The organism is Sulfitobacter pacificus (assembly GCF_030159975.1).
Taxonomy (GTDB): domain Bacteria; phylum Pseudomonadota; class Alphaproteobacteria; order Rhodobacterales; family Rhodobacteraceae; genus Sulfitobacter; species Sulfitobacter pacificus.
Genome location: NZ_BSNL01000001.1, coordinates 2,376,640 through 2,487,248, shown reverse-complemented (window position 1 = coordinate 2,487,248; position 110,609 = coordinate 2,376,640). Strand labels below are relative to the sequence as shown.

The window sequence follows — 110,609 nt, the reverse complement described above, 5'->3', positions numbered from 1 at the left end:
GCTGGATTTTGAACCGGGTTGGGATATGGCGCGTGCGGCAGCTGATGTACAAACGGCGGTTGATTTGGTCACCACCCTGCCGGAAGAGGCGGAAGAGCCCAACGTGCGCCGCGGTGCATGGCGTGACAGGGTTACCGATGTGGTGATCACCGGGCCAGTGGCCACGGAACAACTGGGCCGCTTCGCTGATGAATTTGTGACACGGCTGTTTGCGGAGGGCGTGACGCGGACCACGATTCAAGGGGTGGCCGCCCCGCAGACCCTGATTGAAGTGCCTTCGGCGCAACTGATCGCCTATGACGTCACCATGGCCGAGATCGCTGCGGCCATCGCCGCCGAAGTGGACGCCGATCCTGCGGGTGATGTGAGTGGCGCAAATGCTCGCGTCCGTACTGGCACCGCTAAACGCACTGCACGCGAGATTGCCGGGATTGTCCTGCGTTCCAACCCTGATGGGTCAAAGTTGACGGTGGGGGATGTGGCACTGGTCTTTGAGGAAGGTGTTGATCGTGAACGGCAGTTCTTTGTCGGCCAGAATCCGGCGATGTCGGTACGGGTGGACCGCTCTGATCGGGGGGATGCAATTGGCATTCAGGAAGACGTGGAACGGGTCGCGACAGAGCTGCGGGCCAACCTGCCGGCGACCGTTTCCGTTCAATTGATCCGTACAAGATCCGAGGCGATCAAGGGACGGTTGGATCTGCTGATCGACAACGGGTTGATGGGGCTGGGGCTTGTGGTCGGCCTGCTGTTTTTATTCCTCAATGCCCGCACAGCTTTCTGGGTGGCCGCTGGTATTCCCGTGGCAATGGGGGCGGCAATTGCGCTGATGTATCTGGGCGGGCTGACGATCAATATGATCTCCCTATTCGGGCTGATCATCACGCTGGGCATTGTGGTGGATGATGCAATTGTGGTGGGGGAACATACCGATCATCGCTTTCGTACCTTGGGTGAACCACCAATGGTGGCGGCGGAAAAAGCCGCACAGCGCATGTCGATGCCGGTGTTTGCAGCGACTCTGACCACAATCATTGCATTTTTCGGGCTGGTCGCCGTGGGGGGACGGTTTGGTGATTTGATCCGCGATATACCGTTTACCGTGATTGCGGTGCTGGCCGCCTCATTGGTTGAATGTTTCCTGATCCTGCCCAACCATATGGCCCACGCAGTGGCGGCGGCGGATAAGGAACATTGGTATGACATGCCCAGCCGTGTGGTGAATCGCGGTTTTGTCTGGCTGCGCGAAACCCTGTTCCGACCGTTTATGGCGGGGGTGATCCGCGCGCGCTATGTGGTGCTGGCTGGGGTTATTGCCGTTCTGGCGTCACAGGTGGCGCTGTTCATCAAAGGGGACGTGCAATGGCGGTTCTTCAACGCACCAGAGCGTGGCTCTGTCACCGGTAACTTCATGATGACCGAAGGGGCAACCCGCGCCGATACACTGGCGATGATGCGCGAAATGCAACGCGCCACCGAGGCGTTAGGGGCGGAATATGCCGAACGATATGGCCGGAACCCACTGGATTATGTGATTGCGCAGATTGGTGGCAACGGCGGGCGTGGGTTGGCCGGGGCCGATACCAAGGACAATGATCTGTTAGGCGGCATTTCAATCGAGCTGATCGATGCGGATCTGCGACCCTATTCCAGTTTTGCCTTTGTTGCCGAGTTGCAGGATGCGGTGGTCAATCATCCAATGGCCGAGACGGTCAGCTTTCGCGGCTGGCGCTCTGGTCCCGGTGGCGATGCGCTGGATGTCCAGTTTTACGGGGCGGATACGGATAGGCTGAAAGCGGCTTCTGCCGCCTTGCAGGATGCCCTGCGCCAGTATCCCGAGGTCAGCGCGGTCGAGGATAACCTCGCCTATGACAAAGAGGAGCTGATCCTTGATCTGACACCACAGGGGCAGGCGCTGGGCTTTACCATTGACAGTTTAGGACGTGACCTGCGCCATCGGTTGGGCGGGATTGAGGCGGCAACGTATCCAGACGGGCCGCGTTCCGCGACGATCCGCGTTGAATTGCCCAAGGGAGAGCTGACCGCAGATTTTCTGGACCGTACGCAGATGCGCACACCTGCGGGCTTATATGTGCCGCTGGCCGATATCGTAAGTGTCGAACGGCGCACCGGGTTTTCGACCGTACGGCGCGAGAATGGCATCCGCCTGATTTCGGTGACGGGTGATATTTCTGAGGATGATGCGGCGCGGGCCAGTGCGATCCAGGAGGCGCTGGAGGTCGAGATCCTGCCGCGCATCGCCTCTGAACTGCAGGTGGAATACCGTCTGGCCGGGTTAAGCGAGCAGGAGGGTGACTTTTTGCAGGATGCAATGACCGGTCTGATCCTATGCCTGACAGGCATCTATCTGGTGTTGGCATGGGTGTTTGGCAGTTGGACCCGACCGATGGTGGTTATGGCGATTATTCCGTTTGGATTGGTTGGCACGATCTATGGGCACCACCTGTGGGAGGTCCCGCTGAGCATGTTCACGGTTGTTGGGTTGCTGGGCATGACGGGGATTATCATCAATGATTCCATTGTCTTGGTGACCACCATTGATGAATACGCGGAAACGCGCGGGTTGATTCCGTCGATCATTGACGGGGCGACGGACCGGTTGCGCCCTGTGATGTTGACCACATTGACAACTGTGTTGGGCATGGCCCCCTTGCTGTATGAGCAAAGCCAGCAGGCGCAGTTCCTGAAACCCACGGTGATTACTCTGGTTTACGGGTTGGGTTTTGGCATGATCCTTGTGCTGCTGGTGGTGCCGGCATTGGTTGCAGCACAGCATGATGTCACGCGCCAGATTAGGGCGTTGCGGCGGGGCATGCGGGCACCGGTCCATACGCTGAGGCTGGGGTTGTTGGCGCTTTGGGCGCTGATACTGGCCTGGGGCGCGGTAACGCTGGGCTGGGCGGCGTGGTTTGGCACGGTGCATCCTGCGGTCGCTACATTTGTACCGGCGGTAGAGGCCGTGTCGCCCGGGATGGCGGGGCTCCTGCTGTTCATTCTGGGGGCCGCTCTGCTGGCACTTATGGGTTATCTGCTTGCCGGGCTTGCCTTTGTGATGCGCCGCAACGCCCGCATTGGCTAGCATCAGCTCCGACTCATTCCAAGGCTGCGAGGTGCAAGGGTTTGGCCGGGCTCCACGCGAACTGCGACACATCATGGAAAGGATCAGCCAAACCATCCCTCGAAGCGTAAGGGATCAGGCCCCTGAATTATCCCGCCGAGCAGCCGCGAATATCAACCGCGTGCTTTGTGCCCAGCACGGTGATGCGAATGGCAGAGCGGTCCAGCGCCAGTGGGGATCCGTCACCCGCCATGATCTCGCCCTGTGCAAGCAATGTGCCGCCTTTGCGTGTGACTTGGATTTCGCTTGACCACAGACCAGGCTGGCCTGCCTCGATGATGACAACTTCGTCACCGCCGGTTGATGGCAGCTTCATGCGGGCCTCTATCCGCAAACCGTCTTTGGTCGGGCTAAGGGCACAGGTTGCGCTTTTGACCCCTGCCTCTTTCGCGGAATAGGGGCGCGCGGCAAGTGCGGCAGCGATCATCGGGGTGGGTTTTGCGCTGTTGTCTTCCAGCATGGCGGTCAATGACATGCGGTGCGGCACGCAGATGTCTTTGCACACACCGATCTCCAGATCTGCATGCAGTGACATGGGTTCGCCTCTGCGTTTCGGTGCGAGGGTCAGGGGCAGGATCACATCACCGGAATAGCCGATGGTGCGCATGCCAGAGGTCAGAAATACCTCGGGTGCAGGCCAGGTGATGCCGACGCCACGCAGGTTGCCAGAGCCAGCCCAGTCAAAATGCGGTGGAATGCCCGCGTCACCGGGGCTGCGCCAATAGGTTTTCCAACCGGGGGAGAGTTTCAGCCGCACGGCCGCGATACGGGTGCCGTCAGCCTGTTGCCACCCGGTCAGAATTTCGCCGGTTACAGGCGCGGCAAAGCTATCTCCTGCCGCCAGAGGCAGCGCCGATGCGCAGGTCAGGAGAAAGGCGGAAAGGCAACGTATGATCATCCATCCTAGATGGGCCAATTGCCCTTCACTGCCAAGTCACGATTGCATCAGCGATGTTTCGTCATTTTACAGCAGATGCAGCTAAACCACTTGTCGGGCGCTGCGCGCGCGGGCATTCTTGGTGTCATGTCCCATACGCCCCTTCAGTCCGACGCGCCACTGGCCCTCACGGGTAAACTGCTGATTTCGATGCCGGGAATGGGCGATCCGCGTTTTGCCCATTCGGTGGTTTTCCTGTCGTCTCATGGCGAAGAAGGCGCGATGGGGTTGATCGTGAACAAACCGGCACAGGGGGTGAGCCTGTCAGATGTGCTGGACCAACTTTCACGCGACATGGCCCCGGCCAAGAAACAACTGGGGGTGCATTTTGGCGGCCCGGTTGAGACCGGACGTGGTTTTGTGCTGCACTCGGATGAATACCGTTCACCATTGCATACGCTGAGGGTCGAGGGCGGGTTTGGCATGACGGCAACCCTGGATGTGCTTGAGGATATCGCGCGAGGCAAGGGGCCGGATAAGGCCCTGTTGATGCTGGGGTATTCCGGTTGGGGACCGGGGCAGCTGGAAAACGAACTGGCGCAGAATGGTTGGCTGACTGCGGATGCAACGCCCGAAATTGTGTTTGATCTGAAGGACAGCGAGAAATGGGAAGCGGCGCTGGGATCGCTTGGGATTGATCCGCTGGTGCTATCCGCCACAGCAGGGCGGGCGTGACCTATAACGCTTCGCGAAAAACGTGAATCACCCAACGCTGCCTGAAAATCATGAATTTCAACGCGTTGCGGGATGCTCCGTCTATCAGTTATTCGTCAAAATGCTTTAACGCGGTGCGGCCGCGCGGCGCAGGCGATCATTGATGGCCTGCCCAAGGCCGTGATCCGGGATTGGAGCAACCGCAATGGGGCGGGCCTTGGCATCAAGCTGGTGCAGATGGTCAAACAGATTTGCCGCGGCTTCGGTCAGATCGCCGCTGGCGGAGAGGTTTAGATCACAGGTCATCTTGCCAAACCCCAAAAACAGCTCGTTTTCTTGCGCTTTGGATGCGTTTAGACGGACTGTTCCTGCGGGGGCGTAATGTGAACTTAGCTGACCGGGGGCAGTGATGTCATCGCCATTGGACAGTGCCAAAGGCTGACCAAGGGCCGCCTCGATTGCCTCGCGCGGCAGGCCACCTGCGCGCAGCAGGGTTGGTTGCGCCTTGTTCAGCCCCACAATGGTGCTTTCCAGCCCGACCGCGCAGGGGCCATCATCCAGCACTGCGGCGATTTTGCCAGATAACCCAGCGATGACGTGATCTGCGGTGGTGGGCGAAATCCGTCCTGACGGGTTGGCAGAGGGTGCCGCAACCGGACCATCGAAAGCGGTAAGCAGGTCTTGCGCAGTGGTATGGGCCGGAACGCGCAAGGCCACGGTGTCCAGCCCTGCGGTGACAAGTTTGGACAGCCCGTGCCCGTCTTTCAGCGGCAGGACCAAGGTCAGCGGGCCGGGCCAGAACGCAGTGGCCAGCACCTCGGCGGTATCGGACCAATGCACATAGGTCTGCGCCATTTCTGTGCGCGCCAGATGCACAATCAGCGGGTTGAAACTGGGTCGGCCCTTGGCGGCAAATACCTGTGCCACTGCGGTACCATTGCGCGCATCCGCGCCCAGCCCATAGACCGTTTCCGTGGGGAAGGACACCAAATGACCCGCCGCCAACAGGGCTGAAGCCTTGGCGATTCCGGCTGTATCTGCGGTTAGTCTAGCTGTTCCAAGGTCCATTGGTGCCCCTTTGACGCGGCGTTTAGGTTGCGGTAGGGCGTCGCTGCATTCCATGCTGAAAGCCGTGATTGCCTTTAGCAGGGCTGTGACTGACGTGCCAGCCACACCGATATTTTCAGGAGACCTTCCTATGCCATACCGCGCCGCTGTAACAGACTATCGCTTTATGATCGACAACCTGCTGGATGTGGATGCCCTGCGCCAGACCACGCGATTCGAAGAAGCAACTGCAGATGTAACGGTGGCAATTCTGGAAGAGGCAGGCAAGCTTTGTGACGAGGTGCTGGCCCCGCTGCAACGCAATGGCGATCTGCACCCTGCGCAGCTAGAGAACGGTGTTGTGCGCACCTCCCCCGGTTTTGTCGAAGGGTTCAAGGCCATCGCGGAAGGTGGCTGGATCGGCATGGCAGCGGATCCAGAGCACGGCGGCATGGGGCTGCCGATGATCCTGACCTCGGCGGTGAACGAGATGATGAGCGGCGCGTGTATTTCGCTGCAACTGGCCCCGTTGATGTCGCAGGGCCAGATCGAGGCGCTGGAACACCATGGTTCCGATGCGATCAAGGAACTGTATCTGCCCAAGCTGATTTCCGGCGAATGGACCGGCACAATGAACCTGACGGAACCGCAGGCCGGATCGGATGTGGGCGCGTTGAAGTCGAAAGCGGTGGACAATGGGGACGGCACCTATGCGGTGTCAGGGCAAAAGATTTTCATCAGCTGGGGTGATCATGACGTTGCTGAAAACGTCTGCCATCTGGTCCTGGCCCGCTTGCCAGGCGCGCCCGAGGGGACCAAAGGGATCAGCCTGTTTCTGGTGCCGAAGTTTATTCCAAATGACGATGGCACATTGGGCAAGCGCAACGGTGTCAGCGTGGTCAGCCTTGAGCACAAGCTGGGCCTGCATGGCTCCCCCACTGCGGTGATGCAATATGACAATGCCACCGGCTGGCTGGTTGGACCGGAACAGGGTGGCATGGCGGCGATGTTTACGATGATGAACAACGCGCGTCTGGGTGTCGGTGGACAGGGCATCGGTGTGGCCGAAGCCGCCTATCAACATGCGCTGTCCTATGCACTTGACCGCAAGCAGGGGCGCGCGGGGGCAGATGGCAAGGGCAGTATCGCGGATCACGCGGATGTACGCCGGATGCTGGCGGTGATGAAGGCGGATATCTTTGCCGCCCGCTCCATTGCGCTGAACTGCGCCTATGCGCTGGATATGGCCAATGCCACTGGTGATGCTGCGTGGCGGGCACGGGCGGCATTGCTGACACCCATCGCCAAAGCCTTTGGCACTGATACCGGCTGCGCTGTGGCGGATCTGGGGGTGCAGGTGCATGGTGGCATGGGCGTGATCGAGGAAACCGCCGCCGCGCAATTCAGCCGCGATGTACGGGTGACCACAATTTATGAAGGCACCAATGGCATTCAGGCGATGGACCTTGTTGCCCGCAAGATGATGGACGGTGGCGAGGCTGCGGGGCTGCTGCTGGACGAGATGGAAGAAGACATCGAAAGGGCGCGGCCCGATTTCCCCAATATGGCGGATGCCTGCTGGCAGGCATGTGAAAGCATGCGCGAGGCAACCGAGTGGCTGGTGGCGCAGGACAATATGAACAACCGTTTCGCCGGGGCTGTGCCCTATTTGCGGGCCTTTGCACGGGTGTTGGGCGCACAGCTGCACCTCAAGGCCGCGATGGCCGATAAAGGCGGACCGCGTGAAAAGCTTGCCCGGTTCTATATCCTGCGGATGCTGCCGGAACATGCCGGTTTGCTGACCCATGCGCAGGCGGGTGAGGCGGATTTGTTTGCAGTGACAACTGACGCACTGGCCTCCTGATGGCGGATGTTGCACCGGCAGGTCTGCGGTATCCCTTTGACACGCCACCGGCCCATGGCACGGAAGCGATCGAAGTTGCGCCTGGTGTCTTATGGCTGCGCATGCCGCTGCCGATGAAGCTGGATCACGTCAACATCTATGCTTTTGATGAAGGCGATAGCTGGACAATCATCGACACTGGGTTCGCCTCAAAGAAATCCAAGGAGATCTGGACCGAAGCGCTGGCCGGTCCGTTGGGTGGCAAGCCGGTCAGCCGTGTTGTGGTGACACACCACCATCCTGATCACATCGGGCTTGCCGGTTGGTTTCAGACGCAGCATGGGGCCGAACTGGTCACCACCCGTACCGCATGGCTGACTGCGCGGATGCTGACGCTGGACGAACAAGCGGTGTCGCCGGAAGAAACTTTGGCGTTTTACAAGCTTTCGGGGATGGACCCTGTGATGCTGGAAAAACGCCGTGCGGACCGGCCCTTTAACTTCTGCGATATCGTTAGCCCTTTGCCACTGGGCTTCACCCGGATCAAACAGGATGACTGCATCCAGATTGGCGGGCGCATGTGGGACGTCCACATGGGCAACGGCCACGCGCCCGAACATGCAACATTCTGGAGCAGGGACGACAATCTGGTGATCGCGGGGGATCAGATCCTGTCCTCGATCAGCCCCAATGTCGGGGTCTATCCAACGGAGCCGATGGCGGATCCGATTGGTGAGTGGCTGGAGGCTTGTGAGCGGCTGGCCCCGCTGGCGCGGGCGGATCATCTGGTGCTGGGCGGGCATAAACTGCCGTTCACCGGCCTGCCCAAGCGGATGGAACAGTTGATCGAGAACCACCATGGGGCGCTGGAACGGCTACTTGCATATATCGACACGCCGAAATCCGCATCACAGTGTTTTTCACCTTTGTTCAAAAGAAAGATAGGTGAGGCGGAATACGGCCTCGCCTTGGTTGAAGCGGTTGCGCATTTGAGCCACCTTTATCAAAGCGGCCTTGCCACGCGCGAATTGCGCGCGGAAGATGGGGCGTGGGTGTATCAAAGCAAAGGGTAATGCGCGATGGATGACCAGATCAAAACAGCGGCAGAAGCGGTGGAAAGTGACGCTTTGCCACGCTGCCACGAGGTACATGCAGATCCTGATCAACGCAAAGCCAGCGCAGAGAACTTGCCCAAATCGGTCAAGGAAGAACCCGTTGCGAAAAAGAGCCCGGCACAATGGGCCTATGAGCGCACGGTGCTCTATCTAAAGAACTTTGAAGAGCAGCTGGACAATGAACATGAGGTTGCCATGGGGTTTGTCGGTGGCGACGCAGGCGTGCTGCGTATTGAAGGGATGGGGTATTTTGATCCTGATATCGTGACATTTTACGGCACTGATCCTGCTGGCGGGCGGACCCAATTGGTGCAGCATGTCAGCCAGCTTAGCGTGATGTTGCGGGCCTTGCCCAAGGCGAAAGAGGGTGACGCCCCGAATCGCATTGGTTTCCGGCTGGTTGAGGATCTGGAAAAGTCGCAGGACAAGGTCAGCTGAAGCAGAAACAATTGAGGTGTTTTGACCGCGTGACAGGGACCTTGAAATAAGGTAACCACCGGCAAAACAAGTATCTTAAGGAACAAACTGATGGCCGAACATGAACATGGCTCAATGGATTACAGCGAACAGCAGAAGATGTTTGATGGATTCATGTCCTTTGTCACCAAGAGCGTTATCGCAATCATTGTGTTGCTGGTCCTGATGGCGATCTTCGCGACATAAGATTCCCGGTTCGAATCTGCGCTTTGGTTGTGCGGGCCGCCGTTTCGGCGGCGCGGCACCTTATCGGCGTAGCGTGTAAAGAGTTGACGGCGCGATTTGTCGCGCGCGGGGTGCCTATGGATTGGTTTCCCGTCGTATCAAAACAGGGAATTTTACTGTGAAACCTGTGTTTGCCAGTCTGGCACTTGTTGCCCTGCTTTCGGGATGTGCCGCGAATGTCGGTGGTGACAGCTCCTTTGAAGAGATTACTGCCGCATCCTATCGCGCCGGCGGGCCGCCGACGCTGACCCTGATCACTATGGTGAACAATCGAACTGGAAGCGGCGGGCATAGTTCCTTGTTGGTCAGCGGCTCAGAGCAGGTGATCTTTGATCCGGCTGGATCGTTTCGTGAGAACGGCGTGGTTGAACGTGGTGATGTGCTTTATGGGATGACGCCGGGATGGGTGAAGGCCTATAAATCCGCGCATGCCCGATCAACCTATCATGTGGTTTCTCAGGAGATTCCGGTGACTGCGGCACAGGCGGAGCAGGCGTTGCGTCTGGTTAAGTCCAATGGCAGTGTCCCCGGTGCATTTTGTGCCAGTGCAACTTCTGCCATTCTTGCCCAGATCGATGGGCTGCCGAAGGTGAAAAGCACGTTTTATCCGATCCAGTTGATGGCCCAGTTCGAGAATTTTCCGAATGTGACCACGACCAAATTGTTCGAGGACGACCCGGACGATTTGTCTGGTGCAGTGCGCGCTGCGGGCTCAACCCAGTAGATACAACATGCCGTAAAGGGTGACACCACCCGCCATCATGGCCCCCAAAACGTTTTTGGTGATCAACCCCACAGCCAGTGCCGCCGCCGCGGCGGCAAGGCGCGCGGGATCAGGTTCTCCCCCCGTTGCCGAGGGCCATAGCACCTGCGGGGCGACAAGTGCGGGCAGTACAGCCACTGCGGTATACCGCAGATGCCGTAGCAACCATGCGGGCATCTGACGATCGCCGACAAAACCGGTAAAGGCAAAGCGCAGCAGGAAACTGCCCACGCCCAGGCCGATGATCACAATCCACAAAGTGGTTTTATCAATCATTACCGGCCCCTTTCTGTGCAAGACGTTTCTCAAGCGCGGCACCGGCCAGCATGCCAGCAAGCCCGCCAATGATCACCCCCATGGAGTAGGGCACACCAGAGGCCAACAAGCTGACCACCACCGCAACAAAAGCGGCCAGAACATGGGGTAATGTGCGAAACATCGGGGCAATCATCGCTAGAAAAGTGATGGGAATCGCAAAATCGAGCGCCCAGCTGTCCGGCACCTGAGTGCCGACCAGAGCCCCGACAACGGTAAATATGTACCATAACGGTGCCACCGGCGTGACCGCGCCAAAGAAATAGGCAACCCGCTGGGGCACCGTCATCTGTGGGTTTTTTTCGAACTCGGAAATGGCGACCACATAAGATTGATCAACCGTCAGATAGGCGGCAAAGGCCCGCTGCCAGAGGGGGGCCGACCCGATGTAAGGGGTGAGGGAAGCCGAGTACATCGCCATCCGTAGATTCACGGCCAAGGCAGATGTCAGCACGATCACTGTCGGTGCTTCTTCTTGCAGCAATTGCAGGGCGGTAAACTGTGCGGCCCCGGCGATGACGACAAGCGAAAACACCAATGATTCCAAAACGCTTAGCCCGGCCTCGGTTGCGATCAGGCCAAACAAGGATGCAAAAGGAATGATCACCAGAATAAATGGTGCGCCGTCAGCGAGACCTTTTAAAAAGGCTGTTTTCACGGTGGTGGTGGTCATGCGAAGCCCCTAGGTTAACGCCATGCGTAACGCCAACCAGTGAGGGATACAATTGGCCCAAGACCCTGATGTCACCGATTATTTGATCGCACCTGATCCAAAGGCGGTGCGCCTGACCCGTGCGGTGCGCGGTATGGACCATGAGGGGCGGGAAACGACCCTGAATGTGGTTGAGGAACGCCCGTTGACGATCTTTCTGAATGCGCAGGAAATCGTAACTGCAATGACGATTGGCGACTATCCCGAATACCTCGCGCTGGGGTTTCTGCGCAATCAGGGGATGTTGCGTGCGGATGATGAAATTACCCGCGTCGATTACGATGAAGAACTGGAAACCGTGGTGGTGCGGACGGGGCGCGCCACTGATTATGAAGATAAGATGCGGCGTAAAACACGTACGTCGGGCTGCGCGGTCGGCACGGTTTTTGGTGATATGATGGAGGGGCTGGAAGGTGTGAACCTACCACAAATGCCAGTGCGCAGTTCGTGGCTTTATGCCCTGTCGGCCAAGATCAACCGCACGCCATCGCTGTATCTTGAGGCGGGTGCGATCCATGGCACGGTGCTGTGCGAATCTGACAAGCCTTTGGTTTATATGGAAGATGTCGGGCGGCACAATGCGGTTGATAAAATCGCCGGCTGGATGCTGTCCGAAGGTGTGAGCGCAGCGGACAAGATCCTCTATACCACCGGGCGTCTGACTTCTGAGATGGTGATCAAGACGGCGATGATGGGAATTCCTGTGCTGGCCTCGCGCTCTGGCTTTACCGCCTGGGGTGTTGAGATTGCGCAGCAGGTGGGGTTGACATTAATTGGCCGGATGAAAGGTAAGCGCTTTGTCTGTCTAAGTGGCGAGGATCGGTTGATCCGGGATGCGGATCCTGCGTTGATCGTGGATGAACCAAAGCGGTCCGGCCGCAAGGGGGCGGTATGAAACAGCCCCTTGGCGTTATTTTGGCTGGCGGGCAGGCAACCCGTATGGGCGGGGGCGACAAGGGGTTGCTGCGCCTTGGCGGGCAAAGCCTGTTGGATCATGTGATCAACCGGCTTGCGCCGCAGGTGTCGGAGTTGGCGCTGAATGCCAATGGGGATCCGGCGCGGTTCGCGACATTGGGGCTGCCGGTTCTGGCCGATTCCGTTGCCGGGTTTGCCGGACCATTGGCCGGTGTGCTGGCTGGTCTGGACTGGGCAGCAGAGCAGGGGGCAGAGAGCATTGTAACGGCGGCGGCGGATACGCCGTTTTTTCCCTGTGATCTGGTGCCACAGCTTTTGCTGCATGGTGAAGGGATGGTGCATCCTTTGGTGCTGGCCGCCACCCCTGATGAGAAACGCGGCACCGCCCGCCATCCGACCTTTGGCTTATGGCCTGTGGCGCTGCGCGAGGATCTGCGTGCGGCATTGAACGATGGTCTGCGCAAAGTGGTGTTGTGGACCGAAAAACACGAAGGGCGCGAGGCAGTGTTCCCGCAGGAGCAAGCGTTTTTCAATGTGAACACACCGGATGATCTGGCAAAGGCAGAGGAGATGTTATGAGGCTTTACGGGATTGTCGGATGGAAAAACGCGGGCAAAACCGGCTTGATGGAGCGTCTTGTGACAGAAATCACCGGTCGGGGGTTTTCCGTCTCGACCGTCAAACATGCGCATCATTCCTTTGACGTTGATCACCCCGGCAAGGACAGTTTTCGCCATCGCGCGGCTGGAGCCACTGAAGTGCTGCTGGCCTCGCGCAATCGCTTTGCCCTGATGCATGAGCTGCGCGATGAAGAAGAACCGAGTTTGACAGAGCTTTTGACGCGGCTTAGCGCGGTCGATCTGTTGTTGGTTGAAGGCTATAAACGCGATGCCCACCCCAAGGTTGAGGCGCATCGCAGCGTCACCGGAAACCCCTTGATTGCACCAAAGGATTCCACAATCCGGGCTGTGGCCAGCGACACGCCGCTGGATCTGTCTATTCCAGTGTTTGACTTGAACAACACGGTGCAAATTGCTGATTTCATTCTGGCAGAGGTGGGGCTGTGTTAGGCTTTGACACAATTGTTGCGGTGGATTGGTCCGGTGGCAACGACACTGGCGCGACACCACGAAAAGACGCCATTTGGGCGGCTGTAAATAGAAAGGGATTGGCGGAAAGCCCCGTCTATCTGCGTAACCGGCAAGTGGCGGAGGAATGGCTTACTGCCCTGTTTCAGGCAGAGCAGACCGCAGGGCGACGGGTCTTGGCGGGGTTTGACTTTCCATTCGGCTATCCGGCTGGCTTTGGCGCGGCATTTACCGGATCAGATGATCCATTGGCGGTCTGGGATTGGCTGGAACAGCGGATCACCGATACGCCAAAGGAAAATAACCGATTTGATCTGGCAGGATCTCTGAACCTGAAGTTGGGTTCAGGAAAAGGGCCGTTTTGGTTCAATGGCCTAGGGCGCGACGTGTCTGGCCTTGCCCGCAACAAAAAAGACTATGCCAACCCGTTTAATGAGAAACGGCACTGTGAAAACCTGGCTAAAGGCGCGTTTACCTGCTGGCAAATGGGGGGCACCGGGGCCGTTGGTGGTCAGATGATGACGGGCCTGCCTGTATTGGCGCGGTTGCGGCGGCAGTTTGACGTTGCTGTTTGGCCATTTCAGCCGCTTGATGCTGCCATTGCATTTGTTGAAATCTGGCCCTCACTGACCGTTGGGGCGGCCCCAGAAGGCGAGATCAAGGATGCGTGGCAAGTGGCAGAGGTTGCACGACAAATTGCAGCGCTAGCGCCTGAGCGTCTGGCTGAAATACTGGCGGTTGATGCGCCCGTGGAAGGGTGGATATTCGGCCTTGGCTTTGAGGATGAGCTGAACACGCCGCCGCTTCGAAATGATTGTTTTGCCTTGCCACCGGGCGTGCATTGGACCCCTGTGGAGGAGGCACTGGCTGTGCTTCAGGACAGGTTGTCCCCTGTGACAGGGGTTGAAACCCTGACGGTGCCGCAGGCATTGGGGCGTGTTCTGGCGGCCCCGGTTTCGGCGCTTAGATCAAATCCGCCTTTGCCGAATACGGCTGTTGATGGGTATGGGTTTGCCGGTGCGCGCGGCGCAGGTGTACATGTTCTGCCACTGGCACAGGGACGTGCCGCGGCGGGGGATGCGCCCAGAGATCTGGCAGAGGGGCATGCCGTGCGGGTTCTCACAGGGGCGGCACTGCCCTTGGGGGTTGATACCGTCGTGTTGCAAGAAGATGTGCAGCTTGGCGATGGGACAATCCGCTTTTCCGGCCCTGTCAAAGCAGGGGCCAATACCCGAAAAGCGGGTGAAGACGTGGTGACCGGTCAGGAAATTCTTGAAGCAGGTCGGCGGGTTACACCTGCGGATCTTGCACTGATGGCGGCAGTCGGGATGCGCGAAATTGCGGTTCGCAAGCCCTTGCGCGTGGGCATTCTGTCCACCGGTGATGAGCTGGTTGAGGCGGGTGAAACTGCCAAAGCGGGGCAGATTTACGATGCCAACCGGCCGATGCTGATGGGGCTGGTGACGGCGTTTGGACATACCTGTGTCGACCTTGGGCGCGCCGCGGATGATCGCGAGGATCTACGCAAACGGCTAGATGCGGCAAGTGATAAGGTTGATGTGATCCTGACCAGCGGTGGTGCCTCTGCGGGGGATGAGGATCACATGTCGGCGCTCCTGCAAAAGGCGGGGGCAATGACATTGTGGCGGATTGCGATTAAACCGGGCAGGCCCTTGGCCTTGGGTATGTGGAATGGCGTACCGGTCTTCGGCTTGCCGGGAAACCCTGTGGCTGCAATGGTTTGCACTTTGATCTTCGCGCGCCCCGCAATGGATGTCCTGGCCGGCGCTCTGTGGTCTGTACCACAGGGATTTGATGTACCTGCGGGGTTCACCAAGGCGAAAAAGGCAGGGCGGCGCGAATATCTGCGGGCGCGTATCCGCGATGGTCGTGCCGAAGTCTTTGCATCGGAGGGATCGGGGCGGATCAGTGGGCTGTCCTGGGCCGAAGGATTGGTGGAACTGCCCGAGCCTGCCACTACGATCAATATTGGCGATCCGGTGCGCTACATTCCCTACGGTAGTTTTGGGATTGGCACCTAATCAAAGGTGCCGGCACAGCGTCCCAGCAACATAAATGCGCGGGCGGTGCGGGTGTCAGAAAGCGCTGAAATCTCGCTGTCCGTGGCGTTTTTCTCAAACACCGCAAAAGTCTGATCGAAACGTCGCAGGAAATGGTGCGCGGCATCGCGAAAGATCGGGTCTTGTTTCATCCGCGCGTTGCTAAGCGCCAGTGACGAACGGTCGCGGATACCACCCAAAGGTGCAATGGCGCGGCCGCGCGTGCCTTGTGCGAAGTGGCGCCAGACCTCGGGGCGGGCCCGGTCGGGACGCAGGTCATCCATGTAAATACCGTCCTGACTCATCAGCGTCAGCACATCCTGAGAAGCCTGCACCAGCTGTGATGTTGCCCGGTCCTTCAGTGCCCGGCGCAGGGAGGCAAAACCGGCTTCATCCTCGGCAGTTTCGGGAAAGTTGAGGGCGCGAATGAAATCATCATTCGACAGCAGGGGGGCCATGTCGATGGCCTGTGTCCCCAGTTCCAAAGCCGGTTGATCGTCAGCGCTTTTGACCGGTTCGGGCAGGGGCTTGGGCCGACCGGCCTCATCGCGGCGTGACTGAAACGTTGCCAATGCGGTTTCCGTCTTGCGCGCGGCCGCTGCGATTTCATCAAGCTTGCGGGTGACGCTTGGTTCCGCACGCATGTTCTGGCCCTGTTGCTGGGTGATGTAGGCCTGACGAATTGCATCGATAGACGCTTGTAAACGCTGACTTTCTTCGCGCATGACGCGGCTGGCTTTGGCGGCTGTGGCGGCGACCCAGATCATGGCAACCGGCATAAAGATCGCCAGCATTGTCATCAGAAAGCGCAGGCTTTGTGCGCCATCTTCCGACGTGCCTTCCTCGCGCAGAATCAGGAAAAAGAAGGCGGCCCCCAGCAACCACACACCGCTGAGTGCCAGAGCGATGATTTCGATCGAGGTGATCGAATCATGGCGTGGCTTGTCATAGATGCCCAAAGCCGTAGGCCGCCCGGAAATCCCCGTCACCTTGACGGTAGCGGTTTGCGCGGGTTCGTCTCCGGTTGCTGCCGGCTCTGCTTGGGCTGTGTCAGTCATCTGCGCGCTCCAGTTCAGGCATAGACGATCTTGAGCACCTCATAAGATTTGACACCGCCGGGCGTGCGTACCTCGACGCTGTCACCCTCTTCCTTGCCGATCAGGGCACGGGCGATGGGGGATTTGATGTTGAGCAACCCGTCCTCGATCTTGGCTTCGTATTCACCAACAATCTGATAGGTTTTTTCCTCGTCTGTGTCCTCATCCACCAGTGTGACAAGCGCGCCGAACTTGATGGAACCGGACAGTTTGGCCGGATCAATCACATCAGCCAGTGAAATTGCCCCTTCCAATTCCTTCACGCGGCCTTCGATAAATGACTGCTTTTCCTTGGCGGAATGGTATTCGGCATTTTCGGACAGGTCGCCATGTTCGCGTGCTTCGGCAATCGCCTTGATGATGGCGGGGCGCTCGACAGTTTTCAGCTGTTTCAGTTCCGTCTCAAGGGCGGTGTGCCCGGCGCGGGTCATTGGAATCTTTTCCATGGCGGTTGTCCACGTACAGAGGGCCGCGCACCGCAGGTTTGCGGGTGAGCGGCCGTTAAAAGGTCAGGTCGTTGATTACCTGACCCAAAGTGGTGTGGAATTGCAAGGCCCATCGCAGCGATGCGCGGGCTTGGGCCGGTGTCAGTATTGCACAACTTCAAACTCGATGCCGTCTGTATCGTGGAAGTAGAACCGGCGGCCGGGTTCATAATCGGCGTGGTTACTGGTCTTGAAACCCTGTGCGATGACCGCTTTCTCCATTGCATCAAGGTCTTCAACAACCACCGCGATATGGTTCAGACAGCCGACCTGGGTATAGTTTATTCCCTTCACAAATATGTCTTCGCCGGGGGTGTAAAGGGCAATGTATTGTGTGTCGCTGCCGACATGGACAGTATGGCCGCCCGCCATGGCGTCCCCTTGCCAGCGAATGTGCCAGCCAAAAAGCTGTTCCATCCAGCCTGCGGTTGCCTGTGGGTCTGTGACTGTGAAATTGGCGTGTTCCAGAACGGCGTTCATGGCCTTCTCCTTAAAATGTTGCGGTTGCGATATATCCGTTGTAATTTCTAAACCTAACTTTAGGTCAAGAAGTTTTTTGTGAGGTATTATGGTAGTTAAGGATGGGCTGTCGATCGGGGCGCTTGCGGCGCGCACGGGGCTGGCGGTGTCGGCGATCCGCTATTACGAGGCTCAGGGCTTGATCAGCCCTTGGCGCAACAGTGGTGGGCAAAGGCGGTTTGAACGGGCGGACCTGCGGCGTCTGAGCTTTGTTATGATTGCCCAGCAGTTCGGATTTACCTTGCCCCAGATCAAGGAACAGCTGGAGCAACTGCCGCATGGCTGCGCTCCGACCAAAAGTGACTGGGTCAGGATCAGCCATGGGTTCAGGGCCGAACTTGATACGCGGATCGCCACCTTGACCAAGCTGCGCGACAATTTGGACGGGTGCATCGGGTGTGGGTGTCTAAGCCTGGACGTCTGCGCCCTTTACAATCCAAAGGACCGGGCGGCACAGAATGGCACCGGGCCGCGCTATCTGATGGGAGATTCGCCAGAGCGGTAGGAGGCGATCGGCCTCATGCGCCAGTCCTGCTTTGCAACAGCAGCGATTTTACGTGCCGTATTGATTGCATTGATGCCCGACGTGGTTTAGCGATTTCCAAACTTATTAGCGTAGAGGAACCCTAGCCATGGCCGAGATCGAGCGTGAAGCAATGGAATATGATGTCGTCATCGTCGGTGCGGGGCCTGCGGGCCTGTCTGCGGCGATCCGGCTCAAACAGCTTGATGCAGATTGCAACGTTGTTGTGCTTGAAAAAGGTTCCGAAGTGGGCGCGCATATCCTGTCCGGTGCTGTGCTTGATCCCTGCGGCCTGGACAAGCTGATCCCCGAGTGGAAGGCGAAAGGCGCGCCGCTGAATGTGCCGGTAAAAGAAGATAACTTCTATGCACTTGGCGAAGCGGGCAAAATGCGCCTGCCTAATTTTATCATGCCGCCGCTGATGAACAACCACGGCAATTACATCGTGTCGATGGGCAATGTCTGTCGCTGGATGGCGGAGCAGGCCGAAGAGCTGGGCGTCGAGATTTTTCCCGGCATGTCATGTTCCGAAATCGTCTATGGCGAAAATGGCGAAGTCAAAGGTGTGGTTGCCGGTGAGTTTGGCAAGAATGCGGATGGCAGCCAGGGTGACGGCTATGAGCCGGGGATGGAACTGCACGGGAAATATGTTTTCCTTTCCGAGGGGGTGCGCGGCAGCCTGAGTAAACAGGTGATTGCAAAGTACAACCTTGATGCCGATTGTGACGTGCCGAAGTTTGGTCTTGGTATGAAAGAGATTTGGGAAATCGATCCGGCCAAGCATAACGAAGGTGAAGTTACCCACACGATGGGCTGGCCGCTGGGCACCAAGAACACCGGTGGGACGTTCATCTATCACCTTGATAACAATCAAGTTTACGTCGGCATGATCGTCGATCTGAATTACAAGAACCCGCATCTCTATCCCTACATGGAGTTCCAGCGTTTCAAACATCATCCGATGGTCTCCAAGCTGCTAGAGGGCGGTAAACGCGTCGCTTATGGTGCGCGGGCGGTGACCAAAGGCGGCATTCAATCCATTCCGAAGTCCGCCTTTCCAGGGGGTGCTTTGCTGGGCTGTTCCGCCGGGTTGGTGAACCTGCCGCGGATCAAGGGCAATCACAACGCGATGTTGTCCGGCATCGCTGCAGCTGAGGCGGCGATGGACGCGATCAAGGCTGACCGCAGTGGGGATGTGCTGGAAGGTTATGATACTGAATTGCGCAGCGGTGCGGTTGGTAAAGACCTGAAAAAAGTGCGCAACGTTGCGCCACTGAATGGCCGCTACGGGCTGTTGGGGGGGCTGGCGATTGGCGGCTTTGACATGTGGTGCAACACCTTTGGCTTCTCTTTGCTGGGCACCCTGAAGCATGGCAAATCCGACGCGGAATCGACAGAACCCGCGTCCCAGCACAAGGTTATTGACTACCCCAAGCCTGACGGGAAACTCAGCTTTGACCGTCTGACCAATGTGGCGTTTTCATTTACCAACCACGAGGAAAGCCAGCCTGCGCATCTGACGTTGAAAGACGCCTCTGTTCCGGTTGACGTCAATCTGCCAAAGTTCGCCGGCCCCTCTGCGCGCTATTGTCCTGCCGGGGTCTATGAGTTTGTTGGCGAAGGCGCGGATCAGAAGTTCCAGATCAACTTCCAGAACTGTGTGCATTGCAAGACATGTGATATCAAGGATCCAAGCCAGAACATCGTCTGGACCACGCCACAGGGTGGTGATGGGCCGAACTATCCAAATATGTGATCCGTTCAACCAACGACAGAACCATTATCAGAAGGCGGGGCAGTCCCCGCCTTTTTTGCGAATAAATCCGCCTCACAGACCTGTCATGTTGCGTGGCCTGCCATTGCGCTTGCAGGTAGACCTGATAGCCTTGCTCGCAAATGAAAAGAGGCAGTCGAGATATGTTCAGAAATGTCCTTACCGGCGCAGCGGCCCTGCTGTTAAGTGGCGCGTTCATCCCACAGGCGCAGGCCCAATCTGTTGCAGGTGCGTATTTGGCGGGGCGTCATGCTGCGGTGCAATCGGATTACCGCGAGGCGGCCCGTTACTACGCCGAGGCGCTGGCGCGTGACAGTTCAAATGTGGAGCTGATCGAAAGCACGGTCCTGTCATATTTGTCGCTGGGGCGCATTGAAAAGGCTGTGCCTTTGGCCCGTGTGCTGGAACAGAAAAATCAGAACTCACAAGTTGCGCGGATGGTGATCACTGCGGATTTGGCTCAGCGCGAGGAATACACGGCACTTTTGGCGCGCGAGTCCGACAGCGAGGGGATTGGTCCCTGGGTGGATGGTTTGGTCAAGGCATGGGCGCAGGTGGGCAAGGGGGACGTGACCGCTGCCATGGTGGCCTTTGACGCCTTGAGTAAAGAAGCAGGCATGCAGGGGTTTGTGATGTATCACAAGGCCTTGGCTCTGGCATCCGTGGGAGATTTTGAAGGGGCCGAGGCAATTTTCGGGGAGGCAGCAGCCGGTGCTGCGGGCCAGACCCGGCGCGGGGTGATGGCCCATGCGGTTGTGCTGGCGCAGCTGGAGCGTCACGAGGAGGCCCTGACCGTCCTGCGCAGCAGTTTTGGCGAGGCAACGGACCCTGAGCTGGATCAGATGATCGCCGCGCTTGAGGCGAAGGAGCCACTGCCCTTCACCCTTGTGCGTGATGCCAAATCCGGCATTGCAGAGGTGTTTTTTACCTTCGCCGCCGTGCTGAAAAGTGAAACAGCAGGGGATTATTACGTGCTGCTCTATTCCCGCGTGGCACGTTTCCTGCGTCCCGATCATGTGGATGCCCTGTTGCTGACAGCGGGGTTGTTGGAAAACCTTGGTCAGAATGATCTGGCGGTCGAGGAATATAAGGCCGTGCCCGCCGATGATCCGGCATTTCATGTGGCAGAGCTGGGTCGCGCGGATACCTTGCGTCGTGCTGGCAAGGATGATCAGGCGGTTGAGGTGCTGGAACAGCTGGCCCGCAGCCATGGTGACCTTGCCGTGGTGCATTCCACCTTGGGCGATGTGCTGCGCGGGCAGGATGACTTTACCGGAGCCATTGCTGCCTATGACCGGGCCATTGAACGTACTTCGGAAACTGCGCGGGTGCGTTGGATTTTGTATTACTCACGTGGGATTGCCTATGAACGCCGTGGCGACGAAGCGGAATCAGAAGCCAATTTTCGCGCGGCTTTGGCTATCAATCCAGAGCAACCGCAGGTGTTGAACTATCTGGGCTATTCCATGGTTGAGCAGAACCGCAATCTGGAAGAAGCCTTGGAGATGATCGAGCGCGCCGTCGCGGCCAGCCCGCAATCCGGCTATATTGTCGATTCACTCGGGTGGGTGCTGTACCGGATGGGTCGCTATAACGAGGCGGTGGCGCATATGGAGCGCGCGGTGGAGCTGCTGGCGGTGGATCCGGTGGTGAATGATCACCTTGGCGATGTTTATTGGGCGGTGGGTCGTCAACGCGAGGCAGAGTTTCAGTGGAGTCGTGCGCTTTCCTTTATTGATGAAGGGGATACGGACGGCGAGGCCGATCCCGACCGTATCCGGCGCAAGTTGGATGTGGGGCTGGACAAGGTGCTGTCAGAGGAAGGTGCGCCCCCGTTGAAGGTGGCCAATGACCTCTGAGGTCTTTGCTCCGGCCAAGATCAACCTGACGCTTCATGTCACTGGCCAACGGGCAGACGGCTACCACCTGCTTGATTCGCTTGTGGTTTTTGCGGATGTTGGCGACCGGTTGTGGTTCGAGGCGGGGCCGGAACTTTCGATGGATGTGTCTGGCCCCTTTGCGCAGGGGGTGCCGGTGGATCAGCGCAATCTGGTCTGGCAAGCGGTAGAGCTGGCCGATTGGACGGGGCGGATCACCTTGGAAAAGAACCTGCCGCACGGCGCCGGGATCGGCGGCGGATCGACGGATGCCGCCGCAACCCTGAATGCCTTGGGAGGTGTGGCACAGGCTGCGACCTTGGGCGCGGATGTGCCGGTTTGCCTCAGACGGGCAGCAACGCGGATGCGCGGCATCGGGGATCATTTGGAGGTGGCGGATGATCTGCCGCAATGCTGGGCCGTTCTGATCTGGCCTAGTGTTGGCGTTGCAACGCCGCATATTTTCAAGCATCTGGAAAAGAAAGACAATTTGGCAATGCCGGAAGGCTTACCAAAGTTTCAAAGTCACACACAGATGATCACATGGCTGCGCGGAATGCGCAACGACCTGCAAGCGACCTGCGCGGCGTTGGTGCCGGAAGTCTCTGAGGCATTAACGGCGCTGGCGGCATGTGACGGGCTGGGGCTGGCTCGGATGTCTGGCTCTGGCTCGACCTGCTTCGGGCTTTTTGAAACCCAAGGGCAAGCTGACGCTGCCGCACGGAAAATCGCAGCGTCACATCCCGAATGGTGGGTGAAACCCTGCGTGCTTGGGGATGCTAGCTGATCCGGCTGACTACGTAATCCGCAATGTCTGACAGCATGTTTTTAACGTCGTGATCCGGCAGAACGGCAAGAGCTTCCTTGGCTTTCTCGGCCCATGCCAGCGCATCCGCCTTGGTTGCGCCTAGGGCAGCGTGTTTGTTCAGTAAGGCCAGCGCATGTTCCAGGTCACCGTTTTCCTGACGGCCCTTTTCAATGGTGCGTACCCAAAACGCGCGTTCCGTATCATCAGCTTTGGCAACAGCTTTGATCACCGGCAGGGTCAGCTTGCGCTCGCGGAAGTCGTCCCCAATGTTCTTGCCTGTCGCGCCGGTGTCACCCTGATAATCCAGCAGATCATCCACGATCTGAAAGGCCACACCCAAAGCATCGCCATAGTCATACAGCGCCTGCACCTGTGCGTCCGGCGCATCGGCAATCACGCCGCCAACCTGTGTCGCCGCAGAAAACAGCGCTGCGGTCTTGCCGCGCACCACTTGCAGATAAACGCTTTCATCTGTGGCCAAATTGCGTGCCGCGGTCAGTTGCAGAACCTCACCCTCGGCGATGGTGGCGGCGGCGTTTGACAGGATCTGCATCACCTGCATGGAACCGGGTTCGGTCATCAACTGAAAGGAGCGTGCAAACAGGTAATCGCCCACCAGCACGGAGGATTGATTGTCCCACAACAGGTTTGCCGTGGGACGCCCACGCCGCTGTTCGCTTTCATCGACCACATCATCATGCAACAGGGTTGCCGTGTGAATAAACTCAACCGTGGCCGCCAGATGCACGTGATAGGGGCCGTCATAGCCACACATCCGTGCCGCCGCCAGCGTCAGCATCGGGCGCAGACGCTTGCCGCCTGCCTCTACCAAATGGGCAGTAACCTCGGGGATGCGCGGTGCGTGTTTTGAAGCCATCCGTTCGCGGATAAGCGTGCTGACCGCGGCCATGTCTTTGGTCAGATATGCGGCCAGCCGTTCGTGTGGTTTTGCAATTGTATCAACGTTCATCAAGACGATCCCATTTACCGCCCCGCAAAGAGGCTCGACAATCTGGCCGAACTGGCCCACACCTTTGATATGAAGGAACTTTTACGCACAACAGACATGACGGTAATCGCCTTTGCCCAAGCCCTTCTTGAGGGGGAGGATATAGCCTGCTTCGCGATGGACGTAAACATGAGCGTCCTTGAAGGTGGCATCGGTATTTTCCCGCGCCGGTTGATGGTGCATCCTGACAATCACGGTGCGGCTGAACGTGTGTTGCTGGACAACGGCATCCCCCTCGGATTGTAGACGAGCAGATGCGCAAAGACGAAGATGCCGATCTGACATGTGACGCCTTTCTGGGTGGGCAGCTTCATCTGCTTCAACCCCGGCAGGGGTATCGCGCGGGCCTTGATGCGGTTTTGTTAAGTGCTTGTGTTCAAGCGGAAAAAGGACAGCGGGTGCTGGAATTGGGGTGCGGCGTCGGGGCGGCGATCCTCTGTCTGGGGACCCGCGTTCAAGGGCTTGCCCTGACCGGGGTTGAGCGGGATCCGCGTTTTGCCGCGCTGGCCCGCCGCAATGGCGCGGATTCGCTTGAGGTGGTAGAGGCTGATCTGGCCGCGCTGCCGCTTTCGTTACGTCAGCGACAATTTGACCATGTTCTTGCGAATCCTCCTTACTTTGACCGGCGGGCCTCTGTCGCCTCGGATGATCCCGCACGGGAGGCGGCACATGGCGCTGAAACACCTTTGGCAAAATGGGTTAAAACCGCTGCGAAGCGACTGGCCCCAAAGGGATATGCGCATTTTATCCATCTGACAGAACGCCTGCCGGATGTCCTTGCGGCGTTGCCTCATGAAATGGGCAGTGTTCATGTATTGCCACTTGCTGCGCGGGCAGGGCGCGCACCGGATCGGTTTATCCTGCGGGCGCGTAAAAACGGGCGCGGGGCGTTCAAGCTGCTTGCACCGCTTGTTCTGCATGAGGGGCAGCGTCACGTCAAAGACGGGGAAAGCTATTCAGCTATGGTGAAATCGGTCCTGCGCGACGGGAAACCGCTGATTTTCTGACCGGTGTTAAGCGATTGTTTACCCAACTTGCGGTTATGCTGCATGGCGGCGTGACAGGGCCGCGATTCTGTGATTCACTCAAGGCTCAACATTCATCAAGGAGGACTATATGGCTTTTGACGCACGTCTGGAGACCCTCAAGCGGAAACATCACGAGATGAGCGAAGCAGTTGAATCTGCGCAGCGCGCACCGGGTAGTGATGATCTGCAAGTTGCGACGATGAAAAAAGAAAAACTGCGTCTGAAAGAGGAAATCACCCGGTTATCGAGCTAACCTAGGTTTTGAAACTCGCACGGGCGGCGATAAACGCCCCTCCCGTGATCAACAAGGCCGCCCATAGCAATGTCTGGCTTGGGGCGGCCACCCCGAAAACAACAAGGACAAGTGTCGACAGCAGAGGTGCCGCATAAGAGCTGGTGCCCAGCAACTGAATGTCCCCTTGTTTAACGCCAATATCCCACACAAAAAATGCCAGCCCCACAGGGCCAAGGCCCAGCCCGATCACGGAGGCCCAAGCAAGTGATGTGACGGGCCAGACAGTTTCCTCAAACACCAGATGCAGCGGGAGTGACAGCGCCGCCGTTGCCAGGCAAAAGACGGCAACAGTCGCCGTTGGTGCACTACCGACCAAACGAGACAGCACAGAATAGCCGGACCAGGTCAGGGCGCAGAGCAAGGCCAGCCCATATCCGATGAGATATTGCGTGGAAAACCCGCCACCCCCGCCCGTGATGATCAGCGCCGCGCCTGAAAAACCGATGATGGCCCCGATCACATGTCCGGCCTTCAACCGTTCCCCGGGCAGCAGGCCGGAGAAAAGCACGATTAACAGCGGCCAAAGATAGGCGATTAAACCGGCCTCGGCGGCGGGGGCCAATCGCAATGCCGAAAAATATAGCGCGTGGTAACCGAAAAGCCCAATTGTCCCAAAGGCATAGACTTTCAGGGGGACAGTGCGCAAAGCTGGCAAGGCACCGGTGCTTGCCGCCCATATCAAACCGAACGTTCCGCCCATCGCAAAACAGAGCGTGTTGAGTAACAATGGCGGTACCGGGGCCGACCCAACCGTAAACAATGCCAGAAGCGCCCATAGCAGCACCGCGATGAACCCGATTGAAGTTGCGCGTTTGCGTGTCATTCTAAGGCCGTTCTTTCCAAAAGTGTCATTGCATCGGCGACGGCAGCGGTCTTGTCAATCTCGCGTAGGATCCAGTTTAGAAATGCTGCAATCTGGGGGCGCGTTTCTGCCCCTTTCTGACATAAAAACCGGAATCTTGCGCCTGTTCCCAAGGCGGTACCATAGGGCGCAACCAGCCGCCCTTCAGCCAGATCCTTGATCACCAACGCACGCCGGCCCATGGCCACGCCGATTCCTGCAAGCGCAGCGTCCAAGGCATGGTCCGCCTGCGAAAACCGCGGCCCATTGGGAATGAGAGCTTCCATACCCATCGCCGTCGACCAAGCGGCCCATCCTGCGGGCAGATCAAGAAAATCAATCGATTCATCGACGATCAGAACCGCCTTGGTCAAATCTTCAGGGGTTGGATATTTGGCGGCCAGTTCCGGCACCATGACCGGCGTTACCCATTCTTCGGCCAGCGGGACGTTAAATAGTGTCGTGTCGACCCCAAACCCAAAGCGTATTGCCACGTCGATATCGTCACGGGCAAAATCCATCAGTCGAAGCGAGGCGGAAAAGCGCAGTTCGATTTCAGGATGCTCCTGAGCAAATTCAAACAGGCGCGGGGCGAGCCATTTGGCGGTAAAGGCGGGGCCGGCGGTAACGGTCAGCGATTGGTGATCCTGCGTGCGCTGCGCGGCACGCCATCCATTCGTCAGGGTTTCAAAGGCGGCTTTGGCATCCGGGGCCATGGCGCGCCCGGCATCGGTTAACTCAACAGCGCGGTTCAGGCGCCTGAACAGGGGGGCACCCAGATGCTCTTCAAGGGATTTGATTTGAAACGAAAGCGCGGCGGGGGTGACGTTCAGCTCCGCCGCCGCTTGGGCGAATGACATATGACGCGCGGCGGCATCGAAGGCGCGTAGAGCGGTGAGAGGGGGGAGTGACGTCGGCATATTCACTTAAGTACATCTTAACTGAGGCGTTGGAAAGTCTCGTTTGTCAGCACGTGGATCAAGGATCATATTGAGTGCAATTCAGAAATACTGATTGCCCCGCCAAAGGAGCCTAGCAATGATTGAAGCAACCACAAACCCCGCTGCCCGCAGTGCCATGCAAAAAGCCCATGCCGCACGTGGTGAGGCGATATCATCCGTATGGGCGTGGCTTTTCCGGTCTTCCCGCTGACGTGCTGCAGAACGTCTTACGGGATAAAGAAAGGGCGGCTCGTGAATGAGCCGCCCTTTTTTGTGTCAAACTGTCGCCCAATCAGACAAAGAACTGCGCACCGTTGGCCGAAATTGTCGATCCGTTGATGAAACCGGCGTCGTCGGCCACAAGGAACTTAACCGCACGGGCGATTTCTTCGGGCTCACCCAAACGTCCGGCTGGGATCTGCGCGATGATGCTCTCGCGGACTTTTTCAGGCACGGCCATCACCATATCCGTCCCGATATACCCCGGACAGATGGCATTGGCGGTGATATTGGCGCGCGCGCCTTCCTGAGCCAGTGATTTCACGATCCCCAGATCACCTGCTTTGGTTGCGGCATAGTTCACTTGCGCAAACTGCCCTTTCTGACCATTGATCGAAGAGATCACGACAATACGGCCAAACTTGCGTTCACGCATGCCGGGCCAGATGGGATGTACGGTGTTGAACACGCCGGTCAGGTTGGTGTCGATGACCTGATGCCATTGCTCTGGCGTCATTTTATGGAACGGCGCGTCACGGGTGATACCCGCGTTGGCCACGACGATTTCCACAGGCCCAAGATCCGCCTCGACCTGTTCGATACCGGCTTTGGAGCTGTCATAATCCGCCACATTCCATTTGTAGGTCTTGATGCCTGTCTCTTCGGTGAAGGCCGCAGCAGCCTCATCATTGCCGGCATAGGTCGCCGCAACGGAATAACCTGCTTCTTTAAGTTCTTTGGAAATGGCGGCACCGATGCCTCGGCTGCCTCCGGTAACAAGTGCGACGCGGGACATAGATTTCCTCCGGTGAGTACGTTTGTTGCGATTCTAAGAGTCGGCGCGCAATTATCTTGCGCGCCCAATCTTCTTAAGGGCGCTCAAGGCACATGGCAACACCCATGCCGCCACCAATGCACAAAGTAGCGAGACCTTTTTTCGCATCGCGTCGTTTCATCTCGAACAAAAGGGTGTTCAGGATGCGCGCACCGGATGCACCGATGGGGTGACCAATGGCGATGGCACCGCCGTTGACGTTAACGATTGCCGGATCCCAACCCATGTCCTTATTCACCGCACAGGCCTGTGCTGCGAATGCTTCGTTGGCTTCCACCAGATCCAGATCCTCGGCTTTCCAACCGGCTTTTTCCAAAGCTTTGCGCGAGGCATAGATCGGGCCAACCCCCATGATCGACGGGTCCAGACCGGCGGTGGCATAAGATGCGATGCGCGCCAGCGGTTCGATGCCGCGCTTTTCGGCTTCTTCCACAGACATCAGCAGGGCACCGGCAGCACCGTCGTTAAGGCCGGAGGCATTGGCCGCTGTGACAGAGCCGTCTTTGGTGAACGCGGGGCGCAGTTTTTGCATCGCATCCATGGTTGCGCCGTGACGGATATATTCGTCAGCGTCTACAATTGTATCGCCGCGGCGGCCCGGCACGGTATAGGCCACAATCTCATCCGCGAACTTGCCCGCTTTCTGGGCAGCTTCGGCTTTGTTTTGCGAAGCAACGGCAAATTCGTCTTGTTGCTCGCGGCTGATCTGCCATTTTTCGGCAACATTTTCAGCGGTTTGACCCATGTGGTAGCCGTTGAACGCATCCCACAGACCGTCCTTGATCATGGTGTCGATCAGCTTCATGTCACCCATCTTTTGCCCGGCACGCATGGCTTGGGCATGGGGGGACATGGTCATGTTTTCCTGACCACCGGCGGCAACAATGGATGCATCACCAAGTTGAATATGCTGTGCGCCAAGGGCCACGGCACGCAGGCCGGAACCGCAAACCTGGTTGATTGACCAAGCCGAAGATTCCTGTGGGAAACCGGCGTTGATATGCGCCTGACGGGCAGGGTTCTGACCTTGAGCAGCGGTCAACACCTGACCCAAAATCGTCTCGGAGACTTCCGATGCATCCACACCGGCACGGGCCACGAGTTCTTTCAGGACGGCAGCCCCCAAATCATGGGCGGGGGTATTGGCAAAGGCCCCTCCAAAGCTGCCCACTGCGGTGCGTGCGGCAGATGCGATGACGACATTGGTCATTAATAGCGTTCCTCTTCCAATGGCAGAGGAAAAAGTGACATTCCGGGCAATTCTCGCTCAGAACGACTCCCCCACCTTCTGGGAAAAGTGATACATCATGGTAAACGTCGCGGCAACTAAGCCTATAGTGGGGCCGGTTTGTATTTCTTGGCGGGTGAAGTCCGTATCACCCCGTGCGTTTATGGCGTGATTGCAGCCATGCGGGCCGGGTGGTCGGCGCCCCAAAATGATACCCCTGCAAGCAATCAAATCCCAGTTCAGTCAAAAGCGCCGCATCCTCTGCATTCTCGACATATTCTGCAACGGTAAGCATATCAAAATGTTCGGCAATCGATAAAAGCGCGGTGGTAATGACCCGGTTTTCAGCATTCTGCGAGATGCCTTTGATGAACTGACCGTCGATCTTGACGATGTCAAAATAGAAATCACTGAAATACCGGATCGCGGTATAGCCAGCGCCAAAGTCATCCAACGCAAAACAAACCCCTTTGGGCTGCAATTCATCCATGAAATCAATGACCAGCTCAGGCACCAGCATGGCGGAACTTTCGGTGATCTCAAGGATCAGCCGTTCGCCCAATGTCTTGTCCTGACGCAGATGCCGGTTCAGCATTTTGATCCAGCCGCCATACCCGATAGAACGCGCGGACATGTTGATCGACAGCCGCAGGCCCGGATTGGCCCCAAGCGCCTGCAATCCCATACGCAGCGCCAGCACGTCAATTTCGCGTCCCAACTCGCTGGCCTCAATGGTGGGCATGAAATCACCGGCAGGGATCACGCGGCCGGTGGCGTCCAGCACACGGATCAACCCCTCGTAAAATGCGACTTTGCTATGATTGCTGGCTCGCATGACCGGTTGATAAGCCAGCAATGTCTGTTTGTGGGCAATCGCCTCTGTCACCATATCAATGGTGGATTTGTCACGTTGGGACACCGCATAGTTCAGCGGGTTCTCTGCCCCGGCAGGCATATCGGCAAGGCGGCGTTTGAAACGGCTGACCACGGCAATTTACTTTCATCAGTGATTGGCAGAACATGGCGGCCAAGTTCTAAGGCCATGTTAAAGAGCCGATTTGGGATGAATTGTACCAAGCCCTGATTTCCGGGCAGCGGAGGACAGAATGGAACGTTGCGGTTGGGCCGGGTCAGAGCAGATTTACAAAGATTATCATGACACTGAATGGGGTGTGCCGGAGTATGACAGTCGGGCCTTGTGGGAAAAGCTGATCCTGGATGGGTTTCAGGCGGGGCTGAGCTGGATCACAATCCTGAAAAAGCGTGATAATTTTCGTGCCGCTTTTGAAGGGTTTGATCCCGATGTCATCGCAGGCTGGGGTGAGGTGGAAGTGCAGCGCCTGCTGGGCAACGAGGGCATCATTCGCCACCGTGGCAAGATCGAGGCGACGATCACCAATGCGCGTGCCTGGCAAAAGGTTGAACAGCGTGTGGGATTTGACCGGTTCATGTGGGATTACGTCGGCGGTGTGCCGTTGCAAAACGCCTGGGCCACACTGGCGGATGTGCCGCCCAAGACTCCCCTGTCAGAGCAGATCTCGAAGGATCTGAAAAAAGAGGGGTTCAAGTTTTGCGGCCCCACGATTGTCTATGCATGGATGCAGGCCTGCGGTTTGATCAACGATCATCTGGTGACCTGTCCGCAACGGGAAGAATGCGCCGCGATGGCGCGGGATGTCTGATTCACGTGCAGGACTGTGAAATGGATCGTTGATCGTAGTGGGCTGGCAAGATTCTTCCTTTGTGAAATTGTGCCTGTGGACTAGGCTTCTGCCCAACCCTTGGGGAGAAGCCGAATGTTGCAAGTTGATGAGGAAATCCGCACCGTTGACCGCCTGAGGGAACTTTTGCCGACAGAAGGGTTCACTAACACTTTTCTCAAAGTAACTGATCGCCTGAATGAGGTGGCGCAGCAGTTCATTGCTCTTTCGCCTTTTGTCATCATTGCAACAAAAGCAACCGAAGGGCTGATTGATGTTTCACCCAAGGGGGATCCAGCAGGTTTTATAGAGGTTCTTGATGACAAGACGCTGATCATCCCGGACCGGCTGGGCAATCACCGGGTCGATGGGTTTCAGAATATCATTGCTGACCCCAATGTTGCCCTGTTGTTCATTGTGCCGGGCCATGGCGATACCCTGCGCATCGCTGGCAAGGCGCGTATCGTGCGGGACAGCGCGATCAGCAAGCGCCATGCGATCAATGGGAAAGAACCGCTTCTCGCGCTTGTGATAGAGGTTGAAGAAGCCTTTATGCATTGTTCAAAGGCATTTATCCGCTCGCGTCTTTGGTATCCGGAAAAATGGCCGGAGCGCAAAGTCGCGCCAACGCTGGCGGAATGGGTGATTGCGACTGTTGACCGTGATCAGACGCTTGATGAGGTGCAAGAGGATCACAGCGCAGATGAGGGCAGCCGGCTGTATTAAGCTTGTTCTGTCCGTCTGTCTGTTTGGCCGTGGTGCGGTTAAATTTCCGATTTGTCGCGAAGATCTGCAATATCTTGACACACCTTCATTGACTCCCCCCGCAACCCCCGTATAAGCGCGCATTCATTGGTGTTGGTGGCCCCCGCAAGGGGATGCCTGTCGGGGTTCGCCCAAAGGACAACGCCCTTTACCGCCCTTCCGCAATCCTGCTGGGGCTACATAAAGGAGAACAGTCGTGACCAAACGTACGTCTGCCAAGCATAAACTCGACCGCCGCATGGGCGAAAACATCTGGGGTCGTCCAAAGTCCCCAGTAAACCGTCGCGAATATGGCCCCGGCCAGCACGGTCAGCGCCGTAAGGGCAAGATTTCCGACTTCGGTATTCAGCTGCGCGCCAAGCAGAAGCTCAAGGGCTACTACGGCGACCTGACCGAAAAGCAGTTCCGCCGCATCTACGGCGAAGCCGAGCGTGTAAAAGGTGATACAGGTGAAAACCTGATCGGTCTGCTGGAGCGCCGTCTGGACGCGGTTGTGTACCGTGCCAAGTTCGTGGCCACAGTATTTGCCGCCCGTCAGTTCGTGAACCACGGCCACGTCCGTGTGAACGGCAAGAAAGTGAACATCCCTTCCTACCGCGTAAAAGAAGGTGACGTGATCGAAGTACGTGACCGTTCCAAGCAGATGGTTGCATTGCTTGAAGCCACTCAGCTGGCAGAGCGTGACGTGCCGGATTATATCGAGGCAGACCATTCCAAAATGACCGCGACCTTTACGCGCACCCCAACTTTGGGCGACGTGCCATATCCAGTCGTGATGGAACCAAACCTCGTCGTGGAATTCTACGCGAAGAACTAATCTTCGCCTTTTCATTCCAAGCCAATCACAGGGGCTGCGACGGGAAACCGCCGCGGCCCTTTGCTTTTGGTACTGGTCGCGACACCGCCGCAGGGCTAGAACGGCTTGAAACCAAGGACAGGACGCGCAGATGACGCAGATCGCACCGCAGCCCGGTATTATGGACATCACGCTTTATCAAGGCGGGGCCGCGTCGGTGGCTGGCCTTGAGAATGTGGTCAAACTATCGTCAAACGAAAACCCATTGGGGCCGTCACAGGCTGCAATCGAGGCGTTTCGCCGCGCTTCTTTCACGCTGCACCGATACCCGTCCACCGATCATGGTTCCTTGCGTGCCGCCATCGCCGAAACCCATGAGATTGATGCAGAGCGCATCATCTGCGGGGCCGGTTCGGACGAGATTATTGCCTTTCTATGCCAGGCCTATGCCGGGCCGGGCACCGAAGTGCTGCACACCGAACACGGGTTTGGCATGTACCGGATCAACGCATTGGCCGCTGGTGCCACGCCGGTTGAGGTTGCCGAACGCGAGCGGGTCACTGATGTGGATGCGCTGCTGGAGGGATGTAGCGACAAAACCCGTCTGGTGTTCATGGCGAACCCCAATAACCCAACTGGCACGATGATTGGGGCATCTGAAATTGCGCGGCTGGCGGATGGTTTGCCACCCAAGGCGCTTCTGGTGCTGGATGGTGCCTATGCGGAGTATGTCGAGGGATATGACGGCGGGGCCTCCCTTGTCGATAGCCGCGACAATGTGGTGATGACCCGCACCTTCTCCAAGATCTACGGTTTGGGCGGGTTACGCATCGGTTGGGGCTATGGGCCGCAGCATGTGCTGGAGGTGTTGAATCGTGTGCGCGGGCCGTTCAACGTCAGCCAAGCAGCGCTGAGTGCCGCAGAAGCCGCAGTGCGTGACACCGCCTATCTGGATCATTGCCGCGCCGAAAACGCGCGCTGGCGGACTTGGATGGCCGATGCCCTGGCGGAGATTGGCGTGCCGTCTGATGTCTCCTGTGCAAATTTCGTGCTGGCACGGATGGCCAGCGCGGAAGATGCAGATGCCTGCAACGCCTATCTGGCCAGTCAGGGGCTTCTGGTGCGCCCGGTGGGCAGCTACAAATTACCCAATTGCCTGCGGATCACCGTCGGGGACGAGGCCAGCTGCCGCCGCGTGGTGCATGCCATCCGTCAGTTCAAAGAAGGGACTGTAGATGCCGCAAGTATATGAGCGCGTTGCCTTAATCGGCCTTGGGTTGATTGCATCGTCGATGTTCTGGGCGATGAAACGTGGTGGTTTGGCAGGCGAAGTGGTGGGCTATGCCCGCTCGGCAGAAACCCGCGAAACGGCGCGTGAAATCGGGCTGTGCGACCGGGTCTGTGATACGCTTGCCGAAGCTGTCGAAGACGCGGATCTGGTGGTGCTGTGTATCCCAGTTGGGGTCATGGGCGCGGTGGCGGCACAGATCGCGCCGCATCTCAAGGCGGGGGCAACGATTTCAGATGTGGGGTCGGTCAAGGCGGATGTGATAGCGCAGGTGGCACCGCATCTGCCCGACAATGTGCATTTTGTGCCTGCACACCCGCTTGCCGGGACGGAACACTCGGGGCCGGCATCAGGTTTTGCTGAACTTTTTGACAACCGCTGGCTATTGATTGTCCCGACTGAAGGCACCGACCCGGCCGCAACTGCGCAATTGCGGGCGCTCTGGGAAGGGATGGGTGCAAATGTCGAGGAAATGGACGCAGAGCATCATGATCTGGTGCTGGCCGTCACCAGCCATGCACCGCACCTGATTGCCTACACGATGGTGGGGGTGGCGGATGATCTGCGCCGGGTGACCGATACAGAAGTGATTAAATACTCCGCCGCGGGTTTTCGCGATTTTACCCGCATCGCCGCTTCTGATCCAACCATGTGGCGGGATGTCTTCCTGTCCAATAAAGAGGCGACGCTGGAAATTCTGGGGCGCTTCACCGAGGAACTGTTCGCCCTGCAACGGGCAATCCGGCAGGGTGACGGCGATCATCTGCACGATTATTTCACCCGCACACGGGCGATCCGGCGCGGGATCATCGAGGCTGGTCAAGATACCGACGCGCCTGATTTCGGACGGGGCGGGGAGCGCAGCAAGTGATCAGGGTCTGGGTCATCGGTTTGGTTCTGGTCTCTGCGCAGCTGGCGCTGGCTGCCGATCCTTCGGCCTCTCTGCGACCGGTGCAACGTGGTGGCAATGCTGTTCAGCAGCCGCTCACCCTTGAAGCGACGGGCGCTATTTCGCAACCGCAGCAAAGCGCACCGCAGGATGCAGCCAAGCAACGCGGCGGGATATTTTCATCCCTGCGCCCGCTGTTTCGCAGCAATAAGGCCGCCAAAGAGGGACGCGCGCAAAAGCGGTTGCAGGCCAAGGGCGCTGTCTGTGGTGATCTGGCAATTCAAGGCGAACAGGTGGGCCGTGTCACCGGCAAACTGCGCGGTTGCGGGATTGAAAATGCAGTGCGGGTGCGCTCGGTGTCCGGAGTGGGATTGAGCCAGCGTGCGGTGATGGACTGTAAAACGGCGGGCGCGCTTAAGGTCTGGTTGGAACAATCGGCCAAACCTGCCTTGTCGAAACAGGGGGGCGGGCTCAGCAGCCTGCGCGTTGCAGCGCATTACGCCTGCCGAACCCGCAACAATCAAAAGGGCGCGAAACTGTCGGAGCATGGCAAAGGCCGCGCGATTGATATTTCCGGGTTCAGATTGGCGGATGGATCAGAGGTCAGCGTGCTGAAAGGCTGGAACGCGCGGCGCTATTCCAAGGCGATGCGCCGGATGCACAAAGGCGCTTGCGGGCCGTTCGGCACGGTTCTGGGGCCAAAGGCAAACCGGTTTCATCTTGATCATTTCCATTTCGATACAGCGCGGTATCGGTCCGGCAGCTACTGCAAGTAATCAGGGCAAGACCAAGCGCGGGGCCGGACCCAGGGGGATTGACCCCAGAAATGCCTGACCTTGCGCAAAACGCAGTTTGAGCTCCAGCCGTTCGGGATCGTCACCCAAATTGGCCAGCGCGTTCAACATGATCTCTGCCTGCGTGTGTAGCTTGGCCGGAAGGGCACCGGTGTTCTTTGCCAGTTCAAAACCTTCACGCCAGTTTTCGAACAGCAGATCGAACTGACCATCTGGAATGCCAGTGGAGTCGATGCTGACGCGCCCTTGCATGTCCAACGTCAACGGCCCCCAGACCAGTGTGACCCTGTCCAGTTGTATTGCGCGGGGATGCGGGCGGCGGTTTTCCAATGTGAAACGATCAAGCGGGGCATCCAAGGTGACGGTGATATCTGCCACCAAAACATCAAAAGCCCTTGGCCAATCCAGCGGCAGGGCGAGGGCTGTACGGATCAACTCGCCGGGAACCGGCTGTGACGCCTCCATTTGGATGCGGTAGGTGTCTGCGCTGTCACCTTGGGCCATCTCGGCGTGAAAATCCTTTGCACCCAACAGCTTGCCCTGAGGCAGGTCGATCTGCCATGGGCCGCCGGTTGCGGTCAAATGATCCAGTTGCAAATCCGGGGTGGGGCGCAGCCGCATGGTTGCCTGAGCTTGTGTGGCGGTCAGGGCCAGCGCGATATCGGGCGTCGAGATGTTTATCGGTGACTGCGGCAAATGCACAGTGACCTGTCCCGGCCAGTAAGAGGGGGCCGTGACGCGCAACCCGTCGGTTGTGACAGTTAAGCCGGTTTCGGGATCTTGCAAAGCGAGCGTGCCCAGACCCAGATCAAACTTTCCGGGAAATCCGCTAACATTCGGTGCATCCACATCGGCCTGCCAGCCTGCCGCGCGACGATCATCAAGCCATTTGTTCAGCCCCGTTTCCAATGCACCAGCAGCAAGCAGCCACCACACCGTCCAGAGCGCGGCAATCATCAAGAAAATCCAAACCAGCCTGCGCACCCGCAAAACCCCTTTAACTTAACCCTCAGATGCGGTTTACCGATCCAGACAATAAAGGACCAGTACGATGGCATTATGGGTATTCGGATACGGATCACTTTTGTGGAACCCGGGGTTTGAGATCGCGGAAAGTGTGGTCGCCAGCTTGCCGGGCTATGCCCGGTCGTTTTGCATGCGTTCGATCCACCACCGTGGCACGGTTCAAGACCCCGGTTTGGTGCTGGCCCTTGATGAGCAACCGCAAACCGCCTGCTCGGGCATGGCGTTGCGGGTGAAAGACGGGCAGGAGGAGGTAACCCTTGCCTATCTGCGCGAACGCGAATTGATCTCTTCGGCCTATCTTGAGAAAATGCTGGATGTGACCCTCGCGGATGGCCGGGTGGTGACGGCCGTTGTGTATGTGATTGATGAAAGCCACGAACAATATTGCGGTGGCCTGCCGCTGGAAGAACAGGCACAGATCATTGCGCAGGCAGTTGGCGGCCGTGGCCCGAACACCGAATATCTGTATAATACCGCGGACCATCTGACGGCGGTCGGGTTGGAGGATGCAGAGCTGAACTGGCTTCATTCCCGCGTTAAAGCGCTGGCAGGATAAAACCTTGGCATACTGCGACGTTTTCAGTTTATCCTGTCTGGAGAGCAGTAATACCGGGTCAGGAGAAACGACCTAATGGCGCAGGCAGACCGCGCAGAGCGACCACAGTTTTCCCAGCCCTTCCGTCAGATTTCCCTGATGTTGATTGTGCTGGCCCTGACCGGGTTCGGTGCCTTTCTGGCGCTTCCCTCTGTCTATCCGATTTTCGCGGCCAACCCCTATTTGAACGGGGTGATCATTCTGGTGTTTTTCATCGGTGTGCTGGCGTGTTTTTATCAGGTTTTTCAGCTGATTGGCTCGGTACGCTGGATCGAGAACTTTGCCTCCGACTCGCCTGACCCCGATACGGTCGCGCCACAGCTTTTGGCCCCACTGGCATCACTGCTGCGCACCCGCGGCGCGCGCATGCAGGTTTCGGCAACTTCGACGCGTTCGATCCTTGATTCCGTTTCCACCCGTATTGATGAAGCCAGAGAGATCACACGTTACATCGTCAACATGCTGATTTTCCTTGGCCTTTTGGGAACTTTCTACGGGCTTGCCACCACCGTGCCCGCAGTTGTCGACACCATCCGCAGTCTGGCTCCGGCTGAAGGTGAAGATGGTGTTGATGTATTTGGCAAGTTGATGACCGGCCTTGAGGCACAATTGGGCGGCATGGGTGTTGCCTTTGGCTCGTCATTGCTGGGTTTGGCGGGATCCTTGGTTGTTGGCCTGCTGGAACTGTTTGCGGGCCACGGGCAGAACCGGTTTTATCAGGAGCTTGAAGATTGGCTTAGCTCTATCACAAGGGTCGGGTTCAGTGCGGGCGAAGATGCGAGCGGTGAACAGGCGGCGATGGCCGGTGTGCTGGACCATTTGTCCGAACAGATGGTTAACCAAATGGACGGGTTGCAAGCCCTGTTTGCCAGATCCGAAGAGGGCCGCAGCGTGGTGGATGAAAAGCTGGGCAAGCTTGCCGATGCCGTCGACCGGATGACAGAGCGCATGCAACGTGATGACGCCGCAGCTGCGGCGCTGGACCGGATCGCGAACGGGCAGGAGCGGCTGATTACCACGCTTGAGGGTCATAGCAGCGATGGCATGGATGCCGAAAGTCGGATGCGCCTGCGCTCAATCGACGTGCAGATGCTGCGTATTCTTGAAGAGATTTCAGCGGGACGTCAGGAAACCATGGCCGAGCTGCGTCAGGATATTTCCTTGCTGGCCAGGGCGATCTCGACCCCGCGTCCAGCCACACCTCCCCGCCGGGCGCGCACCCCTGAAAATCCGGGTGGAGGAGAACGCTAAATGGCCCTGTCGCGTCGCACCGGTGCGCGGTTTCAAAGCTCGATCTGGCCCGGTTTTGTTGATGCGATGACCGGCCTTCTGCTGGTGCTGATGTTTGTGCTGACCATCTTTATGGTGGTGCAATTTGTTCTGACAGAGCGGATCAGCGGACAGGAAAACGAGCTGGATACCCTGTCGGGAGAGATTGCCGCCCTGACGCGGGCATTGGGGCTTGAGGAACGGGACAATGCCCAGCTTGAGGCCCGCCTTGGGGCGTTGAACGCAACCTTGCAGTCAGCGCAGCAAGAGGCGGCGCAACAGGAGGCGCTGATCGCCTCCCTGACCGCAGAACGCGATCAGCAGGCCGGTGCGTTGGACGCGGCAGCCGGCCGGATTTCTGCATTCGAAGCGCAGGTGGCGGGGTTATTGGCCAGTCAGGCAGAGGACCGTTCCGCCCTCTCCGATTTGCAGGCCCGTGAAGCAGAGCTGGTCCGTGATCAGGACGCATTGAATTTGGCATTGGCTGCGGCCCGTTCGGAAATCGATGCAAAGTCTGAAGCGGCCCGTTTGGCGGCGGCGCGGCGCGCGGCATTGGATGCGCTGGTTGCAGATTTGCGATCACGCAATGCACAAAGCGCGGAACAGGTTGCCGCCTTGCAAGAGCAGGTTGCGGCAGGGGCCGAGGCCCTGAGTGCCGAAGAGGCTGCCCGTCTGGCTGAAGCTGCCGCCGCCGAGATGTTGCGTGCCCGTCTCGCTGATGCCGATACCGAATTGACCGTGATGACCCTGGCGCTGGAAGCGCAGCGCAAAGATGCAGAGGATACGTTGACCTTGCTGGCCGCAGCACGGGCGGCGCAGGGGGATCTGGATCAGGCGCTTGCCGAGGCTTTGATCCGCCTGCAATCTGCAGAGCAGGAAGCGCAAAGCGCATTGGTGGCGCAAAGTGATTCACAGACCGATCTGACAGCGGCCAATGCCGAAATTGTCCGGCTTCAGGCAGAGGTCGCGGCCCTTGGAACCACTGTTGTCGATTTGCGCGGCCAGATTGTGCAGACACAGGCGGCGGCGGAATTGGCAGCGCAATCAGGTGCTGATGTGCGGCAGGAGCTGACCACAGCAGAGCAGGAGTTAGCGCGCCTGCGTGCGACCCTCGCAGCAGAGCAGGCAGCGGCAGAGGATGCCGTGCAATCCGGTGCGGCGGTTCAGGCCGACCTTACCGCAGCCCAGCAGGAATTGGCCCGTTTGCGTGCCGCCGTCGCTGCGCAGGAAGCGGCTGCAGCAGAGCTGGACACAGACCGCGACACCCTGCGCGCCCGATTGGCAGCGGCAGTGGCGGCCCGGTTGGCGGCGGAAACTGCGGCGCAGGATCAAAGTCAGCAGGCGGATACGCGCGCGGCGCTCTTGGCGGCTGCACAATCTGCCCTGTCTCAGGAGAAAGCCGTCAGCGCAGAGGCGCAGCGCCAGACAGAGTTGTTGAACCAGCAGGTTGCTGCCCTGCGTACCCAGCTGGGAGAGCTGCAATCCCTGCTGGATGATGCCAAGGCGAGGGACATCGCCAAAGAGGTTGAGCTGCAATCCTTGGGCAGCGAGTTGAACACGGCGCTGGCGCGGGTTGCCGCCGAACAAAGCCGGCGCGCGGATCTGGAAGCGGCAGAGCGGGCCCGTCTTGAGGCCGAAGCCGCAGCACTTAAGGAAGAAACCAAGGATCTGGAGCAATATCGCTCAGAGTTCTTTGGCCGATTGCGTGACGTACTGGGCACGCAGGAAGGGGTGCGGATTGAAGGGGACCGGTTTGTGTTTTCTTCCGAGGTGTTGTTCCCCCCCGGTGGGGCAATATTGTCAGATGAGGGACGCGGCGAGATTGCCAAAGTTGCAGGTATTTTACGCTCTGTTGCCGGGGATATCCCTGCTGAAATTGACTGGGTCATTCGGGTTGATGGGCATACTGACAATGATCCCTTGTCCGGTTTCGGGGAATTCGCGGACAATTGGGAGCTAAGTCAGGCGCGGGCGCTGTCGGTTGTGAAATATATGATTAACTTTCTGGGTATCCCGCCGGATCGTCTGGCGGCAAACGGCTTTGGTCAATATCAGCCGGTTGCGCTGGGGGACAGTGATGCCGCACGGGCGCAAAACCGCCGGATTGAACTAAAGTTCACCGAGAAATAGCAGTTCCGTTTCGGCTCTGGGCGCTAATCTATGATGGTTTCTGCCTGTTGGCTGCTGATCGCCACCCCATCACGTATCAAGGTGGCCCGCGCGACATAGGGGCCTGTGGGCCATGCCTCTTTGCCCCGCAGGCGTTTGCCAACTGCGCGAAAGGCTTGGGCATGGCGCCGGGTCAATTTGCGGTCTTCGGTGATGACGACACCCTCGGGGCCGGTGATTTCCAGCCGGACGATGTCGCCTTTTTGCGTTCCAAAGCTAAAGCTGTACACGATCAGGGCAGGGGCGGAGGCGGGCAGTGTGGTGAGCGCCGGGATGCCTTCTTTCACATCCGCATATTCCGGCATTGTGGTGCTTAGCCCGACCTCGACGATTCCGCCCGGTTGATAGGGCGGCGTTTCAGCCCAAAGGGTGCTGACATCCGGCGTGGCGCAGGTTGCGGTTCCGTTCGGGTCGAAAGGATCAACAGGTTTCCCGCCCTGGCGCACAGAAAGGTGCAGATGTGGGAATTCGGTGCGGCCAGACAGGCCTATCTGCCCCAGAATGTCGCCAGCTTTGACCGTCTGGTCATTTTTGATTGCGACAGAGCCTTGTTTCAAATGGCAATATTGCGTTTCCCAGCCCTCGGGATGCACCAGTACAACGCCGTTGCCGCATTCCTTTCCCTCAACGCTGTTCGCGGTTTCTTCGGTATATCCGGTATCGGGCATGGTGTTGCGAAACCCACGCACACGGCCGTCTGCGGCTGCCAGAACATCAACGCCTGCCTGCATCCGCGCGCGGGAGGGCAGGGCAAAATCGGTGCCCTTGTGCCCGTCATAGCTAAGCTGCGCACAGCGGTAATCGCGAAAGCCCTTACCGGGATCGCGGTCCATATATTGCTGGATATAGCAGCTATCGCCCAGAGTGCAGTCCACCGGAAACTGCAGGGTCAGCCCCTCTGCCGTGGCGATACTGGCAAAGGGGAAGGACAGGGCCAAAAGGCCCCGTCTCATCATTCCGCGGTCAGCAATGGCGGCTTGTCACCTGACAACTGGCGTTTTTCATGGTCCAGAATGGTCAGCTCAAGTTCACCTTTCTTGACGCCCACTTTTACAACGCCGCCCTTGGCAAGTTTGCCAAACAGCAGCTCTTCGGCCAGTGGTTTCTTGATATGCTCCTGAATGACGCGGCCCAGCGGACGTGCGCCCATCTTGTCGTCATAGCCCTTGTCCCCCAGCCATTCGGCGGCTTTCTTTGACAATTCGAACGTCACATTGCGGTCCATCAGCTGGGCTTCGAGCTGCAGCACGAATTTCTCAACCACCTGCAGGATCACCTCTTTCGGCAGCGCGGCAAAGGAGATCACCGCATCCAGACGGTTGCGGAATTCCGGCGTAAAGGTCCGTTCGATCGCAGCGGTATCTTCGCCCGTACGACGGTCGCGGCCAAAGCCGACAGCCTCTTTCGCCTGCTCAGATGCACCTGCGTTCGAGGTCATGATGATCACCACATTGCGGAAATCCACGGTACGCCCGTTGTGATCTGTCAGCTTGCCGTGATCCATTACCTGCAACAGGATATTGTAGACATCAGGATGCGCTTTTTCCATCTCATCCAGCAGCAGCACACAATGCGGGTGCTGATCCACACCATCGGTCAGCATGCCACCCTGATCAAAGCCGACATAGCCGGGAGGAGCCCCGATCAGACGGGAAACCGCATGTTTCTCCATATACTCCGACATGTCAAAGCGCAGCAGCTCAACACCCAATGTATCGGCAAGTTGCTTGGCGACTTCGGTTTTACCCACACCCGTAGGACCGGCGAACAGGTAGTTGCCGATGGGTTTTTCCGGTTCACGCAGGCCCGCGCGGGACAGCTTGATCGCGGATGCCAGCGCCTCGATTGCGGTATCCTGACCAAAGACCACGCGTTTCAGCGATGCCTCAAGGTCTTTCAACACCACAACATCGTCTTTGCTGACGGTTTTGGGTGGGATGCGCGCAATCTTGGCCACTACGGCTTCGACCTCTTTGGTGCCGATGGTCTTGCGGCGTTTGGAGGCGGTGATCAGATGCTGGGCTGCACCAGCTTCATCAATCACATCAATGGCCGAATCCGGCAGTTTGCGGTCGTTGATGTAACGCGCGGCCAGTTCGACCGAGGTTTTGATCGCATCAGAGGTGTATTTGACCGAATGGTGATCTTCGAAATAGGGTTTCAGACCTTTCAGGATTTTCACCGCATCTTCGACAGATGGCTCGTTCACGTCGATCTTTTGGAAACGACGTGCCAATGCCCGGTCTTTTTCAAAATGCTGACGGAATTCCTTGTAGGTGGTGGACCCCATGGTGCGCAGCTTGCCACCGGCCAGCGCCGGTTTCAGCAGGTTGGAGGCATCCATTGCGCCGCCGGATGTGGCACCGGCACCGATCACGGTGTGGATCTCGTCAATAAACAGAACCGCGTCGTCGTGATCTTCCAGTTCTGTCACAACAGCTTTTAAACGTTCCTCAAAGTCGCCGCGATACCGGGTGCCGGCCAGCAGCGCCCCCATATCAAGCGAGAAGATTGTTGTGTTTTCCAGCACTTCAGGGGTTTCCCCCGCGACGATCTTACGGGCAAGCCCTTCGGCAATGGCGGTTTTGCCGACACCGGGATCGCCCACCAACAGCGGATTGTTCTTGCGCCGGCGGCACAGCACCTGAATGCAGCGTTCCACTTCGCCATCGCGCCCGATCAGCGGGTCAATATCGCCCTCGCGCGATTTTGCGTTCAAATCGACGCAATATTTCTCAAGCGCGGTTTCTTTCTTTTCGCCCTCGGTCACCCCTTGGGTTTCTTCCTCGTGCTCTGGCGCACCGGCAACCGGGCGGGCCTCGCCATAGGCGGGGTCCTTGGCGACACCATGAGCGATGTAATTTACCGCGTCATACCGCGTCATTTCCTGTTCCTGCAGGAAATAGGCGGCATTGCTTTCGCGTTCGGCAAAGATCGCAACCAGTACGTTTGCACCAGTCACTTCGGTCCGGCCCGAAGATTGCACATGGATCGCGGCGCGCTGGATGACCCGCTGGAAGGCAGCGGTTGGCACAGCCTCAGAACCGTCCACATCGGTGACAAGGTTGCTTAAATCCTCGTCAACAAATTCGACCAATGTGTCGCGCAATTCGTTTACATCGACCGAACAGGCTTTCATCACCTGAACTGCATCGGGCTCGTCGATCAACGACAAGAGCAGATGCTCCAGCGTGGCGAATTCGTGCCGCCTTGCATTGGCCAGTGCCAATGCGGAATGGATTGCCTGCTCAAGTGTATTTGAGAATGAAGGCACCTGCGTGCTCCTTATCCTGTGGGCCGGTGGGAATGCTGTGGTATGACAGGTCCCCGTGCCGACCATGGCCTCTTAGTGTTAGAGTTTGGTTGATCGTGGCGCGGCTTCAAGCATTTTCTTGTGAAATTAGCTCCAAGATCACTATATTTTGTAGAAATGCCCCGGTTTTCGTTGTCAAAAAACATCTTTTCGTTTGCGAATTTCGGTAAACACCTCTGCGTCAGAAGCGGTTTGCATCCCCAATGTCGCGCGAATGCCCGGATCGGCGGGTCGCAAAAAGGGATTGGTTTCCAGTTCGGTTGCAAGCAACGAGGGGACTGTCGGACGCCCCTTGGCACGCGCTGCCGTGATTTCGTCTGACCTTGATATAAGGGCCGAATTTCCCGGATCAACCGTCAGGGCAAATTTGGCATTCGAGGCAGTATATTCATGGCCAGAGCAAATCGTGGTTTCAGGTGGCAGGGCCATCAGTTTTTGCATCGAGCCCCACATTTGTGCCGGGGTGCCCTCGAACAGACGGCCACAGCCAAGCGCCATCAGGCTGTCTGCGGTGAAGCAGGCCTGCGCGGCTGCGACATAAAAGGCGATGTGGTTCAGGGTATGGCCGGATACATCAAAAACCTCGGCCGTCAACGCACCCAGTTTCACTTGATCCCCTTCGGACACAGCAACATCCAGCGGTGGCAAACGCTGGGCGTCGGCCTTGGCCCCGACAACCTGTGCCGGGTGATCGGCCAGCAGATCAGGCAGCCCGTCTACGTGATCCCAATGGTGATGTGTCACCCAGACCTGAGTTAACGTCCAGCCTCGCGCTGCCAGCTCCGCCTTGATCGGTGCGGCATCCGGCACGTCGATCACCGCCACTTCGCCAGTTTCGCCATCGCGCAGTAGGTAGGCATAATTGTCGGACAGGCAGGGAATGGTGATCAGGTCAAAGGGCATGGTGGATTTTTCTGTAGTTGCTATGATTTGACCAGAGTGACACCGCAAGGGCAGGTTCGCAATGCACCTCGACGTACAAGATCTGCGCAACTTTTATTATCGCAACGCTTTGGGGCGTGCGGCGCAGAAAAGCCTGCGTGATCGCATGTTGGAGCTTTGGCCGGAAGCCAAGGGGCAGACCGTTGTGGGCTTCGGCTTTGCCGCGCCCTTGCTGCGCCCTTATCTTAAGGATGCCAGACGTGTGGTTACCCTGATGCCGGGGCCGCAGGGGGTGATGCCCTGGCCCGCCGGGATGCCGAACACTGCGGTCCTGACCGAAGAAACATTGTGGCCGATTGAGACCGGGCATGTGGACAAATTGGTTTTGCTGCATGGGCTTGAGACCTGTGAGCGGCCTTCTGACCTGCTGGAAGAATGCTGGCGGGTGTTGGGGCCGGGGGGGAAGGCCCTGTTCATCGTGCCCAACCGCGCGGGCCTTTGGGCGCGGCGTGACAAGACGCCATTTGGTTTCGGCCAGCCCTATTCGCCGGGGCAACTGGATACGCAGCTGAAAAAATACCAGTTTTTGCCAGAGCGCCAATTGGGTGCCTTATTCCAATTCCCCTCGCATCAACGCATTTGGATGAAATCTGCCGGTCTGTTTGAACGTGTCGGACGGCATATGCCCGGCATCCTTGGTGGTGGTGCATTTATGGTTGAGGCGACCAAACTGGTCTACCCGCCCAAAGGCATATCTGCCCGGGAGCGAAAGCGGGTCAGCGTATTGAATGGATTGTCAGAACCGGCGGTAAGCGGCGCACGCCGCGTGTTGTGAAACGTCAGATGATTTCGCCCATTATGTCACCAGCGGACGTAAAATAGGATGCTGGTCCTTCGCGCAGCTCGCGGTTTCGAGCCTTATTGTTGAAAATTCCAGTTTTCGCGGAAATAGGTGAAAAATTGCCAAAGAAGATGCCTGAAAATTCGTTGGGGTGGCGGCCTAAGGCTAGCGTTGGTAACGTCCGAGGGTCAGGATTGTGTGACACCACACCTTGAAACGATCCAAAAAAATTCCGCTGAGCCAAAGATGCATGCCATTCGACAGGTGTGACTTGCAGCTAGTTTTTCAAACTGGCCATCAGGCGGTGAAACTTCTCGCCCTGTACGGCTACGTGACTGCGAAGGGCATTGGCCGCGCCTTCAGCATCTTCGTTTTGCAACGCGGTTACAATCTCAAGGTGTTCGGCCATGGATTGATCCAGACGCCCGCGAAACCGCAGCTGCATCTTGCGATAGGCCCGCAGACGGTTTTGCAACTGTAGCGCCTGTTTTTCCAGATAGCTGTTGGCCGAGCCGCGATAGATGATTTGATGAAACCGCTCGTTTTCGGTATAATACAGATCGTGATCCAGATTTTCGACGGCCTGCTGGCAGTTTACATTGGCCGCGACCAGCTGTGCCAGCCCGTCTTCGGTGATCCGGGTCGCTGCCAACCTGCCACAGGCGGCTTCAAGCTCTGCCATGGTCTCAAACATTTCCATCAATTCCACCGGGCCAGGTTGGCGTACAAAAACCCCGCGGCGGGGAATCTGTTCGGCCAAACCAGAAGAAACCAGCACGTGCAGCGCTTCGCGGATGGGGGTGCGCGAGACATTGAACTGGTCGGCAAGTTTCAGTTCGTCCAGCCGTTCACCATCCCTGTAGGTGCCGGAAAATACCAGTTGTTCAAGCGTTTCTGCGATCTTGTCGGCGCGTCTGATGTCCATGGGATCTGTTTATCCTGCACATAGAGTAAATGCGAGGGGGCATTTATTGTATACAATAAATTTGACTTAGAATGCAACGTGTGGAAAAACCCTATCAGTCGCATTGGAGCACTGAACTCCGGTCACATCCTGGGAGGGAATTATGAAGTCTACGTTTTTCACAACCGCCGCCGCTCTGGCCTGTCTGGCGCTTGGCACTGCTGCACAGTCGGAAACGCTGCGTCTGTCGCATCAATGGTCCAACAAGGATGTGCGCCATCAGGTGGCACAGATCGTCGCGGACGAGGTGGCCGCAGCAGATGTTGATCTGGAGATCCAGATTTTTGGGTCCAAATCCCTGTTCAAACCACGTGAACAATATCGCCCGCTGAGCCGGGGTCAGCTGGATATGTCGGTTCTGCCGCTCAGCTATGCCGGTGGTCAGCAGCCAGCCTATAACCTGACATTGATGCCGGGCATGGTGAAAAACCACGATCACGCCGCGCGCCTCAGTGCCTCGCCCTTCATGGAAGCGCTTGAGGAAAAGATGGCCGATGATGATGTGATGGTGCTGGTCCACGGCTATCTTGCCGGTGGTTTTGTCGGCAAGGACAAATGCATCACCGCGCCGGAGGATGTGAAGGGGCTGCAAACCCGCGCCGCGGGCAAGGCGTTTGAACAGATGCTGGCAGGGGCAGGGGCGTCGATTGCTTCCATGGCATCTTCCGAAATTTATAACGCCATGCAAACCGGTGTCCTGACGGCCGCCAATACGTCCTCTTCGTCCTTCGTGTCCTACCGGATTTATGAGCAGGTCAAATGCTATACCCCAGCGGGTGATGTGGCCCTGTGGTTCATGTACCAGCCGCTGTTGATGAACAAATCACGGTTTGACGGATTGAACGCGGATCAGCAGAAGGCGCTGCTGGATGCCTCGGCCAAAGCTGAGGCCTATTATCTGGAAGAAGCCAAAAAGCAGGATGCGGAATCGGAAAAAGTGTTCCGCGATGCCGGCGTCGAGATTGCCCAGATGTCGAGCGAAGATTTTGACGCATGGCGCGCCTTGGCGCAGGAAACATCCTATAAGGCCTTTGTGGCCGATGTGCCGGATGGCCAACAACTTCTCGATATGGCGCTGGCTGTCGAGTAATTCAAATTCGGAAGGCAGCCCGATTGCACGCGGCCTTCCGGCTCTGCTCCTCAAACTTCCAAGGAATTGATTATGGCGGGCTCAAGCTCGGCTGTTGCATCGCAAACGGGTAACAATCCGTTCTTGCGGTTCGTGGCTGCCCTTTCAACTGTTGCGGGATGGTGCTCTGCCGCGATGATCGTGGCGGCGGTGGCGATCACCTGTCAGATGATCTTTGTGCGCTTTGTGCTGAACGGATCAACCGTCTGGCAGACCGAAGCGGTGATTTATCTGGCGATCGGCGCAACCTTGATCGGGCTGCCCTATGTACAGCGGTTGCGCGGGCATGTGAATGTCGACCTCATTCCTCTGATGCTGGGCAAACGGGCGCGGTTTGTGATGGCGATATGCACCCTGACTTTGTCCATCGCTATGGTCGCGATCATGTTGTGGTACGGGTATGAATTCTGGCATCTGACCTTTGAACGCAATTGGAAATCCGACACGGTCTGGGGCGTGCGCTTGTGGATTCCCTACTTGGCCATGCCTTTGGGCTTTGGCCTGTTTTTGTTGCAATTGATTGCGGATCTGGTGGCGGTGATTTTGAAAATCGACGCGCCCTTTGGTTTGGAGGATACATAATGGATCCGCTCACCCTAGGCGGCATTGTTGCCCTTGCCACAATTCTGGTGCTGTTTTCCGGCGTTTCGGTGGCCCTTGGCCTGCTGATCGTCTCGACCGGGTTTCTGATGGTCTTTGACGGGATGCGTTCACTTGAACTGCTGCCGGAGATCCTGTTCGGGAAACTGGATAACTTCGCTCTTTTATCGATCCCGATGTTCATCATCATGGGCTCCTCTATTGCCTCGACCCGTGCCGGTGCGGACCTGTACGAAGCTCTTGAGCGCTGGCTGACGCGGGTGCCCGGCGGGCTTGTTATCTCCAACCTTGGGGCCTGTGCGCTGTTTGCTGCCATGTCCGGGTCCAGCCCGGCCACCTGTGCAGCGATTGGCAAGATGGGCATCCCAGAGATGCGCAAGCGCGGCTATCCCGATGGGGTTGCGGCAGGGTCCATCGCGGCGGGTGGTACGCTTGGCATCCTCATTCCGCCCTCGGTGACGATGATCGTTTACGGCATCGCAACCGAAACCTCGATCGGGCGGCTGTTCCTTGCGGGTGTCATACCGGGGCTGATGCTGGTGGCCTTGTTCATGGCGTGGTCGCTTTATGCCACATGGCGGTCTGGAGATCAGAAACTACTGAATTCGGCCGGCTACACATGGAAAGAGAAATTCGAGATCCTGCCGCGGGTGCTGCCCTTCCTGTTGATCATCGTCGGTGTGCTTTATGCAATGTATGGTGGGGTCGCCACGCCAAGCGAAACAGCGGCGGTCGGGGCGCTGTTGTGCCTGATCATTGCCATGGTGATTTACAAACTGTGGAACCCACGTGATCTGTGGGTGGTCCTGCGCGACAGTACCAAGGAAAGCGTGATGATCCTGTTCATCATCGCCGCAGCCGGTGTGTTTTCCTATATGCTTTCCAGCCTTTATATCACCCAATCTATCGCCAACTGGATCGGGACACTCGATGTAAACCCATGGGTATTGATGGGGGCGGTGAACGTCTTCCTGCTGATCGCTGGTTTCTTTTTGCCACCGGTGGCGGTGATCCTGATGGCGGCACCGATCCTTTTGCCGATCATCACCACCGCTGGGTTTGATCCGATCTGGTTTGCGGTTGTGTTGACGATCAATATGGAAATCGGCCTGATCTCACCGCCGGTTGGCCTGAACCTCTATGTGATCAACGGCATTGCGCCGGATATTTCATTGAAAACCATCCTAAGCGGTTCACTGCCTTTTGTCGGATGTATGATCTTGGCGATTGTCCTGCTGTGCCTGTTTCCCGGCCTTGCCACATGGTTGCCGGATGCGGTGATGGGGGCGGCGTTATGAGCTTTTTCGGTGGGCTGATCTCGACGGTTTTTGACAGGCGGTATCGGGGTGCCATGTCCGATGATGCAGAAGGGCGCAGCATCGCGGAACTGTCCCATGATCTGTTGGGCAGTCAGGGTGAAGTGTCGGGCGGCACCTTGGCGCGGCTGATCCTTGACCGCTATGCCATGATGAGCACGGATGAAAAACGCGCCTTCTTTGAGTTCATGACCCATGGGCTGGAGATTGATCCGCAGGCGGTGACGGACACATTGCAAACCTATCGTGATGCGCCGTCCAAAAGCAGTTATCGGGCCTTTGCCGAAGCCTGTGAACCCAAGCGGCAAGAGTTGATCCGGCGGTTGAACCAAGTGCCCGGTGCCACGGCGCGATTGGTGGCGATGCGTCAGGACCTGCTGCAATTGCGGCGCGAATATCCGGCTCTTGAGCCGCTTGACGTTGACTTCCAGCATTTGTTTTCATCTTGGTTCAACCGTGGCTTTCTGGTGCTGCGCCCGATCAACTGGAGCAGCCCGGCAGATATCCTTGAGAAAATCATCGCCTATGAGGCGGTACATGCCATCGACAGCTGGGATGACCTGCGCCGTCGCTTGCAACCGAATGACAGGCGCTGCTTTGCGTTTTTCCACCTTGCCATGGCTGGGGAGCCGTTGATTTTTGTTGAAGTGGCGCTGACCAAAGGTATTCCTAATTCGGTTCAGGATTTGCTGGCTGATGGGCGGGATGCAATAGAGGCGGAGCAGGCGGATACCGCCGTCTTCTATTCCATATCCAATTGTCAGGCGGGACTTGCAGGGATTTCCTTTGGCAACTCCCTGATCAAACAGGTTGCGGCGGATCTGTCGCGCGACCTTCCGGGGGTGAAGAACTTTGTGACCCTGTCGCCGATTCCGGGGCTAAACAAATGGCTGGCGCAATCGGAACTGCCTGCCGCCACCAAGGACACCCAACGCGCCCTTGCGGCCCATTACCTGCTGGAGGCAAAGCGACCCGACGGCATGCCGGTTGACCCTGTGGCACGGTTCCACCTTGGCAACGGCGCGGCGCTGCATGCGGTCCACGCGGATGCGGATACCTCGGCGAACGGTATCGCCCAATCCGGTGGTGCAATGGTGAATTACCTTTATGATCTGGGGCAAATCACGTTTAACCACGAACGCTTTGTCACGGATAAGACGGTTACGGCCTCATCAGAGGTCCGTGCACTCAGCGCGATGATGGACTCTAAGGCCTGAAGGAAGACAGAAATGGCGAACCCGCTTTTTGATACGCTTTTTGGAAAGCATGCCGGCAATGATGCGGTGTTCCTGCATTTGCCCGATGGCCGCACAATTACCTATGCGGCATTTTTGGAACTGGCCGCGCAATATGCCGGTTTGCTCTGTGAGCTTGGGCTGAAACCCGGTGATCGCCTTGCTGTGCAGATTGCCAAATCGCCCCAGGCGCTCGCGGTCTATGCGGCATGTGCGCAGGCAGGCATTGTGTTCCTGCCGCTGAATACCGCCTATACCGCAGAAGAAGTTTCCTATTTTGTGGAGAACAGCGGCGCGGGCGTGTTGCTCTGTGATGCGCGCAAAGCCGACGCGCTGCTGGCCATCGCCACGGACTGCGGGGCGGTATTGGAAACCCTGAACGAAGATGGCACCGGCAGTTTCAGTGCCAAGGCCGCAGCGATGCCCGCGCAATTTGCTACGGTGGCGCGTGGTGCGGAAGATCTGGCCGCTTTCCTCTATACTTCTGGCACAACGGGGCGTTCCAAGGGGGCGATGCTGACCCAGAACAACCTGTTGTCGAATGCGCAGGTTTTGGTGAAGGAATGGCGCTTTACCTCTGATGATGTGTTGCTGCATGCCTTGCCGATTTTCCACACACATGGGTTGTTTGTAGCGTCCAACATTACATTGTTGGCGGGGGGGCAGATGATCTTTTTGCCGAGCTTCAAACTGGATGAGGTGATTGCACAGCTGCCCAGAGCGACGACGATGATGGGTGTGCCGACCTTCTATACCCGTCTGCTGGGCGATGCGCGGTTCACCAAACCGCTGGTAGAGCATATGCGCCTCTTCGTGTCCGGCAGCGCGCCGCTTCTTGCAGAAACGCACATTCAGTTCGAAAATCGCACTGGTCTGCGCATTCTTGAACGTTACGGGATGACAGAGACCAACATGAACACCTCAAACCCTTATGATGGGGAACGGCGGGCAGGGACCGTCGGCTTTGCCTTGCCCGGCACTGAGGTCAAGATCACGGATAGCAAAACCGGTGCCACCTTGCCGCAAGGCGAGATTGGGGAGATCGAGGTGCGTGGCCCGAATGTGTTCAAAGGCTACTGGCAAATGCCGGAAAAGACTGCTGAAGAACTGCGCGAGGACGGGTTTTTCATCACCGGCGATCTGGGCCAGATGGATGCGGACGGCTACATCAGCATCGTCGGGCGCAACAAGGATCTGATCATTTCAGGCGGGTACAACATCTACCCCAAGGAAATCGAGCTGTTGCTGGATGAGGCGGAAAACGTGTTGGAAAGCGCTGTGATCGGCGTGCCGCACCCGGATTTTGGCGAAACTGTTGTGGGGATATTGGTGGCGCAGGGCGATGCCAAACTGGATCTGGCGGCGATTGAGGACGGTATCAAGGCAAGCCTGGCACGGTTCAAACATCCCAAACGGTTGATTGTATTGCCTGAATTGCCACGCAATACGATGGGTAAAGTGCAGAAAAAAGCCTTGCGGGATCAATTCAAGGATTTGTTTTCGGTCTAAGCAATGCTTGGTGGTGCCATCCCTCCTTGGCGGTGGCACCCCGGCTTGCTGCCGCAAAACACCTGCAAGGCCATCAACGGGGGCGGGACATCGCTGACCCCCGAAAGGATGTTCTGCCCCGAGCAGAATGCATTAAATTGCGCTGGCGGCGGCAAAACGCGGCGACAAGCGAGGAAGAATCGTATTAACGTTCACCGATCGTCGGCCAGTGCTGCCATTGACCGGTGTGAAAATTATTGGACTGGCAAGGGCAAATTAATTTTCAGGGGGACACATTGGCGCACGTTACTGTGTTGCGGCCTAGAGACCGCTCTGCTACATCGCCCCTGATTTAGACGTCTTGAACCGATTCAAGCCGCGCCAACTAAACGGTGACGCGACCTGTTCGCATATCCGACCTGACAGAATGAGAGGATGGACGTGTCCGAAACAGCTTCGATTTCCACCGGCATCGCACAGCGCTACGCATCTGCTGTCTTTGACATTGCCAAAGAGGGCAAACAGATCAAAGCGATTGAAGCCGATCTTGACGCCCTGCAAGGCGCAATGTCGGACAGCGATGATTTTCGCAACTTGATCCAATCGCCAATCTACACCCGCGCAGAACAGGGTGACGCTGTCGCAGCGTTGGCGAAAAAGATGAAAATTTCCTCAACGATGGCGAATACCTTGGCGCTTATGGCATCCAAGCGTCGCCTTTTCGTGCTGCCGCAGCTGATCAAGACCCTGCGCGAGGCGATTGCAGAGGACAAAGGCGAAGTTACCGCCGAAGTCACATCCGCCAAGGCCCTGACCAAGGCGCAGTCGGACAAGCTTGCCAAGACGCTTAAGGCAAGCACCGGCAAAACCGTAACACTCCAAACGTCCGTTGATGAATCGCTCATTGGCGGACTTATTGTAAAAGTGGGCTCCAAGATGATCGACACGTCGATCCGCGCGAAGCTCAATTCCCTCCAGAACGTAATGAAAGAGGTCGGATAAATGGGTATCCAAGCAGCAGAAATTTCTGCAATCCTGAAGGACCAGATCAAGAATTTCGGTCAAGAAGCCGAAGTTGCTGAAGTCGGTCGCGTGCTTTCCGTCGGTGACGGTATTGCGCGGGTTTACGGTCTGGACAATGTTCAGGCCGGTGAAATGGTCGAATTTCCCGGCGGCATTCAGGGGATGGCCCTGAACCTCGAAGCGGACAACGTTGGTGTTGTTATCTTCGGTAGCGACCGTGACATCAAAGAAGGTGACACAGTCAAGCGCACCAACTCCATCGTGGACGTGCCAATCGGCAATGGCCTGCTGGGTCGTGTTGTGGACGGTCTGGGTAACCCTATCGATGGCAAGGGCCCGATTGAATCAACCGAGCGCGGCATCGCCGACGTTAAGGCACCGGGCATTATCCCCCGTAAATCCGTACATGAGCCAATGGCGACCGGCCTCAAATCCGTTGACGCGATGATCCCGATTGGCCGTGGCCAGCGCGAATTGATCATTGGTGACCGTCAGACCGGTAAAACCGCCGTTGCGTTGGATGCCATGCTGAACCAGGCGCAGGTTAACGCCGCTGCTGAAGGTGACGAAGGCAAAAAGATGTACTGTGTGTACGTCGCGATTGGCCAGAAGCGTTCGACTGTTGCGCAGCTGGTTAAGAAACTCGAAGAAGCCGGCGCGATGGAATATTGCATCGTTGTTGCTGCCACCGCGTCGGAGCCTGCACCGATGCAGTTCCTCGCACCGTATGCTGCGACAGCCATGGCAGAATTCTTCCGCGACAATGGCCGCCACGCTTTGATCATCTATGATGACCTGTCCAAGCAGGCCGTGTCCTATCGCCAGATGTCCTTGCTTCTGCGTCGCCCACCAGGCCGTGAAGCTTATCCTGGTGACGTTTTCTATCTCCACTCCCGTTTGCTTGAGCGTTCCGCGAAGCTGGGCGATGATGCGGGCAACGGCTCTTTGACAGCTCTGCCGATCATTGAAACACAGGGTGGTGACGTTTCCGCGTTTATTCCAACCAACGTGATTTCGATCACCGACGGTCAGATCTTCCTTGAGACCGAATTGTTCTACCAAGGCATCCGTCCTGCTGTGAACACCGGTCTGTCGGTTTCGCGGGTTGGTTCATCTGCCCAGACCAAAGCGATGTCTTCTGTCGCCGGTCCGGTGAAACTGTCCCTCGCGCAGTATCGTGAAATGGCCGCCTTCGCGCAGTTCGGTTCTGATCTGGACGCCGCGACACAGCAATTGTTGAACCGTGGTGCCCGTCTGACCGAGCTGATGAAACAGCCACAGTATGCGCCTTTGTCGAACGCCGAAATCGTCTGCGTCATCTATGCAGGCACCAAAGGCTACCTGGACAAGCTGCCTGTGGCTGACGTGGGCCGTTGGGAACAGGGTCTGCTGGCACATCTGCGCGGCAAACATGCCGACCTGCTCAAGGACATCACCGATAACGATCGCAAGGTGAAGGGCGAGCTGGAAGACAAAATCAAAGCAGCGCTCGATTCATACGCCGCTGACTTCGCTTAAGGAAAGAGAAGCCAATGGCAAATCTCAAAGACCTTAAAAACAGGATCTCAAGCGTCAAATCGACGCGCAAGATCACCAAAGCCATGCAAATGGTTGCCGCGGCGAAACTTCGCCGCGCGCAGGAAGCTGCCGAAGCCTCCCGTCCTTACACAGAGCGTTTTAACGCTGTGATGTCTGGGCTGGCGGCTTCTGTTGGCGGGTCTGATTCTGCACCCAAGCTGCTTTCGGGCACCGGGTCGGATCAGGTGAACCTGCTGATTGTCATGACATCAGAGCGTGGCTTGTGTGGTGGTTTCAATACGAACATCGTCAAGAAGGCCAAGGTTCACGCGCAGGAACTGCTTGCCGCCGGTAAAGAGGTGAAAATCCTTACCGTTGGTAAAAAGGGCCGTGACCAGCTGAAACGTGAGTTCTCCGATCATCTGGTCGGGCATGTTGACATGACCGAGGTCAAACGCCTGAGCTATGCAGATGCACAGGGCATCGCTAAAGACGTATTGAACCGTTTTGACGCTGGCGAATTCGACGTCGCGACATTGTTCTATGCGAATTTTGTGAACGTGGTCAGCCAGATCCCTCAAGCCCAGCAGATCATTCCTGCAAAGTTTGAAGAAACCGGCGAAACTGCCGCGGTCACAACGTTGTTCGATTACGAACCTTCAGAAGAAGCAATCCTTGCGGATTTGCTGCCCCGCGGTGTCGCGACGGCGATCTTCTCGGGGTTGTTGGAAAACGCCGCTTCCGAACAGGGCGCGCGGATGTCAGCGATGGACAACGCCACACGCAACGCGGGCGAGATGATCGACAACCTGACAATCGAATACAACCGTTCACGTCAGGCCGTCATCACAAACGAGCTGATCGAAATCATTTCCGGCGCGGAAGCGCTGTAGACAAAACCGGAGAAACGACATGGCAAATGCAGTCGGCAAAATCACTCAGGTCATCGGCGCCGTCGTTGACGTGCAGTTCGAAGACAACCTGCCAGAGATCCTGAACGCTCTGAGCACAGACAACAACGGCTCCCGCCTCATTCTTGAAGTGGCGCAGCACCTTGGCGAAAACACAGTACGTACCATTGCGATGGACGCGACCGAGGGCCTCGTGCGTGGCGCGTCGGTTGAAGACACTGGTGCCCCCATCCAGGTGCCAGTTGGCAAGGCCACATTGGGCCGCATCCTGAACGTGACCGGCGATCCGGTTGACGAAAAAGGCGCGGTTGAGACACAGGAAACACGTGGCATCCACGGCGACGCACCTGCCTTTTCCGAGCAGTCCACCGAAACCGAAATCCTGACCACAGGTATTAAGGTTATCGACCTTCTGGCCCCTTACACCAAGGGTGGTAAAATTGGTCTCTTCGGCGGTGCCGGTGTTGGTAAAACCGTTCTGATCATGGAACTGATCAACAACATCGCGAAGGTACACTCCGGTGTGTCCGTGTTCGCGGGTGTTGGTGAGCGGACCCGTGAAGGGAACGACCTTTACCACGAGATGATCGAATCCGGCGTTATTGTTCCTGACAATCTGGTCGATTCCAAAATTGCGCTGGTCTACGGCCAGATGAACGAACCTCCCGGTGCGCGTATGCGTGTTGCCCTGTCCGGCCTGACCTTGGCCGAACAGTTCCGCGACGAATCCGGTTCTGACGTTCTGTTCTTTGTGGACAACATCTTCCGCTTTACCCAAGCTGGTTCCGAGGTTTCCGCCCTGTTGGGCCGTATCCCTTCTGCGGTTGGCTACCAGCCGACACTGGCAACCGACATGGGTGCGATGCAGGAACGCATTTCATCTACCAAGAACGGTTCGATTACATCGGTTCAGGCCGTATATGTTCCTGCGGATGACTTGACTGACCCGGCACCTGCGACATCCTTTGCGCACCTTGATGCGACAACGGTTCTGGATCGTGCGATCTCTGAAAAGGGCATCTACCCAGCGGTTGACCCATTGGGTTCCACCTCTCGCCTGCTCGATCCACAGATCATCGGTGAAGAGCACTATCAAGTTGCAACCGACGTTCAGCAGATCCTCCAGCGCTACAAGTCGCTTCAGGACATCATCGCGATCCTCGGCATGGACGAACTGTCAGAAGACGACAAACTGGCCGTATCCCGTGCGCGTAAGATCGAACGTTTCCTGTCTCAGCCGTTTGACGTGGCAAAGGTCTTTACCGGTTCTGACGGCATTCAGGTGCCACTGGACGACACAATCGCGTCGTTCAAAGCAGTTGTTGCCGGTGAGTATGACCACCTGCCCGAAGGTGCCTTCTACATGGTTGGCGGCATCGACGACGTGAAGGCGAAAGCCGAAAAAATGGCAGCTGACGCAGCCTAAGGGAGCTTTGAGCAATGGCAGACACGATGCAATTCGATCTGGTGTCGCCTGAACGGCGGCTGGCCTCTCTTCAGGTCACATCCGTCCAGATCCCCGGTGCTGATGGCGACATGACGGCGATGGAGGGGCACTCCCCCACCATCACCACCCTGCGTCCCGGCATTCTGTCGGTCGAAGGGCCGGAAGGCACGTCGGACTATGTTGTGACCGGCGGTTTCGCTGAAATCACAGCAAAAGGTGTATCGGTTCTGGCCGAGCGGGCATTGCCCAAGGGCGACATGACCCAAGAGCACCTTGACGAGATGATGGAAGAAGCCAGAACCATGTATTCAAACGCAAAAGAAGCGTTTGAGAACGAACCCGGTCCGGTTGATGACGCAGCCAAACTGCTGTCTGACATGGTCGCGATGGGGGATCACATGGGGCTGACTGCAAAGCAGTAAGCAGCTTTCGACAGTAATAGATCTTAAAGGCCTCGCTTTTTGCGGGGCCTTTTTCGTTTCGCTGCACTGTTTCACCATTTTTCCGGCCCAGTCCTGCCGTGCATTTGCGCGATGTTCGAGGTCTGGATGAAAGGAGAGCGAGGTTCAGCCATGCGAAAACTGTTTTTGACAACTGCGCTTGTCGTGCCAACCAGCGCCGGTGCGCAACCCTATAGCGAGAGCATGGCAGATTGTGCCGCCGTCTATCAGAATGCCGCGCAATGGGTCAAAACCGACGAAAGCGCTGATAAGATGATGCATGCCGCCATCCAATGGGCAGAGGCCGCTGTGGTGCAGGCACGGGCGGAAGGGGCTGCTGTTAGCACGGATGCGCTTTGGCAAAAGATCGACCGAAAGACGGAAGCCTGGGAAGCCAAGGGCAGCGCCGTGTTTTTCTCGCAGGATTTTCGCGACTGGACCCAATATTGCAGGCGTTTCGCCGCAGATCGGGGTGTTTCTATCGTTCCTTAAAATGGCAGATAGGATCATACGACGGCCCCTTTAAGCTTGGGCCGGTGTTCGGTATCTTGTGGCAATATCCTCACTTACTCGGGCCGTAAAAACATGAAGAAACTTCGCAGCCATACCGTAGGAATCGACAGCGGTGATGTGACTTTGTTTACGGATTACGAAGATGGGGGCGAAATGTGGACCGGGCGTGGCCAGCGCGAAAGGCGCCGCCACATCAAGTTTTCAGAGAAATACAAAGTGCCGCCAACGGTTCAGCTGTCGCCGTCACTTTGGGATCTGGATGCCTCAACCATCATGCGTGCGGATATTCAGGCGGAATCCGTCACGAAATCCGGATTTGACATGGTGTTCCGCACATGGGGCGACACCCGCATTGCACGGATTCGCATCGCCTGGATGGCGATTGGCGAGATGTCAGAGCTGGACGATTGGGACGTGATCTGACGCCCAGATCAGGGCGTGTACATCCCGTCATAGATGGGACCCAGCGTGTCCGCCTCGAACAGCGATGAAACGGATGTACCGTTCCAGATGTTCAGGATCGCCTGTGCAAACACCGGTGCCGTGGGAACAATACGGATATTGGCCGCGTTCTTGACCTCGGGCGTGGGCTGAATGCTGTCGGTGATCACCAGCGATTTCATCACGGAATTGGTCACGCGTTCCACGGCAGGGCCGGACATCACACCGTGGCTGATGTAGGAATGCACTTCCTTGGCACCGTTTTCCAACAGCACCTCGGCCGCTTTGCACAGGGTGCCGGCGGTATCGCAGATGTCGTCGACAATCAGGCAGGTTTTGCCGGTCACATCACCGATCACGGTCATTTCCGCAACTTCGCCGGGCTTTTCGCGGCGCTTGTCAACGATGGCGAGGGGGGAGTTGATCCGTTTGGCCAATTCACGTGCCCGCGCCACACCACCAACATCAGGTGAGACGATCATCAAATCGCTCATCTGGTCCTTGAAGTGATCCTTGATATCGAGGGCAAAGACCGGCGAGGCATAAAGGTTATCCACGGGGATATCAAAGAACCCCTGAATTTGCGCGGCGTGCAGATCCATCGTCAGAACCCGTTCGATCCCGGTGCCGACCAGCATGTTCGCAACCATCTTGGCGGTGATCGGTGTGCGGGCCTTGGTACGGCGGTCCTGACGGGCATAGCCGAAATAGGGCAATACAGCAGTGACACGTGCGGCTGAGGAGCGGCGCAGTGCGTCCGCCATGATCAGCAGTTCCATCAGGTTGTCATTGGCAGGGTTGGAGGTGGACTGGATAATGAACATATCCTCGCCCCGCACATTGTCGAAAACCTCGACAAAGATCTCGCCATCGTTGAACCGTTCTACCCGCGCCTCCACCAGACCAACGTTGACGCCGCGATGCAGCGACATCCGTCGTGCGATGGCTTTGGCCAAGGGCATATTGGCATTGCCCGAGATGAGTTTCGGCTCAGAAGTGCGTGGCATAGGGGCTCCGTGGCAGCGGGATATGACAGAATCGTTACGTTGAACCTCGCTTAACACGCAGCTACGGTGCGGCAAACCTTAGGGAGGTCCAAATGGCCCAGATCGACTATTTTTTCGCAACACTATCACCCTATTGCTACCTTGCCGAGCAGCGACTGGAAGAAGTCGCCGCCAAACATGGGGCAACCATCAACTATAAACCATTCGACCTGATTGCGGCATTTGGCCGGACTGGTGGCACACCCCCGAAAGACCGCCACATCAGCCGGATCGAATACCGTGCACAGGAGTTGCCACGGCAGGCCAAAAAACTGGGGTTGCCGTTTAACCTGCAGCCAACGCATTGGCCCACAAACGGGGCACCGGCGGCCTATGCGTTTATTGCCGCGCAGAACGCCGGTGGCGGTGATCTGGGCAAGCTTGCACATGCGATTTTCCGTGCCGTCTGGGCCGAAGAGAAAGACATTGCTGAGGATGATGTCATCCGTACCTGTCTTGCCGATGCAGGCTTTGACCCGGAGCTTGCCAATAGCGGTTTGCTGGAAGGGGCAGAGACCTATGCCCGCAATCTGGAAGAGGCTGTCGAAGCTGGTGTTTTTGGCGCGCCTTTCTATATCATCGACGGGCAACGTTTCTGGGGGCAGGATCGGATCACCGATGTTGACGCCTATCTGGCAGGCGATCTGTGACCGCGCAGCCGGGGTTCAGTGCCCATAGCGTGACAATTGGTAGTGGTGCGCGCCGGGCATTGGCGCTGCATTGTACCATGGCCTTTGGCGGCGCTTGGACCGGGTTTTCCAAGGCGCTGCCCGACCTGACACTGGTGGCACCTGACATGCCCAGCCATGGCCGCAGCGCCGATTGGGATGAGGTCAGCAGCTTTGGCGAAACGGTTTTTCAGGCAGCTTTGGCTGCGATGGATGATGGACCGATGGATGTGATCGGCCATTCTTTCGGCGGGATGATTGCTTTGCGGCTGGCGGTGGAGGCCCCTGAAAAGCTGCGCAGCCTGACGGTGATTGAACCGGTGTTCTTTGCCGTGGCAAAGGCAGATGCGCCGGATCTGTTAAAGAACCATGCTGCCAGGGCACAGCCTTTTAGCGATGCGATGACGGCACGGGATCTGGAGACTGCGGCCCGGACATTCAACCGCATGTGGAGCGAGGATGCGCCGCCTTGGGCCAGCCTGCCGGAACGGACCCGTGCGGCAATGGCGCGCGCGGTTCATGTGGTGCCGGATACACAGGATTTTCTGTTTGATGATACCGCAGGATTGCTCAATCCCGGGGCGCTGGATGCTTGCACCATTCCAACCCTCGTGGTGCGCGGTGCCAGATCACACCCTGCGATCACGGTCGCCATAGACGGGATCACCAAGCGGATGCCGAATGCGACGTCTGCGGTGATTGAGGGCGCGGGTCATATGGCCCCGATCACCCATCCAGGCGCAGTTGCCAAGGTGATCGAACCCTTGTTGGCACGAAGCTAGAGGCCGACGGTCAGAAGTGGCTGAGAAAGGCGTCGATCTGATCGCGGCCAATTGACCAGTCACAGACCAGCCGGGCCGCAACCTGTTCGTCGGCGGGACCGTCAAGCGGGCCGTCCCAAAGATAATACCGCGCCCCTGCATCATGCAGTTTCTGATGCACGGCGCGGGGCCATCGGGCAAAGATCATATTGGCCTGTGGTTCATGCAGGAATGTTGCACCTGCCGCGCGCAGCCCATCAGCAAGATAGGCGGCGTTGCCATTGGCGGTCTGGGCGAGGTCGATAAAGGCATCGTCTTGCAGATATCCGGCCATCTGTGCCGAAAGGAACCGGTGTTTGGAAAACAGATGTGCCCCGCGTTTGCGGCGCAGTTCAAATTCCCAGGCTTTGGACGGATCAAAGAACACAACCGCTTCGACGCCCATACACCCGTTCTTGGTGCCACCAAAGCTGACTACATCCACACCAGACTTCCACGACATCTCTGCCGCCGTGCAGCCAAGGGCAGCCATGGCATTGGCAAACCTTGCGCCGTCCAGATGTACGGACAGGTCATGGGCTTTGGCCACAGCGGTCAGCGCGCTGATCTCTTCCAGAGAATGCACTGAGCCACGTTCGGTCACCTGCGTGATCGACACTGGCCCCGGCTGTGCACCATGGACATTGCCCACCGTCTGTTTCGCAATTGCAGCCTCCAGCGCGGCAGGGGTCATTTTGTCGTCGGTATCAATCAAGGTCAGCTTGGCACCGCCCGCATAGAATTCGGGTGCGTTGCATTCATCTTCTTCGATATGGGCCACTTTGGAACAAAAGATTGTTTGCCACGGCTGGGTGTAACACCCCAGCGCCAGCACATTTGCCGCGGTGCCGGTGGCCACCAGATAGACCTCTGCCTCAGGGGCTTCGAAAACCTCGCGGATGCGGCTGCGCACCTCATCCATGATCGTGTCTTTGCCATATGGCATCTGGTAGCCGGTGTTCGCGGCGATCACGCGCTCCATGACTTTGGGATGTACAGGGCCGGCATTGTCCGAGGCAAAAAACATCAGGTCGGTTCCTCTATGATGTGGTCTTCCCATTCTTCAAAGGGCGTGTCGAATTCGGAAACGGTTTGACCCTGCACCGAAATGCCCGCCGCATGCACGCTGTCTTGGGTGCCGCTGATCAGCGGGTGCCAATCGGGCAGGGGTTTCCCCTGCCACAACAGACGATAGGCGCAGGTTTGCGGCATCCAATAGGCGTGGGTGTCCAGATTTTCAGGCTTCAGCACAATGCAGTCCGGCACAAACTGGTGGCGGTTTTCGTAATGGCTGCACAGGCAGGTGGCATCATCCAGCAGGCGACAGGCAACGCGGGTCAGGGCGACCTCTTCGGTGTCTTCATCTTCCAGTTTGTTCAGGCAGCATTTGCCACAGCCATCACAGAGCGCCTCCCATTCGGTGGGGGACATTTTCTTGAGCGGTTTCTTTTCCCAAAATCGCGGTGTCAGGCCAGCACGGGTGATCAGATCGCTCATAGCGCGGCCAGAATGGCACGGGCTTGCAGGCTGTCGGCATCCATTTGGGTGATCAATGCCTCAAGGCTGCCGAATTTCTCTTCGCCACGCAGATGTTGGACCAAAGCGACGGAAAGCTCTGTGCCGTAAAGGTCGCCTTTGAAATCAAAGAGGAAACTCTCAAGGTTGGCTTTGTTTTCGCCGAACATCGGGCGCACACCAAGGCTGGCAACGCCGTGGTAACTGCCCTTATGCGGACCTTCCAGAACATCTACCAGCACCGCATAGACCCCGAACACAGGCTGATGCAGACCGTCGATCGACATGTTTGCCGTAGGATATCCCAGTTCGCGGCCCCGTTGTTCGCCTGTGATCACAGGGCCGTCGATGCGGTGCCAATGGCCCAGCATGGTTGCGGCGGCGGCCATATCCCCGGCGCTGAGCGCGGTACGGATTGCGGTGGAGGAAACGGTTTGCGCCTCCTGTGCCATCAGCGGTGCAATGGTCACGCCAAAGCCCAGTTCCTGACCGAAGTTCACCAGATCCTCAGCCTTGCCGGCCCGTCCTTTGCCAAAGCAGAAATCCGCCCCAACAACCACGTGGCGCAGGCCCAGACCGTTTTTGATCACATCGCGGGCAAACTCCAGTGGGCTGAGCGAGGCGAGGCCCTTGTTAAAGTTTAACTCATACAGCCGTTCGACACCCAGTTTCTCCAGCCGATGCGCGCGGGCTTCTGAAGACATCAGGCGAAACGGGGGGGCGTCGGGGGCGAAAAATTCGCGCGGATGGGGTTCAAAGGTGACAATCCCGAGGGGCGCGTCCGGCACCGCTGCGCGGGCCATCTCGATCACTGACAGGTGCCCCAGATGAACCCCGTCAAAGTTACCAATCGCCGCGGTTGCCCCGCGATCGGCTTCACTCACAAATTGATAGTCACGTATGATCCGCATGGGCCAAATCTCTAGCCCTGCAAGGGGTTAAGGGCAAGCGGTGCGTGGCTTGCCCTTGGAAAAATAAGACAGCATAGAAGAAATCAGTCGAACTTGCGGGATGGGGCCAATACGGTGGCTTCGCCGATCAGGACTTTCTTGCCATCGACGGCGCAGTGGCAATCCATCTTGACGCGGCGTTTGGAAAATTCGATGTCGGTCACCTTGACCTCTGCATAGACCATGTCGCCGGGGCGCACGGGGGCGAGGAATTTCAGTGACTGCCCCATATAGACGGTGCCATGGCCGGGCAGTTGTTCACCGATAACGGCAGAGATCAGGCCAGCGGTCAGCATACCGTGGGCAATACGGCCCTGAAAAATCGTGTCGCGGGCATAGTCATCGTCCAGATGCACCGGGTTATGGTCGGTCGAAACCTCGGCAAATTTTTCGATATCTTCATCGGTCACGACCTTGCGCAGATACCGCATCATGCCGATTTCGATGTCCTCGATACAGATTGTGCCGCGCGGTAGATTGTCCAACATGCCATACCTCTAAGTAATAATGTGCTGCTTGGGTCGTCAGGATTGCAACTTTATTACTTTGCAGGTGCAGAAAATCAAGGGGAAAATTTTAGCGTAGAAATCCGATTGTATAGGTTGGATTGGACATTTCCTTTTCCAGATAAGCGCTTAGCGCAGATGGATCGGGTTGCACGTCGGTTTTGGTTTCTGCCGCGGCCAAACCGCCGGAGATGAAAAGAGAATCGATGTCTTCGCCCATCGCCCCTTTGATGTCGGTCAGGACTCCATCGCCGATGCACAGGATGCGGTCATCCGAAATAGAGGTGCCAAGCGCGGCCAGACGGCGGCGGGCAAGGTCGTAGATTGGTGGATGGGGCTTGCCAAAATACAGGCTCTCGCCGCCCATCTCAGTATAAAGCGCGGCCAAAGCACCGGCACACCATTCGCGGGTTTCACCGCGATCTACCACAATATCTGGGTTGGCGCAGAGCAGTTTCAGGCCTTTTTGCTTGGCGTAAAGGAACTGTGGGCGCATGACGTTGGGGTCGGCGAGAGGGTCGGCGGGGCCGGTGCAGATGATGCCTTCGGCCTCTTCCAGCGGAACCTGGATGATTTCGACCGGATCGTCGAGGAGTTCGAGCGGTTCAAAGAAATTCTGGTCATGCGGCTGGCCCACAAACCAGACCTTGTTGCCCGCGATGCCGCGGAACATGGCCGAGCGTGCGGAATCACCTGAGGTGGCGATGGCGTCCCAGCTGTCAGTGGCGACGCCGAAACGGTCTAACTGTCTGGCAACACTGTCAAAAGGGCGGGGTGCGTTGGTGACGAGAATGACCTTGCCGCCGGACTTGCGATAGGTTTGCAGGGCGGCAACTGCCTCGGGCAGGGCGGCGACGCCATTGTGTACACAGCCCCAAAGATCGACAAAGAGCGCGTCATATTGGGCGGAGATTTCAGCGAGGGTTTCGACGATTCTGGTCATGAGGCGGGCCTTTGTTCTGGAGACTGTGGAGCGTCGAAAGCGGGGGGCACCGGGCGTACACCCCCTGTACACCCCCCATGCACCCTTTAGGGTGCATCATATACTCACATTTTGAGGTTCGGGATGATCTGCTTTTTGCGGCTCATGATGCCGGGCAGAACCACGTGATCGCCGCTGACCGTCGCCCCAAAGCTGTTTTCAGCGATGGATTTGACAGTGTCGTTGGGGACCAGCAATGTGGCTTCTTCTTTCAGGATGTCCACGATGAACAGCAATACCTCGGCGGCACCGTCAGCCGTGGCGACGCCGGGCATTGCGGCCATCAGCGCATCCTTGCGCGCGATCAGGGGTGCGGGCGAGGTGGTTTCAAGTACGGACACACGCAGGTTTGTGCCATTCAGGTCGAACTCCTTGCTGTCCATGCGCAGCAGTTCTTCTTCGGAGAAGGACGAGACATCGGATTTCGCGGCGAACATATCAGCGGCATAGGCAGAGATATCGACGCCCAGTTCATCCGCGATGGCCTGTGCGACAGCTTTATCTTCGTCGGTGGTGGTTGGGCTGCGGAATTCCAGCGTGTCCGACAGGATGCAGGACAGGGCAGCGCCTTTTACAGCTTTGGGTGCTTTGGCCCAGTCTTTGCCGATGGTGTTATACATGATGGTTGCGGTACAGGCGAGCGGCTGAATCACCATGTGGATCGGGCCTTTGGTTTCGATCCCGCCGACAAGGCGGTGGTGGTCGATAATGGCCTTGATGTCGCAATCGTTGATGCCATCGGGCAATTCGGCCGGGTTATTGGTATCGACAATAACAACCGGCGTGCCGGCAGCGACATCGCTGACGATTTCGGGTTTGTCGAGGTTCCAATGGTCCAGCATGAACAGCGCTTCGGTATTGGGTTCGCCCAGCAGGACGGGTTTGGCTGTGATGCCCAGAATTTCGTTCAGATACCACGCCCAGATGATGGGGCTGCCGGTGCTGTCTGTGTCAGGGGATTTATGGCCAAATACCAGGGTTGTCATATCAGGGTCCTTGCATGGGATGTCGGTTCGAGCGCCTTATATGGGCGGCTGACCAGCTTGTCACGACCCTGCGTCAGAGGCCCAATGCCGCACGCTTTTTGCGGGTTAATCCGGCCACAACCATATCGTAAGAGGCACGGATGTGATCGCGCAGGCTTTCGTCGGAAAGGCCCGGTTCGGCGTAATGCTGAATCCATTTGAGGCCACGGGAGGCCATATAGGGGGCAGGGCGCAAGCCGGGGCTGTCAGAGAGGATTTCAAACGCCATTTCGGAGGCTTTGAAGGTGACGGCGGTGTCAATTCCACTCATCCCAATGACGGCGAATAATTTGTCACCAACTTTATAGACATCCGAATTGCCCCATTGGACCACATGGGTGGCATGGGGCAGTGATGCGCAGAACTGGTTCAATTCGTCACGGGTCATAAGAACAGACTAGCGGGTTGGACTGGCGCTGCAAATGGGTCAATCTGCCAAAATGAGCAGTGCACGCGAAACCGACCTTTATCCGCCCATCAAATCCTTTCTGGAAGATCAGGGGTATGTGGTGAAATCCGAAGTTGGGGCGGCGGATATTGTGGCGATCCGCGGGGCGGAGCCGCCTGTGGTGGTCGAGCTGAAGCTGGGCTTTTCGCTGGCGCTGTTTCATCAATGCATCGCACGCATGAAAGTCAGTGATGAGGTTTATCTGGCAGTGGCACGTATGCCGGGCAAACGGTTTGCCAAGGCGGTGAAGGATAACACTGCATTGGCACGGCGGCTGGGGCTGGGGCTGATCACTGTGCGGTTGGCGGATGGGCTGGTCGAGGTGCATTGCGACCCCGGACCCTATGCGCCACGCAAGTCGGCCAAACGGCAGGCCCAGCTGCTGCGCGAGTTCGCTCGGCGGCAGGGCGACCCGAATGACGGGGGACAGACAAGGGCGGGGCTGGTGACCGCCTATCGTCAGGATGCGTTGAGGCTGGCGGTCTATCTGTTTGAGGTCGGGGCGAGCAAAGGCGCGGATGTGGCGAAAGAGACGGGCGTTCAGCATGCCACGCGGATGATGCGTGACAACCATTATGGCTGGTTTGAGAAGGTCGAGAAGGGTGTCTACGGGTTAACCCAAAGCGGTGCGGATGCAGTCGCGACATCGCCACGCATTCTGGGTGCAGGTTAAGGCAAATTTTTTTCCAAAGCTTCGGTTGACTCCTGAATGGGAGGTGCCTAGCTATGCATCGTTATCACTCGACCATGATGAGTGCTAATACCTGAGCGCCCTACGAAGGGGCGGCGGGTTTGGAATAAACTTTGAGCCTTAAGGAGCTGCAAAGATGGCATTGAAACCGCTTCACGACCGCGTGCTGGTAAAGCGTACCGAAAGCGAAGAAAAAACCTCTGGTGGATTGATCATTCCTGAGTCAGCCAAAGAGAAACCCTCTGAGGGTGAAGTTGTTGCTGTTGGCGAGGGTGCCCGCAAAGACAGCGGCGAGTTGATCGCGCCTGCCGTAAAAGCCGGTGACAAGATCCTGTTCGGCAAATGGTCCGGCACGGAAGTTACCGTCGAAGGCGAAGAAATGCTGATGATGAAAGAGAGCGACATCATGGGGATCATCTCCTGAGATCAGGGGATGGCGGGGTGACCCCCGCCCTACGGTTCGACGCTTAATTCTAAGATATATGGAGAAGATAAATGGCAGCTAAGGACGTCAAATTTGACACCGATGCCCGCAACAAAATGCTTAAGGGTGTGAACACTCTGGCAAACGCGGTTAAAGTCACACTGGGCCCTAAAGGCCGCAACGTGGTTCTGGACAAATCGTTCGGTGCCCCACGCATCACCAAAGATGGTGTTTCCGTGGCCAAAGAGATCGAGCTGGAAGATAAGTTCGAGAACATGGGCGCACAAATGGTTAAGGAAGTTGCTTCCCGGACCAATGACGAAGCAGGCGACGGTACAACAACCGCAACTGTTCTGGCGCAGGCCATCGTCAAAGAAGGCATGAAGTCTGTTGCAGCGGGCATGAACCCGATGGATCTGAAGCGCGGCATCGACATGGCGACGCTGACCGTTGTTGAGGCCATCCGCGCCGCGGCACGTCCGGTTTCCGACAGCGATGAAGTTGCGCAGGTTGGTACAATCTCTGCAAACGGCGAGAAAGAAATCGGCCGTCAGATCGCAGACGCGATGCAGAAGGTTGGCAACGAGGGTGTGATCACCGTCGAAGAGAACAAAGGTCTGGAAACAGAGACCGATGTTGTTGAAGGTATGCAGTTCGACCGCGGTTACCTGTCACCTTACTTTGTCACCAACTCTGACAAGATGACTGTTGAGCTGGAAGATGCAATCATCCTGCTGCACGAGAAGAAGCTGTCTTCCTTGCAGCCAATGGTTCCACTGTTGGAGCAGGTGATCCAGTCGCAGAAGCCTTTGCTGATCATCGCAGAAGATGTTGAAGGCGAAGCGCTGGCAACGCTGGTTGTGAACAAACTGCGCGGCGGTCTGAAAATTGCAGCGGTCAAGGCCCCTGGTTTTGGCGATCGTCGCAAGGCGATGTTGCAGGATCTGGCGATCCTGACAGGTGGTCAGGTGATTTCTGAAGATCTGGGTATGAAGCTTGAGTCCGTGACCATGGACATGCTGGGTTCAGCCAAGAAAGTATCGATCACCAAGGACGAGACAACTGTTGTGGACGGTGTTGGCGAGAAGGCCGAGATCGAAGCACGTGTTGCACAGATCCGCACACAGATCGAAGAGACAACTTCTGACTACGACAAAGAGAAGCTGCAAGAGCGCGTTGCCAAACTGGCAGGCGGTGTTGCCGTGATCCGCGTTGGCGGCATGTCTGAAGTAGAAGTTAAAGAGCGCAAAGACCGCGTTGACGATGCACTGAACGCGACACGCGCCGCGGTTCAGGAAGGTATCGTTGTTGGTGGTGGTGTTGCACTGGTACAGGCTGGCAAGAAGCTGGAAGGTGTGACAGGCGAGAACAACGACCAGAACGTTGGTATCTCCATCGTGCGCAAGGCACTGGAAGCACCTCTGCGTCAGATCGCAGAGAACGCCGGTGTTGACGGCGCCGTTGTTGCGGGCAAAATCCGCGAGAGCGACGATCTGACCTTTGGGTTCAACGCACAGACCGAAGAATATGGCGACATGTTCAAGTTCGGCGTGATCGACCCTGCCAAAGTTGTGCGGACAGCGCTTCAGGATGCGGCATCTGTTGCTTCCCTGCTGATCACAACCGAAGCCATGGTTGCCGACAAGCCCTCCAAAGAAGGCGCTGGCGGCGGTATGCCCGGCGGCATGCCCGACATGGGCGGCATGGGCGGCATGATGTAAGGTTTGCCCCTTATTTATCCTGCCTGCTGGCAAGATACGCAAAAGGCCCTTCGGGGCCTTTTGTCGTTTCAGGGGGACCGCTTCAGGGCAATTTGAACCTTGCGTTAAGGTTCCATCAATGGCGGAATGCTAGGCTTTCGGTTCATAAGAGTGGTGAGTGCCTATGAATTCCGAAAACGTCCAATCCGTCCCGGCCACTGACCAACAGTCAGGGGTTTCTCAGGATATTGAAGATTTTATTTATCTGATCAGCCATGATGTTCGCGCCTCGGTGCGGGCCTTGTTGGAGTTGCCGCATTGGATTGAGGAGGATCTTGAAGAGGCGGGCGTGAAGGTTGAGGGTTCTGTTGCGGCGTCAATTGAGCTGATGAACCGGCACACCGGACGGCTGGACCGGATGCTGGTCGATTTGCTGACGTTTTCGCGGATCGGGCGCACGCAAGAGCTGCGGATAAATCATCTGCATGATGTTCTGGATCAGGTGCTGGAGGAAATTCAGGTTCCTGCCGGTTTTGCGGTGATCCGAAACCTGGATTGTGATCGGGTCGAGATGGGTGACCGCGATGTGTTGACCCTGTTTGATTCACTGATCCGTAATGTTTTGAAACATCACGATAAACCTTCCGGTCAGATTGTCATCAGCAGCGCGCAACAAGGGGGAAAGATGCGCTTGTCTGTGGCTGATGACGGGCCGGGCATTCCGCCGGAGTATCGGGAAAACGTGTTCGGTGCGATGCGGACACTGCGTCCCAGAGATGAGGTGGAGGGCAGCGGTATGGGGCTGGCCAACGTGCGCAAGATTGCGGCGCTGTATGGCGGGGCTGCTGATATTCGCGATTCTCCTTATGGACGCGGCATTCTTGTCGAAGTGACGATTCCGTCAAATGAGAGCGATTGAGCCGCTGAGATTTTTGTCAAATGCGGCGCGTCAGGGACGCCATGTTAAGAAATAAGCAGGGAATATCCGCAATCCTACGATGAAACGGATCAACCAAGGACTAAACCCATGTTAAGTGCAGAAGAGAACCGGTCTTGCTTTCCTGGTGTACCTCCTATTCCCCATGATATTCGTGCGCTGTTGCTGGATGACAGTAACTTTGATCGGGCCCGCATTCGGCGGCTGAGCCAGAAGACCGAGCTTTCTATTCATCTGGATGAAGTTGAGAGTATTGAGGCGATGGACGCGGCGGTGGCCAAGCAGAACTATGATCTGATCCTTATTGATTATCGCCTGCCCGTCGGGGATGGGATGCAGGCGCTGAACCATGTTTTGTCAAATGAGCGTAACAAGGATGCGGGCAAGATCATGATCACCGGTGACGGGGCCCGTCAGACAGCGGTGCAGGCCATGCGCGGTGGCTATCACGATTTCCTGACCAAAGAAGAGATGGATGCCGAGGGCCTGCGCGATGCCATGTTGAATGCGGTTGGCATGGCCCGCCAGCAACAACAGTTGATGTTGCAGGCCAGCCAGCATCGCGAGTTCCTGCGGCAAGGGCTGGTTGCAGCGTTACAGGACAGTGATGTGCAAAGCAGTGTGGTTTCTCTGGTGCGGCGCAATATGGCGGGGGCAGGCGACCGCTTTAACGAGTTGATCAGCCGCTTTGATGCGGCTGACGTCGATGCCTTGCTGGCGGGGTTGGATGACGAGGATGATTTCGTTTTCCACTGATCTGTTACATGACATCGCGGTTTTGTGCAGCTTGTCGTGAAGCCTGACCACTTGGCGAAATGGAGATGACCCGCTAAGCCGAGGTATGCGTCTTTTCCTTGCCATTACCCTGACCATGATTGCGTTTGCCGCAAACTCCGTTCTGACACGTCTGGCGATTGGTGGCGGATTTATTGACCCGTCAGGATTTGCACTGGTTCGGGTTGTGTCGGGTGCGCTGGTGCTGGGGATGATTATTTCGCTGCGCGGCGGTGGCTTACCGTTGTTGCGTCGAAACCGCATTCCGGGTGCGTTAAGCTTGGCTGTATATCTGGTCGGGTTTTCGCTGGCCTATCTGACGCTTGATGCGGGGCTGGGGGCGTTGATCCTGTTTGGTGTGGTGCAGGTGAGCATGTTCCTTCACGGTACGCTGCACGGCACGGCCCCAACCGTTAGGCAGCTTACCGGCGGTGGGGTGGCATTTATTGGATTACTTTGCGCGTTATGGCCCGGTCCGGGTGGCGTGGCAGACCCGGTTGGGGCGGCACTGATGGTGTTTGCGGGGCTTGGATGGGCGGCTTATACGATCATTGGGCGCAATGCGCAGGACCCGTTGGCGGCGACCTCTGCCAATTTTCTGCTGTGTATTCCGATCCTGTTGATCCTGCTGACCGGTACGGGGCTGACCTTTAGTACGACTGGCGTGGCCATAGGGATTTTGTGCGGCGGGCTGACCTCTGGATTGGGGTATGCGCTGTGGTATTCTGTCTTGCCCAAAATCCAGGGGGCAACTGCCGCCATTGTTCAACTGAGCGTGCCGGTGATTGCGATTGTGGCGGGTGCGGTGCTGTTGGGCGAAGAAATCGGTTTGATTGTCGGTTTTGCAACGGTGCTGGTGGTGGGTGGCATTGCATGGTCGGTAACCGGATCAGAGGCCCAGGGCTGATCCCCGTTGAGGGGGTGAGGTGACTGGCATCTGGGGGGCGGCTCTTGGTGCCGCTATTGCTCTTCTCCCCAAGCTGTTTTGCGCGCATTGACGGATTTTCAATCCGCCTATGTATAAGTGGCATTTCACAACTGCTGGTTTCGGTCTATTTGATTGCCTATGACCCGTCAGATGTTTCTTTTGCTCGCCCTTATCGGGCTGACCGCTTGCCAACAAAGCCCGGCGCAAGCGCGTTGCGTTGTGCTGTTGCATGGGCTGGCCCGGACAGAGACCTCCTTTGCATTGATGGAAGCCGCGCTTGAAGCTGACGGGTTTCGGATTGTGCGCCCAGGATACCCGTCCACTGAAGCGCCGATTGAGGAGCTGACCCGCGAGACCGTGCCCGCTGCTGTGGCGGCCTGCGGCACGGGTGAGGTTGATTTTGTGACCCATTCGATGGGCGGCATTCTGGTGCGCCAATGGGTGAGCGAAGCAGGCGCGGGGCGTGTGGGCCGTGTGGTGATGTTGGGACCGCCAAATCACGGCAGTGAGGTGGTGGATCAACTGGATGACATCGCGGCCTTTGACTGGATCAACGGTCCAGCGGGGCAACAGATGGGCACCGGGCCGGACAGTTTGCCACGGGGGCTGCCGGCGGCGAATTTTCAACTTGGCATTATTGCGGGATCGCAGTCCCTGAACCCCTATTTTTCAACGCTGTTGCCAGGGCCGGATGATGGCAAGGTTTCTGTTGCATCGACCAAATTGGCGGGGATGCAGGATCATATCGTTTTGCCGGTGACCCATACCTTCATGATGAACAGCCCGCAGGTGATCGCACAGACGATGGCCTTTTTGCATACAGGCAAATTCGACCGGAGCATGACGTGGTTTGATGGGGTACTTGAATCGATCGGCTGCCCTGAGGGGGGATGCATTCTGGGGGAAGAGGACGCGGATGCCAAACCTTGATCTGACCGGCGCGCGGGTGTTGCGGGCTGACGGTCTGTGCACGGCTGCGCTTTCTTTTGCCAATGGCACCATTGTTGAACGGCCCGTGGGGCGGGCGGTGGATCTGACGGGGTTTCTGGTATTGCCCGGTATTGTCGATCTGCACGGGGACGGGTTTGAACGGCATCTGGCGCAACGGCGGGGCGCGATGAAGCAGATGGATGCGGGGCTGATCGCCTGCGAGGCAGAGCTAGCGGCGAACGGGATCACCACGGCAGTGCTGGCGCAGTTTGTCAGCTGGGAAGGTGGGATGCGCGGGCTGGAATTTGCCGAACGTGTCTTTGCGTCCATCCGCGACACGAAACAGGCATTGGTCACCGACCTGCAAGCGCAACTGCGGTTTGAGACCCATCTGCTGGAGCTTTACGAAGATCTGCCGCAACGGCTGGCCGATTGGGACATCCGTTATATGGTGTTCAACGACCATCTGCCACATGAGCGTCTGGAAGCGGGCAAGCTGCCACGCCGGTTGAACGGGCAGGCGTTGAAGGCGCGGCGCAGCCCGGAAAAACATCATGCCTACATGAAAGAGCTGCATGCCCTGGGGCCAGAGGTGCCAGCGGCGCTGGATGCGCTGTGCCCACGTTTGGCGGCAGCGGGTATCCGTATGGGCAGCCATGATGATGCTACGGCTGAAACCCGCGCGATCTGGCGGGCACGGGGGGTAAGGGTGGCGGAGTTCCCCGAGACGCTGGAGGCGGCAGAGGCGGCCCATGGTGCAGGTGATCCGATCCTGATGGGCGCGCCCAATGTGGTGCGCGGCGGCTCGCACAATGGCAATCTTTCGGCGATAGATCTGTTGGCGATGGGGTATTGTGACGCGCTGGCGTCTGATTACCACTACCCGTCACCACGGCGCGCCGCCTTGATGCTGGCAGATGCGGGGGTGATGGATTTACCAAGCGCCTGGGCGTTGATCTCATCCGGTCCGGCAGCGGTGTTGGGCCTGTCTGACAGGGGCAGCCTGGAGTTTGGCAAACGCGCGGATTTTGTGGTGCTGGATGCACAGACACGGCGTGTGGCCGCGACCTTTGTGCAAGGTCGCGTGTCTTATATGAGTGGCGCAGTTGCGGAGCGGTTTATCGGCTGATCCGGTTGACGTGGCCCATTTTGCGGCCCGCCTTGACTTCGGCCTTGCCGTAAAGATGCAGGGCTGTGTCTTTCTCTGCTGCGAGCGCCGGAACGCGGTCCATATCGTCCCCGATCAGGTTTTCCATCACAACATCTGCATGACGTGAACCATCCCCCAAAGGCCAGCCGGCGATGGCACGGATGTGTTGTTCGAATTGATCGACGGTACAACCGTTCTGTGTCCAATGGCCGGAGTTATGCACGCGCGGGGCAATCTCATTGACGATCAACCCTTGCCGCGTGACGAAGAGTTCGACCCCCAGCACGCCGACATACTCCAGCGCATTCAACACTTTGGCGGCCAGCAGGACAGCGTCCATCCGTTGTGAGCTGGTGAGTTTTGCAGGCACGGTGGTGCTGTGCAGGATGCCATCACGATGGACGTTTTCACCGGGATCGTAACAGGCAACATCGCCCGCAGGACTGCGGGCAGCGATGACGGAAACCTCATGGGTGAAGTCGACAAACCCCTCAAGGATGGCTGGGGCACCGTTCATATCGGCAAATGCCTGATCGGCATCTTCGGGACTGCGCAGCCGTGCCTGCCCCTTGCCGTCATAGCCAAAACGACGGGTTTTCAGAATGCTAGGGGCACCGATGGTGGCAACGGCTGTGGTCATTGCAGCGGCATCCGCGACATCGGCAAATGGCGCAACTGTCAGGCCCAACCCTTGCAGGAATTCCTTTTCGGTCAGCCGGTCCTGAGAGATCCGCAAAGCCTCGCGACCCGGACGGATCGGCACCTGCGCCTCAATCAGATCAAGGGCGGCGGTCGGGACGTTTTCAAATTCAAACGTCACCACATCACAGGCGGCGGCAAAGCTGCGCAGGGCGTCGGCGTCTTCGTAAGAGGCAGTGGTGACAGCATCGGCCACATGACCAGCGGGCGGGTTTGCGCCGGGTTCAAAGATATGGGTTTTGAACCCCAGACGGGCGGCGGCAACAGAGAGCATACGGCCCAGTTGCCCGCCCCCCAGAATGCCGATGGTGCTGCCAAGCGGTAGAGGATCAGTCATCGGTTGGCTCCTCTGGAATGGAAGCGCTGAGCGCGTCACGCCATGCGTCTAGCCGCGCGGCAAGCTCGGCGTCTTGCAAGGCCAGAATGCCCGCCGCCATCAGACCGGCATTGGCCGCACCGGGTGCGCCGATGGCCATGGTCGCCACGGGAAACCCTTTGGGCATCTGTAGAATGGAATAGAGGCTGTCGACGCCTGACAGGGCCTTGGTCAGTACCGGCACGCCGATCACCGGCACACGGGTTTTAGAGGCCATCATACCGGGTAGATGCGCCGCCCCACCGGCCCCTGCAATAATCACCTGCAACCCGCGATCCGCGGCGGTTTTGCCATAGTCCCAAAGGCGGTCAGGCGTGCGGTGGGCGGATACAATCCGGGTCTCATAGGAGATACCCAGTTCGTCCAGCAGCACAGCCGCTTCGCGCATGGTGGGCCAGTCGGATTGCGAGCCCATGATGATGCCAACAGGAGGGGTGGTCATATGAATGCGCCTTTGCTCGAAAATCAGGAACGCGCACTATAGCCAGACTGCGCGGGGGGGCAATGCGGTGAATGGGGCCCTTGGGCGATGCAGGGCAATCAGGCGATGATGTCGGGAGTCAGCCGGTCTTCAATCTGGGCAATCAGGTCTTTCAGGCGCAGTTTGCGTTTCTTCAGCCGCTGGACCGTCAGCTGGTCGGCTGTGCCACGTTCGGTCAGGGCGGCAATCGCCTCGTCCAGATCGCGGTGTTCACGGCGGAATACCTCAAGCTCAACGCGCAAAACATCATCAGTCTTCATCGAAAGATCGTTGGGCGCATTCATAACCGGATGATTCCATTGGTGTCTGTGTCGCCAATATAGTCGTTCACCTTGCTTGCGCATAGCCCTTGCACGAAGGCGGCGCTGCCCCCATATTCATATCAACGGTTGCCATAACGGGGCCGGATATGACTGTCGCTTGAGACTATAAGGACGTGTCGCATGACGAAAATGACGCTAGCCTCTTATCCCCACATGCTGGGATTTGAACAGCTGGAGCGTGTGCTGGAACGCACCGCCAAGACCGGTAACGAAGGTTATCCGCCTTTTAATATCGAACAGACCTCTGATTTCAGCTATCGCATCACGCTGGCCGTGGCCGGTTTTGCCGAAAGCGATCTGGCCATCACCGTAGAAGACCGGCAGTTGGTTATTCGCGGACGGCAGGCCGAAGACAGCGACGGGCGAATCTTCCTGCATCGCGGGATCGCCGCGCGGCAATTCCAACGGTCCTTTGTATTGGCCGATGGTGTGGAAGTTGGCGAGGCACAGATGGAAAACGGGTTGCTGCATGTGGACCTGACCCGCGCCAAGCCAGAGACAGTTGTTCAAACGATCAAGATCAAGAAAGGGTAGGACGATGCAAGACATGAACTCCCAAACCAAAGCTGTGCAGTCGATGGACCGCACCGTTTATGTGAAATCCATTCTGGTAACGGATCTGCCCCGCGAGGTGCGTGATCAGGCCGAGGGGCTGGAACAGCTTTATGCGGTGCATGATGCGCAGGGTCAGCAGCTGGCCCTTGTCGGGGACCGCAAGATGGCCTTTATGCTGGCGCGTGAACATGACTATGCGCCGGTGATGGTGCATTAATCTGGCACCTTGTCAGGAATGAGATAGAGTTTGAGGGGCTGCACATCGGTGCGGCCCTTTTGCATTGGGGGCGATATGGTTTTTGATTTTGATTGGGTGGATGCCTTTGCCGACGCGCCGTTTGGCGGCAATGGGTGTGCGGTGGTGCATGGCGGTGCCGTGTTGTCTGATGCGACCTGCATGGCCTATGTGCGGGAAACATCGCTGGTGGAATGTACCTTTACCGGGCCGTCCGAGGTGGCTGATTTCAAGGTGAAATACTATCTTGCCAGCCGCGAGATTCCTTTCGCGGGCCACCCGACCATTGCCACTGTTGCTGCGTTGCTGCACCGCAAGATCATCGGTGAGGGAGCGCTGACACTGGAAACCGGCGCGGGGATTGTGGCCGTTGAGGTGGCGGGTGGTTTGATCACCATGACGCAGGTGGCACCGGAATTCGGCGCGCGTGTGCCCGCCGACGTGGTGGCGCAGGTGGGGGGCGTTGCTGCTGATGCCATCATTGCACCGCCGCAGGTTGTTTCAACCGGGTTGCCGTTTTGCATTACCGTTCTGCGGAATCGTGCCGCGCTGGAAGCGCTGCGCTTTGACGCTGCGGGTTTCGCGCACTATTGCCGCCACCTGGGTCTGTCGTCCGATGATCTGATGGAGCCTTACTGGATCACCCTTGAGGGGGCGACGGCGGCGGGTGATACTTTCGCGCGGCTGTTGCTGGCCCCGCCCAGCCCGCCGGAAGATCCCTTTACCGGGTCGGCCACAGGGGCGGCGGCGTCTTACCTTTGGGCGAATGGGTTGATCGACGGGCCAAGATACACTGCGGAGCAGGGCCACGGGATGGGCCGCCCCGGTCAGGCGCAGGTCGAGGTTCTGGGACCGCGGGATGCCATCACAGGTGTTAAGGTGGCAGGGCGTGGTGTGGTTGTCATGTCTGGTCAGGCCTATCTGCCAGAATAGAAAAACGCGGCCCGTTGGGGCCGCGCTTTCATCTTGGAAAGAGACCGAACTGGCAGGGTTACCCTGAAATCAACCCCATGCTTTCCAGTTTCAACAGCACCTGATGGGCGCAATTGTCCACATCGACGTTTTCCGTCTCAACCGAAAGCTCAGGGTTCTGGGGAACGTCGTAGGGGTCTGAAATACCTGTGAACTCCTTGATCTTGCCTTCGCGGGCCAGCTTGTACAGGCCCTTGCGGTCGCGGCGTTCGCATTCTTCAATGCTGGTCGCAACATGGACCTCGACAAAGGCACCGAACCCTTCGACGTCTTCCCGCACCGCGCGGCGCGTGGTGGCGTAAGGTGCGATCGGCGCGCAGATGGCGATGCCGCCGTTTTTGGTGATCTCTGACGCGACATAGCCGATGCGGCGGATGTTCAGATCGCGGTGTTCCTTGGAAAAGCCCAGCTCGGAGCTGAGGTTCTTGCGCACAATGTCACCATCCAGCAGTGTCACCGGACGGCCGCCCATTTCCATCAGTTTGACCATCAAGGCATTGGCGATGGTGGATTTTCCTGAACCGGAGAAACCGGTGAAGAACACGGTAAAACCCTGTTTGTTGCGCGGTGGCCGGGTGCGGCGCAGTTCCTGTACCACCTCGGGGAAAGAGAACCATTCAGGGATTTCCAGACCTTCCTGCAAACGGCGGCGTAATTCTGTGCCGGAGATGTTCAGGATGGTGACGTTTTCCTTATCTGCAATCTCGTCTGCGGGTTCGTATTGGGCGCGTTCCTGCACATAGACCATATGTTTGAAATCGACCATTTCGATGCCCATTTCTTCCTGATGCTCGCGGAACAGGTCCTGCGCGTCATAGGGGCCATAGAAATCCTCACCGGCAGAATTTTTGCCGGGGCCAGCATGGTCGCGGCCCACGATGAAATGGGTGCAGCCGTGGTTTTTGCGGATCAGCCCATGCCAGACGGCCTCACGCGGGCCAGCCATGCGCATGGCGAGGTTCAGCAGGGACATGGAGGTGGTGGCCTGCGGATATTGATCCAGCACCGCCTCGTAACAGCGCACGCGGGTAAAGTGATCGACGTCGCCGGGTTTTGTCATGCCAACAACCGGGTGGATCAGCAGGTTGGCCTGCGCCTCGCGGGCGGCCCGGAAGGTCAGTTCCTGATGCGCACGGTGCAGGGGATTGCGTGTCTGGAAGGCGACAACCTTGCGCCAGCCAAGTTTGCGGAAATAGGCGCGCAATTCATTTGGCGTGTCGCGCCGGGCGCGGAAATCATAATGCACCGGCTGTTGGATGCCGGTCACGGGTCCACCCAGATAGATCTTGCCCGCCTGATTGTGCAGATAGTTTACTGCCGGATGGGCGCTGTCGTCGGCGCCAAAGACCTTCTCTGCCTCATGTGCCTTATTCGGGGTCCAGCTGTCGCTGACGGTCATGGTGGCGAGAATCACACCTTCCTGATCGCGCAGGGCGATGTCTTGCCCGATTTCCAGCGAGGCGGCGAAATCTTCGGAGACGTCCAGCGTGATCGGCATCGGCCAAAGCGTGCCATCAGCCAGCCGCATATTGTCGACAACGCTGTTGTAATCCTCTTCGGAGAGGAAGCCCTTAAGCGGGTTGAACCCGCCGTTCATCAGCAATTCCAGATCGCAGATTTGGCGGGGCGTCAGATCGTGGCTGACAAGATCGGCCGCCTCTGTCTTCATTTTCTGTGCGGATTCGTAGGATACATAGAGCTCCGGGATCGGAGCGAGATTTGCCAGCATGCTCATAATTTTCTCGTTTCTTGCCTCAGGCCGGACCGGCCAGTTGTCTGCCCTATGCCGCTTGAATACGGCAAAAGTCTAGCTGTGAGGTGGCAAAATCTACAAAAATAGGAGAAAGTCGTGGGTTTTTCAGGTTTTTGGAACCTCCGTCTCTTCAAACCCGCGAAACCGTGCCAATTGTACGCTGAGGTTACTGGCCTCTGATATGGGCCATGCCAGCAGGGGCCTGCTGAGGCCGCGCAATTCGAGGGCGGTCATCTGTTCACGGGGCACAGGATGTCCGGCGGCATCCAGCAGCGGGGCAGAGATGAAGACCTGAACCTTATATTCCTTGGTTGCCCCTTCGATCCGTGAGGCGGTGTTGACGGTATCGCCGATCAGGGTGCGCGGGGCCTGACCTGCGGCCCCGATTTCGCCCAGGACCACATCCCCCAGATGGGCACCGATGCCAATGGCGACCGGGCTTTGGCCTTCGCTTGCCAGTGTTTCGTTAAAGGCGGCCAATGCCTGCGCGATGCCTTCAATGGCGCGCAAGGCCGCATGGGCAGAGTTGTCGGAGGCGGGCAGTTCAAACACAGCAAGAAAGCCATCCCCGAGGTATTTGTCGACGGTGCCGCCCTGTGCAGTGATCGCCGGGACAATTGCGTCGAAAAACCGGTTCAACAGAAACACCACATCATAAGGCAGCTGTCCGGTGGTACGGGCGGTAAAGCCACGCATGTCCAGAAACAGCAGCGCCAGTTCCCTTTCTTCGCCCTGACTGGCATGGCCGCGATGTTTGCTGCGCCCGTCGGGTTGGAAGACGCGTACAACGGTCATCGGGTCCATTGGTTTGATCTGGCAGGCCAGTCGCGTATTGGGTTCGGCACCAACGGCGGCAAGGCTGCGTGCCTCTGCTTCACTGGGGGGGTGAAGCAGGTCCAGCCCTTCTTCGATCACGACGCGGCAAGTGGTGCAGCGCCCGCGTCCGCCACAAAGCGAGGCATGCGGGACGCCGCGCAGGCGGGACATTTCCAGCAGGGTCAGCCCGCGCGGCGCGTTTATCTGCGGCCCGTTGCCATAGTGGATGGTGACGGATTGCCGACGGGCGCGGATGTATTTCACCAGATAAGCCAGCGCCACCACCGCCATGATGACCCCAAACAACCAGCGCAGGTTCTCGGTCAGGGTCAACATTTCTGCAAATGCTTCGCGGTCGGGAAAATTGAACCGCTCGATCATCACATCGCGTTCAGTTGGATCCGTAAACTGCGCCCTGACACGCCGCCCTTCGACCAGAAAACCGGCCAGTGCAAAGGCGGGAACAAGGGCGGCCAGCCCTGCAAGCAGAGGCAGGTTGCGCCGCCACCATGCTTTGCCACGCAGCCAGAAATGCAGCCCGGTGCAGCCATGTGTCCAGACCAGCAGCAGCAGCAGGGATTGTTTCCAGCCGTCAGCGGTATTGTAGAGCAGCAGCATGATATAGCCCATTTCGTCATTGACGTTATGGATTTCATGGGCCCCACGGGTGTGGACCAGATGGGTGACCAGCAGAACCGGAATGAAAATGCCCAGCCCGATTTGCACCGCTTCCCAAACCGGCATGCGCAATGTGCCGCGTTGGGCCAGTTTGATGAGGGCAAAGGTGATGTGGACGGCGAATGCGCCGTAAAGCAGCAATGCGCCAAGGAAGCTGCGGGTGACGATCTGGCGGGCGTCCTGCATCGCGTCCATCCAGACCGGAGACAGCATGCCAAGACCGATGTTCAGGAAATGCAGCAGCGCATAGGTGAACAGGACCAGCCCGCTTGCAATGCGCAGACGCGTGGCCAGAGTGCCGCGCCAAAGATCGTTCATAGAATGCCCCCCGCTACCGCCCGACTGTGGGCGGCGACGGGGGAGGCGTCAAGCCGCGGCTATTGCGCGACTTCTGCGCCGTGGCCCAAAGGCAGTGAGGTGTCTTTGTCGGTGGCACTGTCGGCATCATCGCCAACTTCGGCCAGGAAACGTTCGGCCTCCAGCGCGGCCATACAGCCCATACCGGCGGATGTGACCGCCTGACGGTATTTATGATCGGTCAGATCGCCAGCGGCGAACACACCGGGAATTGAGGTTTCGGTGCTGTCCGGTTTGGTCACCACATAGCCGCCCATATGGGTTTCCAGCGTATCCTTGACCAATTCGTTTGCAGGCGCATGACCGATGGCAACAAAGACACCCTTGCAGGGGATGTCGGTGATTTCGCCGGTTTTGGTGTGCTTGACTTTGACCCCTTCGACGCCCAGCGGGTTCTCACTGCCGTAGACTTCGGCCAATTCGTGGAACCACAGGGGTTCGATCTTGGGGTTCTTTTCCAGACGGTCGATCAGGATCTTTTCGGCCCGCAATTCGTCGCGGCGGTGGATCAGCGTGACCTTGGAGGCGAAGTTGGTCAGGAACAGCGCCTCTTCAACGGCAGTGTTGCCACCGCCAATTACAACAATCTCCTGACCACGATAGAAGAAACCGTCGCAGGTGGCACAGGCGGAAACACCGAAGCCCTTGAACTTTTCTTCGCTCTCAAGGCCAAGCCATTTGGCCCGCGCGCCGGTGGCAAGGATCACAGAATCGGCCACATAGGTTGTGCCACTGTCGCCCTTGGCGTGGAACGGCCGGCTGGACAGATCCAGATCAGTGATGATGTCGCCGATGATCTCTGTGCCCATCGCCTTGGCGTGGGCCTCCATACGGACCATCAGGTCGGGGCCTTGCACTTCGCTGTCGCCGGGCCAGTTCTCGACCTCTGTTGTGGTGGTCAACTGGCCACCCGGTTCCATGCCCTGAACCAGAATAGGTTCCACCATGGCGCGGCTGGCGTAGACGCCAGCAGTGTATCCCGCAGGGCCGGAGCCGATGATCAGAACCTTGGTTTTGCGTGTCTCGGCCATCTGGCACCCCCGACAAATATGTTTGCAGCCCGCTTGATATAGACGTGCGGGGCGGCATCTTAAACCCCCCAGAATGCGTGCTGCACAGTCGGGAGTGTTTGCGCCAACACTGTTACAGAACAGGGAAAGTGGATAGATTATTGCGTATGAACGTAATAATATTGCGGCTGCCCGCACCGCTGTTATAAGAATCGCAAATTCATAAAGGGAAATCCCATGGCAGGTTTACGGCTTGATCCGATTGACCGGAAAATTCTGGCCGAGTTGCAGGCAGACGGTCGCATGACCAATGTGGAGTTGGCCAAACGGGTCGGCATTTCTGCGCCACCTTGCTTGCGCCGTGTGCGCACGTTGGAAGAGCAGGGATATATCCGCGGCTATCATGCGGATGTGGATGCGCGCGAACTGGGCTTTGAGGTGCAGGTTTTTGCCATGGTCGGGTTGCACTCGCAAGCTGAGGCGGATCTGAGCGCCTTTGAAGAAAAATGCCGGGACTGGCCGCTGGTGCGCGAGTGTCACATGTTAAACGGCGAGGTGGATTTTGTGCTGAAATGCGTGGCACCGGACCTGTCGTCATTCCAGAGCTTTCTGACCGGTGATCTATTGACCACGCCGAATGTTGAAAGCGTCAAGACGTCATTGGTGATCCGCTGCGCGAAAGACGATCCGGGCGTGCCTTTTGACGTTTTGGAAAAACGGTTGGAAGTGGCCCCCTGAACGAGGGGCCCAGCGGACCCAAATCAGCCAGGGCGCTTAAAGTGAGTCGATGTCTCCCTCAGGGGCGCGAGGATGGGCCAGTGGGCCAAAGTCGGTGATGTGGCTAATCTGCGGGAACATGCCCAGAAACCTGTCTCGCAAAGACTGTGAAACACTCTGGGTTGCTTTGGCACCGGGGTGAAACGTCTCCATCTCGATGCCGCCAACACGGATCGCGGCATGGCGTTCGAGGCAGATGTGGAACAGGCGCACAGGGGTTGGCGGGACCACCTCGATCACGTTCACACCGTCGAGAAATTCGCGTACCGGCGTCAGCAGCCGCTTTTCGCCCGCTTCGGCGCGCAGGCGATGCGGGGTATGCAGGATGCGCGCACCCGGACCAACGGTCAGGAATGAATTGGGCCGGCCCTGTCCAAAGGTATCGGCCATGATGCGCAGCAGGGGCATCCGGCGGCCCGCATCCGCAGGGACAAAGCTGCTGGAGCCGATCCAGATCAATTTGGCGGCTTCACCAGTTGACGTATTGATCATATCGCCCGGCTGCAGATCCTCCACGGCGACATCACCCTGTGGGGTGGCGATCAGCGTGCCCCGTGCAAAGGCGGAAAATGCATTTTCGAACAATGGGATGGCGGGTGCCTTGTCCTGTCCGATGTAAAGGGAACCGTCGCCGCGCAGGGCTGCGACCTCAAAACTGCGTGTCGGCATTTTGGTTGCGGGCAGCATTCCCCGCGCAGAAGATGCGGCGGGCGCAAAGCCTCGTGGAGCGGCAGCAGTCGAGGTCGGGCGCGTACCCAGAGCAGCATTCAGTGTCATGCGATCACCTTTTATCAGGTTGTCACATCCGTGTTGGCCCCCACCAACATGCACGGAAATAACCAATGTCATTTCGTTCTTTGATGAGACCTAAAACACCTGATCGGCGTGTCTTTGTCAAAGTCTGGACAACATTAAAGCCGCTTTTCGCTCCAATTTGGGAGTATTCTGCCTTTCTGTTTCCTTAATTCGGCATGCGGCCGCCACATTCCACGGACAACAAAGCCCCGCCAACGAATCAACGTGGGCGGGGCTGTATCTGTAGGTTTCGAAAGTAACCCAAGTCACTGATTAACCCGATTGCACCTTGGAGGAGGCTGTTTGGGAAAGCGTGGTATTGGAAAACCCGTAGTAAAAGGGGACGTCTGCCTCAGGCGCTGCGGCGCTCTTGTTTGGCTTCGTTGCGCTTGGCGATAAAGGCGGCGCGTCTTTTGCCACGGGCCCATGGCATAACTGTGTCTTCTTTGGCTGCTGCTGCGACGATGCCTTTGATGAAGCGTGTGTTGGTTTTCATGGGCTCATTCCTCGGTTTTCAGTGTGCGGGCTTGTTTGCCCTTTGCTTGAGGATGAATATGACGGGGCAATCGGGCCGGTTTTTGGCGATGGCGCAGTTTTTCAAAAAAACATTGCCAGAGATTGTGGCGATTTGTGACGAAGCTGCCTCAATTCGTCAAAGTCCTTGTTTTTATGAAGTTGTCGGCGGGCGAAATGGCCAATCACGCCGCAAATCCGTGATTGTTTCCAAATTCGACGTATTCAATCGGGCGGCAGCGGGGCAGAATTTGCCCCATTTGCGCCCTGATCTAAAGGGAAATGGCCGCGATCAACCGCCCATAGTCGGCTTCCTTGGCATGGGTGGTGCGGCGATAGGAATAGAATCGCTGCGCATCCGCATAGGTGCAATGGCGGGTCCATTCGGCCACGCCCACACCAGCAGCACGCAGACGGCTTAAGCCAAAGCCGGGCAGGTCGAATAACATTCTGTCGCCCACGCCTTGGGCAAAAAACCGGTCAAAGCTTCTGTCCTGTGCCAGAAAATCCTCAAAAAACTCAGGACCAACCTCATAGGCGCTTTGGCTGATGCAGGGGCCGATGACAGCGGCGATGTTTTTGCGGTCTGCTCCCAGCCGCTCCATGGCATCGACGGTGGCATCCAGCACCCCATCCAGCGCGCCGCGCCACCCGGCATGGGCAGCACCGATGACACCGGCCTTTGTGTCCGCAAACAGCACCGGTTGACAATCTGCGGAGAGGACAGAGAGGGCAACACCCGGCGTCTTGCTCACCATCGCATCGGCTTTGGGTTTGTCGGGCAGGGGGCCGCTCGCCTCGACCACATTGGCGGAATGGATTTGATGCACCCCGACCAGATGGTCGACCGGCACGCCCATGGCGTCGGCAACGCGGGCACGGTTGATATGGACAATGTCGGTCTGGTCGCTGCTGCCATAGCCGCAGTTCAGCCCCTCGAAGACGCCGGAGGAGGCCCCGCCGCGTCGCGTGAAAAAGCCGTGGCGGATGCTGCCAAGGTGATCGGAGGTCAGAATTTCGAGTGTCATGGGTCCACTCCCGGCGGGGGGGCACCTCCTTGCGGGTAGAGTGCCATTACCTTGAACAGATTTCCCATTTCTGTGGGGTGCGTCAACCGGTGATGCGCGGCGATATGGGTTTCCAGCGCTTTGCCGGTCAATTTGGTGGCAAGCTTCTGCGCACGCTGGGTGATGCCAAGGCGTTCCAGAAACACGCCTTGCGGGGTGAGGGTGCTATGGGCGCAGGCGGCACCGGCCTGTGCTAGGGTGGCAAAATCCACATGGGCGGTCAGATCCGCATCCCCCGGTGTGTCCAGCGGGGAGGTTTTTTGATGTTTGCGCAGGGCTTGCAGGGTATCGCCGGTCTGCTGCCAATCGCCATAGTCGATGATCAGCGCGGCACCGCCATGAACCGCGATCCGGGCGGCGATGTCATCTATCACCGTCGCGCTGGCGGCGCAGCTTTCCACCATGTCGCCGTCTTTGGTATTGGCCAAACGTGCGGTAAGGGCAGGTTGAGGCTGGGCAGGAGAAAGTCCGAAGGTCAGCACCTTATCTTCCAGACCCACTTGCCGCTCGCGCCAGCCCGTGCCGTCGCGCAGAAACTGGCGGATGGGCAGCGCGTCAAAGAACTCATTTGCAATCAGGTAGAGCGGTTGTTCGGGCAAGGCTTCCGGCGTATCCGCAAAACTTAGCCTGTATCCGCTGAGGGTTTCGGCTTGTATCTGGCGCAGGGTTGGCGAGGCCTCGACCAGCGTGATCTGCGCCGCCTCGATAAACCCCGGCACAGAGCGACAGGCACGCAAGGCATCCGCCATCAAGGTGCCGCGCCCCGGTCCCAGCTCGGCCAGGGTAAAGGGGGCGGGGGCACCCTGACTGAGCCAAGTTTGTGCGATGCACAGGCCGATCAGTTCGCCAAACATCTGGCTGATCTCTGGGGCGGTGGTGAAATCGCCATCTGTCCCAAAAGGATCACGGGTTGTGTAATAGCCCAGCGTCGGATGCAGCAGGCAGGTGGTCATAAATTCGTCGATGCGCATCGGGCCCTGCGCCGCGATCCGTGCCACGATATGGTTGTGCAGGCTCATGCCGCGCGGCGGGCCCGCAGGATGAAGAAAAGGCCGACCAGCACCATCGGAATGCACAGGAGCTGTCCCATGGTCAGACCATAGCCACCGAATTGCAGGGCCAGCCCCAGCGGGTTGCCCTCCGAAACAAACTGCGCATCAGGCTGGCGGACAAATTCAACAGCGAAACGGGCGGTGCCATAACCAGCAAGGAAGACACCCATCACCAGACCGGGGCGTTTGAAGGCACCCCGCCGCCAGACCAGCCAGATCAGGAGCAGCCCGAGAACCAACCCTTCAAGCAATGCCTCATAAAGCTGTGAGGGGTGGCGGGCACAGATGCCGATGACATCGGGGCAATATTGCGCGGCTTGCGTGGGAAAAGCGACGCCCCAGGGCAGATCCGTCGGGCGGCCCCAGAGTTCGGCGTTGATGAAATTCGCCACACGCCCAAGAAACAGGCCGGGGGCAAGGCCAAGTGCCACCAGATCCCCCACTGACAGGGTGTTCAGTTGATAGCGTTTGGTAAAGAAGAAGGCCGCAAGGATAACGCCAATGGCCCCGCCGTGAAACGACATTCCCCCTTCCCAAAGTTGCAGCACCCGCAGCGGATGGGCGAGATAATAGTTGAATTGGTAGAACAGCACGTAACCCAGCCGCCCGCCAAGGATCACCCCGAGGATGACCCAGAACAGCAGATCCTCGATTTTGCCGGGAGTCATGACCGGCTGTTCGTTTTGCCAGAGGCGCGGGGTGCGCGCGGCGGCGACAACCAGCCGCCAGCCCAGCAAGATGCCGACAATATAGGCCAATGCGTACCAGCGCAGAGCGAACTCCATGCCGAACAGGGTGATTGAAAAAATCTCGGGAGAGATATTGGGGAAAGGGAGTATTGCGTTCATGGCGGTGATTGAGACCGTCTGTCACGGGATGTCAACCTTGCCTGAGCGGCCCTGAGACCCCATATAGGGGCCAAGCAACGCCTGGAGGCAAAAATGCAGACCCGTAACAAGTTTTTCGACGACATGTCCCAGATGATGACAAACGCAATGGGCGTGGCACAAGGGGCCAAGGATGAGGCCGAAAATGCCCTGAAGGGAATGATGGACCGCTGGCTGGCAGATCGCGACTTTGTGACCCGCGAGGAGTTCGACGCGGTGCGCGCCATGGCGCAGAAGGCCCGCGAAGAAAATGAAGCGCTGAAGGCGCGGCTGGATGCGCTGGACGCCTCCAAGGGTTAAATTCCGGGGCGCGGCAGCATCAAGTCCGCTGGTGCCGTGCCTGTGCGATCCCTTGCTTTTGAGTTTAAGAGCAAGATGAAGACGGCCACCTGCTCCCCGCATTTGGGGTAGTTCTGGGGTGTGCTGGTCCTTTCTCCACAAGATATTGCAGTTATCCCCAGAAAAAGGGGTTGCCAGATCTTTCTGTGGCAAGCACCATATCTTGTATGGGCGGTTGGTTTGCCAACGGCTTGTTGTGGAGGCATCCAAGTCTGGTGTGACGAAGCGCTTTTGGGCTTGGACATAAAACAGAGGTGTCAAAAATGGCCCTAACCGAGCAGTACCTTGAAGAAGACATCCATCCGATTGATATCGTCGAGAATCTGGCGGCCTATCATGATTGGGATTTCGACCGGATTTCCGATGAGCAGATCGCCATGTCCGTTGAAGGGCAGTGGCGCACCTATGCGATTACGCTGGCCTGGTCGGCGTTTGATGAGACCCTGCGCCTGATCTGTACCTTCGAGATGGATCCGCCGGAAGAAAAGATGGCGGGCCTGTTTGAACTGTTGAACCTCGTGAACGACGAATGCTGGGCGGGTGCGTTCACCTATTGGGCGGAGCAAAAGCTGATGGTCTATCGCTATGGTCTGGTGTGCAGCGGCGGTGTTGATGCCAGTGCAGAGCAGATTGATACCATGATCGGTGCGGCCGTGATGTCGGCAGAACGCTATTACCCGGCGTTGCAATTGCAGGTCTGGGGCGACAAGACCCCGCAAGAGGCGCTTCAGGTCGCCATTGCAGAGGCCTACGGGCGGGCGTAACAGTTTCCCTGGAATAATTCGGGGGAAATGACATGAAAGACAGCCGTATCGCCAAACAGGGCCTTGTGCTTTTGGGCTGTGGCAAGATGGGATCTGCGATGTTGGCCGGATGGCTGGCACGGGGGTTGCCGGCGGCATCGGTCTGGGTGGTGGACCCGTTCCCCTCTGACTGGTTGCGCGGGACCGGCGTGCATGTGAACGCGGCCCTGCCTGAAACCCCTGCGATAGTTCTGGTGGCGGTCAAGCCGCAGATGATGGCGGATGCCTTGCCCACATTGCAGGCAATGGGGGAAAGCGAGACTGTGTTTGTCAGCGTCGCAGCGGGCACAACAATCCGGTATTTCGAGGAAACTCTGGGCGCGGGCACCCCTGTGGTGCGGGCCATGCCGAACACGCCTGCGGCGATTTCCCAAGGGATCACAGCGATTGTTGCAAATGATGTGGCGGGGGCTGCTGCGCTGGACGAGGCGGAATCCTTGTTAAGTGCAGTGGGGCAGGTGGTGCGTTTGAGCGCGGAGGCGCAGATTGATGCGGTGACCGGGGTCAGCGGATCGGGGCCCGCCTATGTGTTTCATATGATCGAGACCATGGCAGCGGCGGGCGAGGCAGAGGGGTTGCCTGCGGGGCTGGCCATGCAGCTGGCCAAGGCCACGGTGGCCGGGGCCGGGGCGCTGGCCCTGCACTCTGACGAAACCCCGTCGCAATTGCGCGTTAATGTGACCTCGCCCAATGGAACAACCCAGGCAGCGCTGGAGGTCTTGATGGATGAGGCGGAAGGGTTCCCCGCCTTGCTGCGCCGCGCGGTCAAGGCCGCAGCGGACCGTTCACGGGAGCTGGCCAATGGCTGAGATTACGTTTGATGATTTTATGAAGGTGGATATCCGTGTGGGCACGGTGACACGCGCGGAGCCTTTTCCCGAGGCCCGCAAACCGGCGATCAAACTTTGGGTGGATTTTGGCGCGGAGATTGGCGAGCGCAAAACCTCTGCGCAGATCACTGTGCACTATGACCCCGAGGCGCTGGTTGGCAGGCAGGTTATGGCGGTGGTGAATTTCCCGCCGCGCCAGATCGGACCGTTTATGTCGGAGGTGCTGGTGCTGGGCGTGCCGGATGAGAACGGCGCGATTGTCCTACTGTCGCCGGATCAGGATGTCCCGGATGGCGGGCGGATGCATTAACCGTCTATGCTATTTACCTTTGTCGGTATGTTTGGCCGCCAGGTCAAGGAAACGCGCTACCCGTTGCCCCTCCAGCTTTACATCCATTGAGCAGGAGGTCCATTGCGCCTTGCCTGTGGCCTTGGCGCTGATCAGACCTTTGAGGGTTGCCGCCTCGGCTCCCTTGGAGGATTTGGCGGCGGGTTTCAGAACCTTGATCTGTTTGTCGATCACTTTGACCAGATTTTTCTGGGCTTTTTCCTGCCGCTTCAGGGCACCGGCAATGACTTTCGAGCCGCCCTTTATCTCTTTCTCGACCTTGCCGAAATTGGGGTAGGGGATTGGCACAGGACCGGCCGGAGATGGCGTTTTGGTGACATCGGGAAAGCTCTTATGGGCTTTTTCGAAAACCTTGTGCTGTTTGTCCAGCGCCTTGGCCAAAGCCGCCGTTGCGGCGTCGACCTCTTTGCTTGCCGCTTCCAGTGCTTTGGTATCTGCGGGCGTGTCTTTGGAGGTGTTGACCACAGCATCGAGGTCTTTCAGCTTTGCGAAGTGCTTTTTGTCCAGTTTGTTCGGTTTCACGTCCATGATCGCGCGCCCCGTGCAGAATGCAATTATTGATCGATACCGGCCACGGTACCGGCAGATCAGCTTTTCTCAAAGCGGAACTTGGATTGGCTGCGAAAACCCCGCTGGGCGGTCAGGACGGATCTTCGACCGCTTCACGCCAATGACGACGGCACAGGGAAACATAGGTTTCATTGCCACCGATTTGCACCTGTGCGCCGTCTTTCAGCACCGCGCCATTGGCGTCCATGCGCACAACCATCGTGGCCTTCTTACCGCAATGACAGATGGTGCGGACTTCGCGCATCTCATCGGCAAGGGCAAGCAGGGTGGCCGAGCCGGGAAAAAGTTGCCCACGGAAATCGACCCGCAGGCCGAAACACATGACCGGCACACGCAGGTCATCCACCGCGCGGGCCAGTTGCCAGACCTGATCGGCTTCCAGAAACTGCGCCTCGTCCACGAAGACACAGGCACAGGGGCCTTCGGTCAGGCGGTGCTGCAGCTTGGCAAACAGGTCTTCACCCGGACCGTAGGTATCGGCCTTTTCGCCAATGCCGATCCGCGACGCGATGCGCCCCTCTCCGGCCCGCCCGTCAAATTGCGCGGTGAGCAGATAGGGCACCATGCCGCGTTCCACATAGTTATGTGCGGCTTGCAAGAGCACCGTCGATTTGCCGGCGTTCATTGTGGAATAGTGAAAATAGAGTTTTGCCATGGCGGCCTGTTACGACAAAAGCCGCGCGCTGATCAAGACGACAACAGGTGGTTGTGAAGGACGGGAGCCCGTACGCCCTACAGTGCCTTTTCTGCCGTGCGGAGCAGATCAGGTAAGAGGACGTACGAACCCGTAAACACCTCGGCCAGATGGCCAAGGTACTCTTGAAGTCCCGCCACTGTGACGGGATGATCTGTAAATGCCATTTACGCCCCGCTGAATTAATGGGAAAAGCCAAAGAGCTTTCCCCCGTAGTGCGGTCCGGGGGAAAAACAAGGGTGTTTTGGGGAACGTGACATATGGCCAATATTGGCAGCTATCTGAAAAAACATACTGAGGCGCTGGTGAAAGATGTCGGCATCGAACCAGCATGTGAAGTGACCGGCAAATCAAAGGCGACGTTGGGGCGGTATTATTCCGACAATGACGAACATTCGGATCGCTTTATGCCGATTGATGCGGTTGCCCAGCTGGAACAGGTTTCGAGCTATCCGCATGTCACCGCTGCCTTGGCTGAATTGAAAGGCATTGGTCTGAACTTTGAGGACCGCCGCGACAATGCCGCCCGCAAGGGAGGGGTGAATTCCGATGTGATTGCACTGTCCCAGCGTTTTGCGATGCTGATGGCGGAATACCAGCAGTCGATGGAAGACGGTAAGATCAGCGTCAACGAGGCCAAGCGCCTGTTGAAAGAAACCACCATGCTGCAACAGGTTCTGGTGGATATGAAGCTGAACCTTGAAGATGAAAGTGACTGAGGCGTTACCCGCTTTGCAGGCGGATCAATTGCCGCTGATTGATGTTGAGGCGCTGAAGGCACCGGATGATCCGGGGCATAAGCCGCGCATTCTGCTGCTCTATGGATCACTGCGCGAGGCCAGTTATTCACGCAAGGCGGCCGTAGAGGCAGCACAGATACTCGAGTATCTCGGCTGTGAAACCCGGATGTTTGACCCAAAGGGCCTGCCGCTGCCGGATGCTGAAGATCCAGACCACCCAAAGGTAGCGGAGCTGCGTGAGCTGGCGATGTGGTCGGAAGGCATGGTCTGGTCCAGCCCCGAACGGCACGGCGCGATGACGGGGGTCATGAAGTGCCAGATTGACTGGCTTCCCCTGTCGTTGCAGGGCGGTATCCGACCGACGCAGGGGAAAACGCTGGCGGTGATGCAGGTGTCGGGCGGCTCGCAATCGTTTAACGCGGTTAACCAGATGCGCATTCTGGGGCGCTGGATGCGGATGGTCACGATCCCAAATCAATCCAGTATTCCCAAGGCTTGGCTGGAGTTTAAGGGGGATGGACGCTTGCCCGAGGGGCCATTCTATGCGCGGATTGTCGATGTGATGGAAGAGCTGGTAAAGTTTACCTGGATGGTGCGCGGGCGCGCCAACTATCTGGTCGACCGCTATTCAGAGCGGGTCGAGAGCGCGGCCGAGGTGCATAAACGCGTGTCGAAAAAGGGCGGCTAAGGCAGGCTTAGCCGTGTTTCTCTACGATGACTGATCCGACCGAATAGCCCGCACCAAATGAACAAATCAGCCCGGTGTCGCCATCTTTCATGTCATTGGAATATTTGGAAAAGGCGATGATCGACCCCGCCGAAGACGTATTGGCATAGTCTTGCAGGATATTGGGCTGCTCGCCATCTTCCGGCGGACGGCCCAGCACCTTTCTGCCAATAAAGTCATTCATCGACTTATTGGCCTGATGCAGCCACAGCCGTTTCAGATCATCGGCTTGTACGCCGTTATCCGCCATATGCCCGGCGATATGCTCAGCGACCAGAGGCAGCACTTCCTTAAACACCTTACGCCCGTTTTGCATAAACTGCATGTCGCGTCTGTCGGCCACGCCGTCAGGACGTGAGCGGCGCAGAAAACCGTTGTTGTTGCGAATGTTGTTGGAAAAGTCCGTGGCGCAACGGGTTGATTTAATTTCGAAATATGCCCCGGTGGCATCTTCCGCACGTTCGATCAGCGTGGCCGTTGCCACATCACCAAAGATGAAATGACAATCGCGGTCCCGCCACTCAAGATGGGCTGAACAAATCTCGGGGTTCACCACGAGGGCACTGCGGATCGAGCCGCTGCGGATCATGTCGGCAGCGGCCTGTATGCCAAATGTCGCGGAAGAACAGGCGACATTCATGTCAAAGGCGAAGCCGTTGATTTGCAACAGATCCTGAATTTCGATGGCAACCGCAGGATAGGCGCGTTCCAGATTGGAGGCGGCACAGATGACGGCATCTACATCCGCGGCGGTTTTCCCGGCCTGTGCAAGCGCCTTTTGCGCAGCATCCAGTGCCATTTCCGCCATCAGGCTGGGTTCGTCATCACTGCGTTGGCGCAACAGGGGGTGCATGACCTTCGGGTTAAGGATACCTGTTTTATCAATGACATAGCGTTGCTCAATGCCGCTTGCCTTGAAAATAAACTCTTCGGATGAATGCGCCTTGGCGGGCAGATCCCCGGCGTCGATCGCAGCTGCGTTTTCAGCATTGTAGAGATCGACATAGGCGTTGAACGCAACGACCAGTTCGGCATTTGTGATGATTTCGGATGGCGTAAAAACACCGGTGCCGGTGATGGCTGGTTTATGCATGCGGACCTCTTGAACTTGGGTGAGGATAGACTTGGTCGCTTGGGCTTCGCAAGAGCGGACTGCGGGGCAGAAGCGCGGTCAGAAAGATTTAAGATATCCATGACATCGTGCCGCATCACTTTGATTTGGGTTTGGTGCATGCTGCGGATAAGTTTGGCGATCCTGTTGCTGTTGGGCAGCTTTGAAACGGGCTTGGCACAGGATCCATCCGCGATTCGCCAGACCTTGCTGTTCGAACAGTTGCACCGCAACCAGCGGATTGGCAAATCTGCATGTATGGTCATGTCGGGGGCGGATTCGCAGCTTCATTCGGATGCGACAGTTGATAATGCGGTGGCGTTTTCTGCGGTTATGGGCGTGATCATTGATGGCGATCCAGCCACGGGACTGGCTCCGATGCCGCCCGGCCCAGAGCGGTCCGCGCTGGTAGAGGCTGCTGGGTTCGCGCGAGGCTTGACCCTGTCTGCACAGCAGGTGGCGGCGGGGGATCTTCACGCGGTTCCTGTCGGGCTGATCCTGTCGCGCCCGGCCCCGGTTGCCCGCAGGTTGCACATCGCCCTTGAAGAGATTGATCCCCCGGAGGCGGGGCCGCCTGCCGCGGTGCAAAACGCGGTTCGCTTGCTGCATCAGCAGAACGCGCTGCTTGAAGAAATTCTGAAGGATTTCTGCCACTTGCGCCTGTCGATTGGGGCGAGTGATACGGCAGCACAGATCACACAGAATATGGCGGTGTTTATGGCCCGCAATGCGGCGCTGATCAGCGGCGACACGACCTTGGGATTGGATAAGGCACCAAATATCAAGATCAAGATCACGCTGGGGCAGATCAACAGCAAATGGGTTTCTTTCGAATCGCTGTTGAACCCGGCGCTGGCCGGTGAGGAGATGGAGCTGCGCGATGCGCAGCTTGCCTCGGTGATTGGTGGGACCTTGTCCCAGCGCCTGACCAAGCTGATTGGGATGTATCAGGCGCTGTAGGATGCCCCTGAATGATCCGGGGGCATCGGGGCAGGTGTTAGCCCTGCAATGCTTTCACACCAATTTCATCTTCCGCCTGCGCTTTGATGGCCAATGCGGCGGCATAGGCCCCTGCGGCAGTGGTGAAATACGGGATTTTGTCGAACAGGGCGATGGAGCGGATGGACTTGCTGTCCTCAACCGCCTGTGCGCCTTCGGTGGTGTTCAACACCAGATGAATGGCTTCGTCTTTCATCATGTCGGTGATGTCGGGACGTCCTTCATAGACCTTGTTCACGGTCTGGCAGGGGATGTCCTGTGAGGCCAGCCAAGTTGCCGTGCCACGGGTTGCCACAATGCTGAACCCCTGTTCGATCAGGATTTGCGCGGCTGACAGCATCTCGGGCGTCTTGTCCATCTCCTTGATCGACAGGAAGGCGCAGCCGCCGCGGGGCAACAGGGTGCCGGCACCCATCTGCGCTTTGAGGAAGGCACGGGGGAAATCGCGGTCCCAGCCCATGACTTCACCGGTAGAGCGCATTTCGGGTCCAAGCAACGTGTCGACGCCGGGGAAGCGGGCGAAAGGCAGCACGGCTTCCTTGACTGAGAACCACGGCATGTTCGGGTCGGCCAGTGTCATTGGATCGCCCAAAGGCAGGGTATCGGAATAGGCGGATTGTTCCGGGTAGGGCGCGCGCAGCGGGAAGTTGCTGAGCGGTTCACCGGCCATGATGCGGGCCGCGATGCTGGCAATGGCGCTGTCGGTGGCCTTGGCCACAAAAGGCACGGTGCGCGAGGCGCGGGGGTTCACCTCGATCAGGTAGACCGCACCATCTTTGACCGCGAACTGGATGTTCATCAGGCCAACCACATTCAGCGCCAGTGCCAGGGCTTTGGTCTGTTTGGTGACCTCATCGATGATGGATTGATCAAGCGAGTAGGGCGGCAGGGAACAGGCGGAGTCACCCGAGTGCACGCCAGCCTCTTCAATGTGTTGCATGATGCCTGCGACATGCACGTCTTTGCCGTCACACAGGGCATCCACGTCAAGTTCAACAGCACCGGACAGGTAGCTGTCGAGCAAGACGGGGCTGTCACCTGACACAACCACGGCCTCGCGGATGTAGCGTTCAAGCTGGGCCATGTCGCGCACGATTTCCATGGCGCGCCCACCCAGAACATAAGAGGGGCGGATCACCAGCGGGAAGCCGATTTCTTCGGCGATTTTCAAGGCTTCTTCATCGGTGGAGGCAATGCCGTTATGGGGCTGTTTCAGGCCAAGTTTTTGGACAAGTTGTTGAAAACGTTCGCGGTCTTCGGCCAAATCAATCGCATCCGGTGTGGTGCCAAGGATCGGGATGCCAGCCTCTTGCAGGGCATTGGCAAGTTTCAGCGGCGTCTGGCCACCGAACTGGACAATCACCCCGTGCAGGGTGCCGTTTTCCTGTTCGACCCGCATGATTTCCATCACATGTTCGAAGGTCAGCGGCTCAAAATATAAGCGATCCGAAGTGTCGTAATCGGTCGAAACCGTTTCCGGGTTGCAGTTGACCATGATGGTTTCATAGCCCGCGTCGGTCAGCGCGTAGCAGGCGTGACAGCAGCAATAGTCAAATTCGATCCCCTGACCAATCCGGTTGGGGCCACCGCCAAGGATAACCACTTTCTTGCGGTCAGAGGGGCGGGCTTCGCATTCGACCTCGCCCATCATTGGGGCCTCATAGGTGGAATACATATAAGGGGTCTGCGCCTCGAATTCGGCGGCACAGGTGTCGATGCGTTTGAAGACGGCGGTCACACCCGCATTGATGCGCTGATTGCGGACAGCGGTTTCGGACTGACCTGTCAGTTTCGCAAGCCGAGCGTCGGTGAAACCCATCATTTTAAGTTGGCGCAGGCCGGCCTCATCAGTTGGCAGACCGTTGGTCCGCACGCCCTCTTCGGCGTCGATGATCTCGCGGATACGATCCAGGAACCATGGATCAAACATGGTGGTGCCATGGATGTCGTCGTTGGACATGCCGTGCCGCATGGCCTGTGCAATGGTGCGCAACCGGTCCGGGGTTTGTTTGCTGATCGCGGAAACAATCGCAGCCTTGTCAGGCGCACCGGGAATGTCGATTTCGTCAAATCCGGTCAGGCCAGATTCCATGCTTGCCAGCGCCTTTTGCATGGATTCATGGATGGTGCGGCCAATCGACATGGCTTCGCCGACGGATTTCATGGCAGTGGTCAGGTAGGGCTCGGAGCCGGGGAATTTCTCAAAAGCGAATTTCGGGATTTTGGTGACGACATAATCGATGGTCGGCTCGAAGGAGGCAGGGGTGACACCGGTGATGTCATTGTCCAGCTCGTCCAGCGTGAAGCCCACCGCGAGTTTTGCCGCGATCTTGGCAATTGGAAAACCGGTGGCTTTCGAGGCGAGGGCGGAAGAGCGCGACACCCGCGGGTTCATTTCGATTACAACCATACGGCCATCCGCGGGGTTCACGGCCCATTGCACGTTGGAACCGCCGGTTTCCACGCCGATTTCACGCAGCACGGCGATCGAGTGGTTGCGCATGATCTGGTATTCTTTGTCGGTCAGGGTCAGCGCCGGTGCCACGGTGATCGAATCACCGGTATGCACGCCCATGGGATCGACGTTTTCGATGGCGCAGACGATGATGGCGTTATCGGCGGTGTCGCGCACCACCTCCATCTCGAATTCTTTCCAACCCAGAAGCGATTCGTCGATCAGGATCTGGCCCACTGGAGAGGCATCCATGCCCGAGCGGCAGAAAAATTCGTAATCTTCGCGGTTATAGGCCACACCACCGCCGGTGCCCCCCATGGTGAAAGCCGGGCGGATGATGGCCGGAAGGCCGATTTCCTCAAGTGATTCCAGTGCGATGGCCACACCTGCGGCAAGATCCTTCTTGCCATCGGCGTCTTTTGGGGCGGTGCAAATAGTTGCGCGCGGGTTTTCGATGCCAAGCCGGTCCATGGCATCACGGAACAATTTGCGGTCTTCGGCCATTTCGATGGCTTCACGTTTCGCACCAATCATTTCGACGTTGAATTTCGCCAATACGCCGTTTTCCTCAAGCGCCAGCGAGGTGTTGAGGCCAGTTTGACCACCCATGGTGGGCAAAAGCGCGTCGGGGCGTTCTTTCTCGATGATTTTGGCGACGATTTCAGGGGTGATCGGTTCGATGTAGGTTGCGTCTGCCAGCCCCGGATCGGTCATGATTGTTGCCGGGTTGGAGTTGACGAGGATGACGCGATACCCCTCTTCTTTCAGCGCTTTACAGGCCTGTGCACCGGAGTAGTCGAATTCGCAAGCCTGTCCGATGACAATGGGGCCTGCACCAATGATCATGATCGATTTGATGTCGGTACGCTTTGGCATCGGTGCCCCCATAAATATGCAAATTTATCGCGTTATAGGGATGGGGCGGTCGGGTGCAAGGGGGTTCGAACCTCTGTCTTGTGCAACGGCGGGTGAGAGCCGGGTTTATGTGGGGCGCTGCCCCGTCGATCAGAGATCGACTCCCCGCAGGATATAAGGCCAAAAAGAGGAGAAGAAGGGTTCAAGCGTCGAGGAAAGCACGGACCGAGGCTTCGAATGCGCGGGGTTTTTCAGCATGTAGCCAATGGGCGGCATCGGGGATTTTGGCGAAACGGGCCTGTGGGAAGAGTGTTTTGATCTTTTGTCGGTGCTCGGGCAAAACGTAATCGCTTGCAGCGCCGGAGAGAAAGAAGGTTGGGCCGTCAAAGGGGCCGGTGATCTCTTCGGGCCAGCCGATGATTTTCTCCATTTCCGCTTCAAGCACATCTAGGTTCAGCCGCCATGATTTATTTGGCACGTCGAGTGACTGGGTGAAGAAGCTTTGCAGTGCGGGTTCAACGCCGGCGGCAGCCAGTTGTGATTCGGCGTCGGAGCGGCGGGTGAGGGTGGAGAGATCCACGCTGCGCATGGCGTCGATCATGCCCTGTTGGGTGTGGCCATAGGCGACAGGGGCGATGTCGGCGATGATCAGACGGTTGATCAATTCGGGCTTTGTGAGGGCGAGGGTCATGGCGGTTTTGCCGCCCATGGAATGGCCGACAAGGTCCACAGGACCGCCGATCTTCTGGATCACTTCGGCAAGATCGCCCGCCATATCCGGGTAGCTTTGGCTGGCGGCACGCGGGCTGGTGCCGTGGTTGCGCATGTCCGGTGTGATCACGTGGCGGGTATCGGAGAGACGTTTGGCGATCACACCCCAGTTGCGCCCGGAGCCATAGAGGCCATGGGCAATGATCAGGGAGGGGTGGTCGGCGCTGGCGGTGCCATATTCGGAATAGGTGAGCATGTTAGAAGGGGTAGCGCCATTGCGGCCTCTGTGCCAGTGGGTTTAAGTGGCGCGATGATGGATGCCAAAGATATCGCAGGTAAGGTTGCCGCCGTGCAGGAGTTGCTGACGCTTAAGTTCGGCATCAAACATGCGCGGTTGGAAAAGATGCTGGCGCGTGCAGGGCGGCGATTGCCAAAACGGGTACAGACCCAGATCAGGACATTGATTGCGGCAGAGCAACAGGCAGGGCATCCAAAGCTGTCCCGTCTGGTGGATGAAACCGCGGTGAGGCAGGCCCATGACGTTGTGATGGCCCATCTGCGGGAAATTGATGTGGCCGACCAGCGCAAGGGCAAGCTGCTGGGGCTGGCGGGGACGGTTGTTTTCAATCTGTTGCTTGTGGTTGTGGCCTTTGTCGGCTGGCTGTGGTGGCGTGGATATGTCTAACCTTTAGCCGCGATATTCCGCCTCTGTGACCTGTTCCAGCCAATCCGCCGCCGAACCGTCTTGGGCTTCTTGCAGAGCGATATGGGTCAGAGCGCAATCAGGTGTCGCGCCGTGCCAGTGTTTTTCGCCGGGGGCGAACCAGATCACATCACCGGGATGAATGCGCTGCACGGGCTCTCCTGCTTTTTGTGCAAGCCCGGCCCCAGCAGTGACAATCAGCGTCTGGCCCAGCGGATGAGTGTGCCATGCGGTGCGTGCGCCCGGTTCAAAGGTGACCGAAAGCGCGTTGAGCCGCGCGGGGGCAGGGGTATTGATCAGCGGGTCCATCCGTACGGTGCCCGTGAAATAGTCCGGGTTGGGTACAGTGGAAGGGCGTGATCCGGCGCGGTGGATGATCATGGCGGTTCCTTTGTGTGACGGGAGCAGGGGTTGCAATCGACGCTCAGGATACATCACCTGTCAGGAACCAAAAGGGGATAAGGCAATGGGAAACACGGCACTGGTGACGGGCGCATCGTCCGGTATTGGACGGGAATTCGCAGGGTATCATGCATCCAAAGGAGGAGACGTCATCCTAACGGCCCGGCGGGGGGAGGCGCTGGAGGTGCTGAAGACCGAGCTGGAGCAACAGTTTCACATCACGGCCCATGTCATCGCTCTTGATCTGGGGGCCGCGGGTGCGGCGCAGGTGTTAAATGAGCGCGTGAAGGCAGCCGGGTTGTCGGTGGATGTGTTGATCAACAATGCCGGATTTGGCGGACAGGGACGGCATCTAGACCGGCCGTTGGAGGATGAAATGGCAATGATCGACCTGAACGTAAAGGCGTTGGTGACGCTTTGCCATCTGGTGGCGGCTGACATGGTGGCGCAGGGGGCAGGGCGGATCTTGAATGTCGGCTCTACTGCCGGGTTCATGCCGGGGCCAAATCAGGCGGTGTATTTTGCGACAAAGGCGTTTGTACAATCCTTCTCTCAGGCGCTGGCACAGGAGCTGAAAGGCACCGGGGTGAGCGTGACGCTTTTGGCACCGGGTTATGTTGAAACGGGCTTTGCGGATCGTGCAAATCTGGGTGGAACCAAGCTGGTTTCGGGGGGCGGCAAAAGTGCGGCGTCGGTGGCGCAACATGGTTATGACGCGATGATGCGCGGCGTGTTGGTGACGGTAAACGAAGTGGGGCTGGGGCTGTTGGTCAATTGGGTGATCCCGCTGTTGCCGCGCCGGATGGTGTTGGGGATGATCGAAAGGATGCAGGTGAAGTGATGCACTGGCAGAGGGCGGCGGCCCGTGCGCAGTTGCGGCTGTTAACACCTGCCCTGTTGCGCTAGAGGGGGCCATCCTTGAGCGAGAAAGCCGGTGGTTCTATGTCAGATGCAGCTATGAAGATGGTGCTGGTCACGCCGGAAATCCCCTATAATACCGGTGCAATCGGGCGGACCTGTGTGGCGCTGAACCTTGAGCTGATCCTGATCAAACCCTATGGGTTTTCGCTGGATGAGAAATCGGTGCGCCGCGCCGGAACGGATTACTGGAAACATGTAAACCTAAGCGAATATGACAATTGGCAAAGCTTTCTGGATGCGCGCAAACCGCTCCGGGAAAGCTTGTATTTCTTTGAGGAACATGGGGCGCAGAGCCTATATGCCCCTGACTATCGACCGGATGCCTATCTGGTGTTTGGCTGTGAATCCGCAGGGTTGCCGGCATCGGTGATCGATGGGGCGGAAGATCGGGTGTTTCATCTGCCGATGCTGGACAAGCGGGTGCGTTCGCTGAACCTTGCGAATGTGGCCACGGCGGTGATTTATCAGGCGATGCGCCCACAGTTGGGCGGCTGAAGTCAGGCCAGACCCGCCGATAGAAAATACCATGCTGGACGGTGGCGCGGCTGACTGTTGTGATGCCGGGATATCCCAAACCAAGGGGTTTCCAGCATGGTCAAGAAAGCAACACCTATTTCGCTGTTTGTCACTCGCTGAAGATCGGCCAATCTACGTTGGTCTGGGTGTTCACAAGCGGACCTATTCAGTCGCGCTATTTAATTCAGAAGACGGGACTGTAGAGACTTACACCTGTCCCTGGATCTGGCACGACCCAGCGGCCAAGGCCATCTACAATCACCATTTCGCGAAGCATGGGATCGGGCAGAAGGCCATTGTTGCCGTAGCCCGCAAGCTCGCGATCAAGCTCTGGCGCATGACGGTGGAAACGCTGCCTTCGCCAGTCGAGGGTGTCGCGCGCGGGGTCTGGTCGGTTTCATCGACAACAAAAAGGGCGGCACCCTCATCAACCGGTGCGTACCGAAAGCGGTACTTGGTGATCCTGTATTCAGACAGGCACGAATAAGAAAAGGCTTACGCAGACCGGTCAACATGGCCGTCTTGGGCTCAAATCCGCCGTGCGCAATGCGAGCGGATAGGGCTGAGGCGCGGCCGGTTAAGGTCCGGAGAGCGGGACAAAGCCCCATTTCGCCACGCTTGCGCCGATGTCTGTTTTAGGTAACTAATGACGGACAATGACTTTTAGCAAATTCGGTAATTTCACTGGCGCTGTCGGTATGATCTTAGCGCTATCAGCTTGCTCTTCAGAGTACGTAGCTATCGCCAACATTCCTGGCAGCGGGACTGTAAGTATGTCTGTGACGCCCATGTTCGGTATTCACAGCGACTGGAACAGAAAATTCGCCATTAATGACGGTGATACGGCGGCCTCCATCGACCTTTTTGAAGATACAGGATGGTGGCGAGGCTCCCATCTATATCTCGTCTCTTCAGGCACTTATGTTGTCCATGAAGGGCAAAATGGGTGTTTTGGCTTTACGCTCGATCCTGTTTCGTTTGACGCTCGCGCCTCGATATCGTGCGCCAAGATGGCCGATACGGCTATTAGGCTCTCGGCAGACAGTCCCGAACTGAACGGATATCCAGCGTCGAGATACTATGACGGGTTGTTCTATATGGGCAGGTTCGTTGAAGCTGGTCGTGTACCAGAGTTGCGGGACACGCGTGCCGAAACACCAATCGTCTTCCAAACATACGAGCAACAAGCCGAGCCAGAACTCCCAGAACTTCTTTAAGCGGCCATTCGCGCGCAACGCAGCATGAAACACTTTGGGCTCCAAACGGTCATCCGATGATTTTAGTCAGGATGGATTGGCGTTCTTGAAATCTCAAGGTCGGCCGTGCGGGACTTTGCCGTCATTCGATTTTGACCCTTCGCTGACGCAGCATCCGTTCGCATCCGCAGCAACCTTACTGTCGCGTCGCAGCGCATATCGCCAGACCGGTCATGCGCAGGTGAAATTCCCGCCTGAACCAAAGCCGCACTTTCGCTTCAGATAGGTTGCACTCGGGAGACACGGAAAAGTCCAGACTTTCATTGTGGCCGCGCCAATGACCGGTCCGAACGTCCTCATGGTTGTACGACGGGTAAAGGTTGGAAGTCGCGCGAAGTCAGCGTGAGTTAGTTGCCATGGTGTGAATGTCAGCTTGTCGGATAGCCATGATTCAATCCTCACTTGCAATGGGTCCAGAGCCCAATGGGATACTTGAAGTTATGAGTAACTTATTATTTAGGTACAACTGAGACGTGTTTTGACTCTGGAGTTGATGTTAAATGCAACTAAAAAAGGTCAAATGGGGCTCTTCGCGGCGCTGGATCAGGTGGGGCTGCGGCGCTCACTCGCGGCGTATTTCCACGAGCACGCCAGCGACTACTGGCATATGTCGCCTCTCGCGCTTGAGGCTTTTGCAGATGTCTGCATTCGCACATCGGCCAAGTATGGCATTGCAAATGCGGAATACATTGGAGCATTTTCTTGGGCGATGGTTAGCGCCTCTCCACGGTTTCATGAACATCACAAGATGCAAGAAATCTTGCATTCCTCCCGATCTGAAGACGACAAAATTGAAATGCTGTTTGCAAATGAACGGGCCGATGACTGGCGCGAAATTGCCGTCACTGCCGCACTTGACATAGATCACGACATTGCTTTTTGGGACGAAAACTTTGACCCATCACTCTGCGATGAGATCGAAGCAAAGGAAGCCGTATGAGTAACGCGCTAGACAACACTGACTACGCGCGCCTTGAAAGTGAATTCACAGATATCACTCAGCAACTTTCCCGGCTCGACGCGGATGCGGTACTGGATGCATCATAGGCCTTGATTGGGGCAGGCGGCATTCTCGATCCCAGCCCAACAGCGGATTTTTTGAATGCGTCGATCAGTTATGCGCGAGGTGACTATTTTGGTGCCTTTTTCGACGGCGTTTCTGCGGTGCCCTACGCTGGCGATTTGGTCGGAAAGCCCGTGCGCGGCCTGCAAATGGGGCTGCGTCAATGGCGGCGTGGTCGCCGGATCGCCAGCCTGGTCACACGAAGCAGCGCACTGACCCGGCGCATGATCGACTCAAGGCGCGCAGCTGCGACCCATGTCAAAGAGTTGCGTCGGCAAGCGCAGGAGGCGGGCGGAGAGCTCAAGCGTAGATTATGCGCAAGGTGCAATACGAAATGCGGGTCTCGCGTTCCGAAGAAAGGGAGATGGGAAGATCCGGACAATCCTGGTCACGGCAAATATGAAGTGGACAATCCAGATGGCACAACATCGACATACCACTTCAAAGAAGGCTATCCGGATATGGAACACCCTGACATGGCGCAATATCTACACTCAGGGCATCCAAATGTCGTAGATATCAAGGTGACCGGGGACCGCACCCTTGATGAAGCGCTTGCCAATGGGGCATCCGGTCGGGTGAGCACCCCTCGTGACTATAGTTGGCACCACGGCGATGATGGGACAAGCATGTATCTGATGAACACCACGGATCATCAAAATCTGGTCCCACATGATGGCGGAAATCTGTTCCACGATATGCCAAAAGACGTTGCACAGGAGTTTTGAGATGAGCACCCAAATCAAAGGTTCAAATGCGGGCATAACTGTTGCTCCAATTGAAGAAGACAGCCCATTTTTCCGCCCGCCCGCCACAGATGCACAAATTGAGGCCGTCGAAAAGAAATATGGCTATGCGATGCCAGAAGAGCTGGCAAAGTGGTATCGTCAGTATCATGCGATAGAAGTCACGCCACGGGGATACAGGTATCGCTATAACCCGCTTGATCTCAAGGTGATCGAATTAGGCCTCGATCTTGATGATCATATGATTACCGATCCACGAGATCGCTTTCGGTATACGTATCTTTTGGATGAGACGGCCAAAGGCCTCAATTTCTTTGATTCCAATTGGCGGCGCGCCGATTACCTCACGGAAGGACACTTTGAAATTGGAGCTTCATCACTAGGGACTTTGGTCATGGATTTCCGGCCCGGCGAAACGCATGGCTGGGTGTATCATCTCATCCTACATGGCGCAGAAGACATCGTGGACCAAGGTATGGAAGTGCCGCTTGCTTTTGTAGCCAAGAGCTTTGACGCCTTTCTGGATGGCCTCTTTGACCTGGATGCAGAAATTCAGGAACGGGTCAAAACGCTCTGATGGGGCACAGGTGGCCGTTCCTCGCGTGCAGTATGGAGCAATGGCCACAGCCGTTGCATGATGTGTCATTCAGGGTCGAGCAGATTGAACTGAGCGAACTGCAGGCGAACGTGCTGCTGGCGTTCACCAGACCAGTCCAGAGGGAGCGCAAGCCACCCGCAGAGGATTTCATTTCAGAAGAGTTGCGCGACACGGTTGAAATTGCACTTGGGGATTTTGGGCAAGTTCTGCCAAGGCTCGGCCTGTTGAGTTTCAAGCGCCCTCGCGAGCCAGTAAAACCGGTTTCTTCATTCGAGACTTTTCTTGACTGCGTTTTGTCGCCCAATGCACGGGTGCATTCTATTTTACGCAGCGCTCTGCGCAACGATTTCGCGTGCATAATGTATCTGCGGGAATGGCATGACATCCCTAATTACGCCGAGTTTCGGGTGTTTGTAAAAGACCGCAAGATCATTGGCATCAGCCAATATAATTGCACGGTCAAATACCCCGAAATCGCGTCACAGGCGGACCTTTTGGCCGGCCGCATCGCGGACTTTGTCACATCCATCGCTGGTTCGCTTCCGGTGGATGATGCCATTGTTGATGTCGCCGTAGAACCAAACATGCGTCTGATTGATATCAACCCATTCTTGCGCAACACGGACCCCTGCTTGTTTTCGTGGTCCAATGGCGGTGACTTTGACCAAACCTTTCGGTTTGTGCGTTGACTGAACGTTTGGGACTACGGGTCAGGACGATCAAGAACGGACATATTGAAAACCGACATCTGTCTATGGCCCATACTTGTTTGGGAGGCAGCGGACGTTTCTGACTGATGATCCGTCCCTTGTTCCATGCTCTCTGTTTTGGGGTGACTGCGGGTAGTTGGACTCCTGGCGCAATATACCCTCCAATCCTTCCTCCAAACCCAGACATCAGCACCGCGCTGACAACGAGAGCATAGCATCCAGTTGAGTGGCCGATGTGCGAAGTTGTTGCGACCCTGTTTCTCTGCAAACGCATTAGGCCGCGAAGAGCCCGACCTGTGAATTCGATTATCGTACTGCATGCGCTCCCAGAGTGGATTTTTCTGCGGCCGACCAAACTCTCGTATCGCGGCGCAACAGCAATTCCGGTCATTCATGCGGTGCGCAATGATTCTTAGACCACGAAATCAAGGGCAGCTGACTTTGGTGCCATTTGCAGATGTAATTCAAGGTTCCGTTTAAGACGGTTTCCAGCAGTCACTATTCAAGCTATCAGACCAAGAGTTGAACTACTTTATTGAGAGAAGAAACGAAATGAGCCAAGTAGAGAATAGGTTGAGTGAACTTGGCATCGAGATTCCTGAGCCCCCACGTCCACTCGGTAATTTTGCACCCTACCTGATAGATGGAGACTATCTCTATATTTCCGGTCAAATCTCGGTTGATGTGGCCGGGAACATTCAACGCGGAAAGCTAGGTCAATCCGCAACGATTGAGCAAGGAGTTGAGGCGGCAAGGCATTGTGCAATTGGCCTTCTCGCCCGAGCTAAAGCAGCGCTTGGTGATCTTGATCGGGTCGAAAAGCTCCTGAAACTAGGCGCTTTCGTCAATGCAGTTCCAGAGTTTGCAGATCACCCCAAAGTCGTAAATGGGGCATCGGACTTCATGGTGGAAGTCTTTGGCTCTGAAGTTGCTGAACATGTGCGCTTCGCAGTCGGCAGCTCGAGTCTTCCGGGAAATGCGATGGTTGAGATTGAAGCCGTGTTCAGGATCTCAGCCACTTGATTTGAAACAATTGGTTTCTGTCAAGTCTGCCGTGTGCCGTTGCTGCTTAGCCGCGTCGGGCGAATAGAAATGCTGCATTGTGCCCGTCGAAATCAGCGACCTCATACCAGATTCTGGCATCATGTTCCGACAATCGGCGAAATCTGATTACGGGCTCTCACCCGGCCTCTCTACTTCATGCTGAGTACGCCCGTATCGTCTAGTTTTCTGCGGAAGCTTAAAAATTCGCGAGGCAGTGCAGTATCGTCTCTGGATAATGGCAAATGGTAGTTTGGAAGCGCGCATTGTCTAAGTCAGAGATCAATAACCATACCATCCTCAGCCGTTTCGTATCTGGCCCTCCCTAGCTTCTAACTCCGACCACGCAATTCTTGACAGGAAGCGATCCATCGGCGCGTTCGCGACTGGTAAGTTCAATAATTTTGCTTCCATCAAGATTCTATTAGAGCGATTTGCAGGTATTCGATTATCTCATCCCGGGCTGCCAGTGTTGCCTCTCCATCCCGGTCGATAAGGTGTTGGGTTACAACGCTATGTGGTGATTGAATAAACTGAGCAAAGAAGGGGGAGGTTTCAGGGTTCGCGGCGCTGTCCGGCAGAACCCGGGCATTAAAACGCGCGCCGAGCTTCTTTTCATAGGTCTCAAACCTTGAAGCCATGCAATATTTGTCTCCATCGAACCGATAGGCTTTCACCGTGAGGTTGTCATGCACCAGTCGTTCGGACACGGCCTTGGCATCTTCATCAGACATTTCGATCGCAGATGGATTGTCCAGTGGTAGCGACGGCTGGCAGGCTACCGCTGCAATCATGGCTGGTTCAATCATCATGGATATCGCAAAGTTTCCTGTGAAGCACATTCCAACGGCACCGACCCCCGGCCCGCCGCATTCCTGATGGGCCTGCGTTGCCAAAGCTCTGAGCCATGCAACAACCGGGCTTGTCCCGCCGCCCGCCATCACGCGAAACTCACGCGACACACATACGCGCTGGAATATCTGCCCACCTTCTTCCGGCTGTGGGACCGCTCCGTCACGACCAAAGAGGGATGGCATGTAAACCGTAAAGCCTGCGTCTCTGACCCAGCGGGCAAACCGCGCGACTTGGGGTGAAATGCCAGGCATCTCATGCATCACGACCACCGCAGGGCCGAACCCTGAAACATATACTGTCTTGGTCTGATCCAGCAAAGTCAGCTGGCGCGAGGTGAAATCATCCAGCGGATCATCCTGAATCATGGAGGGTTTATTCGCATTAAGATTGGACATCACAATTTCCTGAGTCTATTTTTTGAACTCAGTTATCAATTACAGGCCTGAGTCTAAATGTCAAACCCAGATGAGAGACCCCATCCAATTCGTGCCCGTGCTCCGGTTCCCCTTGATCGTTGTGGCATGGCAAAAGCTTCGGAAATCCTTGGAGATCGCTGGTCACTCTTGATCCTGCGAGAGGCGTTTTATGGGGTTATGCGCTTTGCAGATATGCAGGCCGACATCGGTGTCCCTCGCTCTATTTTAACCTCACGGCTGTCCAAACTTGTCGAAGCAGGGCTGCTGGAACGATTCGAATATCGTGAGGACGGAGCGCGCGCGCGGCAGGCATATCGGCTGACAGAACGCGGACGACAGCTCGGGGTTGTGTTTCTTGCAATGAAGCAATGGTGGGATGACGGCGATGATCAGGCACCCACTGTAGAGTTTGTTCCAAAGAGTGCGGAGGAACCCGTCAAGGTGATAATCACTGACAGTTCCGGGCAGGAAATCGAGTTGGCGGACCTGAGGGTTCGGCTTGACTAGGTGATGGGTGCTTGGTGGCAGGCAAATGAGATTTAGATGAACATCCTGAAAACAAACAGATGCCCTCAAAAGAGAAACCCCTGATGAAACAAAACCCATCTCAAGGCACCGTCACATATCGTCGGTCAGCCGGGAGCGACGCAGAAGCTGTCTACGCTGTAGTGCTATCGTCCGTTTCCCGACTGTGTCCTGAACCATACTCGCAGGAGGTTGTGCGCACGTGGATGGATGGCAGAATTGCGGAAGACTATCGCGAAGACTGCCGAGATGGGCTGCTCTGGCTCGCGGAAAGAAGTGGCAAGGTCATGGGGTTTTCCCATGGTGAACCGGGTGAGGTCAAAAGGCTGTTCGTCAGCTCTGATGCGGTGGGTTTGGGAGTTGGAAAAGTTCTGATGGAGAAGGCTCTGGCTGACGCACAAGGAGATAACACTCAGACAGTGGTTATCGACGCCACACTGAATGCCGCTTCCTTCTATGAGAAATGGGGCTTTCGCAGGACTGGATCAGGCGTGTTTCCCGGTCGTGAGGGTTTGCCACCCATCGAAATCGTAACAATGAAGCGGTTCGCACCCTAATTCACTCATCATAGAAATGGATGCTCATCTCGCATGCCCTGTCCCGGAGCGGCACGATCTTCAGATATTCTTCAGATGAATAGAAACCTTTAGCAGCCTCCATATCAGCGTATCTGAACACCGCAGAAACATGTTCCGCTTTGGTTTTACCAAGCAGGGTATCCGCGTATTTTGCACGGACGATCACTTCGACGTTGGCTGCTTTCATCAGGCTTGCCGCCTTGGTGACGTAGTCTTGAAATGCACCTGTATCTTTCAGGGTCGCATAGTTGAAACTCAATACGGGCATTTTGAAATTCCTTTTGAGGCGAGCAACTTGCTCCAGAATCAAAGAACAGCTTTTAGGCTAAGCTCGGCTAGATCAAGCTCAATCTGATCCCTCATCATTAGATGGCCGTCATTGATCTCCTTGTACATTCCTCCTCGCGTCCAGTAACCCAACGCCTGCTAAATCTCCGCCAGAAAGAGCCATCGAAAAGGTAGACGTCGAATGTAGATCCACTTGCTGCGGCTGCTTTGAACCACCAACATTATTTTGCCGCATCACGAAGTATGAGTGCCCCCGCTCCCCCAATCATCACAGCAGCGCCACGATTAAGAGTGCGGAGTGCCTTTGGGCGCGTCAAAACTGTACGAAGACGACCCGCAAGAACAGCATAGGGTACAAGCACAAGCATTAGTGTGGTCATGGTGAGTGTGCTCAACACAAACCAATCGACCAACCCTACCTTTGTCAGGTCCAGCACGTTTGGTAGAAGAGCAAGATAGAAAACCACAGTTTTGGGGTTACCAAGTGTCACCGCAAAACCGCTAACGACGACGATCCACGGGTTTTGTTCAGGCACACGGACCAATTGTGTCTGCTCGACCTCGGCTGTCCAGAATTTCGACGCCAGATACAGAAGGTATAGACCACCAAGAACTTTCACGAGAAAGAACATGCTGGATGCCGCAGCAGCCAGAGCCGAGAGTCCTAACACAGCAATACTTAGAAATAACACATCTCCAGACGCAAGCCCGAGGATAAACAGCAAAGACGACCCTGAACCGGCACTCAGGGCGCGACCGACAACCGCGGCAACGCCAGGGCCAGGAATCACCGCTGCAATAGCCAAGGCACCTACATAGGTGAAATAGGGCAGGAGCTCTTCAATCATGGTTTAACTCGCTATAGCTAGGTTGGTAGAGATGACATTCTTGGACCCAGCCAACCTGGCTTCAAGCACGAATTGCGAGATAACGCTTGTAAAATCAATGGCACTTAGTCGGCATCCAATTCAGAAACCTCCCGAGATACATTGTCTACCACAAGAAGCGTATCGAAGCGCGTCATTGTGACCTCAGAGCCGTAGATCTCCCGTATTCTTTGCTTGTAGTCTTCGCCATGCCACTTTTCGGCGGCTTCTGGGCTCGTCCAGACATAAACGCCACCACCGAGTGACTCGGCTTCATCAAAGAAGTAGTTTTTACGGATTAGATCTGTGTTTTTTGACCAGGCGGGCGCAGTTGTTCGATATTTTTCCATGACTTCAGCGCGGGAGATGCCTTTGGGCAGTTTAAAAGTCACAATCTCGGTAATCATCAAGGGGCCTCCAAATTAAATACCTATTCCCTTTACTAACAGCTACTGTTTATCGATTACGAGGGGGTTCGATCACCTCGTGTGGTTGGCGCGGAGATGACGAGGAAACGCGCGTCCTCTTCCCCTTCGTTGCGCGCTTGGTGAGGCAATTCAGGGCGTACATTCATGCTGTCGAATGCCGATAGGTGCTCTACAACCCCATTGACTTCCAGAGTGAGCGTGCCGGACAAAACGTAGAAGACCTGGTTCGCTTGTCGATGTTTATGCCTGACTTCTGCAGTGCCCGGCGGCATCCGCTCTTCAATAATCGCCAGGTCGTTGTCGTCCAGTAGTCGCCAGCCTTCACAAGCATCGCCCCAAATGTAGTGCTCGGCGTTTATGCGGTTCTTCATGCCCATAGCTTGTTAGCATTGCACGCGACGCGCGTAACGTCACGAGAAGATTGGTCTGCACAAGCAGGTCGCCACCTAACACACGATGAACGTATTTCATCCCGCGATTTTTGCCTGATTTCGACGCGGCGAGACAGCGATAGCAGGAAATGCCTCTACTGCGCTAGCGAATGACGGGATTGGTGATCCGCGCCGAACGGTA

Annotated in this window: 121 protein-coding genes (1 of these 121 running past the window's edge); 73 read left to right on the top strand and 48 right to left on the bottom strand. The window is 57.3% G+C overall.

From position 1 onward, the window contains the following. Nucleotides 1-3,100: the 3' portion of an efflux RND transporter permease subunit gene (locus tag QQL78_RS12525; protein WP_284373904.1), read on the top strand. It extends 290 nt beyond the left edge of the window; the window shows 3,100 of its 3,390 coding nt (coding positions 291-3,390); its start codon lies beyond the left edge, outside the window; the stop codon is at nt 3,098-3,100. A 127-nt stretch (nt 3,101-3,227) separates the two neighbouring features. Here QQL78_RS12525 and QQL78_RS12520 read toward each other — a convergent pair whose 3' ends face one another. Further along, complete coding sequence (locus tag QQL78_RS12520; RefSeq protein WP_284373902.1) at nt 3,228-4,037, bottom strand: protein-disulfide reductase DsbD domain-containing protein; 810 nt, start codon at nt 4,035-4,037, stop codon at nt 3,228-3,230. A 126-nt stretch (nt 4,038-4,163) separates the two neighbouring features. Here QQL78_RS12520 and QQL78_RS12515 point away from each other — a divergent pair, with 126 nt between their 5' ends. Next, complete coding sequence (locus tag QQL78_RS12515) at nt 4,164-4,751, top strand: YqgE/AlgH family protein (protein WP_284373900.1); 588 nt, start codon at nt 4,164-4,166, stop codon at nt 4,749-4,751. Nucleotides 4,752-4,856: 105 nt separating this feature from the next. Here QQL78_RS12515 and QQL78_RS12510 read toward each other — a convergent pair whose 3' ends face one another. After that, nucleotides 4,857-5,798 carry an L-threonylcarbamoyladenylate synthase gene (locus QQL78_RS12510; RefSeq protein ID WP_284373898.1) on the bottom strand — a complete coding sequence of 314 codons (942 nt, stop codon included), beginning with the start codon at nt 5,796-5,798 and terminating at the stop codon, nt 4,857-4,859. A gap of 130 nt (nt 5,799-5,928) precedes the next feature. On the opposite strand from QQL78_RS12510, the gene QQL78_RS12505 reads away from it, so the two are divergent. The 5 genes from QQL78_RS12505 (at nt 5,929) to QQL78_RS12485 (ending at nt 10,161) form a co-directional block, all read left to right on the top strand. Continuing rightward, a complete protein-coding gene (locus QQL78_RS12505; protein WP_284373897.1) occupies nt 5,929-7,641 on the top strand; it encodes an acyl-CoA dehydrogenase in 1,713 nt (570 codons plus the stop codon). Then, complete coding sequence (locus QQL78_RS12500; protein ID WP_284373895.1) at nt 7,641-8,693, top strand: MBL fold metallo-hydrolase; 1,053 nt, start codon at nt 7,641-7,643, stop codon at nt 8,691-8,693. Before QQL78_RS12505 ends, QQL78_RS12500 begins: the two co-directional genes overlap by 1 nt. Before the next feature lie 6 nt (nt 8,694-8,699). Further along, entirely contained in the window at nt 8,700-9,173 is a 474-nt protein-coding gene (locus QQL78_RS12495) for a DUF6173 family protein (RefSeq protein WP_284373893.1), read from the top strand. A 90-nt stretch (nt 9,174-9,263) separates the two neighbouring features. Next, complete coding sequence (locus tag QQL78_RS12490; RefSeq protein WP_284373891.1) at nt 9,264-9,398, top strand: aa3-type cytochrome c oxidase subunit IV; 135 nt, start codon at nt 9,264-9,266, stop codon at nt 9,396-9,398. Nucleotides 9,399-9,555: 157 nt separating this feature from the next. After that, nucleotides 9,556-10,161, top strand: coding sequence for a hypothetical protein (locus QQL78_RS12485; protein ID WP_284373889.1), 606 nt, complete (start codon nt 9,556-9,558; stop codon nt 10,159-10,161). Here QQL78_RS12485 and QQL78_RS12480 read toward each other — a convergent pair. Together QQL78_RS12480 and QQL78_RS12475 are read right to left on the bottom strand one after the other, a co-directional pair. After that, nucleotides 10,150-10,476, bottom strand: a complete 327-nt coding sequence (locus QQL78_RS12480) for an AzlD domain-containing protein (RefSeq protein WP_284373887.1) — start codon at nt 10,474-10,476, stop codon at nt 10,150-10,152. The genes QQL78_RS12485 and QQL78_RS12480 overlap by 12 nt on opposite strands. Continuing rightward, a complete protein-coding gene (locus QQL78_RS12475) occupies nt 10,469-11,188 on the bottom strand; it encodes an AzlC family ABC transporter permease (RefSeq protein ID WP_284373885.1) in 720 nt (239 codons plus the stop codon). Before QQL78_RS12475 ends, QQL78_RS12480 begins: the two co-directional genes overlap by 8 nt. Before the next feature lie 46 nt (nt 11,189-11,234). Here QQL78_RS12475 and fdhD point away from each other — a divergent pair, with 46 nt between their 5' ends. The 4 genes from fdhD to QQL78_RS12455 are packed head-to-tail and all read left to right on the top strand — an operon-like array spanning nt 11,235 to nt 15,272. After that, nucleotides 11,235-12,122: a formate dehydrogenase accessory sulfurtransferase FdhD gene (fdhD, locus tag QQL78_RS12470; protein WP_284375584.1), complete on the top strand. Its 888-nt coding sequence runs from the start codon at nt 11,235-11,237 to the stop codon at nt 12,120-12,122. Beyond that, nucleotides 12,119-12,721, top strand: a complete 603-nt coding sequence (gene mobA / locus QQL78_RS12465; protein WP_284373883.1) for a molybdenum cofactor guanylyltransferase MobA — start codon at nt 12,119-12,121, stop codon at nt 12,719-12,721. The genes fdhD and mobA overlap by 4 nt, the downstream gene beginning before the upstream one ends. Beyond that, nucleotides 12,718-13,212: a molybdopterin-guanine dinucleotide biosynthesis protein B gene (gene mobB / locus QQL78_RS12460; RefSeq protein ID WP_284373881.1), complete on the top strand. Its 495-nt coding sequence runs from the start codon at nt 12,718-12,720 to the stop codon at nt 13,210-13,212. Before mobA ends, mobB begins: the two co-directional genes overlap by 4 nt. Further along, complete coding sequence (locus QQL78_RS12455; RefSeq protein WP_284373879.1) at nt 13,206-15,272, top strand: molybdenum cofactor synthesis domain-containing protein; 2,067 nt, start codon at nt 13,206-13,208, stop codon at nt 15,270-15,272. The genes mobB and QQL78_RS12455 overlap by 7 nt, the downstream gene beginning before the upstream one ends. Here the strand turns inward: QQL78_RS12455 and QQL78_RS12450 are convergent. The 3 genes from QQL78_RS12450 to QQL78_RS12440 form a co-directional block, all read right to left on the bottom strand. Further along, nucleotides 15,269-16,348, bottom strand: coding sequence for a hypothetical protein (locus QQL78_RS12450; RefSeq protein WP_284373877.1), 1,080 nt, complete (start codon nt 16,346-16,348; stop codon nt 15,269-15,271). The genes QQL78_RS12455 and QQL78_RS12450 overlap by 4 nt on opposite strands. Before the next feature lie 14 nt (nt 16,349-16,362). After that, nucleotides 16,363-16,833: a transcription elongation factor GreA gene (greA, locus tag QQL78_RS12445; RefSeq protein WP_284373875.1), complete on the bottom strand. Its 471-nt coding sequence runs from the start codon at nt 16,831-16,833 to the stop codon at nt 16,363-16,365. Between the two features lie 141 nt (nt 16,834-16,974). Next, nucleotides 16,975-17,352, bottom strand: a complete 378-nt coding sequence (locus QQL78_RS12440) for a VOC family protein (RefSeq protein ID WP_284373873.1) — start codon at nt 17,350-17,352, stop codon at nt 16,975-16,977. Nucleotides 17,353-17,440: 88 nt separating this feature from the next. Here QQL78_RS12440 and soxR point away from each other — a divergent pair, with 88 nt between their 5' ends. From soxR to QQL78_RS12420, 4 genes are all read left to right on the top strand, one after another. Further along, the gene (gene soxR, locus QQL78_RS12435) at nt 17,441-17,896 is read left to right on the top strand and encodes a redox-sensitive transcriptional activator SoxR (protein ID WP_284373872.1); all 456 of its coding nucleotides are present in this window, start codon (nt 17,441-17,443) and stop codon (nt 17,894-17,896) included. Between the two features lie 127 nt (nt 17,897-18,023). Beyond that, nucleotides 18,024-19,670, top strand: a complete 1,647-nt coding sequence (locus QQL78_RS12430) for an electron transfer flavoprotein-ubiquinone oxidoreductase (protein ID WP_284373869.1) — start codon at nt 18,024-18,026, stop codon at nt 19,668-19,670. Between the two features lie 161 nt (nt 19,671-19,831). Next, complete coding sequence (locus QQL78_RS12425; RefSeq protein ID WP_284373867.1) at nt 19,832-21,547, top strand: tetratricopeptide repeat protein; 1,716 nt, start codon at nt 19,832-19,834, stop codon at nt 21,545-21,547. Continuing rightward, a complete protein-coding gene (locus tag QQL78_RS12420) occupies nt 21,537-22,352 on the top strand; it encodes a 4-(cytidine 5'-diphospho)-2-C-methyl-D-erythritol kinase (RefSeq protein WP_284373865.1) in 816 nt (271 codons plus the stop codon). Before QQL78_RS12425 ends, QQL78_RS12420 begins: the two co-directional genes overlap by 11 nt. Here the strand turns inward: QQL78_RS12420 and QQL78_RS12415 are convergent. Further along, nucleotides 22,345-23,343 (bottom strand): polyprenyl synthetase family protein, encoded by a 999-nt coding sequence (locus QQL78_RS12415; RefSeq protein ID WP_284373863.1) that lies wholly within the window; start codon nt 23,341-23,343, stop codon nt 22,345-22,347. The genes QQL78_RS12420 and QQL78_RS12415 overlap by 8 nt on opposite strands. 69 nt (nt 23,344-23,412) lie before the next feature. Here QQL78_RS12415 and QQL78_RS12410 point away from each other — a divergent pair, with 69 nt between their 5' ends. The 3 genes from QQL78_RS12410 (at nt 23,413) to QQL78_RS12400 (ending at nt 24,663) form a co-directional block, all read left to right on the top strand. Next, nucleotides 23,413-23,628, top strand: a complete 216-nt coding sequence (locus QQL78_RS12410; RefSeq protein ID WP_284373861.1) for a putative signal transducing protein — start codon at nt 23,413-23,415, stop codon at nt 23,626-23,628. An 8-nt stretch (nt 23,629-23,636) separates the two neighbouring features. After that, entirely contained in the window at nt 23,637-24,389 is a 753-nt protein-coding gene (locus QQL78_RS12405; protein WP_284373859.1) for a tRNA1(Val) (adenine(37)-N6)-methyltransferase, read from the top strand. Between the two features lie 109 nt (nt 24,390-24,498). Then, entirely contained in the window at nt 24,499-24,663 is a 165-nt protein-coding gene (locus QQL78_RS12400; protein ID WP_284373857.1) for a YdcH family protein, read from the top strand. Nucleotide 24,664: 1 nt separating this feature from the next. Here QQL78_RS12400 and yddG read toward each other — a convergent pair whose 3' ends face one another. The 5 genes from yddG to QQL78_RS12375 all read right to left on the bottom strand — a co-directional run bounded on the left by yddG (nt 24,665) and on the right by QQL78_RS12375 (nt 29,724). Next, complete coding sequence (yddG, locus tag QQL78_RS12395; RefSeq protein ID WP_284373856.1) at nt 24,665-25,528, bottom strand: aromatic amino acid exporter YddG; 864 nt, start codon at nt 25,526-25,528, stop codon at nt 24,665-24,667. Beyond that, the gene (gene gcvA, locus QQL78_RS12390; RefSeq protein WP_284375582.1) at nt 25,525-26,466 is read right to left on the bottom strand and encodes a transcriptional regulator GcvA; all 942 of its coding nucleotides are present in this window, start codon (nt 26,464-26,466) and stop codon (nt 25,525-25,527) included. The genes yddG and gcvA overlap by 4 nt, the downstream gene beginning before the upstream one ends. Before the next feature lie 313 nt (nt 26,467-26,779). Continuing rightward, nucleotides 26,780-27,502 carry an acetoacetyl-CoA reductase gene (gene phbB / locus QQL78_RS12385; RefSeq protein WP_284373854.1) on the bottom strand — a complete coding sequence of 241 codons (723 nt, stop codon included), beginning with the start codon at nt 27,500-27,502 and terminating at the stop codon, nt 26,780-26,782. Between the two features lie 73 nt (nt 27,503-27,575). Further along, nucleotides 27,576-28,751 (bottom strand): acetyl-CoA C-acetyltransferase, encoded by a 1,176-nt coding sequence (locus tag QQL78_RS12380; RefSeq protein ID WP_284373852.1) that lies wholly within the window; start codon nt 28,749-28,751, stop codon nt 27,576-27,578. Nucleotides 28,752-28,917: 166 nt separating this feature from the next. Further along, nucleotides 28,918-29,724 carry an EAL domain-containing protein gene (locus QQL78_RS12375; protein ID WP_284375580.1) on the bottom strand — a complete coding sequence of 269 codons (807 nt, stop codon included), beginning with the start codon at nt 29,722-29,724 and terminating at the stop codon, nt 28,918-28,920. A gap of 151 nt (nt 29,725-29,875) precedes the next feature. On the opposite strand from QQL78_RS12375, the gene QQL78_RS12370 reads away from it, so the two are divergent. The 6 genes from QQL78_RS12370 to QQL78_RS12345 all read left to right on the top strand — a co-directional run bounded on the left by QQL78_RS12370 (nt 29,876) and on the right by QQL78_RS12345 (nt 34,983). Continuing rightward, nucleotides 29,876-30,451, top strand: coding sequence for a DNA-3-methyladenine glycosylase I (locus QQL78_RS12370; RefSeq protein WP_284373850.1), 576 nt, complete (start codon nt 29,876-29,878; stop codon nt 30,449-30,451). A 114-nt stretch (nt 30,452-30,565) separates the two neighbouring features. Beyond that, nucleotides 30,566-31,195 (top strand): MSMEG_1061 family FMN-dependent PPOX-type flavoprotein, encoded by a 630-nt coding sequence (locus QQL78_RS12365; protein ID WP_284373848.1) that lies wholly within the window; start codon nt 30,566-30,568, stop codon nt 31,193-31,195. 235 nt (nt 31,196-31,430) lie between these two features. Further along, nucleotides 31,431-32,051, top strand: coding sequence for a 30S ribosomal protein S4 (gene rpsD / locus QQL78_RS12360; protein ID WP_284373846.1), 621 nt, complete (start codon nt 31,431-31,433; stop codon nt 32,049-32,051). A 130-nt stretch (nt 32,052-32,181) separates the two neighbouring features. After that, a complete protein-coding gene (gene hisC, locus QQL78_RS12355; protein ID WP_284373844.1) occupies nt 32,182-33,282 on the top strand; it encodes a histidinol-phosphate transaminase in 1,101 nt (366 codons plus the stop codon). Further along, the gene (locus QQL78_RS12350; RefSeq protein ID WP_284373842.1) at nt 33,266-34,189 is read left to right on the top strand and encodes a prephenate/arogenate dehydrogenase family protein; all 924 of its coding nucleotides are present in this window, start codon (nt 33,266-33,268) and stop codon (nt 34,187-34,189) included. Before hisC ends, QQL78_RS12350 begins: the two co-directional genes overlap by 17 nt. Further along, nucleotides 34,186-34,983, top strand: a complete 798-nt coding sequence (locus QQL78_RS12345; RefSeq protein WP_431358329.1) for an extensin-like domain-containing protein — start codon at nt 34,186-34,188, stop codon at nt 34,981-34,983. Before QQL78_RS12350 ends, QQL78_RS12345 begins: the two co-directional genes overlap by 4 nt. Here the strand turns inward: QQL78_RS12345 and QQL78_RS12340 are convergent, their stop codons facing one another. Further along, nucleotides 34,984-35,985, bottom strand: a complete 1,002-nt coding sequence (locus tag QQL78_RS12340; protein WP_284373840.1) for a DUF2125 domain-containing protein — start codon at nt 35,983-35,985, stop codon at nt 34,984-34,986. It abuts the gene before it with no gap. Nucleotides 35,986-36,052: 67 nt separating this feature from the next. Here QQL78_RS12340 and QQL78_RS12335 point away from each other — a divergent pair, with 67 nt between their 5' ends. The 3 genes from QQL78_RS12335 to QQL78_RS12325 all read left to right on the top strand — a co-directional run bounded on the left by QQL78_RS12335 (nt 36,053) and on the right by QQL78_RS12325 (nt 40,021). Next, entirely contained in the window at nt 36,053-36,583 is a 531-nt protein-coding gene (locus QQL78_RS12335) for a gamma-glutamylcyclotransferase (RefSeq protein ID WP_284373838.1), read from the top strand. 75 nt (nt 36,584-36,658) lie between these two features. Beyond that, nucleotides 36,659-37,873, top strand: a complete 1,215-nt coding sequence (locus QQL78_RS12330; protein ID WP_284373836.1) for a biopolymer transporter ExbB — start codon at nt 36,659-36,661, stop codon at nt 37,871-37,873. After that, complete coding sequence (locus QQL78_RS12325) at nt 37,874-40,021, top strand: peptidoglycan -binding protein (protein ID WP_284373834.1); 2,148 nt, start codon at nt 37,874-37,876, stop codon at nt 40,019-40,021. Nucleotides 40,022-40,044: 23 nt separating this feature from the next. Here QQL78_RS12325 and QQL78_RS12320 read toward each other — a convergent pair whose 3' ends face one another. From QQL78_RS12320 to gloB, 3 genes are all read right to left on the bottom strand, one after another. After that, a complete protein-coding gene (locus tag QQL78_RS12320) occupies nt 40,045-41,016 on the bottom strand; it encodes a M23 family metallopeptidase (RefSeq protein ID WP_284373831.1) in 972 nt (323 codons plus the stop codon). Continuing rightward, the gene (clpA, locus tag QQL78_RS12315) at nt 41,013-43,334 is read right to left on the bottom strand and encodes an ATP-dependent Clp protease ATP-binding subunit ClpA (protein WP_284373830.1); all 2,322 of its coding nucleotides are present in this window, start codon (nt 43,332-43,334) and stop codon (nt 41,013-41,015) included. The genes QQL78_RS12320 and clpA overlap by 4 nt, the downstream gene beginning before the upstream one ends. Before the next feature lie 174 nt (nt 43,335-43,508). Beyond that, nucleotides 43,509-44,276: a hydroxyacylglutathione hydrolase gene (gene gloB, locus QQL78_RS12310; protein ID WP_284373829.1), complete on the bottom strand. Its 768-nt coding sequence runs from the start codon at nt 44,274-44,276 to the stop codon at nt 43,509-43,511. A gap of 61 nt (nt 44,277-44,337) precedes the next feature. Between gloB and QQL78_RS12305 the strand changes: the two genes are divergently transcribed. Continuing rightward, complete coding sequence (locus QQL78_RS12305) at nt 44,338-45,090, top strand: methyltransferase domain-containing protein (protein ID WP_284373827.1); 753 nt, start codon at nt 44,338-44,340, stop codon at nt 45,088-45,090. Between the two features lie 283 nt (nt 45,091-45,373). Here QQL78_RS12305 and QQL78_RS12300 read toward each other — a convergent pair whose 3' ends face one another. Continuing rightward, complete coding sequence (locus QQL78_RS12300; protein WP_284373825.1) at nt 45,374-46,021, bottom strand: GntR family transcriptional regulator; 648 nt, start codon at nt 46,019-46,021, stop codon at nt 45,374-45,376. Between the two features lie 142 nt (nt 46,022-46,163). Between QQL78_RS12300 and dctP the strand changes: the two genes are divergently transcribed. The 12 genes from dctP (at nt 46,164) to QQL78_RS12240 (ending at nt 58,103) form a co-directional block, all read left to right on the top strand. After that, nucleotides 46,164-47,150, top strand: coding sequence for a TRAP transporter substrate-binding protein DctP (gene dctP / locus QQL78_RS12295; RefSeq protein WP_284373824.1), 987 nt, complete (start codon nt 46,164-46,166; stop codon nt 47,148-47,150). A gap of 72 nt (nt 47,151-47,222) precedes the next feature. Continuing rightward, on the top strand, nt 47,223-47,771 hold the full coding sequence (locus tag QQL78_RS12290; RefSeq protein WP_284373822.1) for a TRAP transporter small permease: 549 nt from the start codon (nt 47,223-47,225) through the stop codon (nt 47,769-47,771). Next, nucleotides 47,771-49,087 carry a TRAP transporter large permease gene (locus QQL78_RS12285; RefSeq protein WP_284373820.1) on the top strand — a complete coding sequence of 439 codons (1,317 nt, stop codon included), beginning with the start codon at nt 47,771-47,773 and terminating at the stop codon, nt 49,085-49,087. The genes QQL78_RS12290 and QQL78_RS12285 overlap by 1 nt, the downstream gene beginning before the upstream one ends. Continuing rightward, nucleotides 49,084-50,322: a malonyl-CoA decarboxylase gene (locus QQL78_RS12280; RefSeq protein WP_284373818.1), complete on the top strand. Its 1,239-nt coding sequence runs from the start codon at nt 49,084-49,086 to the stop codon at nt 50,320-50,322. Before QQL78_RS12285 ends, QQL78_RS12280 begins: the two co-directional genes overlap by 4 nt. A 12-nt stretch (nt 50,323-50,334) precedes the next feature. After that, a complete protein-coding gene (locus tag QQL78_RS12275; RefSeq protein WP_284373816.1) occupies nt 50,335-51,849 on the top strand; it encodes a malonate--CoA ligase in 1,515 nt (504 codons plus the stop codon). Nucleotides 51,850-52,269: 420 nt separating this feature from the next. Then, nucleotides 52,270-52,830 (top strand): F0F1 ATP synthase subunit delta, encoded by a 561-nt coding sequence (locus QQL78_RS12270; protein ID WP_284373814.1) that lies wholly within the window; start codon nt 52,270-52,272, stop codon nt 52,828-52,830. Beyond that, complete coding sequence (gene atpA, locus QQL78_RS12265; protein ID WP_284373813.1) at nt 52,831-54,369, top strand: F0F1 ATP synthase subunit alpha; 1,539 nt, start codon at nt 52,831-52,833, stop codon at nt 54,367-54,369. Between the two features lie 14 nt (nt 54,370-54,383). Beyond that, nucleotides 54,384-55,262: a F0F1 ATP synthase subunit gamma gene (locus tag QQL78_RS12260; protein ID WP_284373811.1), complete on the top strand. Its 879-nt coding sequence runs from the start codon at nt 54,384-54,386 to the stop codon at nt 55,260-55,262. 19 nt (nt 55,263-55,281) lie between these two features. After that, on the top strand, nt 55,282-56,706 hold the full coding sequence (gene atpD / locus QQL78_RS12255) for a F0F1 ATP synthase subunit beta (protein ID WP_284373809.1): 1,425 nt from the start codon (nt 55,282-55,284) through the stop codon (nt 56,704-56,706). Between the two features lie 14 nt (nt 56,707-56,720). Beyond that, the gene (locus QQL78_RS12250; protein WP_284373808.1) at nt 56,721-57,149 is read left to right on the top strand and encodes a F0F1 ATP synthase subunit epsilon; all 429 of its coding nucleotides are present in this window, start codon (nt 56,721-56,723) and stop codon (nt 57,147-57,149) included. A 150-nt stretch (nt 57,150-57,299) separates the two neighbouring features. Continuing rightward, nucleotides 57,300-57,659 carry a hypothetical protein gene (locus tag QQL78_RS12245; RefSeq protein WP_284373806.1) on the top strand — a complete coding sequence of 120 codons (360 nt, stop codon included), beginning with the start codon at nt 57,300-57,302 and terminating at the stop codon, nt 57,657-57,659. A 93-nt stretch (nt 57,660-57,752) separates the two neighbouring features. Next, nucleotides 57,753-58,103, top strand: coding sequence for an H-type lectin domain-containing protein (locus tag QQL78_RS12240; RefSeq protein WP_284373804.1), 351 nt, complete (start codon nt 57,753-57,755; stop codon nt 58,101-58,103). A gap of 8 nt (nt 58,104-58,111) precedes the next feature. On the opposite strand, the gene QQL78_RS12235 is transcribed toward QQL78_RS12240, so the two are convergent. Next, nucleotides 58,112-59,128, bottom strand: a complete 1,017-nt coding sequence (locus QQL78_RS12235) for a ribose-phosphate pyrophosphokinase (RefSeq protein ID WP_284373802.1) — start codon at nt 59,126-59,128, stop codon at nt 58,112-58,114. Nucleotides 59,129-59,220: 92 nt separating this feature from the next. Here QQL78_RS12235 and QQL78_RS12230 point away from each other — a divergent pair, with 92 nt between their 5' ends. Both QQL78_RS12230 and QQL78_RS12225 read left to right on the top strand, forming a co-directional pair. Next, on the top strand, nt 59,221-59,817 hold the full coding sequence (locus QQL78_RS12230) for a 2-hydroxychromene-2-carboxylate isomerase (protein WP_284373801.1): 597 nt from the start codon (nt 59,221-59,223) through the stop codon (nt 59,815-59,817). Beyond that, a complete protein-coding gene (locus tag QQL78_RS12225) occupies nt 59,814-60,617 on the top strand; it encodes an alpha/beta fold hydrolase (RefSeq protein WP_284373799.1) in 804 nt (267 codons plus the stop codon). The genes QQL78_RS12230 and QQL78_RS12225 overlap by 4 nt, the downstream gene beginning before the upstream one ends. Before the next feature lie 10 nt (nt 60,618-60,627). Here the strand turns inward: QQL78_RS12225 and QQL78_RS12220 are convergent, their stop codons facing one another. The 7 genes from QQL78_RS12220 to QQL78_RS12190 all read right to left on the bottom strand — a co-directional run bounded on the left by QQL78_RS12220 (nt 60,628) and on the right by QQL78_RS12190 (nt 66,001). Further along, a complete protein-coding gene (locus tag QQL78_RS12220) occupies nt 60,628-61,662 on the bottom strand; it encodes a threonine aldolase family protein (RefSeq protein WP_284373797.1) in 1,035 nt (344 codons plus the stop codon). Next, a complete protein-coding gene (locus tag QQL78_RS12215) occupies nt 61,662-62,132 on the bottom strand; it encodes a YcgN family cysteine cluster protein (RefSeq protein ID WP_284373795.1) in 471 nt (156 codons plus the stop codon). The genes QQL78_RS12220 and QQL78_RS12215 overlap by 1 nt, the downstream gene beginning before the upstream one ends. Beyond that, nucleotides 62,129-63,061 (bottom strand): bifunctional riboflavin kinase/FAD synthetase, encoded by a 933-nt coding sequence (locus tag QQL78_RS12210; protein ID WP_284373793.1) that lies wholly within the window; start codon nt 63,059-63,061, stop codon nt 62,129-62,131. Before QQL78_RS12210 ends, QQL78_RS12215 begins: the two co-directional genes overlap by 4 nt. Nucleotides 63,062-63,144: 83 nt before the next feature. Then, nucleotides 63,145-63,588, bottom strand: coding sequence for a MaoC family dehydratase (locus tag QQL78_RS12205; protein WP_284373791.1), 444 nt, complete (start codon nt 63,586-63,588; stop codon nt 63,145-63,147). An 88-nt stretch (nt 63,589-63,676) separates the two neighbouring features. Next, a complete protein-coding gene (locus tag QQL78_RS12200; protein WP_284373788.1) occupies nt 63,677-64,549 on the bottom strand; it encodes a TIGR01459 family HAD-type hydrolase in 873 nt (290 codons plus the stop codon). Nucleotides 64,550-64,653: 104 nt separating this feature from the next. Next, nucleotides 64,654-65,574: a manganese-dependent inorganic pyrophosphatase gene (locus QQL78_RS12195; protein WP_284373786.1), complete on the bottom strand. Its 921-nt coding sequence runs from the start codon at nt 65,572-65,574 to the stop codon at nt 64,654-64,656. Between the two features lie 73 nt (nt 65,575-65,647). Then, nucleotides 65,648-66,001, bottom strand: a complete 354-nt coding sequence (locus QQL78_RS12190) for an MmcQ/YjbR family DNA-binding protein (protein ID WP_284373784.1) — start codon at nt 65,999-66,001, stop codon at nt 65,648-65,650. Between the two features lie 52 nt (nt 66,002-66,053). On the opposite strand from QQL78_RS12190, the gene QQL78_RS12185 reads away from it, so the two are divergent. The 8 genes from QQL78_RS12185 to QQL78_RS12150 all read left to right on the top strand — a co-directional run bounded on the left by QQL78_RS12185 (nt 66,054) and on the right by QQL78_RS12150 (nt 73,574). After that, entirely contained in the window at nt 66,054-66,734 is a 681-nt protein-coding gene (locus QQL78_RS12185; RefSeq protein WP_284373782.1) for a DUF2161 domain-containing phosphodiesterase, read from the top strand. 154 nt (nt 66,735-66,888) lie between these two features. Beyond that, nucleotides 66,889-67,176: a co-chaperone GroES gene (groES, locus tag QQL78_RS12180; protein ID WP_284373780.1), complete on the top strand. Its 288-nt coding sequence runs from the start codon at nt 66,889-66,891 to the stop codon at nt 67,174-67,176. Nucleotides 67,177-67,247: 71 nt separating this feature from the next. After that, on the top strand, nt 67,248-68,897 hold the full coding sequence (gene groL, locus QQL78_RS12175) for a chaperonin GroEL (protein WP_284373778.1): 1,650 nt from the start codon (nt 67,248-67,250) through the stop codon (nt 68,895-68,897). A gap of 163 nt (nt 68,898-69,060) precedes the next feature. Continuing rightward, on the top strand, nt 69,061-69,795 hold the full coding sequence (locus QQL78_RS12170; protein WP_284375576.1) for a sensor histidine kinase: 735 nt from the start codon (nt 69,061-69,063) through the stop codon (nt 69,793-69,795). Between the two features lie 108 nt (nt 69,796-69,903). Beyond that, nucleotides 69,904-70,569, top strand: coding sequence for a response regulator (locus QQL78_RS12165; protein ID WP_284373776.1), 666 nt, complete (start codon nt 69,904-69,906; stop codon nt 70,567-70,569). 85 nt (nt 70,570-70,654) lie between these two features. Continuing rightward, nucleotides 70,655-71,494 (top strand): DMT family transporter, encoded by an 840-nt coding sequence (locus QQL78_RS12160; RefSeq protein ID WP_284373774.1) that lies wholly within the window; start codon nt 70,655-70,657, stop codon nt 71,492-71,494. A gap of 171 nt (nt 71,495-71,665) precedes the next feature. Continuing rightward, nucleotides 71,666-72,445, top strand: a complete 780-nt coding sequence (locus QQL78_RS12155) for an alpha/beta hydrolase (RefSeq protein ID WP_284373772.1) — start codon at nt 71,666-71,668, stop codon at nt 72,443-72,445. Further along, nucleotides 72,432-73,574 (top strand): alpha-D-ribose 1-methylphosphonate 5-triphosphate diphosphatase, encoded by a 1,143-nt coding sequence (locus tag QQL78_RS12150; RefSeq protein WP_284373770.1) that lies wholly within the window; start codon nt 72,432-72,434, stop codon nt 73,572-73,574. Before QQL78_RS12155 ends, QQL78_RS12150 begins: the two co-directional genes overlap by 14 nt. Here the strand turns inward: QQL78_RS12150 and QQL78_RS12145 are convergent. From QQL78_RS12145 to QQL78_RS12135, 3 genes are all read right to left on the bottom strand, one after another. Continuing rightward, nucleotides 73,564-74,631 (bottom strand): 5-(carboxyamino)imidazole ribonucleotide synthase, encoded by a 1,068-nt coding sequence (locus QQL78_RS12145; protein WP_284373768.1) that lies wholly within the window; start codon nt 74,629-74,631, stop codon nt 73,564-73,566. The genes QQL78_RS12150 and QQL78_RS12145 overlap by 11 nt on opposite strands. Next, a complete protein-coding gene (gene purE / locus QQL78_RS12140) occupies nt 74,624-75,112 on the bottom strand; it encodes a 5-(carboxyamino)imidazole ribonucleotide mutase (RefSeq protein ID WP_284373766.1) in 489 nt (162 codons plus the stop codon). The genes QQL78_RS12145 and purE overlap by 8 nt, the downstream gene beginning before the upstream one ends. A gap of 98 nt (nt 75,113-75,210) precedes the next feature. Beyond that, on the bottom strand, nt 75,211-75,435 hold the full coding sequence (locus tag QQL78_RS12135; protein ID WP_284373764.1) for a YdcH family protein: 225 nt from the start codon (nt 75,433-75,435) through the stop codon (nt 75,211-75,213). Between the two features lie 159 nt (nt 75,436-75,594). Between QQL78_RS12135 and QQL78_RS12130 the strand changes: the two genes are divergently transcribed. From QQL78_RS12130 to QQL78_RS12120, 3 genes are all read left to right on the top strand, one after another. Continuing rightward, nucleotides 75,595-76,008, top strand: a complete 414-nt coding sequence (locus tag QQL78_RS12130) for an Hsp20 family protein (RefSeq protein WP_284373762.1) — start codon at nt 75,595-75,597, stop codon at nt 76,006-76,008. Between the two features lie 13 nt (nt 76,009-76,021). Further along, a complete protein-coding gene (locus QQL78_RS12125) occupies nt 76,022-76,246 on the top strand; it encodes a DUF1150 family protein (RefSeq protein ID WP_284375574.1) in 225 nt (74 codons plus the stop codon). A 75-nt stretch (nt 76,247-76,321) separates the two neighbouring features. Next, entirely contained in the window at nt 76,322-77,197 is an 876-nt protein-coding gene (locus tag QQL78_RS12120) for a PhzF family phenazine biosynthesis protein (protein WP_284373760.1), read from the top strand. 58 nt (nt 77,198-77,255) lie between these two features. Here QQL78_RS12120 and QQL78_RS12115 read toward each other — a convergent pair whose 3' ends face one another. From QQL78_RS12115 to trxB, 3 genes are all read right to left on the bottom strand, one after another. Beyond that, nucleotides 77,256-78,971, bottom strand: coding sequence for a bifunctional sulfate adenylyltransferase/adenylylsulfate kinase (locus QQL78_RS12115; RefSeq protein WP_284373758.1), 1,716 nt, complete (start codon nt 78,969-78,971; stop codon nt 77,256-77,258). Between the two features lie 123 nt (nt 78,972-79,094). Next, the gene (locus QQL78_RS12110; RefSeq protein ID WP_284373756.1) at nt 79,095-80,801 is read right to left on the bottom strand and encodes an adenylate/guanylate cyclase domain-containing protein; all 1,707 of its coding nucleotides are present in this window, start codon (nt 80,799-80,801) and stop codon (nt 79,095-79,097) included. 59 nt (nt 80,802-80,860) lie between these two features. Beyond that, nucleotides 80,861-81,871: a thioredoxin-disulfide reductase gene (gene trxB, locus QQL78_RS12105; RefSeq protein WP_284373754.1), complete on the bottom strand. Its 1,011-nt coding sequence runs from the start codon at nt 81,869-81,871 to the stop codon at nt 80,861-80,863. 216 nt (nt 81,872-82,087) lie between these two features. Between trxB and QQL78_RS12100 the strand changes: the two genes are divergently transcribed. Further along, on the top strand, nt 82,088-82,588 hold the full coding sequence (locus tag QQL78_RS12100; RefSeq protein ID WP_284373752.1) for an Lrp/AsnC family transcriptional regulator: 501 nt from the start codon (nt 82,088-82,090) through the stop codon (nt 82,586-82,588). 36 nt (nt 82,589-82,624) lie between these two features. On the opposite strand, the gene QQL78_RS12095 is transcribed toward QQL78_RS12100, so the two are convergent. The 5 genes from QQL78_RS12095 to lgt form a co-directional block, all read right to left on the bottom strand. Beyond that, the gene (locus tag QQL78_RS12095; RefSeq protein WP_284373750.1) at nt 82,625-83,404 is read right to left on the bottom strand and encodes a Hint domain-containing protein; all 780 of its coding nucleotides are present in this window, start codon (nt 83,402-83,404) and stop codon (nt 82,625-82,627) included. Nucleotides 83,405-83,774: 370 nt separating this feature from the next. Then, on the bottom strand, nt 83,775-83,918 hold the full coding sequence (locus tag QQL78_RS12090; RefSeq protein ID WP_284373748.1) for a hypothetical protein: 144 nt from the start codon (nt 83,916-83,918) through the stop codon (nt 83,775-83,777). Nucleotides 83,919-84,207: 289 nt separating this feature from the next. After that, on the bottom strand, nt 84,208-84,963 hold the full coding sequence (pgeF, locus tag QQL78_RS12085) for a peptidoglycan editing factor PgeF (protein ID WP_284373746.1): 756 nt from the start codon (nt 84,961-84,963) through the stop codon (nt 84,208-84,210). Continuing rightward, nucleotides 84,960-86,021, bottom strand: coding sequence for a class I SAM-dependent methyltransferase (locus QQL78_RS12080; RefSeq protein WP_284373744.1), 1,062 nt, complete (start codon nt 86,019-86,021; stop codon nt 84,960-84,962). Before QQL78_RS12080 ends, pgeF begins: the two co-directional genes overlap by 4 nt. After that, entirely contained in the window at nt 86,018-86,902 is an 885-nt protein-coding gene (gene lgt / locus QQL78_RS12075) for a prolipoprotein diacylglyceryl transferase (RefSeq protein WP_284373742.1), read from the bottom strand. The genes QQL78_RS12080 and lgt overlap by 4 nt, the downstream gene beginning before the upstream one ends. 93 nt (nt 86,903-86,995) lie before the next feature. Here lgt and QQL78_RS12070 point away from each other — a divergent pair, with 93 nt between their 5' ends. The 4 genes from QQL78_RS12070 to QQL78_RS12055 all read left to right on the top strand — a co-directional run bounded on the left by QQL78_RS12070 (nt 86,996) and on the right by QQL78_RS12055 (nt 89,223). Further along, complete coding sequence (locus QQL78_RS12070; RefSeq protein ID WP_276152105.1) at nt 86,996-87,241, top strand: accessory factor UbiK family protein; 246 nt, start codon at nt 86,996-86,998, stop codon at nt 87,239-87,241. A 302-nt stretch (nt 87,242-87,543) separates the two neighbouring features. Then, the gene (locus QQL78_RS12065) at nt 87,544-88,044 is read left to right on the top strand and encodes a type III secretion system chaperone family protein (protein WP_284373738.1); all 501 of its coding nucleotides are present in this window, start codon (nt 87,544-87,546) and stop codon (nt 88,042-88,044) included. 32 nt (nt 88,045-88,076) lie between these two features. Beyond that, nucleotides 88,077-88,892 carry a pyrroline-5-carboxylate reductase gene (gene proC, locus QQL78_RS12060; protein ID WP_284373736.1) on the top strand — a complete coding sequence of 272 codons (816 nt, stop codon included), beginning with the start codon at nt 88,077-88,079 and terminating at the stop codon, nt 88,890-88,892. After that, nucleotides 88,885-89,223, top strand: coding sequence for a tRNA-binding protein (locus tag QQL78_RS12055; protein WP_284373735.1), 339 nt, complete (start codon nt 88,885-88,887; stop codon nt 89,221-89,223). The genes proC and QQL78_RS12055 overlap by 8 nt, the downstream gene beginning before the upstream one ends. 9 nt (nt 89,224-89,232) lie before the next feature. On the opposite strand, the gene QQL78_RS12050 is transcribed toward QQL78_RS12055, so the two are convergent. Both QQL78_RS12050 and QQL78_RS12045 read right to left on the bottom strand, forming a co-directional pair. Then, nucleotides 89,233-89,790 carry a PAAR-like domain-containing protein gene (locus QQL78_RS12050; protein ID WP_284373733.1) on the bottom strand — a complete coding sequence of 186 codons (558 nt, stop codon included), beginning with the start codon at nt 89,788-89,790 and terminating at the stop codon, nt 89,233-89,235. Nucleotides 89,791-89,902: 112 nt separating this feature from the next. Beyond that, nucleotides 89,903-90,487, bottom strand: coding sequence for a thymidine kinase (locus QQL78_RS12045; RefSeq protein WP_284373731.1), 585 nt, complete (start codon nt 90,485-90,487; stop codon nt 89,903-89,905). 299 nt (nt 90,488-90,786) lie between these two features. Here QQL78_RS12045 and QQL78_RS12040 point away from each other — a divergent pair, with 299 nt between their 5' ends. Both QQL78_RS12040 and arsH read left to right on the top strand, forming a co-directional pair. Continuing rightward, a complete protein-coding gene (locus tag QQL78_RS12040; protein WP_284373729.1) occupies nt 90,787-91,245 on the top strand; it encodes a hypothetical protein in 459 nt (152 codons plus the stop codon). Beyond that, nucleotides 91,232-91,954, top strand: coding sequence for an arsenical resistance protein ArsH (gene arsH / locus QQL78_RS12035; RefSeq protein WP_284373727.1), 723 nt, complete (start codon nt 91,232-91,234; stop codon nt 91,952-91,954). The genes QQL78_RS12040 and arsH overlap by 14 nt, the downstream gene beginning before the upstream one ends. 7 nt (nt 91,955-91,961) lie before the next feature. Here arsH and QQL78_RS12030 read toward each other — a convergent pair whose 3' ends face one another. Then, the gene (locus tag QQL78_RS12030; RefSeq protein ID WP_284373725.1) at nt 91,962-93,086 is read right to left on the bottom strand and encodes a beta-ketoacyl-ACP synthase III; all 1,125 of its coding nucleotides are present in this window, start codon (nt 93,084-93,086) and stop codon (nt 91,962-91,964) included. A gap of 138 nt (nt 93,087-93,224) precedes the next feature. Here QQL78_RS12030 and QQL78_RS12025 point away from each other — a divergent pair, with 138 nt between their 5' ends. Next, on the top strand, nt 93,225-94,064 hold the full coding sequence (locus QQL78_RS12025) for a hypothetical protein (protein ID WP_284373723.1): 840 nt from the start codon (nt 93,225-93,227) through the stop codon (nt 94,062-94,064). A gap of 37 nt (nt 94,065-94,101) precedes the next feature. On the opposite strand, the gene carB is transcribed toward QQL78_RS12025, so the two are convergent. Both carB and QQL78_RS12015 read right to left on the bottom strand, forming a co-directional pair. Next, nucleotides 94,102-97,434, bottom strand: a complete 3,333-nt coding sequence (gene carB, locus QQL78_RS12020) for a carbamoyl-phosphate synthase large subunit (protein ID WP_284373721.1) — start codon at nt 97,432-97,434, stop codon at nt 94,102-94,104. Between the two features lie 181 nt (nt 97,435-97,615). After that, the gene (locus QQL78_RS12015; RefSeq protein ID WP_284373719.1) at nt 97,616-98,380 is read right to left on the bottom strand and encodes an alpha/beta fold hydrolase; all 765 of its coding nucleotides are present in this window, start codon (nt 98,378-98,380) and stop codon (nt 97,616-97,618) included. A 54-nt stretch (nt 98,381-98,434) separates the two neighbouring features. Here QQL78_RS12015 and QQL78_RS12010 point away from each other — a divergent pair, with 54 nt between their 5' ends. Beyond that, nucleotides 98,435-98,809, top strand: a complete 375-nt coding sequence (locus tag QQL78_RS12010; protein ID WP_284373717.1) for a hypothetical protein — start codon at nt 98,435-98,437, stop codon at nt 98,807-98,809. A 3-nt stretch (nt 98,810-98,812) separates the two neighbouring features. On the opposite strand, the gene QQL78_RS12005 is transcribed toward QQL78_RS12010, so the two are convergent. Further along, a complete protein-coding gene (locus tag QQL78_RS12005) occupies nt 98,813-99,208 on the bottom strand; it encodes a (R)-mandelonitrile lyase (protein WP_284373715.1) in 396 nt (131 codons plus the stop codon). A gap of 85 nt (nt 99,209-99,293) precedes the next feature. Between QQL78_RS12005 and QQL78_RS12000 the strand changes: the two genes are divergently transcribed. From QQL78_RS12000 to QQL78_RS11955, 9 genes are all read left to right on the top strand, one after another. Beyond that, on the top strand, nt 99,294-100,070 hold the full coding sequence (locus QQL78_RS12000) for an SDR family NAD(P)-dependent oxidoreductase (RefSeq protein ID WP_284373713.1): 777 nt from the start codon (nt 99,294-99,296) through the stop codon (nt 100,068-100,070). 101 nt (nt 100,071-100,171) lie between these two features. Next, on the top strand, nt 100,172-100,645 hold the full coding sequence (locus tag QQL78_RS11995; protein ID WP_284375572.1) for a tRNA (cytidine(34)-2'-O)-methyltransferase: 474 nt from the start codon (nt 100,172-100,174) through the stop codon (nt 100,643-100,645). Nucleotides 100,646-100,676: 31 nt separating this feature from the next. Next, complete coding sequence (locus tag QQL78_RS11990) at nt 100,677-101,153, top strand: hypothetical protein (protein ID WP_284373711.1); 477 nt, start codon at nt 100,677-100,679, stop codon at nt 101,151-101,153. A 169-nt stretch (nt 101,154-101,322) separates the two neighbouring features. Continuing rightward, nucleotides 101,323-101,883, top strand: a complete 561-nt coding sequence (locus QQL78_RS11985) for a hypothetical protein (RefSeq protein WP_284373709.1) — start codon at nt 101,323-101,325, stop codon at nt 101,881-101,883. A 517-nt stretch (nt 101,884-102,400) separates the two neighbouring features. After that, a complete protein-coding gene (locus QQL78_RS11980; RefSeq protein ID WP_284373708.1) occupies nt 102,401-102,862 on the top strand; it encodes a hypothetical protein in 462 nt (153 codons plus the stop codon). Between the two features lie 110 nt (nt 102,863-102,972). Then, complete coding sequence (locus QQL78_RS11975) at nt 102,973-103,713, top strand: HNH endonuclease (protein WP_284373706.1); 741 nt, start codon at nt 102,973-102,975, stop codon at nt 103,711-103,713. Nucleotide 103,714: 1 nt separating this feature from the next. Then, the gene (locus tag QQL78_RS11970) at nt 103,715-104,308 is read left to right on the top strand and encodes an SMI1/KNR4 family protein (protein ID WP_284373704.1); all 594 of its coding nucleotides are present in this window, start codon (nt 103,715-103,717) and stop codon (nt 104,306-104,308) included. 32 nt (nt 104,309-104,340) lie between these two features. Beyond that, a complete protein-coding gene (locus QQL78_RS11965; RefSeq protein WP_284373702.1) occupies nt 104,341-105,018 on the top strand; it encodes a cell division cycle protein 123 family protein in 678 nt (225 codons plus the stop codon). A 573-nt stretch (nt 105,019-105,591) separates the two neighbouring features. Beyond that, complete coding sequence (locus tag QQL78_RS11955; RefSeq protein ID WP_284373700.1) at nt 105,592-106,062, top strand: RidA family protein; 471 nt, start codon at nt 105,592-105,594, stop codon at nt 106,060-106,062. Between the two features lie 431 nt (nt 106,063-106,493). On the opposite strand, the gene QQL78_RS11950 is transcribed toward QQL78_RS11955, so the two are convergent. Continuing rightward, nucleotides 106,494-107,330, bottom strand: a complete 837-nt coding sequence (locus QQL78_RS11950; protein ID WP_284373698.1) for a dienelactone hydrolase family protein — start codon at nt 107,328-107,330, stop codon at nt 106,494-106,496. 126 nt (nt 107,331-107,456) lie between these two features. On the opposite strand from QQL78_RS11950, the gene QQL78_RS11945 reads away from it, so the two are divergent. Beyond that, a complete protein-coding gene (locus QQL78_RS11945; RefSeq protein WP_284373696.1) occupies nt 107,457-107,858 on the top strand; it encodes a winged helix-turn-helix transcriptional regulator in 402 nt (133 codons plus the stop codon). 83 nt (nt 107,859-107,941) lie between these two features. Further along, nucleotides 107,942-108,433, top strand: a complete 492-nt coding sequence (locus QQL78_RS11940; protein ID WP_284373694.1) for a GNAT family N-acetyltransferase — start codon at nt 107,942-107,944, stop codon at nt 108,431-108,433. Between the two features lies 1 nt (nt 108,434). Here QQL78_RS11940 and QQL78_RS11935 read toward each other — a convergent pair whose 3' ends face one another. The 4 genes from QQL78_RS11935 to QQL78_RS11920 all read right to left on the bottom strand — a co-directional run bounded on the left by QQL78_RS11935 (nt 108,435) and on the right by QQL78_RS11920 (nt 110,413). Then, nucleotides 108,435-108,722 (bottom strand): DUF1330 domain-containing protein, encoded by a 288-nt coding sequence (locus QQL78_RS11935; protein WP_284373692.1) that lies wholly within the window; start codon nt 108,720-108,722, stop codon nt 108,435-108,437. A 241-nt stretch (nt 108,723-108,963) separates the two neighbouring features. Beyond that, nucleotides 108,964-109,590, bottom strand: coding sequence for a LysE family translocator (locus QQL78_RS11930; protein ID WP_284373690.1), 627 nt, complete (start codon nt 109,588-109,590; stop codon nt 108,964-108,966). A 104-nt stretch (nt 109,591-109,694) separates the two neighbouring features. Continuing rightward, a complete protein-coding gene (locus QQL78_RS11925; protein WP_284373688.1) occupies nt 109,695-110,015 on the bottom strand; it encodes a hypothetical protein in 321 nt (106 codons plus the stop codon). A 56-nt stretch (nt 110,016-110,071) separates the two neighbouring features. Then, on the bottom strand, nt 110,072-110,413 hold the full coding sequence (locus QQL78_RS11920) for a cupin domain-containing protein (RefSeq protein WP_284373686.1): 342 nt from the start codon (nt 110,411-110,413) through the stop codon (nt 110,072-110,074). Nucleotides 110,414-110,609 lie beyond the last annotated feature (196 nt).

Bases quoted from the DNA above. Each gene is read 5' to 3' on its own strand.
- QQL78_RS12050 (WP_284373733.1), bottom strand. From the start codon at position 89,790: ATGGACGTGAAACCGAACAAACTGGACAAAAAGCACTTCGCAAAGCTG.
- QQL78_RS12410 (WP_284373861.1), top strand. From the start codon at position 23,413: ATGAAGGAACTTTTACGCACAACAGACATGACGGTAATCGCCTTTGCC.
- QQL78_RS12030 (WP_284373725.1), bottom strand. From the start codon at position 93,086: ATGCATAAACCAGCCATCACCGGCACCGGTGTTTTTACGCCATCCGAA.
- QQL78_RS12235 (WP_284373802.1), bottom strand. From the start codon at position 59,128: ATGCCACGCACTTCTGAGCCGAAACTCATCTCGGGCAATGCCAATATG.
- QQL78_RS12510 (WP_284373898.1), bottom strand. From the start codon at position 5,798: ATGGACCTTGGAACAGCTAGACTAACCGCAGATACAGCCGGAATCGCC.
- phbB (WP_284373854.1), bottom strand. From the start codon at position 27,502: ATGTCCCGCGTCGCACTTGTTACCGGAGGCAGCCGAGGCATCGGTGCC.
- QQL78_RS12380 (WP_284373852.1), bottom strand. From the start codon at position 28,751: ATGACCAATGTCGTCATCGCATCTGCCGCACGCACCGCAGTGGGCAGC.
- QQL78_RS12100 (WP_284373752.1), top strand. From the start codon at position 82,088: ATGGCAGGTTTACGGCTTGATCCGATTGACCGGAAAATTCTGGCCGAG.
- QQL78_RS12055 (WP_284373735.1), top strand. From the start codon at position 88,885: ATGGCTGAGATTACGTTTGATGATTTTATGAAGGTGGATATCCGTGTG.
- QQL78_RS12275 (WP_284373816.1), top strand. From the start codon at position 50,335: ATGGCGAACCCGCTTTTTGATACGCTTTTTGGAAAGCATGCCGGCAAT.
- QQL78_RS12330 (WP_284373836.1), top strand. From the start codon at position 36,659: ATGGCGCAGGCAGACCGCGCAGAGCGACCACAGTTTTCCCAGCCCTTC.
- QQL78_RS12205 (WP_284373791.1), bottom strand. From the start codon at position 63,588: ATGTTGGACAATCTACCGCGCGGCACAATCTGTATCGAGGACATCGAA.
- QQL78_RS12495 (WP_284373893.1), top strand. From the start codon at position 8,700: ATGGATGACCAGATCAAAACAGCGGCAGAAGCGGTGGAAAGTGACGCT.
- QQL78_RS11955 (WP_284373700.1), top strand. From the start codon at position 105,592: ATGAGCCAAGTAGAGAATAGGTTGAGTGAACTTGGCATCGAGATTCCT.
- QQL78_RS12195 (WP_284373786.1), bottom strand. From the start codon at position 65,574: ATGACAACCCTGGTATTTGGCCATAAATCCCCTGACACAGACAGCACC.
- QQL78_RS12280 (WP_284373818.1), top strand. From the start codon at position 49,084: ATGAGCTTTTTCGGTGGGCTGATCTCGACGGTTTTTGACAGGCGGTAT.
- mobA (WP_284373883.1), top strand. From the start codon at position 12,119: ATGAAACAGCCCCTTGGCGTTATTTTGGCTGGCGGGCAGGCAACCCGT.
- QQL78_RS12300 (WP_284373825.1), bottom strand. From the start codon at position 46,021: ATGGACATCAGACGCGCCGACAAGATCGCAGAAACGCTTGAACAACTG.
- QQL78_RS12185 (WP_284373782.1), top strand. From the start codon at position 66,054: ATGAGCAGTGCACGCGAAACCGACCTTTATCCGCCCATCAAATCCTTT.
- QQL78_RS11945 (WP_284373696.1), top strand. From the start codon at position 107,457: ATGGCAAAAGCTTCGGAAATCCTTGGAGATCGCTGGTCACTCTTGATC.
- QQL78_RS12080 (WP_284373744.1), bottom strand. From the start codon at position 86,021: ATGAGCCTGCACAACCATATCGTGGCACGGATCGCGGCGCAGGGCCCG.
- QQL78_RS12425 (WP_284373867.1), top strand. From the start codon at position 19,832: ATGTTCAGAAATGTCCTTACCGGCGCAGCGGCCCTGCTGTTAAGTGGC.
- QQL78_RS12440 (WP_284373873.1), bottom strand. From the start codon at position 17,352: ATGAACGCCGTTCTGGAACACGCCAATTTCACAGTCACAGACCCACAG.
- QQL78_RS12125 (WP_284375574.1), top strand. From the start codon at position 76,022: ATGAACTCCCAAACCAAAGCTGTGCAGTCGATGGACCGCACCGTTTAT.
- gloB (WP_284373829.1), bottom strand. From the start codon at position 44,276: ATGCCCTTTGACCTGATCACCATTCCCTGCCTGTCCGACAATTATGCC.
- QQL78_RS11925 (WP_284373688.1), bottom strand. From the start codon at position 110,015: ATGATTACCGAGATTGTGACTTTTAAACTGCCCAAAGGCATCTCCCGC.
- hisC (WP_284373844.1), top strand. From the start codon at position 32,182: ATGACGCAGATCGCACCGCAGCCCGGTATTATGGACATCACGCTTTAT.
- QQL78_RS12250 (WP_284373808.1), top strand. From the start codon at position 56,721: ATGGCAGACACGATGCAATTCGATCTGGTGTCGCCTGAACGGCGGCTG.
- QQL78_RS12430 (WP_284373869.1), top strand. From the start codon at position 18,024: ATGGCCGAGATCGAGCGTGAAGCAATGGAATATGATGTCGTCATCGTC.
- QQL78_RS12240 (WP_284373804.1), top strand. From the start codon at position 57,753: ATGAAGAAACTTCGCAGCCATACCGTAGGAATCGACAGCGGTGATGTG.
- QQL78_RS12130 (WP_284373762.1), top strand. From the start codon at position 75,595: ATGACGAAAATGACGCTAGCCTCTTATCCCCACATGCTGGGATTTGAA.
- QQL78_RS12520 (WP_284373902.1), bottom strand. From the start codon at position 4,037: ATGATCATACGTTGCCTTTCCGCCTTTCTCCTGACCTGCGCATCGGCG.
- QQL78_RS12095 (WP_284373750.1), bottom strand. From the start codon at position 83,404: ATGACACTGAATGCTGCTCTGGGTACGCGCCCGACCTCGACTGCTGCC.
- QQL78_RS12025 (WP_284373723.1), top strand. From the start codon at position 93,225: ATGCTGCGGATAAGTTTGGCGATCCTGTTGCTGTTGGGCAGCTTTGAA.
- QQL78_RS12160 (WP_284373774.1), top strand. From the start codon at position 70,655: ATGCGTCTTTTCCTTGCCATTACCCTGACCATGATTGCGTTTGCCGCA.
- QQL78_RS12135 (WP_284373764.1), bottom strand. From the start codon at position 75,435: ATGAATGCGCCCAACGATCTTTCGATGAAGACTGATGATGTTTTGCGC.
- QQL78_RS11930 (WP_284373690.1), bottom strand. From the start codon at position 109,590: ATGATTGAAGAGCTCCTGCCCTATTTCACCTATGTAGGTGCCTTGGCT.
- QQL78_RS11950 (WP_284373698.1), bottom strand. From the start codon at position 107,330: ATGTCCAATCTTAATGCGAATAAACCCTCCATGATTCAGGATGATCCG.
- QQL78_RS11965 (WP_284373702.1), top strand. From the start codon at position 104,341: ATGGAGCAATGGCCACAGCCGTTGCATGATGTGTCATTCAGGGTCGAG.
- QQL78_RS11920 (WP_284373686.1), bottom strand. From the start codon at position 110,413: ATGGGCATGAAGAACCGCATAAACGCCGAGCACTACATTTGGGGCGAT.
- QQL78_RS12045 (WP_284373731.1), bottom strand. From the start codon at position 90,487: ATGGCAAAACTCTATTTTCACTATTCCACAATGAACGCCGGCAAATCG.
- QQL78_RS12145 (WP_284373768.1), bottom strand. From the start codon at position 74,631: ATGACTGATCCTCTACCGCTTGGCAGCACCATCGGCATTCTGGGGGGC.
- lgt (WP_284373742.1), bottom strand. From the start codon at position 86,902: ATGAACGCAATACTCCCTTTCCCCAATATCTCTCCCGAGATTTTTTCA.
- mobB (WP_284373881.1), top strand. From the start codon at position 12,718: ATGAGGCTTTACGGGATTGTCGGATGGAAAAACGCGGGCAAAACCGGC.
- QQL78_RS12245 (WP_284373806.1), top strand. From the start codon at position 57,300: ATGCGAAAACTGTTTTTGACAACTGCGCTTGTCGTGCCAACCAGCGCC.
- QQL78_RS12325 (WP_284373834.1), top strand. From the start codon at position 37,874: ATGGCCCTGTCGCGTCGCACCGGTGCGCGGTTTCAAAGCTCGATCTGG.
- QQL78_RS12015 (WP_284373719.1), bottom strand. From the start codon at position 98,380: ATGCTCACCTATTCCGAATATGGCACCGCCAGCGCCGACCACCCCTCC.
- arsH (WP_284373727.1), top strand. From the start codon at position 91,232: ATGAAAGTGACTGAGGCGTTACCCGCTTTGCAGGCGGATCAATTGCCG.
- QQL78_RS12215 (WP_284373795.1), bottom strand. From the start codon at position 62,132: ATGAGCGATCTGATCACCCGTGCTGGCCTGACACCGCGATTTTGGGAA.
- QQL78_RS12415 (WP_284373863.1), bottom strand. From the start codon at position 23,343: ATGAACGTTGATACAATTGCAAAACCACACGAACGGCTGGCCGCATAT.
- QQL78_RS12475 (WP_284373885.1), bottom strand. From the start codon at position 11,188: ATGACCACCACCACCGTGAAAACAGCCTTTTTAAAAGGTCTCGCTGAC.
- purE (WP_284373766.1), bottom strand. From the start codon at position 75,112: ATGACCACCCCTCCTGTTGGCATCATCATGGGCTCGCAATCCGACTGG.
- atpD (WP_284373809.1), top strand. From the start codon at position 55,282: ATGGCAAATGCAGTCGGCAAAATCACTCAGGTCATCGGCGCCGTCGTT.
- gcvA (WP_284375582.1), bottom strand. From the start codon at position 26,466: ATGCCGACGTCACTCCCCCCTCTCACCGCTCTACGCGCCTTCGATGCC.
- QQL78_RS11940 (WP_284373694.1), top strand. From the start codon at position 107,942: ATGAAACAAAACCCATCTCAAGGCACCGTCACATATCGTCGGTCAGCC.
- QQL78_RS12305 (WP_284373827.1), top strand. From the start codon at position 44,338: ATGCACCTCGACGTACAAGATCTGCGCAACTTTTATTATCGCAACGCT.
- QQL78_RS12010 (WP_284373717.1), top strand. From the start codon at position 98,435: ATGATGGATGCCAAAGATATCGCAGGTAAGGTTGCCGCCGTGCAGGAG.
- QQL78_RS11970 (WP_284373704.1), top strand. From the start codon at position 103,715: ATGAGCACCCAAATCAAAGGTTCAAATGCGGGCATAACTGTTGCTCCA.
- proC (WP_284373736.1), top strand. From the start codon at position 88,077: ATGAAAGACAGCCGTATCGCCAAACAGGGCCTTGTGCTTTTGGGCTGT.
- pgeF (WP_284373746.1), bottom strand. From the start codon at position 84,963: ATGACACTCGAAATTCTGACCTCCGATCACCTTGGCAGCATCCGCCAC.
- QQL78_RS12090 (WP_284373748.1), bottom strand. From the start codon at position 83,918: ATGAAAACCAACACACGCTTCATCAAAGGCATCGTCGCAGCAGCAGCC.
- QQL78_RS12190 (WP_284373784.1), bottom strand. From the start codon at position 66,001: ATGACCCGTGACGAATTGAACCAGTTCTGCGCATCACTGCCCCATGCC.
- QQL78_RS12335 (WP_284373838.1), top strand. From the start codon at position 36,053: ATGGCATTATGGGTATTCGGATACGGATCACTTTTGTGGAACCCGGGG.
- soxR (WP_284373872.1), top strand. From the start codon at position 17,441: ATGGTAGTTAAGGATGGGCTGTCGATCGGGGCGCTTGCGGCGCGCACG.
- QQL78_RS12490 (WP_284373891.1), top strand. From the start codon at position 9,264: ATGGCCGAACATGAACATGGCTCAATGGATTACAGCGAACAGCAGAAG.
- QQL78_RS12165 (WP_284373776.1), top strand. From the start codon at position 69,904: ATGTTAAGTGCAGAAGAGAACCGGTCTTGCTTTCCTGGTGTACCTCCT.
- QQL78_RS12505 (WP_284373897.1), top strand. From the start codon at position 5,929: ATGCCATACCGCGCCGCTGTAACAGACTATCGCTTTATGATCGACAAC.
- groES (WP_284373780.1), top strand. From the start codon at position 66,889: ATGGCATTGAAACCGCTTCACGACCGCGTGCTGGTAAAGCGTACCGAA.
- QQL78_RS12370 (WP_284373850.1), top strand. From the start codon at position 29,876: ATGGAACGTTGCGGTTGGGCCGGGTCAGAGCAGATTTACAAAGATTAT.
- QQL78_RS12350 (WP_284373842.1), top strand. From the start codon at position 33,266: ATGCCGCAAGTATATGAGCGCGTTGCCTTAATCGGCCTTGGGTTGATT.
- QQL78_RS12220 (WP_284373797.1), bottom strand. From the start codon at position 61,662: ATGTTTTTTGCCTCGGACAATGCCGGCCCTGTACATCCCAAAGTCATG.
- QQL78_RS12210 (WP_284373793.1), bottom strand. From the start codon at position 63,061: ATGCGGATCATACGTGACTATCAATTTGTGAGTGAAGCCGATCGCGGG.
- QQL78_RS12515 (WP_284373900.1), top strand. From the start codon at position 4,164: ATGTCCCATACGCCCCTTCAGTCCGACGCGCCACTGGCCCTCACGGGT.
- QQL78_RS12150 (WP_284373770.1), top strand. From the start codon at position 72,432: ATGCCAAACCTTGATCTGACCGGCGCGCGGGTGTTGCGGGCTGACGGT.
- QQL78_RS12405 (WP_284373859.1), top strand. From the start codon at position 23,637: ATGCGCAAAGACGAAGATGCCGATCTGACATGTGACGCCTTTCTGGGT.
- QQL78_RS12040 (WP_284373729.1), top strand. From the start codon at position 90,787: ATGGCCAATATTGGCAGCTATCTGAAAAAACATACTGAGGCGCTGGTG.
- groL (WP_284373778.1), top strand. From the start codon at position 67,248: ATGGCAGCTAAGGACGTCAAATTTGACACCGATGCCCGCAACAAAATG.
- QQL78_RS11995 (WP_284375572.1), top strand. From the start codon at position 100,172: ATGTCAGATGCAGCTATGAAGATGGTGCTGGTCACGCCGGAAATCCCC.
- QQL78_RS12500 (WP_284373895.1), top strand. From the start codon at position 7,641: ATGGCGGATGTTGCACCGGCAGGTCTGCGGTATCCCTTTGACACGCCA.
- QQL78_RS12070 (WP_276152105.1), top strand. From the start codon at position 86,996: ATGCAGACCCGTAACAAGTTTTTCGACGACATGTCCCAGATGATGACA.
- QQL78_RS12170 (WP_284375576.1), top strand. From the start codon at position 69,061: ATGAATTCCGAAAACGTCCAATCCGTCCCGGCCACTGACCAACAGTCA.
- QQL78_RS12290 (WP_284373822.1), top strand. From the start codon at position 47,223: ATGGCGGGCTCAAGCTCGGCTGTTGCATCGCAAACGGGTAACAATCCG.
- atpA (WP_284373813.1), top strand. From the start codon at position 52,831: ATGGGTATCCAAGCAGCAGAAATTTCTGCAATCCTGAAGGACCAGATC.
- QQL78_RS12200 (WP_284373788.1), bottom strand. From the start codon at position 64,549: ATGACCAGAATCGTCGAAACCCTCGCTGAAATCTCCGCCCAATATGAC.
- QQL78_RS12230 (WP_284373801.1), top strand. From the start codon at position 59,221: ATGGCCCAGATCGACTATTTTTTCGCAACACTATCACCCTATTGCTAC.
- QQL78_RS12375 (WP_284375580.1), bottom strand. From the start codon at position 29,724: ATGCCTGCCGGGGCAGAGAACCCGCTGAACTATGCGGTGTCCCAACGT.
- carB (WP_284373721.1), bottom strand. From the start codon at position 97,434: ATGCCAAAGCGTACCGACATCAAATCGATCATGATCATTGGTGCAGGC.
- QQL78_RS12320 (WP_284373831.1), bottom strand. From the start codon at position 41,016: ATGATGAGACGGGGCCTTTTGGCCCTGTCCTTCCCCTTTGCCAGTATC.
- QQL78_RS12000 (WP_284373713.1), top strand. From the start codon at position 99,294: ATGGGAAACACGGCACTGGTGACGGGCGCATCGTCCGGTATTGGACGG.
- QQL78_RS11990 (WP_284373711.1), top strand. From the start codon at position 100,677: ATGCTGGACGGTGGCGCGGCTGACTGTTGTGATGCCGGGATATCCCAA.
- QQL78_RS12420 (WP_284373865.1), top strand. From the start codon at position 21,537: ATGACCTCTGAGGTCTTTGCTCCGGCCAAGATCAACCTGACGCTTCAT.
- QQL78_RS12120 (WP_284373760.1), top strand. From the start codon at position 76,322: ATGGTTTTTGATTTTGATTGGGTGGATGCCTTTGCCGACGCGCCGTTT.
- QQL78_RS12110 (WP_284373756.1), bottom strand. From the start codon at position 80,801: ATGAACGATCTTTGGCGCGGCACTCTGGCCACGCGTCTGCGCATTGCA.
- greA (WP_284373875.1), bottom strand. From the start codon at position 16,833: ATGGAAAAGATTCCAATGACCCGCGCCGGGCACACCGCCCTTGAGACG.
- QQL78_RS12450 (WP_284373877.1), bottom strand. From the start codon at position 16,348: ATGACTGACACAGCCCAAGCAGAGCCGGCAGCAACCGGAGACGAACCC.
- trxB (WP_284373754.1), bottom strand. From the start codon at position 81,871: ATGGCCGAGACACGCAAAACCAAGGTTCTGATCATCGGCTCCGGCCCT.
- QQL78_RS12365 (WP_284373848.1), top strand. From the start codon at position 30,566: ATGTTGCAAGTTGATGAGGAAATCCGCACCGTTGACCGCCTGAGGGAA.
- QQL78_RS12155 (WP_284373772.1), top strand. From the start codon at position 71,666: ATGTTTCTTTTGCTCGCCCTTATCGGGCTGACCGCTTGCCAACAAAGC.
- QQL78_RS12005 (WP_284373715.1), bottom strand. From the start codon at position 99,208: ATGATCATCCACCGCGCCGGATCACGCCCTTCCACTGTACCCAACCCG.
- QQL78_RS12285 (WP_284373820.1), top strand. From the start codon at position 47,771: ATGGATCCGCTCACCCTAGGCGGCATTGTTGCCCTTGCCACAATTCTG.
- QQL78_RS12260 (WP_284373811.1), top strand. From the start codon at position 54,384: ATGGCAAATCTCAAAGACCTTAAAAACAGGATCTCAAGCGTCAAATCG.
- dctP (WP_284373824.1), top strand. From the start codon at position 46,164: ATGAAGTCTACGTTTTTCACAACCGCCGCCGCTCTGGCCTGTCTGGCG.
- QQL78_RS11935 (WP_284373692.1), bottom strand. From the start codon at position 108,722: ATGCCCGTATTGAGTTTCAACTATGCGACCCTGAAAGATACAGGTGCA.
- QQL78_RS12400 (WP_284373857.1), top strand. From the start codon at position 24,499: ATGGCTTTTGACGCACGTCTGGAGACCCTCAAGCGGAAACATCACGAG.
- QQL78_RS11985 (WP_284373709.1), top strand. From the start codon at position 101,323: ATGACTTTTAGCAAATTCGGTAATTTCACTGGCGCTGTCGGTATGATC.
- QQL78_RS12115 (WP_284373758.1), bottom strand. From the start codon at position 78,971: ATGAGCATGCTGGCAAATCTCGCTCCGATCCCGGAGCTCTATGTATCC.
- QQL78_RS12065 (WP_284373738.1), top strand. From the start codon at position 87,544: ATGGCCCTAACCGAGCAGTACCTTGAAGAAGACATCCATCCGATTGAT.
- QQL78_RS12480 (WP_284373887.1), bottom strand. From the start codon at position 10,476: ATGATTGATAAAACCACTTTGTGGATTGTGATCATCGGCCTGGGCGTG.
- yddG (WP_284373856.1), bottom strand. From the start codon at position 25,528: ATGACACGCAAACGCGCAACTTCAATCGGGTTCATCGCGGTGCTGCTA.